Below are 115,343 nucleotides of genomic sequence, written 5' to 3'. Positions count from 1 at the left end.
AAGGAATCCGTATTATGGTTGGTCCTGCCAAGGATCGTGATACTGCGGATAACACGCGTAAGAAAATCACAACGGATGAAAGCTTAAATATGAAATCTGCTTGGGTGATTGATTGGGTTCCGCTTGACCAACGATAAACCTTGATCATCCCCTAGATCAAATCAGGAACACATCACAGGCTTTATTCATGCTGTGAGTGTTCCATTAAAATTAAATAGGGGACTCGCGATCATGAATACAGTGATCAGAATATTAGAACGATTTGTTTTTTCGCAAGATTCTGATGTTAGTGCACTGTCTAGTGTTGCCTGTATAGGGGACGATGTTTATTTTGTTGGGGACGATGTCCGTTACTTACTCAAAACCAATCGAAACAATAACCTGACCAGTGCAACGGTTTTTGAAAAAGTTCCGTTATCTGAGTCGTCTGAGCAAATATCATTTAGCGTATTGAGCAAAGCAAAAAAGCCTGATTTTGAAGCATTAAGTTGCATCACCTTAGATGGGCGACAGCAATTACTGGTGATGGGATCAGGTTCCACCGAAAATCGGAAACAAGCATTACTTTATAATCCATCTAACAATCAAATCCGCATTTTTCTGGATACAGTTGATTATCACTTTTTGGAAAACAGCGTTGAATTAACGGGTGGAGCAGATCTCAATATAGAAGCTATCTGTTCAGATCATCGCCATCTCTATATCTTTCAACGTGGTAATATTAATCGCCATCATGGTGTTTTAGTTTTTGATTTAGCTGAAATTCAAGCAGGAAAATCGTTAGAAAATGCGCTTATCAACTCGCTTAATCTGAATTTGCCTGAGATTGAGGGTGCTGCAAGTGGGATTTCTGATGCCTATTTCTTTGTGGATAAAAATCTAATAGTCGCCACGGCAGCGGTTGAGCAAACATTAAATACCTATGACGATGGTGATGTACTGGGTAGTTTTATTTTGCTGTTTTCGTCAGAGGGTAAAGCCTTATCTAGCCATTTGATTCAAGATGAAGACGGTAAAACGCTCGCGATTAAAGTTGAAGGAATTACTTGGTTCGAGTCGAGATCCGATGGGGAAGTATTCTTATTGGTCACGGATAGTGATGGCGGAGATTCTGAAATTTTAAAGGTCTGGTTGGCTCATTCAGTTTTTGAAAACTAGGAGGGGAAGTAAAACTTGCTTTGTGATCATGCAATTTTGAGCAGTATATTGTGCAGGTTGATTCATGATGACTGGACAAGCCAGTTCCTTTACGAAGCTCTATTTGCTAAATAAATAGAGCTTCGTCCAAAATAATTACAATATTTAGTGAGATGGATTAGACAGTTGTTTTTGAATCCATTTTACATTTTCAGGCGTAAATAAATGGTCAATGTTTTTCCAGATCACATGGAAGCCATAGCCTCCTTGTTTCATCTCTTTGACCGCATCATCAATTGACCAGTTTTCAAAAATAATCCGATACATGGCAATGGTTGCACCAGTACGGTCAGAACCATGGTAGCAATGCACTAAAATTTTATGATTCTTTTCTTTGGCTGTTTGAATCGCTTGCATGGTTTGTAATAGATCTTGACGATTGATGGCCCATGTATAAATTGGAATATGCACAAGATTAAACGGTTGATCTTTTAAAACTTTGGCATCTTCATTTCTGGCTCTGAGATTAATGACCGTATCAATATTATATTGTTTTAAGCTTGGAATGAGTTCATTGCTGGGCTGATCACTACGAAATACATCATTGCTAATTTGATAAAAATTATGCTGCTGTGAAATCAGTGTTCCCCAGTTTTTTGGACGTTGTTCATCATTGAGGCTTGAATGCTTCATGCATCCGCCTACACTGAGTGTAGAAATCAGGGTGAGGGCAAGGAGTTTTTTTTTCATATTACTGATAACGATTGAATTCGACGGGATCGTGCGCACAAATTAACTCAATGCTTGGTTCATGTTGAGCGAGATATTGTAACTGCTTGAGGTTTTGCAAACGCAGTTGATTATTTTCAGCCAATAAGCGCTCAGTGAAATCTAAAGCCCTGAGTTTATTTTTTGGATTGAGTTCCAAATGGGTGTAATAGGCATCGCCACAGAATAGGACCCAGCCATCAGCCTTTTTAATCGCAATCCCACAGTGCCCAGCAGTATGTCCAATCAGTGGAATCATCAGGATTTCCTCTTGAAATAAGGCTAATCCTTTGACTTTTTGTAGATTAAACCAAGATTCACCTTCACTATGTTCCGCAAAGCTCCAATGGCGATGTTGTTTGAATTGCTCCGTTTTATAACGGAGCTTGCCTTTGGCTGTGAGTGATTGAGTGGCATTAAATTCAGCAGCTAAGAGATGTACGGTGGCATTGGGGAAGTCTGAAATTCCACCGGCATGATCAAAATCTAAATGGGTCACAAAAATATGTTTTACATCACTGGGGTTAAAGCCGAGCTGTTGAATTTGTTGGATGGCAGTAAGTTTTAAATTCGGCACAATTGAACCAAACTGTTTAAGTAAACGGCCTAAACGCTGTTCAGTATGTAAATAGTCTTGAAGCCCTAGACCTGTGTCAATTAAGACTAAGCCACGATCAGTTTCAATCAATAGACAATGACAAACGAGGTGTGCTTTCCAGCCTTTTTGTCCAAATAATGGCGCACAAGTCGGGCAGAAGCTGCCGCAATGTAGATGGTGGATATTGTAGATCATGATGCTTTTTTTTATTGTGTAGCGGATCGAATTATTTTTATAACCGATTGATTCAGAAATACCAAAACAATTTTAGCTTATATATAAAAAAGCCTATCCAGAGGATAGGCTGAGATGCATGTTATTCAGATTTAATATTATTTTATTACTGCTTGGGTTTATCCTCTACTACGTACTTCGTTTGTCTTGCACTGCGATTAAAGCATACGCTTTAATCCTTTAATTCACAGCATAGCTGCTCATCTTCTTGCGAAGCTTTAGCCGCTTCTCAGGAACGAGCGTTGCTCGTCTTTATTGCTACGCACTTCGTTTGTCTTGCACTACGATTAAAGCATACGCTTTAATCTAGTTCAGGCTGGGGGGTGAGTCTTAAATAAGGTTTGACCGCCTTATAGCCTTTCGGGAAGCGTTGTTTGATTTCTTCTTCATCTTTCAATGAAGGCACAATCACCACATCTTCGCCATGTTGCCAGTTTGCTGGGGTTGCTACTTTATGCTTGTCAGTTAATTGTAGTGAATCTACCACCCGCAATACTTCATTAAAATTACGGCCTGTCGATGCAGGATAGGTAATAATCAAACGAACTTTCTTGTTCGGGTCAATAATCACCAATGAACGTACCGTTAAAGTCTCACTGGCATTTGGATGAATAAAGCCATACAGCTCAGAAACTTTACGGTCTTTGTCTGCGATAATCGGGAAGTTGACCGTGGTGTTCTGCGTTTCGTTGATGTCCTGAATCCAGCCTTGATGTGATTCAATATCATCGACTGAAAGGGCGATGGCTTTCACTCCGCGCTTGTCAAACTCATCTTTTAGCTTTGCGGTATAGCCAAGTTCCGTGGTACAGACTGGGGTGTAGTCGGCTGGATGGGAAAAAAGGATTCCCCAGCTATCCCCTAAAAAGCCATAGAAATCAATATCGCCTTGGCTTGATTGTTGTTGGAAATTTGGGGCGATGTCGCCTAAACGTAATGTCATGATCAGTCCTCTATACATTCTTTATGTTTTCTATCTCTATTCAATATGCAGTATTCTCTTTATAAATAAAAAGATTGTTTTTTCATTTTGTTATGAATTTTTTGGATATGAATAAGTAGTGATGCTAAAAAATGATCAGAAATACACATTCAAATCGATGTAAGTTAAATGCAAATTTGCTACATTAACGCTCTTTGGTTGTGTGATGTCAGAATCGCCTCGCAGATTTTTTTGCCTGTTTGAATGCAAAGCACTTGTAGTTCTTATTTCTGACTCCATAATAACAGCTAAGAAAAAATTAACCGACCTAGGGTTTGTTGAAATTGACAAACCTTATAACAAACAGGATTAGAGAGTTTATTCATGTTGGCAAGTCTGATCGGAGGTATCTTCGGTACAAAAAATGAGCGCGAGCTCAAACGCATGCGTAAAATTGTTGAACAAATTAATGCGCTTGAACCGACGATATCTGCTCTTAACGATGCAGACCTCTCTGCAAAAACTCCAGAATTCAAACAACGTTTTAGTAATGGCGAAAGTTTAGATAAGTTAATGCCAGAAGCGTTTGCGGTGTGTCGTGAAGCAGCAAAACGTGTCATGGGCATGCGCCATTATGACGTGCAGTTGATTGGTGGTATTACCTTGCACGAAGGTAAAATTGCCGAAATGCGTACAGGTGAAGGTAAAACCCTGATGGGTACTTTGGCTTGTTATCTTAATGCATTAAGCGGTCAAGGCGTTCATGTGATTACGGTGAACGACTACTTGGCACAACGTGATGCTGAGTTAAACCGTCCATTATTCGAATTCTTAGGCTTGAGCATTGGTGTGATTTACTCCATGCAAATGCCTGCTGAAAAAGCACAAGCGTATACTGCTGATATTACTTACGGTACCAATAACGAATTCGGTTTCGACTATCTACGTGACAATATGGTGTTTTCTCTACAAGAGAAAAAGCAGCGTGGTTTAAGCTATGCCATCATCGATGAAGTCGACTCAATTCTAATTGATGAAGCACGTACGCCATTAATTATTTCTGGTCAAAGTGAAGATTCATCTCATCTTTATCAGCTTATTAATAATATTCCTCCAACATTACGTCCACAGAAAGAAGAAAAAGTGGCTGATGGTGGGCATTTCTGGGTCGATGAGAAACAACGTTCAGTTGAAATGACTGAAGTCGGCTATGAAACGGTTGAGCAAAAACTGATTGAAATGGGCTTGTTGGCTGAAGGCGAGAGTCTTTATTCAGCAACTAACCTGAATTTAGTTCACCATGTCACTGCAGCTATTCGTGCACACTATCTTTATCAAAAGAATGTGCACTACATTATTGGCGTTAATCCACAGACTCAGAAAGAAGAAGTCATTATTGTGGATGAAAGCACGGGTCGTACCATGCCTGGTCGTCGCTGGTCAGAAGGCTTGCACCAAGCGGTTGAAGCCAAAGAAAGCATGGAAATTCAACCTGAGAACCAAACGCTTGCAACCACAACTTTCCAGAATTATTTCCGTCTATATAAAAAGCTTTCAGGTATGACAGGTACTGCCGATACTGAAGCTGCGGAAATGAAAGAAATTTATGGCCTAGATGTTGTCATTATTCCAACGCACCGTCCAATGGTTCGTAAGGATCATAACGATTTAATTTATTTAAACCGTAATGGTAAATACACCGCGATTATTGAAGAAATTACCAATATTCGTCAGCAGGGTGTTGCACCGATCTTGATTGGTACTGCAACCATTGAAGCAAGTGAAATCTTGTCTTCTAAGTTGCTACAAGCAGGTATTCATCACGAAGTCTTGAACGCAAAACAGCACGAACGTGAAGCGGATATTATTGCGCAAGCGGGTAGTCCAAATGCGGTGACGATTGCGACCAACATGGCGGGTCGTGGTACAGATATTTTGCTGGGTGGTAACTGGAAAGCCAAGCTTGCCAAAATTGAAAATTCAACGCCTGAAGATGAAGCCCGCTTACAAGCACAATGGGAAAAAGATCACGAAGATGTTTTAAGTTCGGGTGGTTTGCATATCATTGGTTCTGAACGTCACGAATCACGTCGTATTGATAACCAGTTACGTGGTCGTGCCGGTCGTCAAGGTGACCCAGGTGTATCTCGTTTCTATTTATCGCTTGAAGATGACTTGATGCGTATCTTCGCGGGTGATCGTGTGGTTGCCATGATGCGTGCGATGGGCTTACAAGAAAGTGAAGCCATTGAACACAAAATGGTCAGTCGTTCAATCGAAAATGCGCAGCGTAAAGTTGAAGCACGTAACTTTGATATTCGTAAGAACTTATTGAAATACGATGATGTAAACAACGAACAACGTAAGATCATTTATTCGCAACGTGATGAAGTATTGGCTGAAAGCACTTTACAAGATTACATCGAAGAAATGCATCAAGAAGTGGTGAAGGGCTTAATAGCGGACTTTATTCCACCTGAGTCGGTGCATGATCAGTGGGATATCGAAGGCTTGGAAAATGCTTTACATGCAGATTTAGGCATTGACTTGCCTGTACAGCAATGGCTAGACCAAGATCGTCGTTTAGATGAGGAAGGTTTGATTGCACGTATTACTGATGAAGTAATTGCACGTTATCGTCAACGCCGTGAACAAATGGGTGATGAATCAGCAGCAATGCTTGAACGTCACTTTATGTTGAATTCACTTGATCGCCATTGGAAAGATCATTTAGCGGCGATGGATTATCTGCGTCAAGGTATTCATTTACGTGGTTATGCGCAGAAGAATCCTGAGCAAGAATACAAGAAAGAAGCCTTTAACTTGTTTGTGAATATGTTGGGTGTGATCAAGTCTGATGTCGTGACGGATCTTTCTCGTGTGCATGTGCCGACAGCAGAAGAGTTAGCTGAACTTGAAGCACAGCAACAACGTCAGGCTGAATCAATGCGTTTGTCTTTCGAACATGATGATGTTGATGGCTTAACGGGTGAAGTCACTGCTTTTGAAGAAACTGAAGTGACAGAAAATGCATTCCCAGTACCAGAAAGTCGTAATGCACCTTGTCCATGTGGTTCAGGTCTTAAATACAAACAATGTCACGGTAAAATCTAAGTTCATGACTTGATTTAAGCTGAAATAAAAAAAGCAGAGCATCAGCCTCTGCTTTTTTTACGAGAATTTACTTGAGTCCAAGCACGCTTTGTAGTTTCATTATTGGACTTACAGATCTTGATTGAGTTCGCATTAAAAGCGGGAAGACAATGAAAAAACCATTACAACTTTTAATTTTGGCAACTGCGGCGGTATCTGGTTTTGCATTTGCAGACGATGCACCACAAACCACAACTGTGGATAAAGTATTGGCAGCAAAAGGTACCAATACAGCTGAAGCGCAAGTCAAGCGTGAAGTAACAACTGTGATTAGTCCACGTACTGGCATTCGCTATACCCTAGGTGATACAGGCAACCGCCCAATCGTATTGCAAACTGCTGCAATCGCACCTGCAAACTCAGCAAATATTAACCGTATTGTGGCATCAAACCCTGCATTATCAGCACAAAGCCAAGAGAAAGCGAAGATTGCTTTAATTGGTGAAACAGCTGTTCAGGCGGCTAATGCGGCTGCGGCACAAACTGCAGGTACTCAGACTGCTAAAGCAAATTAATTTCAACTTGTTTGGAATAAAAAAAGAGATGCAATTGCATCTCTTTTTTATGGAAGAATTTTATTATAAAAAGCTTGGTAATAAAATTAAGCCAATCAGGATAGCAAAAAGCAGCCACTTTGATACGTAGTAAAGTGGGCGATTACGCTCTTTTAGGCCACGGCCATAGTGATGCACAGCATAGCCGTATTTAAAAATACGGTTAATAAAACCAGTTTTGTCTTGGTCATCATTGGGCGAACTTGCCGCAGACATGACATTACGACCAAACCAGTGATTAAACTTTTGTGCCCAACCCCATTTCATCGGGCGTTCGATGTCACAGAATAAGATAATACGGGTTTCATCGGTTTTGTTTTCAGCCCAATGCACAAAGGTTTCATCAAAGACGGTAGCTTCACCATCTCTCCAGCTATAACGCTCTTGATCGACTTCGATAAAGCAATCATCGCTATTGGGTGTCACTAGACCAAGATGATAACGTACCGATCCTGCATAGGGATCACGGTGTTTACCTAAGTAGCTGCCAGAAGGCAATTCGGTAAACATGGCAGCTTTGACTGATGGAATACTTTCCAGTAACGCTACCGTTTTTGGACAGAGTTGATGAGCAGATGGATGACTATCTTGATACCATTTCAGATAAAAGCGTTTCCAGCCTCGTTTAAAGAAGGTATTAAAGCCTGCATCATTGTTTTTTTCAGAAGCTTTAATTTGATTTTGCAGTTGAATGGCTTCTTCACGAATCACTTGCCAGTTATCCTGCAATGGTTTCAGTTCTGGGAACTGTGCCACATCGAAGAAAGCCTGATTCGGCAACTTAGAAAAGCCCGTCATAAACATGTTGATCGGTGCTAAAAATGTCGAATGGTCAAATAATTGTCGAGATGCTTTTAAGCGCTCTTTACCCCGTAAATAGGTATACAAAAAGCTGACTAAAAATACGGCAACGATAATCACTGCGTACATAACACAATCGTCTAAAAAAAATGAAGGCGGTTATTTTAGCACAAAAAATATTTGGAAGAATGCAGCCCTAAGCGCAACTTTATAAGATAAAAACTATGCAATTGAATGGTATTTCAGATGATCTAAGCGTGTATTTTTCGCAGATCATCTGAAAAATAATGATTAAATTTGGTTATTTACATCATCATGCTTGGTTTCACGAATCATTAAAAATGCGATTAACGATAAAATGGAAGCCAAACTTAAATATAAACCAACTGCGCCTAAGCCATAACTTTCTGCCAACTTGGTTGCGATATACGGTGCAAAGGATGCGCCGAAAATGCCTGCCAAGTTAAAAGTTAAAGCTGAGCCTGTATAGCGAACTGAAGTTGGAAAGATTTCTGACAATACGGTACCAATTGGACCATAGGTTAAGCCCATAATCGAAAGACCGATACATAAGAACAAGAACACCAGAATTGGGCTACCTGAGCCGAGTAGTGGCGCAAAACATAGTCCGAACAAGGCTGAAAGAATACATACCGCAATTGATGTATTTTTACGGCCAAATTTCTCTGCAAAAATTGCAGATAGGGGAATAAAGGCAGCAAAACATAAAGTCGCTACCAGTTGCAATACTAGGAATTCACCACGGGCATAGCCGAGCTTGGTGGTGCCCCAGTTCAAGGCAAATACGGTGGTGAGATAGAACACCACGAAAGTACAGATTGCTGCAATTGTCCCGAGCACCAACATTGGTAAATGCTTGGTCATGACCTCTTTAAACGGGACATTCACTTCTTTTTGCTTGTTTAATACTTTTTGGAAAGCGGGGGTTTCATGCAACTTTAAACGGATGTATAAACCGACCAAAACCAGCACAGCACTTGCAATAAATGGAATACGCCAACCCCATGTCATGAATGCTTGTTCAGACATAAAAGCATTGAGTAATAAAAATGAGCCTGTTGCAAGGATGAAACCGATTGGTGCGCCGAGTTGTGGGAACATACCATACCAAGCACGCTTGCCCTCTGGTGCATTCTCAGTGGCAAGCAGTACCGCACCGCTCCATTCACCACCTAAGCCTAAACCTTGACCCAAACGGCATAAGGCAAGCAATAGAGGCGCAGCAAGGCCAATTTGTGCATAGGTTGGTAGTAGGCCGATACAGACAGTTGAAATACCCATCGTCAGTAAAGCAGCGACCAATGTGGCTTTACGTCCGATTCGGTCACCGAGATGTCCGAAAATTGCAGCACCAATTGGGCGGGCAATAAAAGCAATCGCAAAGGTCGCAAGTGACTTGAGCACCGCAGCGCCATCGCTACTTTCAGGGAAAAATAAGTGTGGAAAAATGAGTACTGCTGCTGTGGCGTAGATATAAAAGTCAAAAAACTCAATTGTCGTACCGACAAGGCTAGCAAATAATACCCGTACTTTTGAATTGCTGGCCACTTCTGGGGTGGCAGTCGTAGTGCTTGACGACATACAAGACCTTCATGTTATTCATTCAAGAAACAGAATAGCGGTTGTCTTGAAAATTCCTTTTGAATGTGCAGTTTTACTTCGAAAACTTAATGCTATATATGGACTTATAATACATAACAGTAGATTGCCAAAAAGTGTAATCCTGCGCCTAATAGCACAAAAACATGCCAAATTGCGTGGGTATATCTTACCTTTTTTAAGGCATAAAACAATGTGCCGATGGTATAAGCCAAACCACCTGCAATCAGTAGTTGCACCGCTTCTCGAGACAAGTAACGTTGCATATCATCCATCACCAAAACAGCCAGCCAACCCATGACTAAATAGGCGGCTAGAGAAAGTTTTTGGAAGCGATGAATGAATACCAGTTTGAACAAAGTACCGATCAGAGCAATGGCCCATAAGGCGATTAGTAAGTAATGCGCTTTGGCGGTTGGAATGGCAATACTGAGAAAAGGGGTATAGGTGCCTGCAATCAGATAGTAAATCGCGGTATGATCCAGTTTTTTATACCAATAACGTTTACGTTCATCTTGGGCAAAGTGATACAGCATGGAACTACTGAGCAACAGTACCAAGCTAAAGCCATAGACCCATAAACTGATCCATTGCCCTAAAGGCAGGCCATAGCCTTTGATGATCAAAAAGATTGAGGCAATTAAAGCCAGTACTGCGCCAGCGCCGTGGCTATAGGCATTAATCAGTTCTTCTTTGGGGTCATAGTCCAGCAATGTGTTTGTGTTCATCAAGCGATCTGGTTGCATAAAAATACAACTGTATCGTAATGCAATTTCCCTTTTAAAGTAAGACGCTTTAAAATTTAGTTTCTATTTGTCAGGTTTTCATTATGTTTGCGCCGAATTTTTCTTTTGAACAAGAACAGCAGTTTTTCTTGGATATCCAGCAATCTATTGAAAATAAAAGCTTTGACCGCCTGATTTTGAGTCAGTACAAAGGCGAAATAGCGCAACTAGAAAAGATGACATTTCGTGTGATTGAACTGCAGGGACAGGCAAACTTGTCTTGCTTATACCATCACACCACACAAGACATCACTAAAAATTATAGTATTGCCGAAGGTTTGGAAAAGATTGCTGAGTTATTGAGTCTGTCTAAGCAAGCCAATCTCTTTAGTACTGAACAAGACGTTCAACTGAAGAAAAATAAGAAGAAAGCCATGTTGAACACTCAGAAGAAACAGGCATCTACCGACAAAGTCGGGCAACAGCAGCACGATCGTGAAAAGCAGCGTTATGTACAACAGCAAAGTCCATTTTTAAAGCATCTCGGGATTACCGATGAAAAAGGGAAAATTATCCCAAGCATGGCACGCAAGTGGAAACAGATTAATAAATTTATTGAAATCTTTTCGCATGCGTATGAACAGATTGACGCTTCACAGCAAGAATTGAATATTGTTGATTTTGGTTCAGGTAAGGGCTATTTAACTTTTGCCTTATATGACTATTTGCAGGCGCAGCAGAAAACACCGTTAATTACGGGGGTTGAACTGCGTTCGAATCTGGTTGAGTTTTGCCAGAATGTGGCTGATCAAACGGGTTTTAGTCATCTGGATTTCTTTGAAGGGGATGTGCGTAGCTATCAGCCAGAAAAGTTAGATGTGATGATTGCATTGCATGCCTGTGATATTGCGACTGACTTTGCCATTCATACTGGTATTCGTCTGAATGCATCGATGATTATGTGCGCACCGTGTTGCCATAAGGAACTCCGTCCACAGCTACAAAGTCCAGAGGTGTTACAGCCGATGTTGCAATTCGGCATTCATGCAGGACAACAGGCTGAAATGTTAACGGATACATTACGTGCATTACTGCTTAAAGCTTATGGTTATGAAACCAAAGTTTTTGAGTTTGTGTCTTTGGAGCATACCAGTAAGAATAAAATGATTCTTGCGACCAAGCGCAAAGATATTCAACAACCTGATGCCAAAATCATTCAGCAGATTCAAGCGTTAAAAGCCATGTATGGCATTGAAAAACAGAGTCTGGAATTATTATTGCAAGATCAGATGCCAGTCGAGAATATTGGCTGTAAGTGTTAATTAAAACAGAGAAAACGATGTACCAAGTCAAACAGGGAAATTGGGATCAATTACAGCAAGATGCGAAATTGATCCGAACATTGGTTTTTATTCAGGAACAAGGTATTGCTGAAGCGGATGAGTGGGATGAGCAAGATGCGATCTCACAACACTTTGTTATCTATGATCAGGATCAGCCGATTGCGACAGCACGATTATTACAAAATAATAGTGTGGGGCGCGTTGCTGTGCTTAAGGCTTATCGGGGGCAAGGTCTTGGTCAAATGATCATGCTGGATATTATTGCCTTTGCGAAGCAGCAGGAACGTGCATTCCTGCATTTGTCTTCACAAGTCCATGCGATGTCATTTTATCAGCAGCTTGGTTTTGTGGTGCAAGGGGATGAATATGATGAATGTGGCATCCCTCATATTGAAATGCGGATGCCACTTCTACAGTAAATTCAGAATGAAGTGAATGAGCTTGAATTGGACTGAGTTTATGGCTGTTGCTGAGTTTGGGCAGCCACTTCAGAACTCGCTGAAGAGCTATTTTGAGCATGTTCCTGTTGTTGCGCTTTACGTTGTGCGCCTGGCATATAATCAGGTTCTTGGGTCATGGCCAAATAGAAAAAGCTTAAAAAGATCGTGCTGAGCACACCGACAATAATGACAAATTTCCATCCCAATACGGTTTCTTCATTTGAATCTTTTTTGGGGGATGGTTGATTATTCATAATAAATTCCAAAAATAACAAAACATAAAACTAGATTTTGCGCCTTTTGAGGCTGATTTGCCAAGTGGAAATTTTGAATAAGAAATTGGCTCACACTTTGGATAGGGACGCGTAGACCAAAGATGCTGCCATCGTTGAACTAAGAAAAAACGCTTCGCCATCCAAAGGAAAATTGGATGTGTTTGTATAAGAATTAAAGCTTGTTCCAGTCCTCAATTGCCTTTAAACCTGTTTCTATTCCTACCTCATAACTATAGCGTATCTTGGTTTTATTCTTTGAAAGTCGACCTGCCATATTTTTTAAATCAGGGGGGCAAACTTCCAAGATTTTCTGTTCCGAGGGTGTACGAGTAAATTCGACGGCAGCGTTATAACGTTGGGTACGAGTCAAAAGACTGTGTGCAAAACCACGTTGCTGCTTAAATAGGTATTTGGCAAGGAACTGATCACCTTTACTGCTGGCTTTATAATAATTTTTTGGACGAGTTCTGAGTACCATTAACTTGGAAACCTCATGCTGTTGCGCTGCCCAATGCACGGGTAAGGCATCTGCAACACCGCCATCAAAATAAGGCTCACCGAAGACTTCAACCGCTTGCCGAGTTAAGACTGGAATTGAACTGGATGCTCTTAGACCTTCTAAGATATTGTCTTTGGACGCTTTGATATAGGTGGCTTCACCTGAAATGGCATGGGTCAATACCATATAAAATTCAGGATGATTGGCAAATAGATGAGCTTGATTGAGCGGATGCTCTTGTTCTACCACATCCCACATCCATTTTAAGTCCAGTAAGTCACCACCTTTGAAAAAGCGACCATATTGGATAAATTCAGTGCGGAGCGAATGATCTAAATAAATTTGTAGGGTACGGCCTTGCTGTGCCGCGAGGTAGTTGGCGACATTGGTTGAACCAGAAGAGACGCCAATACAGAGATCAAAAGGATTAAATTGTTGCTGTAAAAATGCATCTAAGACACCGCTGGTGAACGCACCGCGCATTCCACCGCCTTCAACGACCAGTGCCTGACGATTTTGTTGAAGCATTGAAAATCTCGAATATCATGATAAACCCATGTTTTACACGGATTTATCATATTCGACAATAACACTTTAGTGATTGTGTTGATGTGCTTCCGTTGCCCCTGTTTCTGTTGTCACTGATGATTGTGACATTTCAGCTGGGGTAGCTGCTTTCTTTTGATTCATTGGCATATAATCTGGTTCATTATTAATGGCCAAGTAGAAAATCACCATAAACAGTACACTGAGAATTGTGGTGATAATTAATGCTTTCCAACCCCAAGGCGAAGTTTCTGGGCAGAGTTTTTCAGACATAAGAAATTTCCAAATGATGCAAAAAAATAAAGCAGAATTGAGAAAGTTATAGCATAAATTGTGATGCATTACTCAGATGTTTTGCTGTGATTTTGTCGAGCGCATAAAAAAGCCCGTACAGACAAGGAGTTCCATACGGGCCTTAATTGGCTTGGCTAAATCGAGATTATTGAATCACAGTATTTTGCTGTGCTTTTTCTTTCAATAATTTTGGTGGTGTAAAACGCTCACCGTATTGTTCCGCCAGTTGCTCAGCACGTTGCAAGGATTTTTCAATCCCATTTTGATTCAGGAATTGAATGGCACCGCCTGTCCATGGAGCAAAACCAATTCCGAAAATTGAACCGACATTGGCATCAATCACAGATTCTAAAACGCCTTCCTCATAGCAGCGTAAAGTATCCAGTGCTTGTACAAACAGGAAACGGTCAATCATGTCTTGTTCAGAAATACTATTGTCTTTCTGCCAACGACTGAGCCCATCCCATAAATGTTTTTTACCATTTTCAGGATAGTCATAGAAACCTGCACCTGCAGCCTTACCTTTACGGTTCAGCTCGTGAATCATGGTGTGTACCACGTCATCCACTGGGGTTTTCGGTAAATCTTTGCCTTCCGCTTGCAGGGCTTTACGGGTTTCTGCTGCAACATGTTCAGTCAAGGTTAGAGAGACTTCATCCTGAATGGCAAGTGGGCCAACCGGCATACCTGCTTTCAGTGCTGCCATTTCAATTTTGGCTGGATGTACACCTTCTGCAAGTAGACGCATCCCTTCTTGAATGAAAGTACCAAACACGCGGCTAGTGAAGAAGCCACGGCTGTCATTCACTACAATTGGGGTTTTGGCAATTTGCTGAACAAAGTCGTAAGCCTTGGCCAATGTATCAGCAGAGGTCTGTTTACCTTTGATAATTTCGACCAATTGCATTTTATCGACTGGGCTAAAGAAATGTAGTCCAATGAATTTTTGAGCATCTTTACTTGCCGTCGCCAAACCAGTGATTGGTAGGGTAGAGGTATTCGATGCAAAGATTCCACCTTCAGCCAAATATTGTTCAGCTTCTTGTGTCACTTTGGCTTTCAGTTCTTGGTTTTCAAACACCGCTTCGATGATCAGGTCACAGCCTTGCAAATCTGCCGCATTCGCCGTTGCAGTAATCAGTGCTAAGACTTGGTCACGCTTTTCTACGGTCATACGGCCTTGTGAAACACGTTTATCCAGTAATTTTTGTGAGTAGGCTTTGCCTTTTTCAGCATTTTCAACAGAGACATCTTTCAAAACTACAGGGATGCCTTTGATTGCAGTTGAATAGGCAATGCCTGCACCCATCATCCCCGCACCTAACACACCCACTTTAGTCGCTTGCCATTTTGCAACATCCGCAGGGCGACTTGCGCCAGACTTGATTGCATTGAGACCATGCCAAAAAGTGCCGATCATATTTTTAGAAATCTGACCGACCGTGAGTTGAGTAAAGTAACGTGATTCGATACGCAAAGCGGTATCAACATCAACCTGTGCACCTTCAACCGCAGCAGCCATGATCGCTTCAGGCGCAGGGTAACAGCCTTTGGTTTTATCACGCAGCATTGCAGGGGCAATCGCAAGCACTTGTGCTACAGCAGGCGTTTTCGGATCACCACCTGGGATCTTGTAGCCTTTGACATCAAAAGGCTGTTGGGATTTGGGATTGGCTTTGACCCAAGCAATGGCCTTATCTAATAGCTCTTGTTCATTCTCAGCAGTGTCATGTACCAAACCCAGTGATTTTGCTTTATCCACGCCAAATTGCTTACCTTCCATTAAAAATGGAAACGCATTTTGTAAGCCAAGTAAACGCACCATACGCACGATACCGCCACCGCCTGGCAGCAAGCCTAAGGTCACTTCAGGCAAACCAAATTTGGTTTTTGGATCATTGATGGCAATACGGTAATGACAGCCCAAAGCAATTTCCCAACCACCACCGAGCGCCGTACCATTTAAGGCAGCAACAACGGGTACACCTAAAGTTTCAATCGCACGTAAGTCACCCTTGAGTTCTTCAATCATTTTGAAAAATTCAGTGGCATGTTCAGGTTGTACTTGAATCAGCTCATCCAAGTCACCACCAGCAAAGAAGGTTTTCTTGGCGGAACGGAAAATAATGCCTTTTAGATCCGTTTCTGTTTTAAGCTTTTGGCTGACTTCATTGAGTGAATCACGGAATTCTGCATTCATGGTATTGGCAGATTGACCCGATGAATCAAGGGTAAGAATTACAATATTGTCAGCGTTTTTTTCGTATTTAATAGCGCTCATGTTGTGCTCCTTACACCAACTCAATAATGGTGGCGATCCCCATTCCACCACCAACACACAATGTGGCTAGGCCACGTTTTTTGCCTTGACGTTCTAACTCGTCTAACAAAGTTCCTAAAATCATGGCACCTGTTGCACCCAACGGATGACCCATCGCAATTGCACCGCCATTCACATTGACTTTCTCGGCTGGAACGTTGAGTTCATTGATAAAACGCATCACCACGGCAGCAAAGGCTTCATTGACTTCAAATAGGTCAATATCATCAATCGTTAAGCCCGCTTTGGCTAAGGCTTTACGTGCAGCAGGGGCAGGGCCTGTCAGCATGATGGTCGGGTCAGTCCCCACCAATGCCGTTGCCAATACTTTGGCACGTGGTTTTAAGCCTTGTTCTTTGACGGCTTTTTCAGAAGCCAATAATACTATCGCAGCGCCATCAACGATGCCTGATGAGTTACCCGCATGATGCACATGGTTAATTTTTTGTGCTTCAGGATACTTCTGTAGCGCAACCGCATCGAAGCCCATTTGTCCCATCATTTCAAAGCTGGCATTCAGTTTTGCTAAGCCTTCAACGGTGGTCGCACCTCGAATAAATTCATCTTTTTCTAAGATCAGTACACCCGAATGATCTTTAACAGGAACGACGGATTTATCGAAATAACCTTTGGCCTGTGCTGCCGCTGCTTTTTGTTGTGAGCCGACTGCAAACGTATCGACATCTTCGCGGCTATAGCCGTCTAAAGTGGCAATCAAGTCTGCACCAACGCCTTGTGGTACAAAAGACGATTTTAAGTTGGTTTCAGGATCAAGTGCCCATGGGCCGCCATCAGAGCCCATCGGGATACGTGACATGGACTCCACACCGCCTGCGACGACGATATCTTCCCAACCAGAGCGGACTTTTTGTGCTGCCAAATTGACTGCTTCCAGACCAGATGCACAGAAACGGTTGATTTGCACACCAGCAACATCATCATTCCAGCCAGCTGCAATGGCTGCAGTTTTAGCAATATCACCGCCTTGGTCTGCAATCGGGGTAACACAACCTAAAACGATGTCATCCACTTTTGACGTATCAAGTTGATGGCGTTGTTGTAATTCATTGAGTAATGATGTGAGTAAAGTAATCGGTTTGACTTCATGAAGTGAGCCGTCTTTTTTCCCTTTTCCGCGTGGTGTGCGAATGGCATCAATAATGTAGGCCTCGCTCATAGGTTTTCCTTGTATCACCTTAAAATTGTTGTTTATCGAGTGTACTCAATTTAAGTGTCAGTGCAATGATGATAAACATTGGCAAGTTTGATGCTTTTCGCCAATTTGATAGGTTGCGTGAGTAATCAAGCCAAGCGTTAAATTTGGTATTTTTCTGCATGTCTTGTGACATCTTCGATTAGACTAGCATTTGGAAATGATTGATAGAAACGATGGGCGAAAGCACATGATAAAACTAAAGCGTCACTATGCTGCCATGGCATTGATCTTGTCACTTTTTGGATGTGATTCATCTGGACGGAATATTGAAAATAACAAAACAATCGAGGATAAAAACAAGGTGAGCCAAACCTATTCAAATCAAGCTGCTGATGACAAAATGCTATTGGTGTTGTCTGCACCTTCTGTACATGATCCGTATTACAAATCTGCTTTTCAACGAATTGTAGATTTTCAGATTGATTATGCAAAATCAATTTTGGGTAATGACAATGTCGTGATTTTGGTGGATGAGGATACTAAGCCTTATTTCACGGGCAAAGTGCCTGAAGATATTTTATTGGTAGATGATGTCCGTGATATCTGGATGCGCGACTTCACCACGGTTAATCCAATGCAGCCTGTGCAATTTACCTATACTTGGGCCTCGATGACCAAGAAACAAAGTAAAGATGTGCAAAAAAGTTTTAGCCAGTTTGCCGACCGTTATCAAATTCAAAGAGCCAAAACTGATTTGATGATTGATGGCGGGAACCTTGTTGATGATTATGCGGGTCGTGTCATTACCACTACACGTTTTATGGAAGATAATGAGCTTAGCTATAACGAGGCCAAACAAGAGTTAAAGGCTACGTTGGGTGCAACCGAAGTTGCCATCTTAGAACCAGATGAAGAAGTGCTGGCACATTCAGATGGCATGGTCAGTTGGGTGGATAAAAATACTTTGCTTGTGAATGACTATTCAAAAACACCATCATTTAGAACAACCGTAATGAAGGAGTTAAAAGCATCATTTCCAACTGCAAAAATTGTGGAAGTGCCTGTTGAATATAAGACCAATCCCAAAGGGCAATGGGAAGGTTTTGAGTCAGCATGTGGTGTGAATTTAAATGCCACGGTCACACATCACAATATTTATGTGCCAACCTTTAATATGCCGCATGATCAAAAAGCACTCACGATTATCAAGCAGAACACCAGTAAGAAAGTTATTCCTGTAAATGCTGAAAATGTTTGTCCAATGGGCGGCAGCGTGCGTTGCCTCACTTGGCAGGTGACAGGGAACAATGCTGCAAAACTTATTCAAGCTGCTCGAGATAAGTAATTGATTTATAACTTGCATCGGCTGGTTCACAAGCCGATGCAAGTTGTTTAAACTCACCTGCCTTTTTATTGTGCTAATAACAAATGAAATTCATTAATATTATTGGTACCACAGGTTCGGGTAAATCGACACTAGCCCGACAGTTGGCGCAAAAACAACAATTACAATATATCGAACTGGATAATTTACTTTGGCTGGATGATTGGCAAGAATCGGCCAATGAAGCCTTGTTTTTGAAGCTAAAAATCGCTATGAAAAATGCTGCGACAGGGTGGGTTTTGGATGGCCTTTATACCCGTACTACTCCAATGGTGATGGAGAAAGCAGATACCGTCATCTGGTTAGATTATGCCTTTCACATCAATTTATATCGTTTGACCAAACGTACATTCGGGCGTGTGATCAGTCGGAAAAAGTTATGGGAAGATTCAAATAATCGGGAAAGTTTAAAATTGATGCTGTCCAAAGAATCTATTTTTATCTGGTTAATTAAATCCTATCCGAAAAACCGAAAAAAATACTTAGCTTTGATGCAGAATCCTGACTATCAGCATATTCGGTTTATTCGTTTAACCTCTCCACAACAAGCAGAAAAATTTTTAGAACAGATTAAGGCCATGCAATGACGTCTATTCGAGCAAAAGCGTTATGCCTATTTCGTCATAATGATAAGGTGTTACTTGCAAAAGCGTATGATCCCAACAAGGATGAATATTTTTTCAGACCCATCGGTGGTGGTATCGAGTTTGGGGAAACATCTATTCAGGCAATTGAAAGAGAGGTCTTGGAAGAAATTCAGCAGCAGCTGACACAGCCAAAACTTATCTGCGTCATGGAAAATCTATTTAGCTTTGATGGGCAGCAAGGCCATGAAATTGTGTTTGTATATGATGCCGAATTTATAGACCTACATATCTATAAGCAACACCACATACAGGGTTGCGAAACCAATGGACATAGCTATATCGCACAATGGCTAAGTCGAGAACAAATCGCACTGACTCAATATCCTGTTTATCCAAAAGGCATTGAGCAATGGCTATTCAATGCGAGATCATCTCAAGTTGAGTTTATGGACTCATTCGATAAATCTAAATGAAAGAATTGGTTATAGGGTGATTCGGTATATTCTGCGAAAGCTGCACCTTCAACAAAACCAAATTTTTTATAAAGTTTGATTGCTGCATCAAAATGAACGTCTTTTCCTGTTTCTAAACTGACTTTTTGATAGTGACGTTGCTGGGCAAGTTCTAGTAAGTATTCCAGTAGCTGTGCTGCGACCCCTTGACGCAAATGGGCAGGATGAGTCCGCATAGATTTGATTTCTGCATGGTCGGGTGTCAGTTCTTGGATTGCGCCACAGCCCAGTAACTCATCATCGTTCCACAGGGTATAGACGCTAATAGAATCTTTTTGCAGACTGCTGAGGTCTAATGCAAAACTATGTTCAAGTGGGGTATTTTGATGCAGGCCATGCAAGTGGATATAAATCAAATTTTGTACTTGTGGGTGAGAAAAGTCAGCTTTTTTAATGGTCATTATTATTCAAGCAAATCGTAGGGGGCTGCTTGATTATTAGCATATTTAAAATGCAGTGTTCAACTATATAAAGTTGAACACTGCATTGTCGTTATTAGTTGTGATGACCATGCAACTGACGATATAAACCAGGAGTCACACCTGTCCATTTCTTAAAGGCACGGTGGAAAGTACTGGTTTCACTAAAGCCGACTTGTTGCGCTACATCTTCAAGGGTGAGATTAGGCGTCAACAATAAATGAATTGCAGCATCACGACGCAAGGCATCTTTAACCCCTTGATAGCTTTTGCCTTCCGCAGCCAAACGACGACGTAAGGTTTGTGGTGATAAATATAACATTGCTGCGACATCGTTGAGCGTTGGCATTTCTTCACCAATCTGACTCTTCAATACATCACGAATACGCGAAGTCAACGAGTTGGTATTTTTGAATTTCACTAACAACTGGGCAGGTGCTGCTTTCAAGAATTCTTCTAAAGTCTTTTCATCTTGACGGATTGGGAGATCCAAATAATCTGCAGCAAAGGTAATCTCTGTACGTGGCGCATCGAATTGCATCACAGGTGCAAAGAACAATGCATCGTATTCATCAGCATGATTAGGACGTTCATAACCAAAATGCACACGCTCTAAAGGTAGGCGACGCTCAATTAACCATGATGCTAGACCATGCCAAATCATCAGCATGCTTTCAGTAATGAAATGGTCAGGGTCTAAAGCTTTCGGAATATGTGGCACTAAGCGTGCTTCATGTTTGTCACGTTCCAAGCTTACCGACCACTCATCTCCAAACAGTTTGTAGAATTGAGAGGAAAGTTCAAGTGCTTGTCCAAGAGTCTTGGAGTGGATGATTAATTGACACATGATTGCGAATGTACCCAAGCGACGTGGCTGTACATCGAAGCCAACGTGTTCGTCTTGGGTAACCATCCATAACATTTTTACAAAACGGGTGTACTGCTCAGGAGAGATTCGAGCCTTTGGTTGGCGAAGCAGTTCAGCCTCTATGCCGACATGTGAAAGTAACGTTTCAACGTCCATGCCTAGGCGTTTAACACCTGTTAAAGCCGCATTCACGAAGTGGATGCTGATCGTATCACGGCTCATATTGAATCCTTCAGTTTCTTTACTATTCACGATAATTGACCTAAATAACCGTCTAAAATATCAAATTGGGCAATTGACAAGAAAAATAATTGCGCCTTGTATACATGTTAAATTGCCGAAACTATCAAGGTAAATGGCTGAACATGACATTGTTTTTGTGTTTATCCACACCTAGTATAAAAGAAAATTTGAACAAATTGAGTAAAAATTATTATGCCATCTGCACTAAAGGGATTGAAAGTCCTCGATTTTTCGACTTTATTACCAGGGCCATTTGCCAGTATGTACCTTGCCGACATGGGTGCAGAAGTTATCCATGTGGAATCACCGACTCGTCCAGACCTTGTACGGATTATGCCACCCTATGCCAATGGTCAGGCCACTGCGCACAGTTATCTGAATCGGAATAAACAGTCGATTGCCCTTGACCTCAAAGATGCAGCCAATATTGAACTGATCAAAAATAAAATCTCTGAGTTCGATATCGTGCTAGAACAGTTCCGTCCAGATGTGATGCGCCGTTTGGGCTTGGACTATGAGACTTTAGCGGAGATTAATCCACGACTTATCTATTGTTCGATTACTGGTTATGGTCAAACAGGGGCTTATAAAGATCGGGCAGGACACGACATTAACTATTTAGCGTTGGCAGGAGTGTCTGGGCATAGTGGTCGTCAAGATGGTGGACCGCCACCCTTAGGAATCCAAATTGCAGATGTGGCAGGTGGTTCTTTGCATGCAGTGATTGGTATTCTTGCTGCTGTGGTCGAGCGTCAACGCAGTGGTCTAGGTCAATATCTTGATATTTCGATGACTGATTGTGTGGCGAGTCTGAATAGTATGGCCGCTTCTGCAAGTCTAGCAGGGCAAACGCCACAAGCACCAGAGGTGGGAATGCTGAATGGTGCAAGCTTCTATGATTATTATCAAACCAAAGATGGTCGCTATTTTTCAGTAGGAAGTTTAGAGCCACAATTTATGACAGGCTTGGCTACAGCACTAGAATTACCTGTACTGCTTGCAAAAGGAACATCGTTTGACCCTGAAGATCGTCAAGCGGTAAAGCAAGCTTTGCAGGAAAAGTTTAAAACACAAAACTTTGCTGAATGGCAACAGCTGTTCCAAAGCTTGGATATTTGTGTAGAACCAGTTCTCAGTCTGGATGAAGCCTTGGTCTCGCCAATGGCTCAACAAAGAGGGTGGGTGGTTGATGTGCCAGTATCTGAAAATGCATCACAAACTGAGCCACAGTTGGCCTGTCCGATCAAGTTTTCCCGTTCGCAAATGAAGTATGCCTTTATTGGTCAGGGTTTAGGTGAGGGTAAATGGTAGAAAATATGTGCGACTTATCACTGATTGTTAAAATATTGTACAGATTGTTAACATTTTGAATAAGTTGTAATTTAAAAATGAGAGTAACCTTTTATACACAATAACATAAAAGGTTACGTAAACATGACAATCTCTAAATCTTTGATTGTTTCTTGTTTATCCGTTCTATCATTGAGTCTTTTCACACAACATACTCAAGCAGCATCTTCCGCATTTGACCCAAATGGTCAATGGCTGTTTGGTGATTGGAACGGTCAACGCACTGCGTTGCAAGAACAGGGTTACAAATTTTCTGCTGATTACACAGGTGAATTTGCAGGGGTTTTAGATTCTAAACAATACTCAAGCCATGGCAGTGAATTCACTGGACAATTGGCGTTGGGCACAAACTTCGACCTAAATAAAATTTTAGGTTGGCAAGATACTGAGGCGCAGATCACGGTGACATACCGTGATGGTCAGTCTTTGTCACAAACTGCAGATGGCTTACAAGGTCACCAAAGTTCTGTACAAGAAGTTTGGGGACGTGGTCAAACGTGGCGCTTAACCGATCTCTGGATCAAAAAGAAATTTTTAGATCAAGCTTTAGATATTAAAGTGGGTCGTTTTGGTGAAGGCGAAGATTTCAACAGCTTTAACTGTGATTTCCAGAACTTATCACTATGTGGTTCTCAGGTGGGTAACTGGGTTGGTGACCAATGGTACAACTGGCCTGTGAGCCAATGGGCATTGCGTGTCAAATATAACTTACAGCCAGATCTTTATGCACAAATCGGGGCATATGAATACAACCCTGAGAATTTACAGCGTGGCAAAGGCTTTAACCTAAGTACCGATGGCTCTCGTGGTGCGATTATTCCAGCAGAAGTGGTATGGAATCCTAAACTGGGTGCACTTGCTCTGCCAGGTGAATATCGTTTTGGTTATTACTACAGTACCGCGGATGCTGCAGAAATCGAGAATCCTGCCAAGACTGGACATAAACAAGGCGGCTGGTTTACTGCGAAACAACAGTTAACTCGTCATGATGGTCAGTCAGATCGCGGTTTGACTGGTTTTGTCAATGTCACAGTGCATGATTCTAAAACCAATGCCATTAAAGACATGCAAAATGTTGGATTGGTCTATAAAGGTTTGTTGGATCAACGTCCTCAAGATGAGATTGCCTTAGGTGTTGCCCGCATTCACGCCAATGACAAAAACAATAGTCTATTGGATGAAGAATATAACACTGAGCTGTATTACGGCATTCATGCCACCAACTGGCTCACCATCCGTCCAAATATTCAATATGTCCACCATGTTGGTGCATTGAAGGACGGAGATAAGACTTGGGTTGGCGGTATTAAGCTCCAAACCATTTTCTAATTTTGATACTCGAGCAATTTTGCAGATGCAGTTCATACGATGGGCGATATCTGCAAAGTTCTTGTTGTGATTTGAACTCGACCATAAAAAGAGACTTTATTTGCTTTTTATGGATCTAAAATATAAAAGATGCAAGGTGATCTTATGAATCAATCTGCTTCAAAATCTGGGCTTAGAACCTTGACGGTGGTGATTATCGCCCTCATTGCATTGTTCTTGCTCGTTGGCGGTATCTGGCTCGCAGCAATTGGCGGGTCTTTTTATTATGTAATTGCAGGCGTGCTGTTGCTGATTGTAGCAGTACAACTCTATAAACGTGCCTCAGGTCCATTATGGGTTTATACGGCATTGATGTTAGGTAGTGTGGTTTGGGGTGTATGGGAAGTTGGGACCGACTTCTGGGCACTGGCACCACGTCTAGATATTCTGGGTATCTTGGGTCTTTGGTTACTTGTTCCTGCAGTAACACGCGGTATTGATAATCTAGCATCAAGTAAAGTGGCCTTATCTTCAACTTTAGCGATTGCTATCGTGGTGATGGTGTACTCGATCTTTAATGATCCACAAGAAATCAATGGTGTGATTCAGACGCCACAACCTGCACAAGCGAAAGCGGTTGAAGGCATTGTACCTGAAGATTGGCCTGCTTATGGTCGTAGTCAGGGTGGTGAACGTTATTCTCCATTGACACAGATCAATGATAAAAACGTCAAAGATCTTAAAGTCGCTTGGACATTACGTACCGGTGATTTCCGAACTGAAAATGATTCGGGTGAAACCACCAACCAAGTAACGCCAATCAAGATCGGCAATAACATGTTTATGTGTACACCACATCAACATTTAATTTCGATTGACCCTGCAACGGGTAAAGAAAAATGGCGTTTTGATCCAAAACTCAAAACCGATAAAACCTTCCAGCATTTAACCTGTCGTGGTGTGATGTACTACGATGCTGCCAATACCACTGAATTTGCAACCAGCTTACAGGCGAAAAAGTCGACCTCAACCGAGTGTCCACGTAAAGTCTTTGTTCCTGTAAATGATGGTCGTTTAGTGGCAGTTAATGCAGATACTGGTAAAGCATGTTCTGACTTTGGTCAAAATGGCGAAGTGAATTTACAAGAATTCATGCCATATGCTTATCCAGGTGGTTACAACCCAACATCTCCGGGTGTGGTGTCTGGTACTACTGTGGTGATTGCAGGTTCAGTGACCGATAACCATTCGAATAAAGAGCCATCAGGTGTGATTCGTGGTTATGACGTGAACACAGGTAAATTATTATGGGTGTTTGATACAGGCGCAGCTGATCCAAATGCAATGCCAGGTCAAGACACTCAGTTTGTTCATAATTCACCAAATGCATGGGCGCCACTTGCCTATGACTCAAAACTAGATATCGTCTATGTCCCAACAGGTGTGGGTACACCAGATATCTGGGGTGGAGACCGTACTGAGTTGAAAGAGCGTTATGCGAATTCAATGCTAGCGATCAATGCAACGACAGGTAAACTGGTATGGCACTTCCAAACCACACATCACGATTTGTGGGATATGGATGTACCATCACAACCGTCATTGGCTGATATTCAAGATAAATCAGGTCAAACGGTTCCTGCGATTTATGTATTGACTAAAACAGGCAATGCCTTTGTTTTAGACCGTCGTAATGGCCAGCCAATTGTACCAATTACCGAGAAACCTGTTCCGCAAACTGTGAAATGGGGCCCACAAACCAAAGGTGAGTTCTACTCAAAAACTCAACCATTCTCTGACTTTGATTTAGCGCCGAAAGATAAATTGACGGATAAAGACATGTGGGGTGCCACTATGTTTGATCAGTTGATGTGTCGTGTGAAATTTAAACGTCTGAATTACGATGGTATCTATACGCCACCTTCTGAAAATGGAACCTTGGTATTCCCTGGAAACTTAGGTGTGTTTGAATGGGGCGGTATGTCAGTGAATGCTGATCGTCAGGTTGCAGTCATGAACCCGATTGGCTTGCCATTCGTAAGTCGTTTAATTCCAGCAGATCCAAACCGTCAACCTGTGGCACGTGGTGCTGGTACTGAACAGGGTATGCAACCAATGTATGGTACGCCATATGGTGTTGATATCAGCCCGTTCCTATCTCCATTGGGTTTACCATGTAAACAACCAGGTTGGGGCTTTGTTGCAGGTGTGGACTTGAAAACTCATGAAGTGGTATGGAAAAAACGTATTGGTACCATTCGTGACAGCTTGCCAACCTTATTCCAGTTACCACCAGTGAAAATTGGTGTACCTGGTTTAGGCGGCTCGATTTCGACTGCGGGTAATGTGATGTTTGTCGGTGCAACCCAAGATAACTACATTCGTGCATTCAATGTTTCAAATGGCGATAAGTTATGGGAAGCACGTTTACCTGCAGGTGGGCAAGCAACCCCAATGACTTATGAAGCCAATGGCAAACAATATGTGGTGATTATGGCCGGTGGACATGGTTCATTCGGTACCAAAATGGGTGATTATCTCGTTGCGTATGCTTTACCTTAAATCCCTCCCAACCTCCCTTTATGAAAGGGAGGAGTTCTCTAATTTAATCCTTGCGCCATTATAATCGTGGCTCAGGGTGAGGGGAGATTAAAAGTCCAGATTTATCTGGGCTTTTTCTTTTTGTGGCAATTAGATAGGCTTATCAATAAAACCGTTATTAAATATGCAAAAAAAGCATTTTGTTGATGAATAAAAGCTCGCTATGCTAGTCGCCTTTATAATGAATGACTAGCCATACGCCATGTATTTATATACGGATTTCGATCAACAACTGATTAACCAACGTGTTGCTCAGTTTCGCGATCAAACAGAACGCTATTTAGCTGGAAAATTAACAGAAGACGAATATCGTCCATTACGTTTGCAAAATGGTCTGTACGTGCAACGTTATGCACCTATGCTCCGTATCGCTGTGCCGTATGGCTTGATGAATACTAAACAACTCAGAAAAATTGCTGAAATTGCGACAGAGTACGATCGCGGTTATGCCCACGTTTCAACCCGTCAAAATATTCAGTTGAACTGGCCTGCATTGGAAAATGTACCTGACATTTTAGCAGAGCTTGCAACGGTACAAATGCATGCTGTACAAACTTCAGGAAACTGTATCCGTAATACTACCACTGACCAGTTTGCTGGTGTAGTTGCCGGTGAGATTGCTGACCCACGTCCGACCTGTGAATTGATTCGTCAGTGGAGTACGTTTCACCCTGAATTTGCTTTCTTACCCCGTAAGTTCAAAATTGCAGTATCTGCTTTAGAAGAGAAAGACCGTGCTGCAACTGCATTCCACGATATCGGTGTTTATCTGGTACGTAATGATGTAGGCGAAATGGGCTATAAAATCATGGTCGGTGGTGGTCTAGGCCGTACCCCGATTATTGGTAGCGTAATCCGTGAGTTCTTACCACGTGAAGACCTGATTGCTTATTTAGAAGCGACCTTACGTGTTTATAACTTACATGGCCGTCGTGATAACAAATATAAGGCACGTATCAAGATTTTAGTAAAAGCTTTAACACCAGAAGTGTTTGCACAAAAAGTGGAAGCTGAATTTGAGCACACACGTGAAGCATTGAAAATCCAACCTGAAATCTTGAAAAAATTGGATGAAGAATTTACACCATTTGATTATCAAGATTTAGAAGATCAAGACTTTACAGACTTATTCGCTGCACATCCGAAATTCAAACAGTGGTTTAACGTCAATACCAATGCACATAAAGTGAAAGGTTATCGTATCGTTACGATTTCTTTGAAGCGTGCGGGTATTGCACCGGGTGATGTCACCAGCGAAGAAATGAACTTAATTGCCGATTTGGCCGATAAATATACTTTCGGTGAGTTCCGTACCACGCACGAACAGAACATTTCATTGGTCGATGTGCCGCAGAAAGATCTATTTGAATTGTGGCAAACGCTTGAACACAGCGACATGGCACGTGCGCATATTGGCTTTATTACCGATATTATCTGCTGCCCGGGTGGTGATTTCTGTTCATTGGCAAATGCGAAATCGATTCCAATTTCAGAAGCGATCAGTCGTCGTTTTGATGACCTTGACACTATTTATAATCTGGGTGAACTTGATCTAAACATTTCGGGTTGTATGAATGCCTGTGGTCACCACCATGTTGGTAACATCGGTATTCTGGGTGTAGATAAGAAAGGTGCTGAGTTCTATCAAATTACCTTAGGTGGTCATGCCGATCATGATGCATCTTTGGGTGATATTTTAGGACCTTCATTTGCAGCCGAAGTTGTGCCAGATGTGATTGATGAAATTTTAAATACTTACCTTGACTTACGTACAGAAGGTGAGCGTTTTATCGATACTTATCGCCGTGTTGGGATTCAACCATTTAAGGAGCGTGCTTATGCTTAATACAACGCTACAAGTGCTCTCTAAAGATGGCACAATTGCAGACAATACTTATCAAGTCATTGCTGAAGATGGAGCGATTCCACAAGGTGATGTGGTTGTAACAGCTGAACAGTTGGATCAATTGGCAAAGGTGCAAGGCAAAAAGGCGCTTTACATTACGGTGAATGATTCACCTGAAACCCATCAATTTCCATTGAATGAGCTAGATGCCATTTTTATTGAATTTGCTGGTTTTAATGATGGCCGTGGTTATTCATTCGCTGCCTTATTGCGTCGCAAAGGGTATCAAGGTGAATTACGTGCAGTTGGTGATATCTTTAAGGATGTTTTAAACTATTTAAAACGTTCTGGCTTTGATACTTTTGTCGTCAAAGAAGGGAAAGATATTCATGAAGCTGCTGCTGGGCTTCAAGATTTTACCAATCCTTATCAAGCATCGACTGCTGTACCACAAGCAAGCTATCAAACTGGCGCATAAGCCGATTGAAAGAAAAAAGCTGAACTAAGGTTCAGCTTTTTTTTGTTTTAATTGCTAAGTTCACAATGATTATTCATCTAACTGACAATTGATCATCCATTTGATTCCAAACTGATCGGTGAATGCGCCATAGAGTGCACCCCAGAAGGTTTTTTCTAAGGGCATTTCAATTTGGCCATTTGCAGACAAGGCATTGAATAATCGTTGTGCTTCGTCTTGTTCATCTGGATCAAGATTAATTGAAATATAGTGGTTGTTACCTTGGGTAAATACGCTATTTTGAGCGCAGAATTGATCATTAACATCTGAAGCCATCAATACGGTAAATTCATTGATGGGTAGGGATACATGTAAAACCAAGTTTTTATCGGCTTCTGAAAGGCTGACGCCTTCAGTAGGTGGCATATCGCCATAACGGCTGAGCATGGTAAATTCGCCACCAAACACAGATTTATAAAAATTGAATGCTTGTTCTGTTTGTCCTTTAAAATTTAGATAATGATTGAGTTGCATATGGGACTCCTTGTTGTTTTTTTATACACAGCATAACTTATCGATATTTTGACTATAGGTGCATTATTTTTTGTAATCCTAAAAATAAAAAATCCTGCATCAAGCAGGATTCTTTTGAACAGATTGAAAAATATTTAGATCAATTCAATCGCAACAGCTGTCGCTTCACCACCACCGATACACAAGGCTGCAACACCTTTCTTACCACCAGTGCGTTTAAGCGCGTGAATCAATGTCAGGATGATACGAGAACCAGTAGAACCAACAGGGTGACCTAGAGCACAAGCACCACCATTAATATTGACTTTTTCAGCATCTAATTTGAAATCATCGATTGGGCACATGGTTACCATGGCAAATGCTTCATTGATTTCCCATAGATCTACGTCTTGCGCATCCCAGCCTGCCTTTTTCAATACTTTTTCGATTGCACCAACAGGGGCAATGGTAAATTCAGAAGGATGTTGAGAGTTAGAAGCAGTTGCCAGAATTTTTGCCAAAGGTTGTAAACCACGTTGTGCCGCAACTTCACTTGAGGTTAATACCAATGCTGATGCACCATCAGAAATTGAACTTGCGTTCGCAGCAGTAATCGTACCATCTTTTGCAAATGCTGGTTTTAATGATGGGATTTTATCGATTTTTGCACTTAATGGTTGTTCGTCTTGATCAACAACCACATCACCTTTACGGGTAGAAACTGTTACCGGAACGATTTCATCTTTGAAGTAACCTTCAGTAATCGCCTTTTGTGCACGCTGCAATGAACGGATGGCAAAGTCATCCATCTGTTCACGGGTATAGCTACGTTTATTTGCCATATCTTGGGCAAATGAACCCATTAAACGACCAGTTTCAGCATCTTCCAAGCCATCAAGGAACATATGATCCTTAATTTCACCATGACCCATACGGTAGCCAGCGCGTGCTTTCGGTAATACATATGGTGCATTGGTCATTGATTCCATACCACCTGCAACCACGATCTCGGCACTCCCGGCTTTAATCATATCTGCTGCTTGCATCACTGCTTTCATGCCAGAACCACACAGTTTGTTAATGGTCACTGCACCGGTAGAGTCTGGTAAGCCCGCTTTACGCATTGCTTGGCGCGCAGGGCCTTGTTTTAAGCCTGCAGGTAAAACACAACCCATGATTACTTCTTCTACATCAGTTGGTTGCAGGCCAGAACGGGCAATTGCTTCTTTAATGGTAACAGCACCTAATTCTGGCGCTGTAACACCAGATAATGCACCTTGGAAGCCGCCCATTGCTGTACGAGCGCCATTAACGATTACGATATCAGTCATGATGTGTCTCCACACTTATAATTTATAAAAATGTTCCAAACTTAAGCAGTATAGTAAAAAAAGGATCGGAATAAAGTGTTTTACCCATTTTAGGCTAGACTGAAGAGTTTTTAGCAACTTGATAACTTTTCAAAGCGAATATTGCCCATCCGACTTAAAACAATCTTCGTATGGTGCTGAGGGGATTCAGAGCAGTAGACAAAGCTGCCATTGGAGGCAAAGGGAAGGCCGTTCTCAGCTTGAAAAACAAGAGCGTTGGGGCTTCGTCCAAAAGACCTAAAGTAGAGGTAACCATATTTATGGTTCAAAGGGACGCTAAAGAGGAGAGTCTCATTCTGATCACGTTGGTTGTTTCGATTAATATCAATAAATCCGATAAAACCTTTATTCCAATTTGTGCCACAGTTCTCAAAATTTGAACTTGGGCACAGCATCACATTTTTATGATGAAGTTGTGCATCCGTTTTTGCTTTTTGTATATGAATTGTGAGGATTCTTTTAAGGTAGTTTACTTCAGCAGAGATCATCATTTCACGAAAATGGGGGATTGCAACAGTAATCAAAATTGTCAGAATTCCAAGGGTGATGACTAATTCAATCAAAGTAAAGCCAAATGGTTTAAACATATTCTACCTATCTATTTTTATTAATTTTTTTATTAACAGTGTGTTAAATGAAAACTTAATTTTGCTAGTGAGTATTTCTAAAAAAAAAATTAAGATATACTAAAGCACAAGTTTCTGAACAATAATTCAATCAGATACCCGATGGGAATTGAAAATTTACTGAACTACAACGGAAATTGTAAGAAATTTTGTCAATAATTTATGAGGTTAAAGTTATCAAGCACTTGGAAAATTCATCAAGTGTTTGTATGATTCAAAGTGAAGTGAATAGCTGAAAAAATAATACTGTAGAACACCTGTGTTCTCAGGACGAAAAATCATAGGCTGAGCTTACACAAAACAATTGTTATCTCTGGAGGATATCCATGAAATTGAGTCGTATTGCACTTGCTATGCTTGTTGCTGCTCCTTTAGCTGCTGCGAATGCGGGCATAACTGTAACTCCATTATTGGTTGGTTATAGCTGGCAAGACAGTAAGCATAATAATGACAACCTAACAACTCATGCTGAGTTGCAGGATGATTTATTTGTTGGTGCTGCATTAGGCGTTGAATTAACACCTTGGTTAGGTTTTGAAGTTGAATATAACCAAGTGAAAGGTGATCTTGACGGTACTGGCGTAGCTAATGCTGAATATAAACAACAGACAGTTGCTGGTAATTTCTATGCAACTTCTGACCTAATCACTAAAAACTATGACAGCAAAATTAAGCCGTACGTATTATTAGGTGCTGGTCAAACTAAAACTGATTTTGATGGTATCTATGCAGTTAAGAAAGATACTATTGGTAATGCTGGTTTAGGTGCTTTCTGGCGTTTAAACGATGCTTTATCACTTCGTACAGAAGCTCGTGGTACTTACGACTTTGATGAGAAGTATTGGAGATATACAGCACTTGCTGGCTTAAACGTAGTTCTTGGTGGTCACTTGAAACCTGCAGCTGCAGTAGTAGAAGTTACTCCAGTTGCTCCAACTCCAGTTGCTCCACAACCACAAGAGTTGACTGAAGATCTTAACATGGAACTTCGCGTATTCTTCGATACGAACAAGTCTGACATCAAGCCGCAATACAAGTCTGAAATTGCTAAAGTTGCAGAGAAGTTAGCTGAATACCCGAATGCGACTGCTCGTATTGAAGGTCACACAGATAACACTGGTCCACGTAAGTTGAACGAACGTTTATCTTTAGCGCGTGCTAACTCTGTTAAGTCTGCACTTGTAAATGAATACAACGTGAATGCAACTCGTTTGACAACTCAAGGTTTCGCTTGGGATCAACCGATTGCTGACAACAAAACTAAAGAAGGTCGTGCTATGAACCGTCGCGTATTCGCTGCGATCACTGGTAGCCGTACTGTTCTTGTACAACCTGGTCAATAAGCTCAATAATTTGAGTTTATGAACTAAAAAAGCGACTCGTTAGAGTCGCTTTTTTTTTTATAGATATATAGGTTTTTGTAGCATTGATGTAAAACAAAAGCATAAGGATTCAAAACTAGAATAATCTTGCCTTAACTTTGGATACATTGTGGGAATTATTTAGTTTTATTGAAAAGATTTTGATACCTTGTTAAAATTTTGATTAAAAAGTGATAAGCTCTCACAGCTTTATTAGATGTTGTTAAAATAGAATTTTCTAGATTTTTGGGAGAGAAATAAGTGGTTTTTTCAGTGGCTGCTAACTAAATGTTGTCAAATACTTGGAAAATTGATCAGGTATTTGTATGATTCAACATAAAGTGAATGACTGAAAAAGATACAATAAGATTATTTCTCAGTATTCAAAAACTATTAGAGTTTAGAGAACAAACAATTTTTTGTTTTTTGGAGGATATTCCATGAAAATGAGTCGTATTGCACTTGCTATGCTTGTTGCTGCTCCTTTAGCTGCTGCGAATGCGGGTGTAACAGTCACTCCATTAATGCTTGGTTATCACTGGTACCCTGAGAATGCTCAGGACAAGATGCGTGATACTTTGCAAGATCGTGATCCTCAGGGTCGTGGTGATGCTGGAAGCTTAAAAAATGGCGTTGCGTTACAAAGTGATTTACTTGTTGGTGCTGCAATTGGTGTTGAGTTAACTCCTTGGTTACAAGCAGAGATTGAATATCAACAAACGAAAGCTGACGCAGCTCGTAATGAGAAAACTAACTTTAATGGTCAGCCGTGGGATGCTAAGCAACAAACTTTAAGTTTGAATGCAATTGCTACTGCTGATGTGTTTACTGGTAATTATGACAGTAAAATCAAGCCGTATGCTTTATTAGGTGTTGGTCATTCTAAAATTACAGTAGATAACCCAGGTTGGGATCGTCGTTCATATGACACAATCAGCAACTTAGGTGGTGGTGTATTATGGCAAGTAAACGATGCTTTAACACTTCGTACAGAAGGTCGTGCAGTTTATAACTACGACAATAAGTGGTGGGAAGGTCAAGCCTTGGCAGCACTTCAAGTTGTTGTTGGTGGTCACTTGAAACCTGCTGCTGCTCCAGTAGTAGAAGTTGCTCCAGTTGAACCAACTCCAGTTGCTCCGCAACCACAAGAGTTAACTGAAGATCTTAACATGGAACTTCGCGTCTTCTTTGATACGAACAAATCTGTTATCAAACCACAATACAAAACTGAAATCGCTAAAGTTGCTGAGAAGTTAGCTGAGTTCCCGAATGCGACTGCTCGTATTGAAGGTCACACAGATAACACTGGTCCACGTAAGTTGAACGAACGTTTATCTTTAGCGCGTGCTAACTCTGTTAAGTCTGCACTTGTAAATGAATACAACGTGAATGCAACTCGTTTGACAACTCAAGGTTTCGCTTGGGATCAACCGATTGCTGACAACAAAACTAAAGAAGGTCGTGCTATGAACCGTCGCGTATTCGCTGCGATTTCTGGTAGCCGTACTGTTTTAGTACAACCAGGTCAACAAGCTCAGTAATTTGAGTTTATGAACTGAAAAAAAGCGACTCGTCAGAGTCGCTTTTTTTATATGAGGGATTTAAGTAATAAAACATTGGGATTCTCCTTTTTGTTTAATGGGTTTAAGGTATTTCAATTACTATCAATTATTTACCATATCTCTTTTTTTAACTGCTGCTTAGTATTTTGTCTTTCACGACGATGTTGTGCTCGAGGCTTCTCGGTTTCATGAACTCCACCTTTGTGTAATAAAGGTGAAAGCGCTACAGGATTACGGACCTTAATTTTTGGCATTTCTTTGAGTTTCATTTGATTATCCTTTGATACATAAAATTTGTTTAAGGGTATGCACAATTTCAATCAAGTCAGATTGGTTGGCCATGACTTGATCAATATCTTTATAAGCAGCTGGAATTTCATCAATCACTGCACTGTCCTTTCGGCATTCGATGCCTTGGGTCTGCTGAATCAAGTCATCTTGGCTAAACAGCAGTTTTGCCTTGCTGCGGCTCATTTTTCGTCCTGCACCATGTGAACATGAACAGAAGGACTCAGGATTCGCTTTACCTTTAACGATATAAGAACGAGCTCCCATTGAACCTGGAATGATGCCTAATTCATCTTGGCCCGCTCGAATTGCCCCCTTACGTGTGATTAAGAGATCCTCACCAAAATGAGTTTCTTGACTGACGTAATTATGGTGGCAATTAATCGCTTCTTTGGTCATTTGAAAAGGGGGGAGTAATGGTCGAATTGCCTCTAAAATCAGACGCATCATTTCACGTCGATTTTCAAACGCATATTCTTGTGCCCACTCAACGGCTTCCACATAATCATTAAAGCTATTTGAACCTTCCGCAAAATAGCTCAAATCTTTATCTGGTACATGTCCAAATCGATGCTGAGCTTCTTTCTTTGCCAGTTCGATGAAGTAGGTTCCAATGACATTGCCTAAGCCACGGCTGCCTGAATGTAGCATCACCCAGACATCCTGATTTTCATCAAGGCAGAGTTCGATAAAGTGATTACCACCACCTAAAGTTCCCAGTTGTTTCTGCCAAGTGGCATCAAACTTTCTTAACATTCGAACTAAGCCGGGATGTTTTTTAATGATCGGTTGTAAGCGCTTTTCAAGTGGGATGATACTTGAAGCTTTTGCTTTCACTTGTTTATGTAGTTCAAAGCCTACAGGGACTTTGCGTTCGATTGCATGACGTAGCGGTGCAAGGTTGTCTGGAAGCTGTGAAGCTTTTAGATTGAGCCTTATTGCGTTCATTCCACAACCAATATCAACACCTACAGCGGCAGGAATGATTGCGTGTTTGGTTGGAATGACGCTGCCTACGGTGGCACCTTTACCCACATGTACATCAGGCATCACGGCAATATGTGAATAAACAAATTGCAGTTGTGCCATTTTTTTCAGTTGTTCAATACTTTCGCTATCAATATCGTTGGTGAAGATTTTCACCGGAACGCCATATTCAGCATCTGCATTGAGTATTTTTTGTATGCCCATTTTCTTGTCTCGGGATATTTTAATTTTTCGTCCGAATAGGCATAAAAAAACCTAGCGAATGCTAGGTTGAATAGAGCATTCGGACAAGTGATCAATTGATTTGTACACTTGTCCGTGAGTCGACAGTGCCAAACCTTATTGTGTGGTTCCTTGTGGTAATGGCATATTGTCGTCCTCCTATCATATGGTGCCGTTGAAAATATGAGCGAGATTTTACTCATATTTTCAATTGGGTCAAGTAAAAAAGCGGTTTTTTTATTCGCCTTCTTTCACATTCATATCTTTATATGCAATCAGTTTGGTCTTGTGTTTCCACTTATAACCCAGCCAAATCGCCAAGAATAATGGAATACTAATATAGGTTGAAATTAAACCTAACCAGTCGATTTTTCCGCCAAGTAAAGCTTGGTAGTTTTGACCTAAGATGATGATTGAACAAAGAATAAATGCAAACCAAGGCGCAAATGGGAAGAATTTGGCACGGTAAGCCAGATCTTCAACTTTATAACCCTGAGCAATATAACCTTTACGGAAACGGTAGTGTGAAATCGCAATACCTAGCCAGACAATGAAACCACACATCCCTGACATGTTGAGTAACCAGTTAAAAACCTGTTTCTCGCCAATAAAGGTGGTCAGGAAGCACAGTGCAGCAACCGCAGTGGTCGCATAGAGTGCATTCATTGGTACGCCACGGCCATCTAGTCTTGAGAACCACTTAGGTGCACGACCTTGTTTTGCCATATCAAATAACATACGGGTAGAAGAATACATGCCCGAGTTACCAGCAGATAAGATCGCACTCAGAATAACCGCATTCATCAAACTTGCTGCAAAGGCAAAGCCTGCTTTTTCATACAATAAGGTGAATGGTGAGAGGGCAATATCTTCACTTTGCGCTGCTTTTAATAGTAGTGGATCATCATAGCTGACCAATGTACCGATGATGAAAATACAAAGGATATAGAACAGTAAAATACGCCAGAAGATTTGTTTGATCGCCAATGGAATGGTCTTTTTAGGATCTTTCGATTCACCTGCCGCAACCCCAACCATTTCAGTTCCCTGAAAGGAGAATCCAGCAATCATGGCCACACCGATTAAGGCTTGCAAACCACCAACAAAAGGCGCTTCTTTATAAGTCCAGTGCTGAAATACCGATACATTGGGTGTCATCATGATTTTAAAAATCATCCAGATCCCAATGATGATAAACACGATAATCGCGATCACTTTGATCAAAGAGAATAAAAATTCACTTTCACCAAACCCTTTGACTGTTAAAGCGTTAATTCCAAAAATGATGGCAAGGAAAATGGCACTCCAGTAGAAACCTGGAATATCAGGGAACCAAAACTTCATGATGAACTGAACTGCAACCAGTTCAAAGGCAACCGTAATCGCCCAGTTATACCAATAGTTCCAACCTAAGGCGAAACCAAAGCCATCTTCGACATAGCGGCTACCATAGGTAAAGAATGCACCAGACGTTGGATTGTGCGTGGCTAACTCACCTAAGCTGGTCATCAAGAAATAAATCATGATACCGATGAGGGCATAGGCCAATAACGCACCACCTGGACCCGCAGTGGCAATGGTTGAACCTGAAGCAAGGAATAAGCCTGTGCCGATCGATCCACCAATGGCAATCATGTTCAGGTGGCGAGCCCCGAGCTTCCGCTGAAGGTGTTGAGGAGCAGATGTATCGCTCATAAAAATTCCTTAAAATGTTTATTTTGCACAGGCATATAACACCTTGAATCCTTGTTGATCGGCTTTCACCAGACATTCACCAAAACTTTGTTCAATCAGAGGAGGGTAGTTTAGAAAACGATTTGCTACGATCCATAATTCACCTGAATTTTTCAGATGTCTTTTCGCACGTTGGCAAAGTTCCTCACTCGCATCGTAATTGGTATGAATTCCCTGATGAAAAGGCGGATTGCTGACGATCGCATCTAAATCATTCGGTGCATCTACAAAACCGGTGACAGCTTGCAGATTTAACTGAGTTAAATTGAGACCATTTCGTTGAAAGGTCAGTTCAGTAGACCGTAATGCAAATGCATCAACATCAAGTGCAAAAATTTGCCGATTCGAATCTAGTTTGGCCAAATAGGCACTAATAATTCCAGCGCCACAACCAAAGTCGGCAATCTTACCTGATTTTACTTGACTAAGGTAAGGGACTAATACGGCTGTTCCGACATCTAAATGATCTTGACTAAATACACCAGGCAAGGCACAGATATTTAACTGTTCTTGATCTATTTGAACTGTATAAGTTTTTAACCAGTGTTCAAGTGGTTTTAACTGCTCTGTTCTTTCGATCTTCATTTGCCAAAGTTGGCAGTGACGTGCACTGTCAAGTTTTAGTGTTTTGCCATATTGCAATAATTGTTTTGCTGCCCGCTCAACGCCCCCTTTTTTTTCACCAACCAGAAAAATATTGTGATCAAGTTTTAAATGGCTAACCACAACGTGCAGAATATAATTCAGGAGTTCTTTCGACTTTGGAACGAAAATAACAACCTGATCAAACTGTGCTTGTGGGAATTCCACGGAAAAATGAGAGCGAATTCCAGAGCTGATAAAACCTTGATGATCAGCATAATTCCAAGTCCATACTGAGGCTTGGACTTTATTGGGTAAAATTTTGGCGAGTTGATCATTTGGGGCATTAATCAGTAAAACTTGCCCGCTTAAATAATCTTGCTGTCTGATGACAACTTCACTACGTGGATCCATTTTGATCTCTCATCAAAAACAAAGCCCAGTCGTGAAACTGGGCACTTGTCATGGTTGGATGATTATTTATGTGTTTCAGGTAAAACAATATTTAAAATTAGGGCCGCGATACCACCTGTTGCGACACCAGAACTGAAAATATTTTTAAATAGTTCAGGTAGATGCTCAAGAATCTGGGGTACTTGTGCAACACCGAGTCCGAGTGCGAGCGAAATTGCAATAATCAGCAAAGCGCGACGGTCGAGGTGAATACTGGAAAGAATATTGATACCAGAAGCCGCAACAGCCCCAAACATCACCATCACAGCGCCACCAAGCACCGCTTGCGGTACGGCTTGAATCACGGCAGCAACAGCAGGGAATAAGCCTAAAATCACCAAGAGTACGGCAATCCAAATCCCGACATAACGACTTGCCACACCAGTCAATTGAATCACGCCATTGTTTTGGGCAAATACAGAACTTGGGAAGGTATTGAAGATACCAGCTAGGAAAGAGTTGGCACCGTTGACCAGTACGCCACCTTTAATCCGTTGCATCCAGATTGGGCCATCCACAGGCTGATTAGATATTTTACTGGTCGCAGTAACATCACCAATCGCTTCGAGAGAAGTAACTAAATAGATGAATGCCATTGGAATGAACAAACTCCATGAGAAGCTGAGTCCAAAATGCATCGGTGTTGGAATTTGAATTAAAGGTGCATCATTGAGTACTGAAAAGTTTAAATGGCCCATGAATCCAGCAAGAATATAGCCAATCACCAGTGCGATTAAAATTGCTGAACTTTTTACCCAAATAATTTTGATACGATTTAATAGAATAATAATGCCAAGCACGGTGCATGACATAATTAGGTTATCTGCATTGGCAAAGGTGTTGTCCTGCATTGCGGTATAACCACCGCCCATGCTAATCAAGCCTTCTTTAATCAAAGTAAGACCAATCAACAGCACCACAATACCAGTGACTAACGGCGTAATCAGCTTTTTTACCCATGGCAAAATTCGAGAAACGCCCATTTCAATAAATGAACCCGCAATCACAACACCAAAAATGGCTGCCATGACTTGCTCAACAGGTGTACCCGCAGCAACCATTGCACTCCCAATACCAATAATTGGGCCGATAAAGTTAAAACTTGTACCTTGGACAATGAGGAGTCCAGCACCAAATGGACCAACCTTTTTACACTGTAAAAAGGTTGCAATTCCTGAAATGATTAAAGACATCGAAAGGATCATGTTGGTGTCTTCGCGAGAGACGCCAAGTGCTAAACAAATCAGTAATCCAGGGGTGACAATCGGGACTAAAATCGCCAAAAGATGCTGTAGAGCGGCTAAAAATGCAACAAAAGGTTTCGGTCGATCATTGAGTCCGTAGACCAGATCAAGCTGCTGCTGAGGTTGTGAATTCGACATGGGAGTATAAAAAGCGAGAGGCATTAGTGGAATATTCTAATAGAGTTAGTTCGCTTTACCAACGATTCTATGACACTTCGTCAGAAAAAAAGTGCACTGTCAATAAACTGTCACTACTAAAGTTTAGTATTTTTCTGTATAATTTGCCCTCAAATTTAAAGCGTATCGAATTTTACATGTCAGATATTAAAACTCTCCGTAACATTGCCATTATTGCGCACGTCGATCATGGTAAGACGACTCTAGTCGACAAACTTTTACAACAATCAGGTGCTCTTGGTGATCGCGCAGGCGAGATTGAACGTGTTATGGATTCTAACGCGCTTGAGTCTGAACGTGGTATTACCATTCTTGCAAAAAACACTGCAATCAAATGGTTAGACGCACGTACAAACACCGAATACCGCATTAACATTGTGGACACCCCAGGACACGCCGACTTTGGTGGTGAAGTGGAACGTGTAATGTCGATGGTTGACTGTGTATTGCTTCTTGTAGATTCACAAGAAGGTCCAATGCCACAAACTCGTTTCGTAACGCAAAAAGCGTTCGCGCGTGGTTTGAAGCCAATCGTGATTATCAACAAAGTTGACAAGCCAAGCGCGCGTCCAGATTGGGTAATCGATCAAGTATTTGATTTGTTTGATAACCTTGGTGGTACAGACGAACAGTTAGACTTCCCAATCGTTTATGCTTCAGGCTTACGTGGTGTTGCTGGTCCTTCACCAGAAGAATTAGCGGAAGACATGACACCGTTGTTCCAAACAATTGTAGATATCGTTGAACCACCAGCAGTTGATGTTGATGGTCCATTCCAAATGCAGATTTCATCACTTGACTATAACAGTTTCGTAGGTGTAATCGGTGTTGGTCGTATCCAGCGCGGTTCAGTAAAATTAAACACTCAAGTGACTGTAATTGATAAAGAAGGTAAGACTCGTAACGGTCGTATCTTAAAAATCATGGGTTACCACGGTTTAGAGCGTGTTGATGTAGAATCTGCATCAGCTGGTGACATTATCTGTATTACAGGTATTGATGCATTAAACATTTCTGACACGATTTGTGATCCGAAAAATGTAGAAGCTTTACCGCCATTGTCTGTAGATGAACCAACAGTTTCGATGACGTTCCAAGTAAACAACTCACCATTTGCTGGTAAAGAAGGTAAGTTTGTAACTTCACGTAACATTCGTGAACGTCTTGATCGCGAATTGATTCATAACGTAGCATTACGTGTTGAAGATACTGATAGTCCAGACCGTTTCAAAGTTTCTGGTCGTGGTGAACTTCACCTTTCAGTATTGATCGAAAACATGCGTCGTGAAGGCTTCGAAATGGGCGTATCACGTCCACAAGTAATCATGAAAGAAATCGATGGCGAAAAACAAGAGCCATTCGAAAACGTAACTTTTGACGTTGAAGAACAACACCAAGGTTCTGTAATGGAACAAATGGGCTTCCGTAAAGGTGAGATGACCAATATGGAAGTTGACGGTAAAGGCCGTATCCGTATTGAAGCAACTGTACCTTCACGTGGTTTGATTGGTTTCCGTTCAGAATTCTTAACCATGACTTCTGGTACAGGGATCATGACATCAAGCTTCTCGCATTACGGTCCAGCAAAAGCAGGTACTGTTGCGAAGCGTCAAAACGGTGTGTTGATCTCTATGGTTCAAGGGACTTGCTTGGGCTATGCACTCTTCACACTTCAAGACCGTGGTCGTCTGTTCGCTAAACCACAGTTAGAAGTATATGAAGGTATGATCATCGGTATTAACTCTCGTTCTGATGACATGGTTGTTAACCCAACTAAAGCGAAGCAGTTAACTAACGTTCGTGCATCAGGTACTGATGAAGCTTTGACTTTAACACCTGCAATGGAATACACGCTTGAACAAGCGCTTGAATTCATTGAAGATGATGAATTAGTTGAAGTAACTCCAAAATCGATTCGTATTCGTAAGCGTTACTTAACTGAAAACGAACGTAAGCGTAACCGCGATAAATAATTTTTCTTCACTGAAAAATGACAAAACCGCTAAATTTATTTAGCGGTTTTTTATTGCATAAACCTAAGGGGAGGGACATGCTTAAACACATATTTTTATTAAAATAAAAAGTGTTGTTAAAGTGTGAAATAACTTTCTTTTTTTGATAAAAATATTAAATTATCAACATTATGTGGATAACTGCGCCTGTGTAATAAACAATGCAAAAACAGGCTGCGATTAAGTTCAACTCTGGAGAGTTATAGATGAGTATTATTAAAGAATTTAAAGAATTTGCCATCAAAGGCAATATGATGGATTTAGCGATTGGTGTCATCATTGGTGGTGCTTTCGGTAAAATCATTGATTCATTAGTGAAAGATATTGTGATGCCAGTGATTTCATGGATCTTGGGTGGTGATGTGGATTACACCAATTGGTTCCTTATCCTCGGCGACAACCCGAACAATGTGACAACCCTGAAAGCAGCACAGGATGCAGGACTGAATGTATTTGCTTATGGTAGCTTCTTAACTATTCTGATTAACTTCTTGTTATTGGCATGGGTTGTATTCTTGTTGGTGAAAGTGATGAACCGTATCCGCAAACAAGAAGAGGCTGCGCCTGAGCCTGAAGCAACACCGGAAGATGTTCAATTGTTACGTGAAATTCGTGATGAGTTGAAAAAACAAGGTTAATTTGTCTTGAATAAAAAAACGGCATTTGAAATGCCGTTTTTTTATTGCCTATTAAAATAGATTGGCACTGGATAATGCGGTGAAAATCATCATTTCACATAGAAAAATTGCTGCTTTCATTTTAAGATGCTGTGCATATGATCGGGGGATTAACCAACATGAACCAATTATTTGTTTACGGCACGCTTTGCCCAAATCGAGAAAATGCTCATATTTTGGGTGGAATAGGCGGTGACTGGCAACAAGCTTTTGTACATGGCACCATTCATATTTTGGATTGGGGGCCAGATCAAGGTTTGCCTGCAATGGTGCTGAATGAAGCAGATCCTTTGGTTGAGGGCTATCTATTTAGTACGGATAAGTTAGAACAGAATTGGCAAATGTTGGATGATTTTGAAGGGATACAATATCAACGTGTAAAGGTTCAGGTTCAGTTGTCTGATGGCAGCACAAGATTGGCATGGACTTATGTGATGAAGCCTCAGGATTAAAAGGTTTATTCTTGGAACAGGCTGTTGAGCTTAAATTAGAATTTAAGCTCAACCCCAGCGATTATCTCAAACCATCCATACGGAATTTGACTTCGACCAGATGGAAGCCAAACTGGCTTTTAATCGGACCATGTAAAATACGCTCTGCTGCGCTAAAGACCAGTTTATCGATCACAGGGACCAACTGTCCTTTTTTCACTTCACCGAGTTCACCACCACGTTTTGCTGAATTACAGGTTGAATATTGCTTGGCAACCTTGCAGAAATCTGCACCCGACTGAATCCGTTTTTTTAGCTGCTCAGCCAAGTCTTTGTCTTTAACTAGAATATGTCGAACAATCGCAGTTTGCATGCTGTGTTCTCCTTTGTACATTTCATAAGCTTACGCTTTTTTTAACTTCAGTGGCTGGCATTGCGGGCAGAATACACTGGCACGTTGGCCTAATTTCATGTTTTCTAATGTGGTTTCACAATTTACGCACATCTCACCCGCACGCCCATAGGCCAAAAGCGTCTGCTGAAAATAACCATTTTCACCCATCGCATTGCTATAGTCACGTAAGGTTGAGCCGCCTAAGTCAATCGCCTGTTTTAAGATGCGTTTAACTTCAATGACCAATTTTTCCACTTGTGCTTTGCTCAGCGTCGAAGCAGGTTGTGCTGGATGAACCCCGATGTTGAATAAACTTTCAGTCGCATAAATATTGCCGACACCAACCACCACATGGTTATCCATCAAAGCAATTTTAATGCCGACATTCTTTTTACTCAGTTTTTCATGAAGGTAACCCGCATTAAAATCTTCGCTTAATGGTTCAGGACCAAGCGTGTCGATCAATTTACTTTGATTCTGTTGGTCTAACCATAAAATACAGCCAAAGCGACGTGGATCATGGTAGCGGAGTTGCAGATCTTCAAAATCAATCACCAGATGATCATGCTTTCTGAGTGCTTCATTAGGTTCACATAGGCGAAAGCTACCAGACATGCCCAGATGCCAGAGCATATGGTCATGTTCAAATTCAGCTAAAATATATTTCGAGCGGCGTTTAAGTTGAATCAACCGTTGTCCAACCAGCTTATTGAGATCATTAGGAATAGGCCAGCGTAAACTTGCATTCAAGACGTTGACTGCTTGAACACGTTGTTGCAACAGCGGCAGCAGGCTGGTTTTGGTGGTTTCAACTTCAGGAAGTTCAGGCATAGAAAGCTCAAGTTGTTTCAACAACAATACAATGAGGGCAAATGTTTCACTTACAATTATGACGGTATTTAATTTTATTTACCAATGCCGATCATTAACTATATTGATGGTTTTGGCTAAAGTTAATGATGTAAGACAAATATAAAATAATCAGATGCTTACTTTTAAAAATCATCCTTTCGAAATTTTGAGAAATAAGGAATCTTCATGCCTTCACTGAAAATTAACCTTTTATACGGTTGCGTCGCAATGTGTATGGGGGCGGGTAGTAGCGTTATCTGGGCAGCTGAATCAGATGCGGATCAAGCGGTGCAGCTTCCAACGATCAAAGTTGAAGCAACACGAACCAATACCACGTATATGCAAACCCCTGCATCGATCTTTAGAGTGGCTATGCCTCCAAATGATCAATCTGCGCAGGTGAACTTAACCGAAGTGGTGAAAGGGATTCCAAGTGTTCAATTACGCAATCGCGAAAATTACGCGCAAGATTTGCAGCTCTCGATGCGTGGTTTTGGTGCGCGTTCGACCTTTGGTGTGCGCGGGATCCGTCTATATACCGATGGCATTCCAGCAACGATGCCAGATGGACAGGGCCAAACCTCGAATATTGATTTAAGTAGTCTCAGTCATCTTGAAGTATTAACTGGTCCATTTTCATCACTGTATGGCAACTCATCAGGTGGGGCAATCTTGGCGACGACCAAAGAAGGTCAGGGCAAAGATTCGATTGAGATGAGTTATGCGGGAGGCAGTCATAACAAGAATCGTGTAGGTCTGGTACTACAGGGCGGTGCAAAAAATCAAAATGAACCGAGCTACATCATCAGTTCCTCGTATTTTGATACCGATGGCTATCGTGAGCACAGCAAAGCAGAAAAAGTCTTAAATAATGCGAAACTGACGTGGAATTTGGATGATGGCACTAAAATTAACTGGGTCACCAACTATGTCAAGATTCATGCCGATGATCCCCAAGGTTTAAATCGAACTCAATGGCAGCAAAATCCGCGTCAGGTGAATGATGCGAATAATATATATAACGTTCGTAAAGATATAGAACAAACGCAAACGGGTGTGACTTGGTCTAAACCGATTAATGATCAACATGAGTTGTATGCGATGGCTTATTTCGGCAATCGTCAGGTGACTCAATATCAATCAATTCCCCAATCCGCGCAAAAAAATCCTAATCATGCGGGTGGTGTGATTGATTTTGAACGTAATTATTATGGTGCTGATTTCCGCTGGACAGGTAAAGAACTGTTGCCGAATACCACTTTTAGTGCAGGGCTTGCTGTTGATAGCATGGATGAAGACCGCAAAGGGTATGAGAACTTTAATCTTGTTAATGGGTCGCCGTCTTATGGGGTAAAAGGCACATTGCGTCGTGATGAAGACAATACCTTGTGGAATGTTGATCCCTATTTACAAGCCTCTTGGCAGTTTTTACCGACTTGGCGTTTAGATACGGGTGTGCGTTATAGCAATGTGCATTATAAATCTAAGGATCATTATTTAAGCAATGGCAATGATAGTGATAAAACGGATTATAACAAGGTGTTACCATCGGCTGCCTTAAGCTGGCAAATTGCACCTGAGTTATTGGCTTATGCCAGCTACGCCAAAGGCTTTGAAACTCCAACCTTTACTGAAATGGCTTATCAAGCAGATAAGGATAAATCTGGATTTAACTTCGATCTAAAACCATCGACTAGTGATAATTATGAAGTAGGTTTGAAATCGCAAAACCCGTTTGGTGATTTCACTTTGGCTGTTTTTCAGAGCAAGACTCAGGATGATATTGTTTCAGCAGGTACTTCAAATGGACGTGCGACCTTTCGGAATGCTGATAAAACCTTGCGCCAAGGAGTTGAGTTGGCATGGAATAAAAAGATCTGGAAAGATCTGGAAATCAGTAGCAGTTATGGTTATTTAGATGCCAAGTTTGATACCACAATTCCGGCTGTAGGTACGGTCAAGGCTGTTGAAAAGGGCAATGCAATTCCGGGGATTGCCAAGAACCAAGCTTTTCTTGGCTTGGCGTGGAAACCAGAGCAAGGCTTCTATGCAGGTGTTGATACTCAGTATATGGACAAGGTCTATGTGGATGATATCAATAGTGATGCAGCACCAAGTTACACCATTGCTTCAATCTATACTGGATATGCATGGAAATATGCAGATTGGGGCATAAATGGCTTTGCGCGTGTCGACAACCTGTTTGATAAAAACTATGCGGGTTCTGTGATTGTGAATGATAGCAATAGCCGCTTCTTCGAACCTGCAGATGGGCGCAACTGGAGTGCGGGGATTAAAGTCAGCAAACAATTCTAAGTGAAAAGAGCAGCATTTATTATGCTGCTCTTTGTTTTCTACTTTTTAGTTGCTGCTTTTTTTGCTGCGATTGCTTCTTCAACCTTGGCTAAAGATTCTTTCGCATTGGGGTAGTTTGCTTCAGCTAAACGAGAAAAAATATTTTTTGCCTGCTCTAAATCTTGATCGATAATGTTGCCATTAGCAAGCATGTTTCCCAAAATCATCAGAGATGGCGCATAACCTTTCTTGGACAGGTCTTTTAAGCTCTCAACAGCTTGTTGTTGCATGAATGGATTTTTATTCTTTACGCCAATGCCAAGGTCATATACTGCTTTTAAATTCTTCGCTGGATAATAGTCCTTTCGGAGTAAAGGGAGTAACCTCTGAATGGCAATTTGGTCATATTCAGGTTTTCCTTGTCTGAATAATAAATCAGCAAACTCAACAGTTGCATCATCTGAGCCTTGAGTCGAGGCTTTATCTAAATACTCTTTATATTTTTGCGGATTTTTAGCAAGGCCAAGTGTACCTTTGTGATAGGCCTGAGCTAGGCTGAAGCTGGCTGGTCCATAACCTTTATTAGATGCATCTTGATAATATTGAATGGCTTTCTTTTCATCTTTTGCAGTACCTTGGCCCATTTGAGTCATATAACCAAGATTATAGACAGCTTGTTGATTACCCGTTGTGGCTAAGCGTTGCATTTCCTGAAAGGCAGCAGGGTAATCCTTTGCATCGTAGAGTTGAGTCGCTTTAGTAAATGCAGGATCAGGTTTAATCGTTGACGTTTTAGGGTCAGCTGCAAATGTTGTGTGGCTTGCAATCGTCATTAAACTTGCGATAAGCAATTTTTTCATGTTTATTTTTCCTTTCATGTTGATCTGCTTTCATCCTTTGCATAGCAGAACTCAATATGCTGTTCCCATCATAAAAGTTTGGTTAAAAATGTAAATAAGGATTTTGTATAAATCTTAGCAAATGGAACAAACGAAACTGGAACTTTATTTCTATTTAGTTGTTTAAAATTAATGTCTTATGTTGAAAAATATGAAAGAAGGCTTGAGGTTTTTTGTGGCAAAAAAGTCAACAAGCCTTCATATTTAACCTTTATTTTTGGGGACTGGCTTCTTGTAAAAGTTGCTCAATCTGTTCTGCATTTTGCGGGCTGCCTGAGAGTCGCATCCCATTTTGCAAAAATAAAGTTGGTGTTCCATCGATTTGTAATTTTTGACCTAGGGCGAGATTCTTCTGTATAGGAGTCTCACATTGTGCAGCATTTTTAGGTGCTTTACGGTGCAGCATATAATCTTCCCAAGCTTCATACGGATTTTTCGAACACCAAATTTTATTCGCAATCGTTTCTGCTTGAGGATGTAGTCTTTTAAGCGGGAACAAGAATAGATACACGGTGACATTATCAACCGAAGTCATATGTTGCTCAAGCTTTTGGCAATAAGGGCAATCAGGATCGCTAAAGACATAGAGGATACGTTCCCCATTACCTTTTACATATTTAATTGCTTGATCGAGCGGCAGCTGTTTAACATCAATTTTACCAAATTCAGCCAAGCGCTCTTCGGTTAGGTTTTTCTTGTTTTTAACATCGAGGAGGTTACCAAAAAATAGGTATTTGGCTGTTTCATCAGTATAGATAATTTTACCCGCGGCATAGACTTCATAAATACCTGGTAAAGGAGAGGGGCTGACGGATTTGACTGGAATATCAGGATAATTCTGTTTGAAGTTTCGTTCCAGTGTTTTGCTATCTGCATGCAGGCTTTGTACGCTGAGAAGGCTCAGACTGAGTGCAGATAACCATGTTTTGATCATTATTTTCATGAGAAATCGGTTGTATTGAGAATAGGTGAACAATAACCTTCATTTCGATTCTCGACAAGAATGATCGTTAAACTTTATTTTAAATAAGGCTGCATTGCCAATTGCAGCAATTCGATTAGTTCAACATCCATATAGTGATAGTCATCTGGAATATCGAGCACGAACACTTTCTTATGCATAAGTTGTTTGGAAAACTGTTGTTTGATCTGTTGCTTGTGTCGAGACTCCATTACAAAAATTTGTTCAGCCCAAGCAATACCCTTTAACGAGAGAGTATGTTTGGCGTGACGGCTAGTCCCTGCTGAACGGGTATGTAGGCCATACCCTTGAGCGAAAATACGTTCGGCTGTAGGACTACGCCATTGATTGCGACTGCAAATGAAAAGAGTGTTCATTTAAGAGTTACACTTTTCAATATGAGCAAAGATTTTTTTGCAGAGCTCCTCTGCTTTTGGTGTTAATTGCCATCCTGGATTTTCATCGAAGTCCTTAATTACTTCTCTGCAAAAATCAAGTTTAGACTTAATTGTTCCAACACCATCGCCATCTGCAAATGCATTCTTTGAAGTAATAGAGTTAGGTCTTTTCATCTGTTGATCAAGTAATTTTCCAATGCCATAGTCGTCGTGATCAAAATAGTTTTCATCTGTAATTTTATCTAATAAATCAACATTATAGCTTTTAGTTGTTGACGGTCGCATTCGTTCAAATCTAATTTTTGCTACACGGATAATTGTATTGTGGGGTAAAAGATTTTCTGTTTCCTTACATTTAAGTATTAAATAATTTTCTTTTCCTAGTTCAGAAGCTAATACTTGACTTCTCGTTGATTTATTCTGAATATCGCCATCTGCTATAAGAAGCATGTCACTTGCTATTGCTTTAGCACTTAAACCTTTATCCTCCATTAAATGGGGATAATCCTCACAAAAAGACCAGTGAGTTAAATTACTTCCAGCATATTCTACAAATGTATAATGATAATTTGGCATAAAGCGACGGTACTTTTTGTATAACTCGAAATCTTTTTTTTCTAATAAGATCAAAAAATTTTCCATGAATTTAGTAATATATAAGCGATCGGTAATACCTTCTACCCAGATTGTACAGTTAGCTAAGTATACAGATGAAGGCTTGACACCCAATGAGGCGAGTAAATCTCTATCTCGATTACAACGATAAATGCTGAATTCAGCTGAATTTGATTCATCCATATTTGTTTTTTTAACAAATTTTTGAATAATTACTTGATCTGATTCGTCCGCCATATCAAGTAGATGATTGGAGTGTGTCGTAAAAAAGTAATAGTGCTTAGTCTCATTTAAATAAAAATTCATTAATTGACGAACCATACCTGCATGCATATGTAGTTCGGGTTCTTCAATGAAAAATGCATGCTTATCGTTCTTGGTAAAGGCTTCATAAGTTAAAATAATTACTTGCTGCAAACCATCTCCAAGCATGGAAACAGGAAATTGATTATCTTGATCAATTTTTATATGAACCATATCAATGATATTTTCATGTTCATCTTTTCCAAATTTTGGAATTAAAGTAATCGGTTTATTGTCAAAGAAGTATTGGCTTAGTTTCTGTTCATATTGTTTAATCAACTCTCTTTGTTCAGGTTCTCCAAGTAAATGAGTTTTAAGTTCATAATATAGACATTCACCTGTAATTATATTTTTAGAGTTAAACTTTTCAATGTTTTTGAAATAGTCTTTTTGAGTTCTTTCTATATATGGTTGTTTATCTTCAATGCTAGTAACAGGACGCATTCCTCTAAGGATAGGAATATAAAATTTTGAATTAAATAAAGAGTCTAAATTCTGGATGTCATCATCAGAAAGTTCAAAAAAATTGAAATCTTTTAATATAGAACGTAAATCATGAGACCTATCTATACTTTGTTTAATTGTAGAGTTGATAAAAATAAGTTGATTGAGAGTATTATTTGCTAATAGCTTATTCATTTCTTTAATAGAGAGTTTAAAGTCGGATAAATTCATTGAATAATTAAGCTTTTCTAGATCATCAAATTTTTTATTTAAAAGTCTTAAATTTTTTACAAGCTTTTTATTCTGATAAAAGTTGCTTGGGTAATTGTGAGTAAAAAGTGTTCTTAGAAATTTACTTTTTCCAGAATTATTTTTTCCTATAAAGAAGTTAAGTCTTTTTATTTCAATTATTTTATTGTAATTATTATCATTTTCTGAATTGTAATGTTCTAAATCTTCAGCCCAGTAATATATTTTTTCTGACATAAAAAAGCCCCCATATAAGAAGGCTAATTTAACAATAACTTTTATAAAAGCAAAGTATTATTGAGGTCTTGATACATCACCATTCAGTGCATCCGGTAGATCCAAAACGGTCACACCGAGCACTTCTAAAGTAGCGGGTTTGGCAATCACCAGTGCTAAATAGCCTTCTTCATACGCAATACTATTCACCACTTCAACATCTTTATTGAGTTGAGTTGCAGAGGTAGGAAGATCACCTTTGGCTTGGATTAAATGAAGCCAGTGCTTTGGTTTGGCTTTAAACCAAAGACGTGCCACGATTTCCTGACCAAGATAACAGCCTTTATCGAAATGCACACCATCACGTTGATGTAAACGTAATTCTTGAGGTTGGAACAAATGTTCTGTTGTTTGGGTAATCCAAGCCTGTCCAGACTGGATTGCCTGAACTTGCCAAGTATCGATATCTGTCGTTGTTGCAGAAAACTCGGTTTGTGTACCAACAACAGTTGGATAAACTGTTCCAACTTCTTCTAACTTCATTTTAGAAAAAGCACCAAACTTTTTAATATGCTTAGAAAACTCTTCTGCCTGATCTTGAGTGGTCACAAGTTCAAAACTTTCTGGATTTAATCTTTTAATCCATAAACCAAAATGAATACGTCCTTTTAAATCACAAATAGCAGTATAGCGACTTTCATTTTCAGGCAAGCGTTCTACATGAACCGTCACTTGACCTTGTAAAAATTTTTGTGCATCGACACCATTTAAACTAAAAGCAGTAAAACCAAGCTGACTCATAGATCAATCCTAAATCTGCGTTCTGGACACTAAAATATGGATTGTTATTTTGCGCCATTTTTCACAAAAAAGCAGCTTGAGATTCTCGATATTCGTGCTCAAATGAGCGATTGAAGGCATAGCTTTTGTACAATAAATCGCTATGATGAATCGATCCAACAGAATAATAGTGATATTGGAGAATAATAATGACAGGTACAGTTCGATTACATCGCGTATTTAATGCGCCACCTGCACGTGTGTATAACGCATTTCTTGATCCTGATGCATTGGTTAAATGGCTGCCACCGCATGGATTTACCGCGAAAGTTCATCATTTAGATCCACAACAAGGTGGAACTTATAAAATGTCATTTACCAATTTCTCAACGGGGAGCTCGCATTCCTTTGGTGGAACCTATGTTGAACTGGTACCCAATGAGCTTCTGCGTTACACCGATCGCTTTGACGATCCGAATTTACCGGGTGACATTCAAGTCACAATTCAATTGAAGCAAGTATTAGTCGGTACAGAAATACAGATTACACAAGAGGGAATCCCTGATGTGATTCCTGTAGAGGCATGTTATCTGGGCTGGCAAGAATCACTATATTTATTGAGCTTATTGGTACAAGCAGACATACCAGATCAATAAGGAAAACAGTTTAAATCTTAAATACAAAGTTTTGATGATCATTACATCGGGGGATGCTATGTCAGAACAAGCGATTGTTGAACGCCGTGAACAACTTGCGCGTATAGCCATGCGTGAAGCTTTGGAAAATCAACAAGCCGAAGATAGTGTGGAATTGTTTATTCAACACCATCTGGAGGAAGTGGAGCCAGCATATTGGAAAAAGCATTTTGCAACGTCAACGCCATCACCTATACAGGTGTTAGAGTTTTTGGTACTTACTCATCAGTGGCAAGATGAGGATTTAGACAGTTATGATATGCTGGATTTTACCTTACCAGACGAAATTACCAACTATGTGATTTGTGTGAGCTTTGATTCCAAAGGGCAGGTCATAGATATTTCAATGGAAAGTTGAACGGATAAGGTGCTGGAGAGTCGTGTGCAAATCGAGATCAAACGTATTTATGATCCTGTAGAGCCAACCGATGGGCAGCGTGTACTGGTTGATCGTTTGTGGCCAAGAGGAATTTCTAAAGAGCGTGCGCATTTGGATATTTGGCTCAAGGAAATTGCACCTTCTACAGAATTGCGGCAGGCCTTTTGTCATAAGGCTGAGCACTGGCTCAGCTTTCAAGAAGGGTATTATCAGGAATTAAGTGATAGTCCACATGTGAATGAACTTAGAGAAATGGCAAAGCAACAGCAATTGACGCTGATTTATGCAGCTAAAGATCCTGAGCTGAATCATGCTTTGGTACTTAAAAATTATTTACTTGGCAAAGCGATTCAAGCCTAAATTTTGAAAAACTGCGTCTATCCATCATAATAGTCGTTTTGAGTTTCTTTTATGTCTTTTCCACATTGCCCACAATGCCAATCAGAATATACTTACCAAGATGGCGACTTATTGATTTGTCCTGAATGTTCACATGAATGGAAGGAGGGGGAAGCATCTGCTTCAGAATTGCAAGACATTATTAAAGATGCCAACGGTAATGTATTGGCTGATGGTGATAGCGTTACGGTTGTTAAAGATTTAAAAATTAAAGGTTCATCATCTGTCGTTAAAGTGGGAACGAAGGTAAAAAGTATTCGTTTGGTGCCTGATGCAAGCGATGGTCATAACATTGATTGTAAAATTGATGGTGTGGGTGCCATGAAATTAAAATCTGAATTTGTGAAGAAAGTTTAAATTCTTATTTAGGAGCATGAAAATGCTCCTTTTTTCTACCTGATATAAATTACCAAAAGTGAACAAAAAACAATCTTCTTAAACGATGAGAGCTGATCTATATTGGATGAGATAACAATCAATACTAACTCCAAAAATAGAGGTCCTTATGGCAGGATGGTTCGAAGTAAGTCAAGCGAGTGATGGGCAATATCGTTTTGTATTAAAAGCAGGAAATGGTGAGCCAATTTTAAATAGTGAATTATATAAAACCAAAGCAGCTGCGCAGAATGGAATTGCATCTGTACAAAAAAATAGTCCAGATGATGCACGTTATGAGCGATTAACGTCTAAGAATGATAAACCTTATTTTAATTTAAAAGCTGCTAACCATCAGGTGATTGGTACCAGTCAACTGTATTCAAATGAACAATCGCGTGATAAAGGCATTGAGTCTGTTAAAAATAATGGACCATCAGAAACCATTAAAGATTTAACTGTTTAAATCAGTAATAAAAAAGCCGTTTCAATGAAACGGCTTTTTTACAGATAGAATTGAGATTAGCGAACAAGTTTTGCTAATAATTCTTCTTTATTGAGGTTAGTCGCTTCAGCATCACGACGGCCTTTATATTCAAAAGTACCTGCATCCAAGCCTTTCTCACCGATCACGATACGGTGCGGAATACCCATCAACTCAAGGTCAGAGAATTTCACGCCTGGGCGTTCGTTACGATCATCTAGTAACACGTCATAGCCTTGTGCTTGTAATTCAGCATAGAGTGCTTCAGCTGCTTCAAGCGTACGTGGTGATTTATGCGCGTTCATTGGCACAATTGCAACTTCAAAAGGTGCAATCGCTTGTGGCCAGATAATGCCTTTATCATCAAAGTTTTGTTCGATCGCAGCAGCGACAACACGTGTTACACCAATTCCGTAACAGCCCATGGTGACAGTAAATGGTTTGCCATCTTCACCTAAGACTTTACAGCCCAAAGCTTCAGAATACTTTGTACCGAGTTGGAAAATATGACCAACTTCAATACCACGTCTAATTTGGATCGTACCTTTACCATCTGGAGAAGGGTCGCCTTCAACCACATTACGTAGGTCAAACACTTCCGTGAATTTCGCATCGCGGTCCCAGTTTACACCCGTTGCATGTTTGTCGACCTCATTTGCACCTGCTACAAAGTCAGACAATACCGATGCAGCACGATCCACAATCACAGTTAAGCCTTTTTCAAGCAAGCCTTGAGGACCGCAGAAACCAGCTGTTAGACCGTGTTGTTGCAATTGTTCTTCTGTTGCAAATGCTAAAGGTGCAGCAATCAATGGATGCTTTTCAGCTTTAATATCATTGAGTTCATGGTCGCCACGGAGGAACAATGCAACAACTGGTGTATTGCCTTTGTCGTCAGTTGGACCCTGTACCAGCAATGCTTTAACAGACTGTTTGGCATCAGCATTTAAGAACTGGCAAACATCAGCAATGGTTTTTTGGTTTGGTGTATCAACTAGCGTTAATGCTTGAGTTGCACCAGCACGCTCACCGACTAAAAGCGCTTCTGCCATTTCAACGTTTGCGGCAAAGTCAGATTCTGTCGAGAAAGCGATGTCATCTTCACCACTTGACGCAAGTACATGGAATTCATGCGATGCAGAACCTCCAATTGAACCTGTATCTGCTTGTACTGGACGGAAATCCAAACCTAAGCGTGTAAAGATACGGCTATAAGTGTCATACATGACATCATAGGTTTCTTGTAATGATGCTTGGTCAGCATGGAAAGAATAAGCATCTTTCATGATGAATTCACGCGAGCGCATCACACCAAAACGTGGACGAATTTCATCACGGAATTTGGTTTGAATTTGATAAAAATTCAATGGCAGTTGCTTATAGCTTTTCAGCTCGTTACGCGCCAAGTCTGTAATCACTTCTTCGTGAGTCGGGCCTAGCACGAATGGGTTGTCATGACGATCTTTAAAACGTAATAACTCTGGGCCGTATTGTTCAAAACGACCTGATTCTTCCCAAAGCGCAGCAGGTTGTGTAACTGGCATGAATACTTCTAATGCGCCTGAACGGTTCATTTCTTCGCGAACAATCGCATCCACTTTCTTTAAAACGCGCGTTCCCATGGGCAACCAAGAGTATAAGCCAGAAGCGAGTTTACGAATCATCCCCGCACGTAACATGAGCTGGTGTGAAATCACTTCAGCATCATTTGGGGTTTCTCTTAACGTTGCAAATAAAAAGCGGCTTGCGCGCATGGAAACTGTCCTAAAGTTAAGTGTTATTTAAAAAGTACTATAAAATGAGCAAAAATAATGTGCTCAGTTTTGAGCAATGGGCATTATGACATGAAACATTCAATTTCGCGCAGTATATAGCACTGGCATATGACTAAATATTGAAATTGTTTAAAAATTAATATCGTGAAGGGAGAGATTTATACAAGATTTTGAGCTTAAGTCGAGCCGAGTGCATTTAAGCGATTGATAATATCGCTATATTCTACTTCAGTCTTGTGATAGGCATTACGTAGGCTTTCAACGGTTTTTTTGACGTTTTCAATATTTTGAGCATTATTTTCTAGATTGCTTTTAAGCTGGGCAGGTAGCATTTCACCTTTGCGGTGATATTCCATTTCTTGGCGTTTGAAACCAATCTTATCCTTTTGTAATTGCTGTAACTGTTCTTGCTGATAATTCAGCTGTTTTTTGAGGTTTGCTAAAATTTGATCGCGTTTTGTTGCTGCGATTTGTGGACTGCCATAGGCGCGTTTGAGCCTTAAATCCTGTTCACGACGGCGTGCGAGAGACTCACGTTGGGCTGATTGCTGAACATCGGCAGCGGCATTATAAGCACGATTACGTTTGATCACTTGCATATTACGATCAAGTGCTTCATAACCATGTCGGATGTGTTCTGGTGTGACCGAGGTACTGACATTGGCAACACCATTTTTGTCATAATAACGATACCAAACAGGTTTAACCTGTTCAGTTGCTGCAAAAGTGGAACTGTTGACAAATAGCAATAGAAAAAAACAACAAATGTAACTACGAGTAATCGTTGTAAAGTGACGAATGCGGAAACCGCACTTTAACGAACCAGTCATTACATTCCCCGTAAAAAAGTTAATTAAATCACTTATTTTTAAATAATAATCAGTTGTATATTAGTGCTAATTTAGACATTTAAAAATAGTTATTCAGCAAAAAAATTAGGAATTTAATCAAAAGTGTGAACTGTTTGTGATTGTTAAGCGAAACTGATAGGTTGGTTCAAAAAACTTCATTGATAATGCAAGTAAAGATATGTTAAAAATATCAACTAATCTGTATAAAACAAATTAAACCAACCATAGTTTGTATTGAGTATTGGGGCAGGACAATAAATGGACGATAAATTTCAAAATTTAAAGGTGATGGTGATTGACGATTCAAAAACGATTCGCCGTACAGCTGAGACCTTATTGCAACGTGAAGGTTGTGAAGTGATCACTGCGGTTGATGGCTTTGAAGCATTGTCAAAAATTGCAGAAGCCAATCCAGATATCGTTTTTGTAGACATTATGATGCCTCGTTTAGACGGTTATCAAACCTGTGCATTAATCAAAAACTCTCTAAATTATCAAAATATTCCAGTAATTATGTTGTCAAGCAAAGACGGTTTGTTTGATCAAGCGAAAGGGCGTGTTGTGGGGTCGGATGAATATTTAACCAAGCCATTCAGTAAAGATGAATTGTTAAATGCGATTCGCAACCACGTTAGCGCATAAAATTTAAGATTGAGGAAAAAATGGCTCGTATACTTATTGTAGATGATTCACCTACTGAAACATTTCGCTTTAGAGAAATTTTGACGAAGCACGGTTATGACGTTATTGAAGCGACCAATGGTGCTGACGGTGTCACTATGGCTCAAGCAGAATTGCCTGACTTGGTATTGATGGATGTGGTGATGCCAGGGATGAATGGCTTTCAAGCAACACGCCAGATTAGTAAGGGCAAAGACACACAGCATATTCCTGTTGTAATCGTGAGTACCAAAGATCAGGCCACAGACCGTGTATGGGGTAAACGTCAAGGGGCTTGTGATTATTTGACTAAGCCGATTGATGAACAGCAGCTTATTGATGTAATTAAACAATTATTAAGTTAATTTTTTGCTCAAGATGAGCCTTCTCAATACGGGATAGGGTATGGCAGCAAATGGATTTATCGAATTGCTTCGTTTATCCAAGCGAGGCAATAAACAATACACTTCAACTCAAAATGAAGTCAGCCGTTGGTCTGGTATCGCATTTGAGATGTTAGGGCAATATTTTGTTGCGCCTTTAGGGGAAATTTCGGAGGTGATTTATCCTCCGAAATATACACCAGTACCAAATACTCAGGCGTGGGTACGTGGTTTGGCCAATATTCGTGGACGACTACTTTCAGTTTCTGATTTAACACATTTTATTTCAGGGCAACGAAGTCAGTTTTCCCCAACGCAAAAAGTGATTTGTATTAGCCATCAAGACCATTATGTGGGGTTGGTCGTCGATCAGGTTTTGGGGATTCAACACTTTAATAAAAAGAGTTTTTTCTCTCAAAATAATGAGCTGGATAATAAATTGAAAGATTATTGCCAAGGTCACTTCCACCAACATAATCAACAATGGCATGTGTTTTTATTGAGTCGGTTGCTCAGCAATCCACAATACATGAACGCATCAATAAAATTTATAAACTAATTTATACGCTACGGAACATAAACGCGTATTCAGGGGAGAAGCTGATATGGGCTTTAAACTTAAAAAAAAGAACGGCAATGGCGATAGTGCAGGGCTGAAAAAAGGTGGTGCGTTTTTAGATAATATTAAAGCGCAACTTGACCAGTTTTCACGCTTATTCGGTGAAACAGAGAAATCGAAACCGATTATCTATCGTGCTTTAATTGCTTTGGCCCTTGCAGTTATCCTCTTAATTTACTTATTCGTGAGTGTTCCGCGTTCGAACCAGTTGACCCGTAGTTTGGGTGAATTGCGTTTGTTATCGCAAACGATTTCGCGTCAAGCAACTGAAGCAACTGCATCTGGTACGCCAGAAGCGATGAAAAAACTAGTCGAGTCAGAGAAGCAGTTTGCTGAAAACCTAGACACTGTTGAGAGTGTGTACGGTAAAGGCTCTGATGAGTACAAGAAGGTGAGTGGTCTTTGGGATACTGTTGCCAAGAATATTGACCTGATTGCATCGCAACAAAAAGTTATTAACCAGCTTTACGATACCAACATCTCGATCAGTGAAACCATTCCTGAAATTCAGGCGGAATATAACTTGATGGTCGACCAGATGGTTCGTGAAAACATGCCGAGTAGTCAGGTAATTATTACCAAAAACCAAGTGTTCATTGCAGAACGTATTTTACGTTCGATCAACTCGGTATTGGTCGGTACGGACAACTCAAACGTTTCAGCGAATGACTTTGGTGCCGATATTGATACCTTTGGTGTGTATTTAAATGCACAGTTAAATGGTAGCTCAGAGCTTGGTGTAGACCGCATCAGTTCAGCAGCATTGCGCGAATCTGTAGACAGCATTAAATCTGATTATGATGCCGTATTGAAATCTGCGGCAGCAACGGTATTGCAAAACGCCAACCAGATTGTTCGTGTACGTCAGGCATCTTCACAAATTTTCTCTCAGTCCGATGCACTTTTAACTTCACTCAATGATTTATCAAATAAAGCTGAAGGCGGTTGGGATAACGTTGTTGCAGGTATTGTACTGATTGGCGCTTTAGGTTTACTTGTATTCTCAGCATTACAATTACTTGCATTACGTAGTAATACCGATAAAGAACGCGTAACGCGTCTACAAGATGAATATGACCGTAACCAAAACGCGATTTTACGTTTACTGGATGAGATCGCCGACTTAGCGGATGGTGATTTACGCTCTTACGCAACAGTATCGGAAGACTTTACGGGGGCGATTGCCGACTCGATTAACTTCGCGATTGACCAGTTACGTGACCTTGTATCTCGAATTACTGATACCTCGCAAGAAGTTGCACGTTATACCCAAGATACCCAGAGCATTACTAACCAGTTAGCAGAAGCTTCTGAACATCAGGCGCAAGAAATTGCAGGTGCATCAGCGGCGATGAACGAAATGGCACTGTCAATTGACCAAGTATCTGCCAACGCTTCTGAATCTGCTGACGTAGCACAACGCTCGGTACAAATTGCAACCAATGGTGCGCAAGTGGTAAACCGTTCGATCGAAGGTATGGATCATATTCGTGAACAGATTCAAGAGACTTCAAAACGTATTAAACGTTTGGGTGAATCTTCTCAAGAGATTGGTAACATTGTCTCGTTGATTAACGATATTGCCGACCAAACCAACATCTTGGCATTAAACGCAGCGATCCAAGCATCGATGGCGGGTGAAGCAGGTCGTGGTTTCGCGGTCGTAGCCGATGAAGTACAGCGTCTTGCAGAACGATCTGCATCAGCAACCAAGCAGATTGAAAGCTTAGTAAAAACCATTCAAACGGATACCAACGAAGCCGTAATTTCGATGGAACAAACCACGTCGGAAGTTGTACGTGGTGCGAACTTGGCAAAAGATGCGGGGATTGCACTGGATGAGATTCAAACGGTATCGGGCGACTTAGCAAAACTGATTGAAAGCATTTCGGATGCAGCAAAACTTCAGTCTGCATCTGCCAGTCATATTGCAACTACGATGAATGTCGTACAGGAAATTACTTCACAAACAACAACTGCAACGTTTGATACAGCGCGCTCAGTTTCTGAGTTGGCAAACATGGCTGAATCATTACGTGAATCGGTAACTGACTTTAAGTTACCTGAGTAAACCGAATTGGAAAGGCAGATGGGGGTGTCTGTCTTTCCATTTTTAGAGATGTTGGATATCTCAACAAGGTGATGGCGAAATGTAACTACATCTTGTGTGATAGATAGACGTAATTTTTACCCACGTTGGTGGATAAAAACGAAAGAAGCAGCTATGAAACAAATATTAAAAACGTTAGTTGAAACGATGACGCTTCCTGAAGACAGTTATCTTGAACAAGATGCAGAGATTCTTGAAATTTTTATTGAAGAATTAGATGAGATCTTTGTTGAGTTAGAACCATTATTAGTTCAATGGACGGAACAACCACATCAGCAAGATGTGCTCACCGATATTCGTCGCCATTTCCATACCCTGAAAGGCTCTGGAAGAATGGTGGGAGCGAAATCGTCTGGAGAGTTGGCGTGGACGGTTGAAGATACTTTAAATCGTGTGATTGCGGGTACGATTAGCTTAAATACCGATATCCAACGCTATATACAAGCAGTTTTCAATCTCTACCGTTTTAAACTGATTCATGATTTTAAAGCAGTTCAAAGTCATCTGATCGACTTCAGACCGCTGGTTTTATTAGGACAACAATTACAACAACAGCAAAGTCCTGAGCCAGCATTGGCTGAGTTGTTTAAGCTTGCTACTGATCTGACACATGATGATGTCGTGACGGGTCTTGAATGGGCAGATGTCGAAGCAGTTGAAGAAACAGTTCCTGAAACTATCGCAGTCGAATCTCTTTCTGCTGAGACAACAGTTCATACTGATGATGAGGTTCTTGCGAAGGAAACTTTGGCCATCTTCTTGGAAGAAGCAGAAGAGCATCTCGCCACGATTGATCAATTCTTGGTGAATGATCGTCCAAGTAATGATCACTATAATACGCTGATTCGAGCATTACATACTTTACGTGGTAGCTCTGCCATGGCACAGGTTGATCATGTGTTTGAAGCCAGCTCAAAAGTTGAGAATTTGTTTAAAACATTATTACAAGAAGAGCTGGATTCAAGCTCAGATGAAACGGCTCTGTTGACACATTATGCTCAATTTGTACGTGATTATTTACATACTTTGAAACAGCAAGCCCCACAGCAGAAATTTGATGAAATCTATCAGACCTTCAATGTTGCTTGGGATAGCTACGATTTCCAACTTGAAGAAAAGAATGGGAACACCGTTCGGCCACAAGGTTTAGTCTCTGAGTTACTTGAACTCAATATTAATGATCTCTTAGACGTTGAGTTTGATTTTGAAAAGCGTGCACGTCATGAGTTCCCGCAATATATTCAGTTACTCAGCCAGCAAGCTGAAACCTTGTTGCAGCATACGCATCACCATGCAACCATTGGCATGTATCAATACACCAGTCAGTTGCGTTCTAGTTATCAAGATATTCTCTTTAAACCAAGTCTACTTAATCTTGATTATGCATTTGAGCTTTATCATCAAGTCCATCAACAGTTTATCCAACTGTTTGATACTTTGGCAGCAGGACAGCGTGTTACCTTAAGTAAAGCGCATGAGCTTGTTTTAAATGAATTAAGTTCCTTCACTCAGCAAAATGTTGAGGCTCTGGAAACACCTGTTGTTGAGATGACTGAGGCCATTGAAGAGACAAATACAGTCGAACTCCAAGAGGCAACTAAGCCTGTTATTGCGAGCACTGATCTAGCCGCGCAATTTGCTTTAGATAAGCAGCAGTTACAGTCAGATGAAGCGAATCGAGATTTTGATCCTGACGTATTGGATATCTTCCTTGAAGAAGCTGATGAATTACTGGGTGGGATTGATACTGACCTGAATACATGGGCTGCGGATCATCAAAACGTCAATGCCTTAAAGAATCTAATGCGCTATTTGCATACCTTAAAAGGTGGTTCAAATATGATTCAAGCGCGTCATATTGGTTTGATTGCGCATGAATTGGAAACCATCTACGAGAAGTTGATCAATCAACAGATTCAAGCAACGCCACAGTTGATTACTGCGATTCGTTCAGTGCAAGATGATATTGCTGATCGTATTCAAACCATTCGTGATCAGCAGATAGATTATCCATCGACACACACTTTGATTGTATTGGCCGATTTGTCGAAAACAGCTGCTGTGGCAGATCCAGTTGAAACTGAATCGGTACCAGCAACACTACAAGATCAATTAGCTGTAATTGAAGATGTTGCTGAGTCATCAGATGCAATTATAACGGTTGCGCCAGTCAAAACTGAGTCTGTGTCAGCAACGATTGATGTCACCGCATTCGCTGCTCAGTTGGCTCTGGATAAGCAACAGTTACAATCAAGTGATGCAAACCGCGACTTTGATCCTGACTTGTTGGATATCTTCCTTGAAGAAGCAGATGAGTTGATGGGGGGGATTGATGCTGATCTAATTACGTGGACTGCCGATCACCAAAATATTAATGCTTTAAAGAACTTGATGCGTTATTTGCACACCTTAAAAGGTGGTTCAAATATGATTCAAGCACGTCATATTGGTTTGATTGCGCATGAGTTGGAAACGATTTATGAAAAACTGATTAACCAACAGATTCAGGCAACACCACAACTGATTGCGATCATTCGTTTAGTCCAAGATGATATTGCCGATCGTATTCAAACCATTCGCGATCAGCAAACAGATTATCCGTCGACGCATGTGGTGCAGTTACTGCAACAAGCAGATCAAACAGTTGCTCCTGCAACGGTTGAAACAGTTGTTGAGGCTATACCTGTAACCGAAGTAAATGAAACTGAGCGTGTTGATACTCAGGCAGACGTACTTGAACTTGTCGAAGCTGAAATTGACGTGCAGCCAATAGCACTTGAAGAGCAAGTTGGCATTGTTGAAGTCGAAGAAGAAGTGTTGGAAGATACTTCAGCAGCTCAAACGGTTGAGACAGAGACCGCGTCAGCAGATGACGATGTTCGCTCTTTGGTTGAACAAACGTTCCTTGAAGAAGCGGAAGAGTTAATAGAGCAGGCACAAGGCTTATTAAAACAATGGTTTGATCAACGCGGTAACCGTAGTTTACTGTTGCAGTTACAGCGTAATGCCCACAGTCTTAAGGGCGGGGCACGTATGGCAGAAATGGATGCGATTGCCATTATTGCCTACCACTTGGAAAATGCATTCGAGCAATTTGGTGTACATCATTTCAATTCAAATGTGTATGACAACCTACTCAACACTGCATTTGCGTGGCTTGAGGATGCGATCTCTAAACGCCAATATGCAAACTTTGATGGCTTAAAACAAAGCTTGGAGAAGATGGAATTTGTCGATGTTTCGGCACAACTGCCACAGAAACTCTCTGCCAAAGACATCTTTACGCCTGAATATACGATGGAGTTTGTTCAAGGGGATGGCACTGAGCCACCGTCAATGCTAGGTGAATGGGAAACTGCTGAACGCATTGAACAGAATAATGAAATGATCCGTGTTTCTGCTGACGTCATCGAGAAGATGATTGATTTGTCAGGGGAGAATGCGATCAACCGTTCACGTATCGAGATGGACTTAGGTCAATTGGGTGGTACCTTGACGGAAATGGAACTGGCAATCAAACGTTTGGCGGATCAGTTACGCCGAATGGAGGGTGAGTTAGAAAGTCAGATTATTGCACGACATGGGGGTGAAAACTCACGTTATGCCGACTTTGACCCATTGGAAATGGACCAATATTCATCGTTGAATCAATTGTCCAAGTCTTTGGCCGAGTCTGCATCGGATTTGGTTGACTTTAAAACTACACTGTCTGAAAAGATTCGTGATACCGAAGGTTTGTTGTTACAGCAGTCACGTATTCAGGCTGAAATTCAAGAAAGCTTGATGCGTACTCGTCTGGTGCCATTCTCACGTCTATTGCCGCGTTTACAACGTATTGTGCGTCAAACAGCATCGACCTTAAACCGCCCAACAGAACTGGTGGTGAATAATACTGAAGGTGAATTAGACCGCAGTATTCTTGAACGTTTGGTTGCGCCGTTTGAACATATGTTACGTAACGCGATTGACCACGGGATTGAAGACCGTGAACAACGTCTACAGGCACAAAAGCCAGAGACTGGACATATTGTGTTGAACATTGGTCGTCAAGGCACGGATGTTGTTGTGACCTTTAGTGACGATGGTAAAGGGATTGATGTTAACCGCATTAAAGAAAAAGCATTACAGACTGGTTTAATGACCAAAGACCAAAAGCTTGATCAGGAAGAAATTCTACAATTTATCTTCCATCCAGGCTTTAGTACCGCGGCTCAAGTCACTCAAATTTCTGGACGTGGTGTAGGGCTCGACGTTGTACAAAGTGATATTAAAGCCTTAGGTGGTCACGTCAGTGTCGATTCAAGCTTAGGTCAGGGCACCACCTTTACCATTCGCGTACCAACTACCGTGGCGGTGAGCGATGCCTTGATGGTAAAAGCAGGCGATCAACAGTTCGCGTTCCCATTGGCACAGATCGATCGTATTGTACGTATCTCACCAATGGCCTTAGAACAGTACTTTGAAAGTCAGGATGATTACTTCAGCATTGATCAAGAGCGTTATCGTTTACGTTACTTGTCTGAGTTTGTTGCTGGGCAGCCAATTCCACGATTGAGTGGTGTGGTCCATTCCTTACCTGTGCTGTTGATTAAAGGTGCGCAAGGTCAGACCACGGCATTACTGGTTGATCAGTTGATTGGCTCGCGTGGACAGATTGTGGTCAAACCAGTGGGACAACAGTTCTCCAGTATTGGCGTGATTGCAGGTGCAACGATTCTCGGTGATGGTCAGGTTTGTTTGATCTTGGACGGTCAAAATATTGCGCGACAAGCGCAATCAACTGCACGTAGTAAGCAGGCGGATGAGACCTATACCAAGCAGCGTTATGACGAACGTCGCTTGATTATGATTGTCGATGACTCGGTGACGGTACGTAAGGTGACTTCACGTCTATTAGAGCGTCAAGGCTATGATGTTGTAACCGCGAAAGATGGTGTCGATGCAATTGAACAGCTTGAGACGGTTAAGCCAGATCTGATGTTATTGGATATCGAGATGCCACGTATGGATGGTTTCGAGGTTTCGAATCTGGTACGACATCATGAAATTCACCGTGACTTGCCAATTATCATGATTACATCACGTACCGGTGAGAAGCATCGTGAACGTGCATTATCATTGGGTGTAAACCAGTATATGGGTAAACCATTCCAAGAAGAGGCGCTCTTGGAAAATATTGAAAGCTTACTTGCGGTGCGCTAAGAGGTGAAAAATAATGGCTAAGAAAAGCGCAAACTCAGCACTGGGACAGATTGACCAGCAAGAGTTACAACATTTAATTACGGTCTCAACCGGATTTATTGATGCATATATTATTCAATGTCATCAAAAAGTACCGATGCTGTTACCACAAAATATTGTGTTATCAGCAATGGATACCCAAACCAATGTTGATCATATCGAATGGCATGATTTAAAACTTCCAGTCTATGCTGTGAATGATCCGAAGCAGAAACAAGGCGTCGCATTGGTGATTGAAGGGGATGACGTTTCTGAACGATTTGCTTTGGTCTGCGATGAAATGCCTGAATCGATTCGTGTGCGTATTTCAGAGATTGTGGATGAAGAGCGCGAAACCGATGACGACAAAGTCTTTAAATATGTAAAAATGGGAGAGCATGAATTCTATGTTCCCCATTTGCAAAATATACAAACCCAGCTCGGGTTGTAATAAAAAAGGAACTCATTTGAGTTCCTTTTTTTATTGATCTCTTTTATTTTTAAGCAAGTAACTCGATTAAAATCTGTTCATAGATTTCAGCCAATGGTTCAAGCTCAGCCACATTGACATGTTCATTAATCTGATGGATGGTGGCATTCAACACACCGAGTTCAAGTACTTGTGCACCTGTAGGGGCAATAAAGCGACCATCTGAAGTTCCGCCACTGGTTGAAAGTACCGTATCAATGCCTGTAACATTTTTAATCGCTGTTTTTGCAGCATTCACCAACTCACCAACAGGTGTAAGGAAAGGCAAACCCGATAAAGTCCACTGAATATCATAATTCAGTTGATGCTTATCTAAGGTCTCAAGTACACGTTGTTTTAAGATGTCCGCAGTCACTTCGGTTGAATAACGGAAGTTAAAGGTCACTTTTAATGTCCCTGGAATGACGTTGGTTGCGCCAGTGCCTGCTTGGATATTTGAAATCTGGAATGAGGTTGCAGGAAAGTATTCATTGCCGTTGTCCCAAACAGTTTCGCACAATTCATTGATGGCTTTAGAAGCAGAATGAATTGGGTTCTCAGCGAGATGTGGATAGGCAACATGACCTTGCTTGCCATGAACAGTCAGTACAGCATTTAGAGAGCCACGACGACCATTCTTGACGATATCGCCCAGTTGATTTGTGCTTGATGGTTCGCCAACTAAGCACCACGTCATTTTTTCATTACGCGCTTCTAATGTTTCAACGACCTTAACTGTACCATTAATAGATGGACCTTCTTCGTCAGAGGTGATCAGGTAGGCGATTGAGCCTTTATGATTTGGATGCTTTGCGACAAAACGTTCAGAAGCAACCACCATTGCAGCCAAAGCGGTCTTCATGTCTGCAGAACCACGACCATATAACTTACCATCGCGAATACTTGGTAAAAATGGATCTGAATTCCATGCGTCTAAATGGCCAGTTGGTACCACATCGGTATGTCCTGCAAAACAGAATACTGGATTTTCAGTACCGCGGCGCGCCCATAAATTATCAACATCTTCAAAACGCATGTTTTCGATATTAAAGCCAATCTTTGCTAAGCGTTCTGCCATGATGTTTTGACAATCATGATCTACAGGCGTTACAGAAGGTTGACGAAGGAGTTGTAAACTAAGTTCAAGCGTATCGGAATGGTTCATGCGAGATGTAGCTAAATCTGGTGAAATGTGAACCGATATAATAGGGGAATATGCAGCAGAAAGGTATGGGAAAATAAACCTTATCTAGGTTTAGATAAGGTTTTGGTAAGTTGCTTTCAGGGATTACATTTTATCTTGTGTTTTCTCCGCAGTTTGTGTGACTTTATCACCTGCCTTAGACACATCTTTACCAATACCTTTGAATGTATTACAGCCAGTTAAAACAAAAGCAGTCATGATTGAAGCAACTAAAATTTTTTTCATCATCGTCTCCATTTCAATTTAATTATGATGTACTTAAGAGGCTAAAAAAGTTAACAGAAAATGACTATGTGGGTTTGATGGTAGATGTGTTATAAAATGTTAATTTGTAGAATAATAATTCACTTTATTTCATAAATAAAAGCGAAGGTTGGCGAAACATATAATAAGAAGGCGTTGGCTGATCCTGATAATACAAACCATTGCTCCACCAGACTGCAGTTTGTGATGAAGGCTCTAAATCAGGGCAGAGCCATTCATGTCGTTGTAAACGATAATAAGGTGTTTGCGGTATCTGGGTTCCCCATTGGCCTAAACGCCGTGATGCATTGATCCAAGACGGTAAACTTAAGCTGTTTTGTTGCTCAGGTAGATAGAGTTGACCTTTCATCACTGCAAACTTTCTTTGAATTTGATGGTGATTGGCTTCTGAAAACTGAAATTGACGTTCAGTAAAATGTTTTAACTTTCGCTGCAAGGTATCTTCGCGGTTTAGGCCGTACCATTGTGCTAAATCTAATTCGTTTTCACCCAGATAATATTTTAATGCCACTTCCCAATGTTCGATTTCATTTGTTCGTGTATTGAGTACAACAAAATCGAGTTCACCTAAGGTGACTGCACCTGCAATTTTTTGAATACTATGTCCCAACAGTTGGTAGGGATGATAGTCATCATCCAATAACCAGAACCAGAGTAAATTCTCAAAACGCAAACCGAGACGGGTACTTTTGAGTTGTGCCAGAAAATCAATCAGTGGCTGAGGCTGTTGATCCAGTTGCTTTAATCGCTGTTCATAGTTTTGATAATGAGTGTGCCAAATCGAATCGTGATGAAGCTCAAAATGATGTTTTACATTAAGCTCATTGGGAATCTGAGCCAATATACTCGGGCTGGCGATACAAAATGCTAAATGACGTACGATTGGGTTATTAAACTGTAACCACGGTTCAAAATAACTGGAAGTGGTAATCAGGTTAGGCATGAATTAACTCAATCATTGAAATAATAAGTGAAGTTTAAGAAAGAACGATAAAAACACTTTATACTAGCACGGTTGTAAATCGGTGTTGGTTAATTGCTCAATGAAAACATTATTCTGGCGTAGTTTAGTCGTGATTTTTATTACGTTAGGAATTATAGGGGCAATTCTACCGGGGATGCCAACCACTGTCTTTCTGATTTTAGCAGCGTGGGCTGCTTCAAAAGGCTGGCCTGAAATGGATGCATGGTTATTGAATCATCCGAAGTATGGACCAACCTTACGCAACTGGCGTGAGCATGGCACAGTCCCGCGTAAGGCAAAATGGATTGCCAGTATCATGATGCTGATCAGTGGTATTTTGATGCTCTTTACCAATGCGCCATTTTGGGTAAAAGTTTTTACCGATGTCACTATGTTTATCGTGGCTGTATGGCTGTGGTTACGCCCCGAGCCTGAGCGAGGATAAGCAAAGCAACGCTCTTGCGGAATATATTCCTCATGCGCAAGACGAGAACTATGTTCGAGTGAAGAAAGTAACGCTCTTGCGGGAATATCTTCCTCATGCGCAAGACCTTGCGCCAAATATGGCTCATATGCTGTGAGTGGCGAGGCTAAATAAACTTAAAGCACTGCTTTTAGCTTATCTCAAAGATAAATCATGCTGTTTTGTTTTTTATATTTAAAACCAACAGATAATTAAAACTACTGAAAAGTACAAGAAAAAGCCGATAGTCTATGTTGAAATAAAGATGTTCTATCAGTTATCGAGATAAAAATGAGCTACACCTTAGATCAGGCAGACATTGTCATTGACTTGGCACAACAGACCTTAAGTTTGCCAAAACATAATAAATTCTATGTGATCTCTTCTGGTAAGAACGGCATTGGTGAGCAAGAAAATAGTGGCAAGACGCCAAGAGGTTGGCATCAGGTTGCTCAAAAGATTGGTGGTGATGCACCTAAAAATGCCGTATTTATTGCACGCCAGCCCACGGGTGAAGTGTATGACCAGCAATTAGCGCAACAATTTCCACAACGAGATTGGATATTGTCACGAATTTTATGGTTGGATGGTTTAGAAGAAGGCTTTAACCATGGGGAAGGGCACGATACCTTTAAGCGTTATATCTATATTCATGGTACTCCTGATACAGAACCGATGGGCATTCCAATGTCACATGGTTGCATTCGTATGAAGAATGATGAAATTCTTGAACTGTTTGAACTCGTTTCTGAGCAAGCTGTGGTTTATATTTCTGAACAAGCCTTAGAAAATAAAGCGTGAAAATGCAAATAAGTGCTTAAATAAAATACGAAAATATCATTTTTTTGATGGAATGACTTATTTTTTAATCATTCGTACTGTTTTTTCGGAAAAGAGTGGCAAAAGCGTTTGACAGGCTGTAAAGATTCTCTATAATGCACCTCACAAACGATGAAGACGTTAAGGGCGCTTAGCTCAGTTGGTAGAGCGTCTGCCTTACAAGCAGAATGTCGGCGGTTCGATCCCGTCAGCGCCCACCAAGCCTTTACGTTAAAACTCAAGTGCAGCGGTAGTTCAGTTGGTTAGAATATCGGCCTGTCACGCCGAGGGTCGCGGGTTCGAGCCCCGTCCGCTGCGCCACTTAAGTTTTAATAATTGTTTGTCATGATTGCAAAATTATCGTGCAGCGGTAGTTCAGTTGGTTAGAATATCGGCCTGTCACGCCGAGGGTCGCGGGTTCGAGCCCCGTCCGCTGCGCCACTTAAATTTGCAAGAATGAACACCTTGGGATACAAGATGATAATTTTTATCTTGCGTCATAAAGATTGATAGTTAATCAGTTTTTATTCCTTAGGGCGCTTAGCTCAGTTGGTAGAGCGTCTGCCTTACAAGCAGAATGTCGGCGGTTCGATCCCGTCAGCGCCCACCATAATTTGTGACATTTACTTCTCAATAGAAGTAATACAGTGCAGCGGTAGTTCAGTTGGTTAGAATATCGGCCTGTCACGCCGAGGGTCGCGGGTTCGAGCCCCGTCCGCTGCGCCATTCTCTTGATATCAATTTAAGAGAGTGTTAGTTTTAACAAGTATCTTTATACTTGATCTCTGATTCGAGATGCCATTAGAAAAATCAAGGATTTTTCTCTTGCGCTCAGACAAAGCTTCGCTTTGTTTATCCTCGCTCAGGGCGCTTAGCTCAGTTGGTAGAGCGTCTGCCTTACAAGCAGAATGTCGGCGGTTCGATCCCGTCAGCGCCCACCATATATCTTCCTTAAATCTCATATCATTGTAATCCATACAAAGTTATTCTATGATTAGCGTCAATAATGATTCTAATATTGAAGTACTTTATGAGAAACCCTTATCAACGCAAGGCTGCGTCGAAATCTCAAACTACACCTTCTGGTTCTTCACTCAAAGACGCTTACCGTCAGTTCATTCAAAATATTGTTATGCAACGTCATGTGATTGCACTGTATCACGATGGTTGGGCCTTATGCTCAACACCATCTGGACAGCATGCTTTATCCGTGTGGCAGAATAAAAGTTTGGCAAAACTGCTAATTAAAGACAATTGGGCGCAATACGAAATTCAGGAAGTACCATTACTGGCTTTTATTGAAAAATTAATTCCATTTTTAAAAGAAAATAATACGATCTTATCTCTAGACTTAACCCCAGAGGGAAACAATTTACTGGTTTCCCCTGATTCTTTATTATTGGATATTAAGAATTTTTTATACCAAATATATTTACAACGTCCAGATGTCTTTGCTGAGTTAAAACTCCCTTTACCACGTGATATTCGTTTGCATAACTCAGCTTCATCCTAATTGAGAGGGTAATCTCTCAATCAATACTCATTTAAAATCCAGCCACTCGCATAGGCAAAGTATTCTCTTAACTATGCGTTATAACGTGTTGCCAAAGGTGTGGTTGCACCAAGCATGGTGATATTGCTGTAGCCTTGTTTCTTGGCAATGGCAGCGGCACGTAAGGTATGGAAGTCACTGGTCACGATTGCAATTGGCTGCTGAATATTGATGTGTTGTGCCTGCAATAAGGTTTGACTATTTTTGAGATTTAACTCAGTACTGGTGCTTTTATCTTCCAAAATGATTTGTGATGCAGGAAGGTGATAGTGTTGTTGTACGTAACGTGACATCACCACGGCTTCGCTATCAGTTTCACCAAAATCAATACCACCTGTCATGACTAATTTTGCTTGAGGCTGAGCTAAAGCAATTGGGGCGGCACGGTCTAAACGTTTTGCGAGTGTTGCAGATGGTTGTCCTTTCTCTACACCACTACCTAGTACGATAATCGCTTTAACCGCAGGGATATGTTGAGTTTTATCATTGTTATCGGACAGATAATCAAAGAAATAGCCTAAGCTAACTAACCAAATCCAGAAACAGAGCCAGCCAAAGCGCCAGATTGAATGCAAGCGGAAATGATAGAAAAAGAAACGTTCAATATGATAATAGAAATAAGCATAGAGACAGAAAAATAGTCCAAGTAGCAGCGGCAGTACGGTTCCGATATGAATCTTTTTAAAAGCGATCAGAATTGCGCCATCTAAGAACAGAACTGAACCGATAAGGGCTAAAATAATACGAACCCATGAACTTATTTGCATAATCTTAATTGTGTCGATTTGAACCGTGCTAAGTGTATGCAAAATTCAGAGAAAGGCAAATCCTCTTATTGTCTTATAAAAAAACGAGTGGCTAGCACTCGTTTTTTTTTATAGAGAAGAATTAATAAACGTCTCGGCGATAACGACCAGCTTGTCTTAACTCATCCAGTTTTTCTTCGCTAAGAATTTCCATCAATGCCTGATCGACACCAGAAGCCATACCTTCAATGCTACCACAGACATAAATCACAGCACCTTGCTCAACCCATTTGATCAGTTCATCTGCATTGTTGCGCAATACGTCCTGAACATAGATGCGCTGTTCTTGATCTCGCGAAAAAGCCAAATCCAGGCGCTGTAGTGTTCCCATGTTTAACCAGGCTTGAATGGTTTCTTGATAGAAGAAATCATGTTCGCGTTGACGTTCACCAAAGATCAGCCAGTTGGCAGTGTAATTTTGGCGATTACGTTGCTGTAACAAGCTCATGAGACCTGCGATACCAGTACCATTACCAATACAGATAATTGGGCGGTTGTCATCAATTAAATGGAATGATTCATTGGTTCGAATACGCAGGGCGATGTTTTGTTTGGGTTGCGCAAATTCGGTTAACCAGCCAGAACCAAGACCGAGTTGATCATTTTCATCACGTTTTTGGCGAACCACCAGTCTTAGTACTTGTTGAGAGGGAATACTCGCAATCGAATATTCACGTGCGGGTAGGGTGGGCAACTGTTTCAGTAAATCTTCAAGCGTACTAAAAGGCTGGATTTCAACCCGCAGATTTCTATCCCACAGCGCTTGTTCAATATTTTGCTTCAATGATTTAACGATACTATGTGCTGGGGTTTGATACTTGATCAAGAAATTCTGAATATCGGTCAAACTGTTGGCAGGTTGAATTTCTGCAATATCACCCGCATGCCAGGTCATGTCAGATGCTGAGGTCAGCTCGATATTATAAGCTGCCTGCCCTAAGCTATCTGGATTAAGTAGGGTGCGTTCGCTTAGCGTCCATTGATCAAATACTTTCTCAATATTCATCGCATGTAGCTCATGCTGGGTTACCGCAGACAAGCCCTGATTCCAACGCTGAATATCAGTGGCATTGGCATTATCCACTTCGATCAAGTCGAATAATGGTTGAGCATGGCATTGCTTTAACCATGCATCTACCGCATAGCCGAAGCTACAATAACTATCAAGATATTCTTTTGAACCCAGTGCCAGTACAGCATATTGCATTTGGCTAAGATCAAGCTTTTGTTGCATCAGTTTCTTGCTGAAACTTGCGGCCAGATCAGGTGCCTCACCTGTACCATAGGTACTGACTACGAATAAAACCTGTGGTGCTTGTAATAGATCTTGCTCAGTCAGTTGCTGAATTGGTTTAACCGTGGTGGGCTGTTGTGCTTCTTGTAAGCTGGTCGCTGTACGCCAAGCCAATTGTTCAGCCACACCAGTTTGCGTTGCATAAGTAATCAGCCAAGGCTTAGCATTTGGATCAATCTGCTGTGCGCCGAGTGACTGACGTGCCGCTTGAGTTAATTTCTTCTGTTTACGACGTTTTAGATAGAGCATCCAACCCGTTACAAAGAACAGTGGCATTGCTAATGAAGCCAACATGGCAATAAATTGATAGGTTGAACCAAAGAAGCTACCGCGATGTACTGGCAGCATGCTGCTCATGATTTTTTCATTGAGCTTTTTATCTTCATAGAGTTCGAATTTTTCGAATTTATTGTTTTGATAGTTATAAACCACTTGGTTGCGTGCACGCTCATGTTGTGGAATAGCATCGACAAATGAAAGTTCAACCTTGGCATCATCACGTTTAGGAATATTTAAGGTGAGGCTAGAATATTCACGGCCAATCTGTGCATTTACGCCTGTCCATGTTTGCGTCAGAATGGTGTTAATCTGCGTTTTTTCTAGCTCTGGTTGTTTATCTTTACCACGTTCATTTTGTTGATTACGTTGTGGTTGTTCAACGCCCATAACTTTGAACATGCCAGCACGCCACCAGTCATAAGACCAATATAAGCCTGTACATGCAAACAGTAGATAGAACACAACCACCCAGGTTCCCACTACTGCATGAAGATCCCAAATAAAATTACGACCTTTCAGTTTAGGTTTAATAAACAACCATTGTTTAAAGCTATGTTTCTTTGGAAAGCGTAGATAGATGCCACTCAATACAAAGAAAATCAGCATGAGGGTCGATGCCCCAGTAATCTGTGCGCCAAATTCACCAGCAGTTAAATTACGGTGTAAACGCTGAATAAATTGCAGCGTATCACGCCCTTTAACTTCAGGTAATACTGCCGCTGTATAGGGGTTGACCATCATATTATAGCCACGACGCGCACCTTCTTTTTTAATATTGACGGTTGACGATTCGGTAGGATCGGCGGCAATGGTAATGCTGTTAATTTCAATTTCGGGTTGTTGTTGATTGAAATGTTGATACAGTTGGGCAGGGGTGAGTTTCGGTGTTTGGGCAACCTCAACGACATAGCTGTCTTGGTTGATCCATTTTAGAATCTGTGGTTCGTATGAATAGATTGCACCTGTTACTCCCATCAAAGAGAGAATAAGCCCCGCGGTAATCCCTAAAAACCAATGGATTTGGAAGAAAACTTTTTTAAACATGGTCAAAGAATGGAAAGATAATGGAATTCATGTAAAAAATTATAACCCAAGAATAAGAACATAATATGGATTTTGCAGGTAATATTGATTTTGATTCTCATTTATTTAATGGGCATTAAAAAACCTCTCATGTCGAGAGGTCTTTTATAGTGATTAATCTATTAGATTGATTTAGGTGCACCAACCGTTTCATTGAGGTGTCTGCGTACGGTATTGAACGAGAAATTTTTCGAGTCCATACGCTTTGGTAAAATATAGGCACCTTGTTGTTCTTCACCTTTTGTTTTTACCTTGAAGTTCACCAAAATAAAGTCAGGAGAGCTATACCATTCATAAATGTCTTTCCAACCAATGGTTGCAGTACCTTCTTGCAGACCCATTTTTTGACGCATCACGATACCGTGTGGTTGTACGCCTAAACGGAGTCCTTTAATTTCTTGTACTGGGAATTCAGTCATCTTGCGTTTAACGTACCACTCCAGACCAAAACGTTTGATCAAATAGAACAGCACCACACTGACAATCACGACCCAACAAATCACGGTTGAGTAGGTTGAATAATATTTAATAAGTCCTGCAGCAACCAATGAGAGCACAACCAGTGCAATCATAATCATCCATGCTTTGCGGCTGAATTTGTTGGTACTACGCCAAATCATCAGTTGAGCTTGACGTTGTTCAGCTTCAGAAACTTCGTAAGGAACAGGTTGTAGCGTATAAGCGTATAGCGTTTTGGCGGTCATAGTATAAAAAATGAGTATATAACTGGGTTTAGTTTAACATCTATTGGCATGCAAAGATATTATGCCAATGGCGAATCATGGGCGGCTATTGCAATCACAACAGCCATTAAAGTGAAGCAAATTCGGTACCATCTTCATTCGGTTCATGGCTCAGACTCTGTTTCAGCATACTTAAGCGTGTCAACACACTGAGCATAAGTGAAAGTTGCTGCAAAATGATCAGTGATTTTGGATCATTATCTTCATTGCGGCTGAGACGGTCACGAATGGTTTGCATCAGATTTTGTGCTGATAAATCAGGAACTTCATCTCTGAGTAGCGCACCTTGAATATCATCTAAAGCCTGATCGAGTAAGTCCAATACTTCCTGATCTTGGATTTGCTCTCGATGTGCACCTAAAGCTGCGATGTAGCTTAAAAAAGTATGGCTTAGGCATAAAAACTCAAACGCTAAACTTTTTTGATTCACATCAATATTCGGTTCAGTTGCAATGGTTGAAATCAGAGAAGCCACTTCAGCATCGGTATTGTGTGCGGCACGTCGAACGACGCGATAATTCAAGGCATTATTACGACCTTGATGATACTGCTCTACGACTTCGGCAAGATATTTACATTGCGCCTGTAGAGAACGTTGAATCGAACGCGGTAGTCTACGGAATTTCCAGTCTGGCCAAATAAAGCTGACACCAAACCATGCCAAAGCACACCCAATCACAGTATCAATAAAACGGGGTAGACCCGCTGCGAATGCAGAGCCGTCCAGATTAAAGTTGATTAACGCAAGAATGGTAATGAATGCAGTGGCTTGTGCATATTGCTTACTGCGTAACTCCAGAAACAGTACGCCGCTCAGAATCAACATCACCAATTGACCTTCGATTGAAGGAATAAAATAGATGATGGCAAGTCCAACGATAATACCGACCAATGTTCCGACGATACGTAAATACAAACGTCGTTTGGTGGCATTGAAGTTGGGTTGGCATACAAATAACGCAGTAAGCAGAATCCAGTAACCATATGCAATATTAGTAAGCTGAATAAACAGATAGCCAATAAACAATACGATCGACAAACGTACCGCATGACGGAACAATACCGACTCGGGTGTGAGATGTTGTTTCACTCGCACCATGATGTCATTCCAGCCTTTTAGATCATCATCTTTTAACTGGCTTTCGGTATGTTGTGCATTGATCTTTTGCAGGTTTCGTTCTGTTTCAAGATTTTGTAGTTGCGCATCAATCGATTTGAGGTTTTGATAAAGTGCAAATAAGGCATTAATTCTGACTTGATCATAGTGTCCATCTTTGCGTAGTTTTTCTAATGATAAACGCAAGTTCTCAAAACTATGCTTAAAGCGCTTGTTATGTACATAACGGGTACGACTTAAAATAGATTGAGCCAAATCCTGACAGGCTTTGCCTTGAATCGATAAGATCCTTTGAAAGCGAAATAAAATATCACTATGTTGAAAGACTTTTGCCAGTTTTTGATAATCGATATGAGCTGAATCGGCGCGCTCATGAATATCTTGAGCGACAAAATAGTATTGCAGACTTCGTCGAGTTCCCTTTTGTCCACGGTCACCTTTGAGACGCGTCAACAGGGACATCCGCATATCGTTAAAGATTGCGACCAACTTGCCATTTTCCATGGCGATATCAATCATACTTTGTTGATAGCTAGAGGGGGTCATATCCACATCAAATAAGTTTGATTTAGCGAATAAGAAACTCCCTAAGGCGGTGTAGGATGCAGCCAGTTGATCTTGAACTTTACGTACGGGGAACAATAGAAAGCTGATGGTTGAAAGTAAGCCATACCAAGCAGCACCAACAACAAGCAGAGCAGGTTGCAGATACCATTGTTCAAATAAATGTACACCCAACATGGAATAGACCGAAATGACTAGACAACCATAGGCAATGGTGGCATAGCGACGACCTAAAGAACCCAATAAGATCCAGCCGATACAAGAGGCGATTAATCCAATTGCAAAGGCAATCGGATAGGGGAATAACAGTTGAACCGAAGCTGCTGTAATGAAGAACCCGATATAGGTATAAATCAGGTTCATGATGCGCACAGAAAAGCGGTCATCAATATCACTAATCGCGGCTGCAACGACACCGAGTGTTAAGGGAATCGTTGCCAATTGATAATCTAAAAGATAGGGAACAAAAGCAGTGCCCGTAAAGGCGATTAACATACGCACGTTATACATAAACGTGGTGTTATAGGTTGCTTGTCTTAAACGTCCGAACCAAGGATTCAAAGTTTGTCCTTTTTGTATTCTGCAATCAATTTTCTGATTCTTATTATGCACAAATATGTTGAGGATGCTAAGCTTAGAATGGTGATTAACATGAAAAGTAGAGCATTATGCAGGCAGAGCAAACCAATCAGCGTCAATATTCAACAGCATGGATTTTGTTGCTTGCTTTGTTAACCGCATTAGGGCCGTTGTCGATCGATATGTATTTACCCGCTTTGCCGCAAATGGCAGATGAGTTTGGGGTCAGTACACAAATGGTGGCCAATACCTTACCCGCTTATTTTTTGGGACTGGCGATTGGACAGTTGATCTATGGACCTGTTAGTGACCGTATTGGACGTAAAAAGCCATTATATTTTGGCTTGGGGCTTTATGCGATTGCCAGTTTGGCCTGTGTCTTTGCAAGCAATGAGTGGGCTTTGATTGCAGCTCGTATCTTTCAAGCTTTAGGTGGCTGTGTCGGTGTGGTCATGGCGCGAGCAACCATTCGTGATCGTCTGGATATGCACGGCTCTGCACAAGCCTTTTCCAGCATGATGATTGTGATGGGGCTGGCACCGATTCTGGCGCCAATCTTTGGTGCATGGATTCTTAATTTCTTTCCATGGCAAGCGATTTTTATCACTTTATCGATGATTGGGGTGATGTGTTGGCTCTGTGTACATTTCTTCTTTAAAGAGTCACTGCCTGTTGAACGCCGTTTAAAATTATCAGCCTATCAAGTGACTACACTCTATGCTGCCATTCTCAAAGATGAGAGCTTTAGAGTACCAATGTTTGCGGGCTGCTTAACTGGCGCAGCTTTATTCTGCTATATCAGCTCTGCTTCCGAAGTGTTTATGGGGCAATATGGATTGTCCCAGCAGCATTTCTCTTATGCATTTGCGTTGAATGCAGCAGGGATTATGTTGATGTCCTCGCTGAATAAACATCTGAATACCCGAATGGGAATTTTCCAACGCCTGCGTTTGGGTGGTCTAATCCAATGTTTTGGGGCATTCATTGTGCTGACTGCTGGATTGATGGCGGATGCACCGCTATTACTGCTAATGTCAGGCTTATTCTTGGTGGTATCAGGAATTGGTTTAACAGGGCCGAATGCCATGGCTTTGGCGATGTCTCAGCAAGGGGCACGTGCAGGCACGGCCAGTGCCATTATGGGCAGTATGCAATTTGCTTGTGGTCTGTTGGCTGGGATTATCTTGAACTTCTTGGTATGGAAGGCATCTCTGAACATGGGCATCATGATGTTACTGTTTACCAGTGCAGGATTGTTTGCCATTTTAAAAGTTGGAAAACAGCAAAGCAGTCTCTCAGCTTAGAGACTGCTTTATTTACAAGTCTAGTCTAAAAACACCGTGAAGTTTTCAACAGGTTCACGCGGTGTAATAAAGGTATTCACAATATGCTCAGGGTCAGCATGACCTAAAGCCACTGCACAAACCAGTTCTTCATCTTCTGGTGCGCCCAAAATATCCAGTACGATTGGATGAAAGTGATTCCATGCGGCTTGCGGGCAAGTATCTAAGCCACGCGCTTTAGCAGCCACCATGACGTTTTGAATCATCATGGCAATATCCATTTTGGAGCCGATCCCCATGACTTTATTCACGGTAAAATATAAAGCAACGGGGGCATCGAACAATTGAAAGTTACGCAATTGTTGTGCGGCCATTTTTTCTTTTTCGCCTTTTTGGATGCCCAGCAAACCATACAGTCCCCAACCATTGGCACGACGACGATCAATGAACGGTGAGATCCAAGTTGCAGGATAATAGGCAAAAGTCTCTTGATATTGTGCTGCAAGCTCAGGGTTTTGTAGCAGTTCAATTTGGGCAGTGCAAACACGATCAATCATCTCTGCACGTTTTTGCCCTGTCACCACATAGACTTTCCAAGGCTGAACATTGGTGCCAGAAGGCGCACGACTTGCTACCGCTAAAATATCTTTGATGGTTTGTGTTTCGATAGGGGTATCTAAAAATGCACGGACTGAATGACGAGACGTAATTGCTTCATCTACATAGCGGACTTGTTCCGTGTTCATAAAAAACTCCTCATCATTTTGATCTTTTAATGTGTGCTGACTATAAATCAATAAATGCTTTTTGCAGATAGTTTTTCACATACAACTTTAGCGGTGTGTAAAAAATAATCACAAAAAGAAAGCTTTATGATAAGTTGTAGTATGTTTTATATGTTTTGTTTGGTTTGTGTGAAAAAGAAAACTATTAGTAACATAATGAAATCGAAAAACTATTTTTTTATTCACGCGAAAATGATGAAAACTCCTTAAATAAAAAGTACACACAATATTCGAAATTTATGCATAATACGCCCTTTTTAAAAAACTGATTGGGCTTTCCTTACTGATAAGGTGAGGGGAATTTTCTATCCTAGGCATAGCAAATTTATCCAATTTTATGCCGCTAGAAAATGTTGAAATATACACAGATACAAGGAGCTTCTCATGAGTGTATCTCTCATCCGTAAGCCGTTCGTACTACAAGGTTTAGCAATCACTGTTGCTGCCTTAATGATGAACAACGCACACGCTGCTAGTGAGCAAGAACAGATTCAACAACTTCGTGATGAAGTGAAGGAATTAAAAGCTTTATTACAGCAATATGTTCCCCAAGCAAAACAAAAAAATGACCTTGCTCCTGTACAGGAACATTCTAATTTTAAAGAAACACACCCAGATCACCCTGCAAATGTAGCTGTGGCACCCGCTGTTCCTAAAAAGTCGCAATTAGTGTTTAACACTGCGTCTGGCGCAGAAGTTAAATTACACGGTTTCTTACGTGGTGATGCTTCTTATCAATCTAAAGGTGGTGACGGGATCTTTAACCGCATCAATAAGGTTGATTTAGAAGGCGCTGAAAAGAACAGTGATCGCTTCTACAGCACTGCAACGGTTACCCGTTTGGGGCTTGATTTTAAAGCACCAGTCGAAGGCGCTGAAGTGGGTGGTAAGTTAGAAGTCGATTTCCGTGGTGGTAGTAGTAATGACACTATTCGTATTCGCCATGCTTATTTAACAATGAATGACTGGCTATTTGGTCAAACAACCTCAACTTTCTTGGCAACTGACTTACAGCCAGAAATGCTTGATTTTAACTCGCCTTTGGGAATCGGGACTTACCGTACGCCAATGGTCCGTTATAGTGGTGCATTTAATCCAACGACACATTATTTTGTTGCTTTGGAAAAAGGCAATGACGATAACCGAGCGCCTGCTTTAACTTCAAAATTAAAATATGATTTTGCAGAAGGTCAGGGCACAAGCTCTGCACGTGTGTTACTTACCGAAGCCCGCAGTAAAGCTGCTTACAATAATGACAAACAGCTCAGTGCCAATGACGCTGAATTAGGCTGGGGTGTTGCGGTTGGTGCAAAATATAAGTTCAGCGATGCGTTGCAGGCGATGATTGATTACTCGCATGTGAAGGGTGACAGCAAATTCTTGTTGTATACCAACAATGCTTATAACGTAAATCCAAATAATTTCGGTTTAAATTTGAATGAGTTTGATGCGCTAACTTTAGGTGCAACTTATCAAATTAACCCTAAATTACGTAGTACCTTGGCTTATGGCGCAATGTTTGCTGATGATAGCAATGACTTTGCTAAACAAGCGGTGATTGCAAAAGATGCTGCGCAGAACAAAACCTTGCAACAAGGTTGGTGGAATATCATGTATTCACCAGTCACACCGATTACGTTTGGTCTAGAGTATGTCTACGGCGAACGTAAGACCTTTGATGGACAAAAAGGTAAGGATAATCGTGTAGGGGCCATGGCTCGCTATAACTTCTAAGCCATCTATCCTGTAGGTGTAAATCATCCGTGAAAACTGATCAACGAAACAGGCCTCAGTTCTTGCTTAGAACTGTATGCTTTTTATTAAGTTGATTGAGTTTTCACTCATTTTGAGAGTTACTATTTTATGCGTTCCAAAGTGGTGGAAAAATCATCGCTAGAGCGAATAAAATAAACGGAAGAAGATATGGAATTTACTTTTAATGGTTTCTATACCCTAATTTCGGCGGTCATCGTCTTGTTATTAGGACGTTTGCTCGTTAATAAAATTGACTTCTTAAAACGCTATAACATTCCTGAGCCTGTGGCTGGTGGTTTGGTTGCAGCGGTACTTTCACTACTTGTACACTCACTTTGGGGTTACAGTATTGTTTTTAGTAGTGAATTACAAACCAGTTTTATGTTGATCTTCTTCGCTTCGATTGGCTTAAGTGCTAACTTCATGAAGCTCAAAGAAGGCGGTATTGGTTTAGTGATCTTCTTGGTATGTGTCGCCTCTTTTATTGTGGTACAGAACGCTGTCGGCATGAGCCTTGCAACCATGCTAGGTATTGATCCTTTGGTGGGTTTGATTGCAGGTTCAATCACATTGACAGGTGGTCACGGTACTGCAGGTGCGTGGGGTGAAATTCTTGAGACCCAGCATGGGATTCAAGGTGCGTTAGCTTTGGGTATGGCGAGTGCAACTTTCGGTCTGATTATCGGTGGTATTATCGGTGGTCCATTGGCGAAGTTGTTGATTAACCGTTATAGCCTTGCTCAAGCACAGACCCCAGCTGAAATCAAAAATCGTGATACGCATTTAGATCAACATCCTGACGAGCTGGCACCATTTGAAAATCCACATCAGGTTCGTTTAATTACGGCTGATAATGCGATTACCACTTTGGGTATGTTTGCTGCGTGTTTGGCATTCGCAGAATTCATGACAGGTTTCAGTAAGGGCACTTGGTTCGAGTTACCAACATTCGTTTGGGCGCTTGGCGGAGGTGTGATCTTACGTAATATCTTAGAAAGCGTATTAAAAGTAGATATCTTTGACCGTGCAATTGATGTATTTGGTAATGCATCATTATCGCTTTATCTTGCAATGGCATTGCTTTCATTAAAATTATGGCAGTTGGCAGATTTGGCTGGTCCACTTGTCGTTATTTTAGGTGCGCAAACCATTACGATGGCATTATATGCTGCGTTTATTACCTTCCGCGTCATGGGTAAAAACTACGATGCAGCGGTATTGGCGGCAGGTCACTGTGGTTTTGGTATGGGGGCAACACCAACTGCAGTTGCAAACATGCAAGCGATTACCAATATGTACGGACCATCTCATAAAGCCTTCTTGATTGTTCCGCTTTGTGGTGCGTTCTTCGTTGATTTAATTAACGCAACAGTAATTCAATTAATTTTGAAATTCTTTGCCTAAGTCGGATCAAAAGCCCCAAGCGGGGCTTTTTTGATTCATCCATTGTTATCGTATATGTACGGATGTACATAAAATATTTAAAAGCGAATAAGTGATGAATGAAAAATTAAATGACACCCTGATGGCTTGGGTAAGTTTTTTCAATGATCCTTTATGGGACTTTCTCGTTGTTTTCCTGCTTGCAGTTGGTATTTTCTATACCATTGCAACGAAAGCTGTCCAAATCAGAATGTTCTTCCACAGTATCAAGGTGATGAAGAGCAGTCGCAGCAAAGGTGAAGAGAAAGATTCACATGGACTTACACCTTTTCAGGCTTTTGTAACGGGGTTAGCAAGTCGTGTTGGTGTAGGTAATATTGCGGGTGTTGCAATCGCGATCGCGATTGGTGGACCGGGTGCCGTGTTTTGGATGTGGTTTACTGCGATTCTCGGGATGAGCTCAGCATTTATCGAATCTTCACTCGCACAGTTGTTTAAAGTCAGAGACAGTAACAGTAAGCAATTCCGTGGTGGACCAGCTTATTATATTACTCAAGGCTTACGTAGCAAAACCTTTGGTGTGATCTTCGCACTTGCACTGATCTTTACCTATGGTTTTGTATTTAACTCAGTCCAAATCAATGCGATTGCTAATGCTTCTTCTCACGCTTGGGGTTGGGATAAAGCGAATCTCATCGCTCACTTAGGCGGTGTTGATTTAGAAATTTCATGGGTTGGTCTTGCGCTTGTGGTGATGGTTGCATTGGCAATTTTTGGTGGTATCAAACGTATCGCTAAATTTGCAGAAATGTTTGTCCCATTAAAAGCGGGTCTGTATTTAGCAGTGGCGATGTATATTGCCATCAGCAATTACGAACTTCTTCCAGGTATCTTCAAACTGATCTTCACTGAAGCATTCCAGTTTAATGCGGCAGCAGGTGGTTTCTTTGGTGCAATGATCTCGATGGCAATGATGCAAGGGATCAAGCGTGGTTTGTTCTCAAACGAAGCGGGTATGGGTTCGGCACCGAATGCGGCAGCAGCATCTGATGTAAAACATCCAGTGAACCAAGGTTTGGTGCAAATGCTCGGTGTATTCGTAGATACCTTTATTGTATGTACCAGTACCGCGATTATTATCTTGGTGTCGGGTGTTTACCACGATGCGGGCTTTGTTGGTGTTGAACTGACACAACGTGCATTAGAGACACAAGTGGGTAGCTGGGGCGGTGATTTCCTTGCGATCTTGTTATTCTTATTCTGTTACTCAGCTGTTCTAGGTAACTATGCCTATGCAGAAAGTAATGTGCAGTTTATTAATAACAATCCGAAAGTGATGTTCATCTTCCGAATCTTTGTATTGGTGATGGTGTATTTCGGTGCGATCGGTAGTGTGCCACTGGTTTGGTCAATGGCTGACTTGTTCATGGGTATCATGGCAACGATTAACTTGATCGCAATTTTGCTGTTAACGCCAATGGCGCGGACTTTGTTAAAAGACTATACCTCGCAGCTTAAGAAAGGTATTAAAGAACCTGAGTTTAAGATTGATAATTATCCAGAGTTGAAGAAAAGAGTCGACTCTGATATTTGGTAATTTGATTTAACTCAAGTTGAGTCATCTTAAAAAGCTCCTTTCGAGGAGCTTTTTTTATGAAGTTTTTATGAAAAATACAAAAAATTGATACAGCATTTAGGCTTGGCAAACGCTAAAATTTAGTCAAGGAATATCGTAAATATGGCAATTGTTGCGTATGAAACAGCTTAGATTATTGGCGCTTGGTCTTTCAATGGCAGTTTTGGCTGGTTGCCAAAACACATCACATTTGAAACCTGTCATTGAAGATGCCCAAGCTCAAGCTGTAAGCCAACCCTTTAACGCCATAAAACAAGAGCACAAACGTCCTGTGATTGCATTGGTGTTGGGCAGTGGTGGCGCGCGTGGTTATGCGCATATTGGTGTGATCGAAGTCTTAGAGCAGCAAGGCATTCGTCCAGATTTTATTGTGGGAACCAGTGCAGGCAGTATTGTCGGTTCAATCTATGCCAGTGGTAAAAGTCCTGCTGAATTACGTGATATTGCCTTAAAGCTCAAAGCCAATGATGTGCGCGAAGTCAATGTGAGTCTGAAGGGCTTTTTTGATGGCAAAAAAGTGGAAGACTATATCAACGAGCAAGTGCATAACCTGCCATTAGAAAAGATGAAAATCCCAATGTATGTGGTGGCAACTGAATTAAAGGATGGCACCCGAACTGTATTTAATTATGGTAATACGGGGCAGGCAGTGCGGGCTTCTGCATCCATTCCAAGTATGTTTGTACCAACCAAAATCCATGATATTGAGTATGTCGATGGCGGTTTAGTCAGCCCAGTGCCTGTACAGGTTGCACGTGAACTGGGTGCGGATGTGGTCATCGCCGTGGATATCTTGGCACAACCGATTCATACCGAAACCAGTAATGTCTGGGGCTTATTCAATCAGAATATCAATATCATGCAAGGACGTTTGGCCGAAGAGGAACTTAAAGAGGCTGATATTGTGATTCAGCCTGATCTACGTGAAAAAGCACATATCTTTGATGTCAAAGGTCGTGAGATGACCATGCAGGCAGGTGTAGATGCCGCCAATGAAAAACTCGCCGAAATTCAATGGGCAATTCAAAGCAAAAGCTTCCCAACGCAAAGCGAGCAACAGGATATTACCTTAAAAATGAGTACCTCAGCGCCACGCTAAGCCTTTATTTTATGAGCCTTGTAATGGACTTAAGTACTTGAGTCCATTTACTAAACTTATATTTCGGCAAAAACAAATTGTAAATCATCTACAAAAAGCTATTAAAAAGAGAAAAAAACAGGTAAATAACTACAAATCATCAAACTTTTTTATCAGACAGTTTTAAGTTTCAGGTCATAGGATGACCTAGTCAAATGAGTCGCTACCTAACAAGGATTGTTAAACAGATGTTTAAGTCTTTCTTTCCCAACCCACGTTTGTTTTTTATTTCTGTCATCGTATGGTTATCCCTCAATATGTTGCTGTGGTACACCGGTGGGCATAGTTGGGGCGAATATCTAGGTTTTCCTAAAGGCTATGCAGAAACTCCTTTACCAATAGGTGTCAGCCGTTTTTGGGAACCTTCCTCGTTGTGGTTCTACATGTGGTTTTTTATCGCAACAGCATTATTTGCAGGCTTTTGGCGGATATGTTCAGACAATAAATGGCAAGCTTGGTCGATTTGGGGTTCAGCATTTATCTTGTTTAATATCTGGTTTGGGGTACAGGTCAGTGTCGCTGTCAATGCCTGGTATGGCCCATTTTGGGACCTCATTCAAAAAATGCTTGCAAATGGTGGGGGGGATATTAAAGAGCTGTATATGGGAACATTAACATTTCTTTATATTGCAATGGTTGCTGTGACTTTGGTCGTAGTGAATTCTTTTTTCACCAGCCATTATGTTTTCCGTTGGCGTACAGCGATGAATGAGTACTATACAGCCCACTGGGATCAATTACGCCATATTGAAGGCGCAGCACAACGTGTGCAAGAAGACACCATGCGTTTTGCCACGATTCTTGAAGATTTAGGGGTAGAATTGATCAAAGCAGTTATGGTTTTAATTGCATTTTTACCCTTGCTGTTTCAGTTCTCAAAACATGTTCCAGAACTTCCAATCGTAGGTGAAATTAGCCATTCATTGGTTTGGGCCGCAATCGTTTGGGCAATTTTTGGTACAGTATTATTGATGGTAGTTGGTATTAAATTACCTGGCTTGCAATTTAATAATCAAAAGGTTGAAGCCGCTTATCGTAAAGAATTGGTTTATGGTGAGGATCATGCGAATCGTGCCGATCCACTAACGCTTAAAGAGTTATTCTCAGGAGTACGTAAAAACTATTTCCGTTTATATTTTCATTATGCTTATTTCAATCTCGTCGCAATTTGGTATAAACAGCTCGATATCTTATACAGTTTGATGGTGCTATTTCCTGCAATTGCCTCTGGCAAGATGACTCTGGGCTTAATTAATCAGATTGGTAATATTTTTGATAAAGTTCGAGAATCTTTTCAATATTTGATTACTTCTTGGAAAACGATTGTCGAGTTGCTATCGATTCATAAGCGTCTTAAAGCCTTTGAAAAAATATTAGATTAGTTTGAACAGTTAAGATTAAGAAAGCCTTGGCCCGATGCTAAGGCTTTTTTTATTGCCAAAGGTTTTAGCGAGTTTGTGGTTTTTATGTGAAAAGTGAATATATATTGCAACGAAAATGACTTTATTTGATCAAAGTACTTCACTATAGTCGCTTGATAAAATTAATGATCTTTCATTTCTCTCTTGTATCGCTTAAAACCTAAATAAATAGGATAAATCATGAAACCTATATTGCTCAAAAGTGCATTGGCGCTTGCACTGACTGCCTTTACTGCAACTGTATGGGCAGATCAAGCAATTCAATCTTCCCCAACACAAAAAGTTTCAGGCATAGACCAACAGTATATCGACCAAAGCGTGTCTGCCAATGATGACTTTTATAACTATGTAAATGGTACATGGTTAAAAGAGACTGAGATTCCAGCAGATAAATCACGTTGGGGCGCATTCAACGAATTACATGAGCTATCCACCAATCAGTTACATGCGATTGTTGAAGAGCTGAGTACAAAAAAATCGGCAACAGGAACGGTCGAACAAAAAGTTTCCAGCCTATATGCCAGCTTTATGGATGAAAAAACAATTGAAGCGCAGGGAATTACATCATTAAAGCAAGAATTGGCAGGTGTGGATGCGATTCAAAATAAACAAGACCTTGCTCAATTAATGGGGCATTTCTCACGTATCGGGGTTAGAACGCCGTTTGATATCAGTATTGATCAAGATATGAAACGCTCTGATGTGATGATTGCAGGTCTAGCACAGCGTCATTTGGGTTTACCAGATCGAGACTATTATCTAAAAGATGATCAGAAGTTTGTGGAAACGCGCGCCAAATATCTGAAGCATATTGAGCGGATGCTGCAACTGTCTGGTGATCAGCAAGCGGCACAACATGCACAAGACATTCTCAAGCTCGAAACAGACTTGGCAAAAATCCAGTGGAGCAATGTCCAGAACCGTGATTTATCCAAGCGTTACAATATTTACCCACTCAAAGATTTGAATAAGTTAAGTCGTAGTTTTGATTGGGATAGTTATCTCAATACAGTCGGGGTCAAAGACAAAATTCAGACCATTCAGGTGCATCAATTAAGCTATTTCAAAGCACTTGATCCAGTGATCAATAAAACGCCTTTAAATGTATGGAAAGCGTATTTTAAATGGAACTTGATCAGTAATTTTTCACCCTTCTTAAACAAAGCCTTGGTTGATGAAAGTTTTGAATTTTACGGCAAAACCTTGCGTGATGTTGCAGAACAAGAAGTCCGCTGGAAGCGTGGTGTACAAACCGTGAATGCAGTATTGGGTGATGGTCTAGGCAAAATCTATGTGGAAAAACATTTTTCTGCAGAGAAAAAACAGCGTATGGATGCTTTGGTGCAGAATTTGATCCAAGCCTATGATCAAAGCATTAGCCAGTTGGATTGGATGAGTCCTGAAACTAAAGTACAGGCTAAAAAGAAATTAGCCAGCTTATCGATTAAAGTCGGCTATCCAAAGAAATGGCGTGATTATTCAGCACTTGAGATTAAAGACGGTGATTTGATTGGTAATGTGATTCGTGCCAGAGAATTTGAGCATCAAGACAGTTTGGATAAACTCGGTAAGCCCGTGGATCGTGATGAATGGTTTATGACTCCGCAAACCGTGAATGCCTATTACAATCCATCTTCCAATGAAATTGTCTTTCCAGCTGCGATTTTGCAACCGCCATTCTTTAATATCGATGCTGATGATGCAGTGAACTATGGCGGGATTGGCAGTGTGATCGGGCATGAGATCAGTCATGGTTTCGATGATCAGGGCAGCCAGTTTGATGAATTGGGCAATATGCGTAATTGGTGGACCAAACAAGATCATCAGAAGTTTAAAGCCAAAACACAGGCTTTGGTTGCGCAATACAATGCCTATGAGCCGATTGCAGGCTATCACGTTAATGGTGAACTGACCTTGGGTGAAAATATTGCCGATAACTCAGGTCTATCGATTGCTTATAAAGCGTATCAAATTTCGTTAGCAGGGAAGACTGCGCCTGTGATCGAGGGACGTACGGGTGAGCAGCGTTTCTATATGGGCTGGGCGCAAGTTTGGCGTGCCAAAACCCGTCAGGCACAAGCGATTGTGTATTTAAAAACTGATCCGCATGCACCAGATAAAGTTCGCGCCAATGGTGCTTTAGTCAATCAAGCGCCGTTCTATGATGCTTTCAAGATTAAAGCGGGAGATAAAATGTATTTAGCGCCTGAAAAACGGGTCAGTATCTGGTAATGCGAGATCCAATAAAAAACCTGTATCAAGCAGGTTTTTTTATTGCCCTTTTAAAGGAAGGCGATTCCAAGCCCTGCGCCTGCGGCCATGACCCAAAGCGGATGAATCTTTTTAAACATGCCGAGGATGGCTGTCAAAATCACGATGATGACCAAAAGTAGGTTTTGTGCAGAAGCATCGGCAATCAACCATGCACTGACCAAAACCAAGCCAACGGTAATCGGTTTCAACGCTTTTTCAAAACGTGCCCGTAATGGATTGGCTTTAAAGCGTTCCCAGAATTTCAGCGCATAAATGGTGATGATGGAAGATGGACCGAACTTCGCCAACGACGTCACCAACAAACCTGCTGGACCTGCGACATGCCAACCGACTAGAGGTACAATCATCATATTGGGACCCGGGGCAGCCTGAGCCATGGCAAACAGCGAACTAAACTGCTCTGCACTCATCCATTGATGCACGGTTACCACTTGGTGTTGCATTTCAGGGAGAATGGCATTACCACCGCCAAAAGCCAGTAGTGAAAGCTGAGTAAATACGATAGCAAGGGTGACTAAGATCATGATTTTTTCACTCCTAGAACCAGCATATTAATCGCCAGTAAAATCGCTAAAGTCAGTGCTAAGGGCAGCTTGATCCAGATCATAAACACGAAAGTCAGGCCAATGGTGAAAATGGTCAGATAGCTTTTTAAAATTGGCTTGAGCATCTTAAATCCTGTCGCAAATAGTAAGCCTGCGGCAGCAGCGGCCAAACCTTGGATCATGTGTTTCACTGCGGGGAGGTACTGAAAATGCTCATAGACCTGATAGATGATCAGTACAATTGCCGTCGGGGCAGAGATCAAACCGAGAACTGAGCTGATCGCACCTTTCACGCCTTGGAATTCCATTCCAATGGCAACGGCCATATTGATGATATTACCGCCTGGCAATAACTGACACACGCCAAGTAAGTCGGTAAATTTGCCTGCATCAATCCATTTATGTTCTTCAACGATAATGCGATGTGCCAGTGGCAGCACGCCACCAAAACCCATCAATCCCAATTTCATAAATCCCGTAAAAAGTGCCTTACAATCAGGAGCAGTCGCTAGTGGTTCACTCTCTATTGATAGGGCTTGGGCTTTCATTGGATTACCTTTCTGTTCAACCTTGTGAGCTATAGCATGAAAGATTTGTGGTATATTCACAAATGCTATTTTTGCCGTTATCTATACTTTTAGGGTATGTATGATTGATATTCATAAACTCAATGCATTCGTTGCTGTGGTGGAAGAAAGCAATATTTCCAAAGCTGCGGTTAGGCTGCATATGCAACAGCCACCACTGACCCGATTGATCAAAAGTCTAGAAGAAGAGCTGGATACAGCGTTGTTAAAACGCTTGCCCCGAGGTGTAGAGGTGACGGAAGCAGGTAAGGCTTTATATCAGGAAGCGATTACCATTTTGGCGCACGCTCAGTCGATTCCGAAACGGGTCAAAAACATTGCGCAAGGTTTGGAAGGTCAAATCAATATTGGCTTTACCAACTCCGCAGGGCTGCATCCTTTTTTGCCTGCACTCTTGCGTCAATTCAGGGAAAAGTTTCCTGCTGTTGCCATTCATTTGGAAGAAGATAGCAGTACCGCCTTAACCGATGCAGTGATCAATGAAAAACTGGATATCGTCTTTCTGCGCAAACCTGCACCGATTCATGCCGAAGTACAAAGCATACATGTACTGGATGAGCCCTTGATTGTCGCTTTGCCGAGTAATCATCCTTTGGCTGAGCAAGCGGGATCAATCCGCCTACTCGATTTAGAGCCGTATGAGTTTGTGTTGTATCGCCGTATTGCGGGGCAAGACCTGTTTGATAATATTTTGGCAAATTGCTATCAGGCAGGCTTTAACCCCAACATTGTGCAAGAAGCCCCTCGTTTAACTTCGAGCCTCAACCTAATTGCAGCGGGGATTGGGCTATCAATTGTTCCTGCGTCAATTCAGGACTTCTGGAATAAGCAAATTGTGTACAAACCGCTAGAAGCGAAAAAGCCATGTATCGCCCCGATCTATGCAATTTGCCGTGCCAAAGGCAATAGTGTTCGGGTCGAGCATTTCTTGAGTCTACTCAAAGCCAGTCAAGCGGTTTGAAACGGCTCAATGGTTAAAGTGATAGAAGTTTAAAATGGGCCCAACCAAGTGCTGTTGTGATTTATCCAGAGTTACGATGATTTCTCTAAAATTGAAGGTGTCCTCGTCATGGTATTTCGCGACGCCATGGGTTTTATTATTGACGTTTGCAATCTGATAGCTAAAGAAAGCCACTTGTTTGGAAGGATGTACAATATTCACCAGTTTTTGTGGATCTTTATAGCCGCCAAACTCATTTTCAATACTCTCTTTTAACAGATTGGGAAAGTAAAGCGTGGCATTGGGCATACCGCAACCGACACAGAAGGATGAATCGTATAATTCTATGGCCTGTTTTTGATCTGGACTCATCAGTAGGGCTGAACCCGTACCATTTGCGCCCGCATGTGCCTCCACATCGTGCCAATCTTTGGGTACAAGTACTGCACCAATTTCAGGTAGCGCAACTAATTTGAGTTGCTTGGCCTGATGTGTATCCAGCTTAAAATCGAAATGGCAGCTTTTGGCTGTACAGCTTTTAAAGTCTTTTAATAAGCCTTCATCGGCAGGATTCAGCGCAGTCACTCCATAAAAGGGAACACGGACATCGTTGGCAAAGGACACTTCACCCAAGGCATAAATTTGGTTTTCGGCTTTTCGCTCTTGCGCGGTATTTGAAAATTTGGGAAAGATGGGCTTAAAGCTACGTACTTCAGCATGTGTCAGCGTGGTAGACAGCGCCAATAGAACGGCAGAAATAGAGATTGATATTTTCATTTTTTAATTCAGTATCCGAGCTTGGATCAAAATTAACATATTGTTTGAGATAAGTGCATTTTCTAAATTTACTTCTGGTTTTAAGTTAGGCCATTGCATGAAGCTCCAAACAATGTCTTTTAACTTTAATGATCTATATTTTACTTTTTATCACTTTAACTAAAAATAATATTAAATTTAAATCAATAATTAGTATGAATTCAGATGAAGGAAATACAATTATTAATGAGCTTAGTTACCCAGAAGAAATGACTATGAATATGAAATCAATTTTTAAAGTAATCTTAGTTCTTGCCGTATTTGGAATGAGTGGGTGCGCTTCGTGCGTCCAATGCTAAGAATCAACCAAGTTTTTTACAATTGAGCCTTAGCAAAGGAAAAATAACGAAAGCTAAAGTGTTGGAGGTGTATGTTGAACTTACGAGAAAATCTATTTTTATGTTTTGTCAGTTTTCTATTCGTTGGTTGTACGACCTATGGAGATCATAAAACTAATACTTTGCTAAAGAATAAAATTGGGCATCCTTTGAATGAACTCGTCGCACAAATTGGACAACCAGAGAGTTCTATTTGGGATATTTCTGCCAGTGAAAAAACCTATATGCATACATGGACAATCCAGAAATATGCTCGAGATAAATTTGTAAAGACAGGAACAGAATATGTCGGCACTGGAATGGTTGGTATGACTCAAGGTGGAAATGGGGTAGCAGCAGCTCCTATTTATCAAGATCAATACAGAGATGTCGGTTATAACACTCCAACCTACTATACTTGTATGATCAATGTATACACCAATGCCAATGGGATCATTGTTAAAGAAGGTGGATTAAAAAATAAAACAAATGCAGTTGGTGGTTTTTGCGATGAATTCTTAAAGCTAAAATAGATTCCATCTTTTTGTGGTTTTAAGATAAAGTTGTTGTAAATGGATGTATATTTGATTTAAGAGAACTTAGGATATCTAAAATAGATAAGTAATCTACATTTGAGGTGAAATTTATCTTATCTATTTGTATTTTATAAATAATATTTATTATGAGAAAGTCAAACTATCTAGGGTGGGGATTACTCAATTTACAACTGACCATCGGTTTTGCTTATTCTTATGATTATTTTCATAGACATATTATTGTAGACCATGTTTTAGCTTTTACTTTGTCAGTTATTTTTATTGCGAATCTATTTTTCTTTTTTACTAAATTTATTAAAAATTATTCTCTTAGAGCATTTATTTCTATCATTTTCTCTAGCGTTCTAGTCTCTATATTATTTATTCAGTTCAATAGGGAGGACGCTAACTTCATTGTGAGTGATGTTCTTCTTTTGTTTGGGTATATGATGATCAGGATGTTGCTCTATATTACAACTCCTATCGCATTCTTGGTTGAATTTTTTTTAAAGAAAAACTAAAAAAATGGGATTGATGTTGTTCGTTTTTTAGTAAAGTTACTTAATCTGTAGAGTTTAAAAGTATATATTATGAGTAATCATGTCAGTATTCATAATGATTAAAATAATAGTATTGAAATTAGACGGCCTAGAGCATAAGTCTTATGAAAAAGATTCTTTCAGCCTGTTCCCTTGTTGTTTTGAGTTCTAGTGCTTTTGCCCAAGATATTAAAGGCATTTCATTCTCGCATGAAGATTGGGAAATTTACTGTAGCAATACAGGCACTTGCCGAGCAGCAGGTTATTACAATGAATATAGTGATGATGAACCCGCATCGCTGTTATTGACCCGTCAGGCAGGCGCACGACAGCCTGTACAGGTTGAATTTGCATTGGCTCGTTTTGAACAACCTTCTATGCCCGCAGCAAAGCTTAAAAATCTCCATTTCTATGTGAATGGCAAAGACTTTGGGCAAGTGTCCGTCGATGGAACAGAATTCCCACTGATGGGGCAACTCTCAACAAATCAAGTCAATGCCTTATTACAGCAATCCAAGAAAAAGACCGAAATCGTGTTTAAAAATGCCAATCTACATTGGCAAATCTCAGATAAGGGGATGACTGCGGTATTGCTAAAAATGGATGATTTTCAAAAGCGTATTGGCACAGTGGGTGCTTTAATTAAAAAGGGCAAGGCAGATGAGTCCAAGGTATTGGCCGCTCAACCCAAATTTACCGTCAAGCAGATCAAAACATCCAGTAAGCCTTATCTGACCTTGCGGCCAACCGATAAACGCTATGCTGCACTCTATCAAAACTTGATGGCTGCCCAGCCAATTCCGAAACAAGAAGGCTTTTGTGAAGGGGCTTATGATGGTAAGCAAACAGCACCTCAAGCAATTGATTTCTATAAATTGACCAATAAAAAAGTTTTGGCAGCTACGTTATGTTGGCGAGGTGCATATAACGAAGGTTATGGTGCATGGGTATTGGATGAGTCGCTTGCGAATAAAGCCACTTTTGTGACGGAACATTCCTCTGAGTTTTATAATGGGATTCTCAGCAGTTCGCAGAAAGGGCGCGGTATTGGTGATTGCTGGTCGAGTGATGAATGGGTTTGGGATGGACAGAAGTTTGTACATACGCTAGATCGCTGGACAGGGATGTGTCGAGGCCTTGCTGCGGGTGGAGTGTGGGAACTTGATCAGATTGAAGCAATCGTCAAATAATATTGTGAATATAAAAATAGCCTAAGGAAACGCAATGCTTAAATATAAGATGGGTTTAGGTGGAATGATTTTAATAGGTGCATCTGCCTATTTTAGTGCATCAGTTTTTGCTGCACCTTTACAGATTCTTGACTTTAAAAAGGGGCAACTGAGTGCAACGGAACAGACGCAACTCTGTGAACAAGTCAAAGAGCTGTGTCAGCAGCGAACACAATTGCAGAGTTTGAAAACGCCAGATCAAACCTTATGGTTATTATCTGAGGGAAATATTGCCCAGTTTGCGACTTCGACCACAGGTTTTAAATTGTTAAAGCAGTGGCGTATTGAATTGGCGGCTACGGAAGAAATGGCACGATCTAGCCAATATATTTTCCCTAAATTGTTTCCAATGGATCAAAACCGTTATGCCGTTGCAGTGATTGATACCTTTTCAGAAATGTATTCGGGTGGTGGGGCAGGAATTGAACGTGCCAGCTTTTATGAATTAAAGGATTCAGGCAAGACGCATCGCTTTATTGAAAATTATCCTTTTAATTTTAGCCGTATGATTCGGGCTTGTTTCTCCGAACAGGATTATGAAAGCTCTAAGGGCAAGTGCCATGATGAAGATAGTTTGAGCCTAGATATTCGTCCGATCAAGCCGATGCTTTGGCAATTCCGTTACCGCTACAGTCTGGATGTGTCACCTGCGTCAGACTCGGGTGAGAAATCATTTAAGGGCAGCCGCAACCTGAATATTGATTTAAATAAAGCACCTGAGCAGCCGAATATTCCAGAAGAATGGGATTATGAAGGTGCAGGCTGATAATTTACAACCATGAACGCTTTTACATTTTGCCAAAGCTTTAAGGGCGAGGACTTACGCAATTTACAGCGTCATAACAGATGATCTAGACAGAGCATGATACAAAGGGAAAGATTGCAATTTGGAACTGTGCTTATGTCTCGTGTTTATACTTCTGCCCGCCGTAAATTTTCTCATTTGAGTCGTTCTATATTCATGGCTGCGGCTGTGTTGGGTACAACCCAAGTGGCGATGGCAGGGCCAACTGTGGATCAATTGAGTGATTGTTTAGTGAAAGCCACAACGGCAGCAGATAAGACTACGGTTTTGCAATGGACTTTCACGGCTTTAGCGGCACATCCAGATTTAAAGTCTTTTAGTAATGTTACACCTGAGCAGAAAACCCAGTTAGATCAGAAATTGGCACAGGTGTTACAGCGTGTGATTGTGGAGCAGTGTTCGACACAAACCAAAGCAGTGATTCAAGCTGAGGGCATTCAAGCAGTTGGACAGGCTTTTCAACAGTTAGGTCAGAGTGCAGGTCAGGATATTGTCAAAGACCCTGCGGTTAGACAGCAGTTGCAAGGTACCTTGCGTTATATTGATTTAAATAAATTGGTCACGACTTTTTTAACACCTGATATCTGGAATAAGTTGGGTGTGTTAAGAGGGCAGTGATGAGTTTCATATTACTGAATTTGATTTTAAAAACCCGCTTTGAAGCGGGTTTCTTATTGGTTGAATTTAACTCTTTATTTTTTTATTAATCTAAGTGGTATTTTCCCGTTACAACTCACAAGCCTTGCCTTCATATTCATAACGGTGAACCTTATATTCTTGACCATCCCAACGATAGACTGCAAAGCAGAAACCAGGCCCTCCATTTTCAATATCTGGCCAGCCATCTTTTCCTGTAGTTTGAAGAAATTGGGGTATACCTGAATTGCTAAATAGTTGCTTCCATTTTCCATTTTTTTGCTGTGAAACAATATAGTAGCCAACCCCTGTATTGCCATAACACATGGTGCCGTAATCTGAAACGATTGCATCTTTCAGCCCATCACCGTTTAAATCGGCATAAGCTGTAATTTCACCGACTGAACAATCACTTTTCCAGCCTTTTTTACTTTTTGTAAAACCTGCCGCTTTGAAAATAGCATCAGTATCCGCTTTAGGGACTTGAGGTGTTTGTGCAAAATTAGAATTGCTGATTAAAAGTAAACAAGCACTCAGTAGTAATCTATTTTTCATAAGTTGAATAATCATGTCGGTTTTAGTTTAAAAAATTATTGTGTGAATATTTTATCCTATAAAAACAAGAAAACCCGCTCTAAAGCGGGTTTTCTTTTGAAATTAAATCAGTTTAACCAATCAAATTTTTCATTAATTCATTTACTTGGGCTGGGTTAGCTTTACCTTTTGCCGCTTTCATGACTTGACCAACAAGACCATTAAAGGCTTTTTCTTTACCAGACTTGTACTCTTCAACCATTTTTTCATTGGCTGCAAGTACGTCTTTGATAATCGCTTCAATCGCACCTGTATCGGTTTCTTGCTTTAAGCCTTTCTCAGCAATAATGTCATCCGCAGATTTTCCTTCTGCTTCCCACATAAAGCCAAACACTTGCTTCGCAATTTTGCCGTTAATGGTGTTATCCACGATACGTGCGATCATGCTACCCAACTGCTCAGCAGAAACAGGAGAGTCCGCCAATTCTAGGCCAGCTTTGTTTAAAGCACCTGAGAATTCACCCATCACCCAGTTTGCAGAAACTTTACCTTGTTTCGCACCGCCAGCAGCAGCCACAACCGCTTCGTAGAAGTCCGCCATTTCGCGTGACAGCGTCAATACATGCGCATCGTACTCAGTCACACCGAAGTCAGCAATAAAGCGTGCACGGCGCACTTTAGGCAATTCTGGAAGGGCAGCGCGTGCCGCTTCGATTTGCTCATCGGCAATGATCACTGGCAACAAGTCTGGATCAGGGAAGTAGCGATAGTCGTTCGCTTCTTCTTTCGAACGCATTGAACGGGTTTCCATCTTGTTCGGATCGAACAAACGAGTTTCCTGATCAATCTCGCCGCCGTATTCCAAGATTTCCATTTGGCGTTCAATTTCAACATTGATCGCTTGCTCAATGAAACGGAATGAGTTGAGGTTTTTCAACTCGCAACGTGTACCGAATGGTTGACCCGGACGACGCAACGATACGTTACAGTCGGCACGGAATGAACCTTCTGCCATGTTACCGTCAGAAATACCTAACCAACGCACCAATGTGTGAATCGATTTGATATAAGCAACTGCTTCTTCAACTGAACGCATATCTGGCTCAGACACGATTTCAAGTAATGGTGTGCCCGCACGGTTTAAGTCGATACCCGACATACCTTCGAACTGGTCATGAATCGATTTACCAGCATCTTCTTCAAGATGGGCACGAGTCACGCCAATACGCTTCACAGTGCCATCTTCAAGCTGGATGTCAATATGACCCAAGCCCACAATTGGATTGTCCATCTGGCTGATCTGGTAGCCTTTTGGTGAATCCGGGTAGAAGTAGTTCTTACGTGCAAACACAGAGGCTTGGTCGATATAGGCATCGATACCCAAACCAAAACGAATTGCAAGATCAACCACTTCTGCATTCAATACAGGCAATACACCCGGCATGGCCAAATCAACAAGGCTGGCTTGCGTATTTGGATCTTGACCAAATTCAGTCGATGAACCAGAGAAGATTTTAGACTTGGTTGCCAACTGCGTGTGGATCTCGATCCCGATAACGACTTCCCAACCGTCAATTAACTTTAACTTTTGAGCTTCAGCCATTATGCATTCTCCTCAGCAATTGCCGCACGTTTGGTATGCCAGTCTGTATTTTGTTGATATTGATGCACAATCGAAAGCAATTGTGATTCTGACCAGTAGTTACCAATCAACTGTAAGCCCACAGGCAAGCTGTCTTTATCAAAACCAATTGGTGCGTTGATGGCTGGTAGACCTGCCAAGTTCACAGCAAGGGTATAGATATCGCCTAAATACATTTCAGTCGGGCTGAGATTCGCACCGATCTTGTACGCAGTAGTTGGTGCAGATGGCGCCGCAATCACATCAACATTTTCAAATGCTTTGAGGAAATCTTGTTGGATCAAACGACGTACTTTTTGCGCTTTGACATAATAGGCATCGTAGTAACCCGCAGAAAGGGCATAAGTCCCGATCAAGATACGACGTTGTACTTCAGCACCAAAACCTTCTGAACGTGAACGTTTGTACAAGTCCATCAAGTCCACTGGGTTTTCACAACGGTAGCCATAACGAACACCGTCAAAACGTGACAGGTTTGAAGAAGCTTCCGCAGGTGCGATCAAGTAGTAAGTTGGTACATAGGCTTCAGTCATGTTGAGATCAATCTCAACCAAGATTGCGCCCATTTCCTCTAACTTTTTCAATGACTCTTCAACGCGTGCTTTTACATCAGTGTCTAAACCTGCCACATTGAAGTATTGCTTTGGAATACCAATACGTAAGCCTTTCACCGCTGTGCCGTTTAAGTTAGCCACATAGTCATCTACTTCTTTATTAATCGAAGTCGAGTCTTTGGCATCATGACCTGCGATGACATTCATCAAATAAGCACAGTCTTCCGCAGAACGTGCCATTGGACCGCCTTGATCGAGTGATGATGCATAAGCAATCATACCGAAGCGAGACACACGACCATAGGTCGGTTTTAAGCCGGTTAAGCCGCAGAATGAAGCCGGTTGGCGAATGGAGCCACCTGTATCGGTACCTGTTGCGATCGGCGCAAGATCAGCCGCTACGGCTGCTGCAGAACCACCAGATGAACCACCCGGAACATGATCCAGCGCCCAAGGGTTCGAGGTTGCACCGACATAAGAGTTTTCAGAGGTTGAACCCATGGCGAATTCATCCATGTTCACCTTACCTAAAGTCACGAGACCCGCAGCTTTGGCTTTTGCAACCACAGTTGCATCATAAGGTGAAATGAAGTTATCCAGCATTTTTGAACCGGCAGTGGTTTTAATGCCTTGGGTACAAAAAATATCTTTGTGGGCAAGAGGAATACCTGCCAGCACGTGTGCATTGCCTGCTTTCAGTGCTGCATCGGCTGCATTCGCTTCAGCAAGTGCCTGTTCTGCGGTGACCGTCACATAACTTTTTACTTTCGGGTCAATTTGGGCAATACGCTTTAAATAATGTTCAGTCAATTCGCGTGATGAAAATTGGGCTTGTTTTAAGCCTTCAGAGAGTTCACGGATTGATAAGCGATGTAAATCTGTCATATGAAAAATTTCTTTACATTCTAAATATAAAATATTGACTAATCGAATAAATCTTATTCAATTACGCGAGGTACGAGGTATAAACCTGCTTCTGTAGCAGGTGCGACCGCTTGATATTCATCACGATGGTTGCTTTCCGTCACAACGTCAGCGCGTAGGGGTTGCGGGTTGTCAAATGGGCTCTTTAAAGGCTCAACATCATCGGTATTAATGCCTTTCAAGCTTTCCATCATGCCAAGGATTTTATTCAAACTTTGAGCATATTCAGCAGATTGCGTGTCATTGAGAGATAAACGTGCAAGGTGTGCAATTTGCGAGACCGTTTGCGCATTTAAGTCAGTTGTCTGCTGAGCATCTGATGATGTAGACATAACTTTACCTAATTCAGTATTAAAAAATTTCAAAATATCGTGCGTTATAATAAGCGATTGACTTGTTCAAATCATCACATTTAGTTAAAGTTGCCACCTTGTATTCACACAAAGTTTAATTGAGAACGCCCCCGTGATTCTAAAACGACTAATTGGCTTGTTTTCGCCGGATTTAGCCATTGATTTAGGTACTGCAAATACACTTATTTATGCACCAGGCCGTGGCATTATATTAAATGAACCAACTGTTGTGGCAATTCGCCATAGTGGTTCACAAAAAATTGTTGCCGCTGTAGGTATTGATGCTAAACAAATGTTAGGCCGTACACCAGCGAATATTTCAGCAATTCGTCCGATGAAAGACGGTGTGATTGCTGATTTTGAAGTCACTGAGACCATGTTGAATCAGTTCATTGGCAAAGTGCATGAAAAGCGTTTATTCCCGCCAGCACCACGTGTTGTGGTCTGTGTACCTTGTAAATCGACATTGGTTGAGCGTCGTGCGATTCGCGAAGCTGTATTTAATGCAGGTGCGCGTGATGTACGTTTAATCGAAGAGCCAATGGCTGCTGCAATTGGTGCGGGTATGCCTGTTGAGCAAGCATGTGGTTCGATGGTGGTCGATGTTGGTGGTGGTACCACTGAAATTGCAATCATTTCATTACAGGGTTGTGTCTACGCTGATTCATTACGTATCGGTGGTGATGTATTTGATGAGCAAATCATCAATTATGTGCGTAAAGCACACGGTTGTGTGATCGGGGAAACGACAGCCGAAGTCATTAAAAAAGAAGTGGGTATGGCTGTTGCTGATGGCAAGACCCTAGAGATCGAAGTTCGCGGTCGTAACTTGGCTGAGGGTGTACCTCGCGCGATTACGGTGACTTCTGATGAAATTACGCAGGCCATTTCTGATCCGTTACAAAGCATTGTGAGTGCTGTTAAATCTGCACTAGAGCAAACGCCTCCTGAATTGTCTTCGGATATTGCAGAGCGCGGTATTGTGTTGACAGGTGGTGGTGCATTATTGCGTAACCTGGATAAATTGCTTGCGCAAGAAACAGGTTTGCCTGTAATTGTTGCAGATGATCCTTTAACTTGTGTCACTCGTGGTGGCGGTAAAGTATTAGAGTTCTTTGACAATCCAAACCACGACATGCTTTTCGTTGGTTAAATCATAAGGACTAGGCGGTGCAACCGAATCTTTTTTCAAGACAACCGCCATCTTTTCGCTCATTTGTCATTGCGGTGATTACATGTTTGGTGGTGCTTTTCTTTGATTGGCGCATGCCTTATGTAATTCAACCTGCAAGGGATGTCTTGTATGCCGCGTATAATCCAATTTATGCGCTGGCAAGCTATCCTGTACTGTCGCGAGAATGGCTTAACCAACAAACCAAATCTGAAGCGCAATTGCGTCGTGAAAACACCGCAATGCAAGCTGAACTGCTACAAGCACAAGTCCGCCTCCAAAAACTTTCAGAACTCTCTGCGGAAAATAACCGTTTAAGAGGGCTTTTGGATACGCCATTGATTATTGATGGACGTATGCAAATTGCGGAAGTGATTGGAACCGATGCTGATCCGTTACGCCATATTATTATCATTAACCGTGGTTCAGTGGATCATTTAAGTGCGGGACAAACTGTTCTAGACGATAAAGGGATTATGGGGCAGATCATTAATGTCTATCCACATAGTGCCCGTATCATGTTGCTGTCTGATAAAGAGCATTCATTATCTGTGCGTTTAGAGCGTACTGGAATGCGTGCGATTATTTCGGGTACTGGCGATTTGGGTCAACTCAAGATGGAATATGTGCCAACCAGTGCCAATATTCAGGTTGGGGACAAAGTCTTTAGTTCAGGTTTAGGCGAACATTTCCCAGCAGGTTATTTAGTGGGGACTGTATCTAAAGTCAGTCGTCATACTTCAGGTGAGTTTGCTGAAATTGATGTTACACCAGCAGCTCAACTTGCCAGTGGTCATCATGTTGTGGTGCTGTTCTCTGAATCCTTAGCGCAGGAGCAACCGTATGCCGATCGCTAAGCTCAATTATGAGAAACGCAAAGATCCGCTATGGATGATTATTCTATCCATCGTGATTGGTTCTGTATTGATGGTTTATCCAATGGCCTATGAGGCCTCGGGTTGGCGACCATCCATCATGCTAATGATTATGCTGTTCTGGATTCTCTATCAGCCTGTTTGGTGTGGTGTCTGGTTTGCTTTTGGCATGGGCCTTTTTGCCGACCTGCTGCTTGATGCACCGTTTGGCTTAAATGCACTCAGTTTTGTTGTGATCAGTTTTGGTATTCGCTATTTAATCCGTGAGCGCCGTATTCTTACTTTTGGGAATTCGTGGGTGATTGCGGTGATTGCGATTGTCGCACATATTACTTTTTTATGGATAAGCCAGACTATTGCAGGTACACATTTTTCGATTGCGCGCCATTGGCAACCTGTTGTGACAAGTGTACTGGCATGGCCATTGGTTTATTATTGCTTACATAAATGGCGCATATAATTCTCGCATCAAGCTCGCCTCGTCGGCAGGAGCTACTACAGCAATTGGGTTTGGACTTTGAAATCTATCGTCCAGATGTCGATGAGGCGGTGCATGAGGGTGAGACTGTTGAGCATTATGTTGAACGCTTGGCGCGCGAGAAGGCACAAGTCGTTTTAAATAAATATACTGACGCAATTGTGATTGCGGCAGATACCAGTTTAAGTTTTGCTGGGCAGATCATTGGTAAGCCAGAGTCAAAGCAACACGCTTTTTCCATCTGGTCGATGCTTTCAGGGCAATGGCATGATGTCTATTCCGGAATTTGTGTCGCCAGTTCTGCTCAGATTTTGAGTCGTGTGGTGAGAACGCAAGTTGAGTTACAGCAACTCAGTCATGCGGAAATGGAAAAATATTGGGCAACGGGCGAACCGATTGGTAAAGCAGGTGCTTATGCGATACAGGGAATTGCAGCACAATATATTCCACAAATTCGAGGCAGTTATAGCAATGTCGTGGGTTTGCCTTTGCATGAGATCGCACAGTTATTAGAAAGCGTTAAAACCTAAGTATTTCAATACAGGGAACGACACTTTCGGTTATAAGAATTTTTATAAAGTTTTGAGTTTGTTATGGCAGAAGAGTTGCTGATTAACGTCACGCCGATGGAATGTCGTGTGGCATTGATTGAAAATGGTACGGTCAATGAATTATTCGTTGAGCGAACTGTAAAACGTGGGTTAGTGGGTAATATCTACAAGGGTAAAGTAGTGCGTGTACTGCCAGGTATGCAAGCTGCCTTTGTTGATATTGGTTTGTCTCGAACCGCTTTTTTGCATATTAACGATATGGTGTGGTCGCGTTCGCAGCCTACCCCAAACGTTTTTGAGCTGTTACATCCGGGGCAGATGCTCACAGTCCAAGTCATGAAAGATATGTTGGGGACCAAAGGTGCTCGTCTAAGTACCGATCTTTCGATCCCATCGCGTTATCTCGTGCTCATGCCTTATGGTAATCACATTGGAGTGTCGCAGCGGATTGAGTCTGAAGAAGAGCGAGACCGTCTACGTAGCATCATTGAACATATTCAGGCAGAACATAATTTACCAGGTAGCGTCATTGTTCGTACTGCGGCAGAAGGCGTCGATGAAGCTGCGATTGCACAAGATATGTGTTATCTCAGCAAGCTGTGGGAATTTATTCAGCGCAAACAAAAAGAAGCGGCAACTGCTGAACTGATCTTTGAGGAACTTCCTTTACCGCAACGTATCATCAGAGATTTAGCCAGCGATGAAACGGCGAAGATCTATGTCGATTCACGCGAGATTCATGGCAAGCTCAGTGAGTTTGTCGATGAGTTTGTTCCGACCATTCAAAATCGCTTAATTCATTATCCTGGTGAAAAGCCGCTTTTCGATTTGTATAACGTCGAAGAGGATATTCAAAAAGCCTTGCAGACCCGTGTCGCACTCAAGTCTGGCGGCTATCTGATGATTGATCAGACCGAAGCGATGACCACGATTGATGTCAATACAGGCTCATATGTGGGTGGGCGCAGCCTAGAAGACACGGTATTTAAAACCAATATGGAAGCTACTCAAGTGATCGCAAGACAACTGCGTCTGCGTAATTTGGGGGGGATTCTGATTATTGATTTTATCGACATGCAGGAAGCTGAGCATCGTGAAGAAGTGATGCGTCAGTTTGAACGAATGCTGGAACGCGATCATGCGAAAACTAAAATTACCCAAGTTTCGGAGCTGGGCTTAGTTGAAATGACACGTAAACGCACACGTGAATCATTGGAGCATTTGCTTTGTGAATCATGTCCAACCTGCCAAGGGCGGGGCTATGTGAAGACAGCAGAGACAGTATGTTACGAAATATTTCGAGAGATCATGCGTTATGCGCGAGCATTTGATTCCAAGGGTGGCTTTACTGTCGTTGCGCATCCAGCCGTGATAGACCGGCTATTAACAGCAGAAGCCCCAGCTGTCGCGGATTTAGAACATTTTGTGAATCGTGTGATCAAATTCCAAGTGGAAAATCTATATACGCAAGAGCAATACGATATCATTTTGACCTAAAGTTGTAACAAGATTTCGCTTAAGCCTTGTTACAACTGAAATTTTACTTTCTATCACGAATTTTAAATACTAGAACCATAAAATGAGCCATAGGTACTTTTGGGTCCCTTAGCAAATAATATGAGGTATATAACGATGAATGTGAGTGAAAGATTAGTGAACCACGGTTTCAAGCATGTTTTAGACAGCAACCCTGTAAATACATGTTATATGGTAGACAGCCAAGGTAAAGAAGTTCAGATTACTACGGCGATGATTCGTTCAGCCTGCCATCAACTGCTACAACGTTGCCGCACAATCAAAAAATAAGGGGCCACTGAAAGCCCCTTAATTTTTTCTCAATCCTTAATTCGCCACTTTCTGTGGTAAATCTTGAATCGCTTGCTCAAAGCGTTGAATTTCTTCTTCTAAATGGGTCAGTAAATTTTGCATTTTTGGCAAAGCATTACGACATGCAATCAAACCCACTTCCAGTTTATCTAAATAACTGGTCATGGTGATATTCAAAGCCTGTCCATCCATCACAATCGATGCAGGGTAGAGCGCATCTAACTTTGCACCATTCCAATATAAAGGTTCACGCGGACCTGGTACGTTTGAGATGACAAGGTTAAAGGCTTGACGCTTAGGTAACATGCCTGATGCAATATTCAAACCGGCTGGACCATACACAACTGCACTATAATTCAAAATCTCATTGGCAGTCATACGGCTAAAACGCTGTTTCGAGTTCTGTACGCTACGGCGAATAACTTCTAAACGCTCAATTGGGTCTTCAATATGGGTCGCAAGATTGGCCAAAATCATGGTAATACGATTGCTGACATCAGAATCGTCGGTACGCAGTGATGCTGGAACCATCGCAATTAAAGGTTTCTTTGGCAAGCTGTTATGGCTGATGAGGTATTCACGTAAAGCACCTGAACATACCGCTAGAATCACGTCATTGAGCGTTACTCCCAAAGATTTGGCAATACGACGGAAACGACCGAGTTCAAAGGATTGTGCGGCAAAACGACGTGAAGAACTCACGCGTTGATTCAGAATAGAAGGTGGTGCTTGAAAGGTCGAGACATAATCTGGATTTTTGCCCATCTCTTTAAAAATGGTTTGCGACAGCTCTTGCATGACTTTAGGGGCAACTTCAAGCTGAGATTTAATCCCTTCCATCACACCTTTGATTTTGCTGACAGTCGGCGGCTTTGGTGCTTTGAGGCGTTTGGTTCGTTTACCTTCTACACACCAGAGTGGCACTACATGCTTTTCATTTGGATCTTGCGAAAGTGATTTTTCAATTAGGCGCATACCTGCGACGCCGTCCACCATGGCATGGTGAATTTTGAAATACATGGCAAAACGGTTGCCTTCAATGCCTTCAATAATGTCGCAGGTCCAAAGAGGCTTGGCGCGATCAATCAAGGAGCTATGCTGCTGTGAAATATAAACTAGTAATTCACGGATACGCCCAGGATTTGGTAGCGCAATATGGCGGAAGTGGTGATCCAGATCAAATTCGCTGTCTTCACCCCAGAACAAACCATTCAGTTGATTGTTAAATGGTGGGACAGGAATACTTTTTGATTGGCGAATTTCATTGACGAGATCGTGCACAAACGTGGGTGATGCATTCTCTGGAAGCTCGAATAAAAACAATCCGCCTACATGCATAGGCTGTTGCCTTTTCTCTAGCGAGAGAAAGATAAAATCAATGGGGTGTAGTGGGCGCATAGCAGATCTAGCCTCTCATCGCATTTTTTCTAAGATACTCTCGAAGAGCTCTTATTAGAATTATTGGAACCGTTCTGCGCAGTATATACTGTTTGTTCTGGTTAAAATATGACTTTAGACAGGCGAGTCAGGAAAAATAAAACCACTGACGAATCAGTGGTTTTAATATACCAAATCTGTAATTGATTATTTTTTTAGGTTGCCTGCGTGCAAACCACATTCTTTATGCGTGGCCTCTTCCCACCACCAACGACCTTCGCGTTCATGTTGATTTGGCAGCACCGCACGTGTACATGGTTCGCAACCAATTGAAGTAAAACCGCGTTCGTGCAATGGGTTATATGGAATTTCCATCATGCGGATATAACTCCAGACATCGGCACTGCTCCAATTTGCAAGCGGGTTATATTTGATCAATTGCTTGCCTTCACCAGAAAAACCAGCATCAGCTTGAACCACAGGTACCTCGCTACGGGTTGGGCTCTGATCCTTACGTTGGCCAGTAATCCATCCATCTAATGTTGCCAGTTTCTTGCGTAGAGGTTGTACTTTACGGATTCCACAACATTCCTGATGTCCATCTTCAAAAAAGCTAAACAAGCCTTTTTCAGTCACGAATTGCTGAACTGCAGCAGATTCAGGGAAGCAAATTTCAATATCGATCTTATAGTGCTTACGAACAGTTTCAATGAATTGGTAAGTCTCTGCATGTAAACGTCCCGTATCCAAACTAAAAACACGGAAGGGCTTGCCAAGACGAGAAGCAATATCAATTAAAACAACATCTTCTGCGCCTGAAAATGAAATTGCGATTTCACCTTGCTGGCTTAACGCAAGTGCTAAAATTTCTCGTGGCGATTTATCTGCATATTCAGCAGCGAGCGCATCTACAAGGTCAATAGTCGGAATAACAGTCATGGATGTTCCTGGCGATAGGCTTGGGCACAATTGTAAATCAATGGAAGCAAAGTAGTGTGCTTGTCATTGATTTTAATCTTGCAGAATAAAATGATTTTATTCAACAACAGCGCAAAAATTGAATAATCTTAGTGCTATGATACAGCAATTTTTAACCAACATTGGAAGCATTCATGGAAATCGTATGCCTAGATCTTGAAGGGGTGTTAGTTCCAGAAATCTGGATTAACTTTGCAAAAAAAACAGGGATTAAAGAACTCGAAGCAACTACACGTGACATTCCAGATTACGATGTACTGATGACACAACGTTTGAATATCTTAAAACAACATGGCTTGGGATTGAATGATATTCAAGCCGTGATTGCAGATATGGGGCCATTTGAAGGCGCGAAAGAATTTGTTGAATGGGTACGTACTCATTTCCAATTGATTATTTTATCTGATACTTTTTATGAGTTTGCGCATCCACTCATGAAGCAATTGGGATGGCCAACGATTTTCTGTCATAAGCTTGAAACTGATGAAAATGGCATGATCACCGCGTATAAATTACGTCAACCTGATCAAAAGCGTCAGGCGGTAAAAGCATTGCATGGTTTGAACTTCCGTGTCATTGCAGCAGGTGATTCTTATAACGATACCACGATGCTGGGTGAAGCTGATCATGGTTTCTTATTTGATGCACCAGCCAATGTGATTGCAGAATTTCCACAGTTCCCACCATTGCATGGTTATGAGGCATTAAAACAGGCGATTCGTTCGGTATCACAACGTGATATTCCAGAGTAATTAATCCTCCCCAGCCCACCTTTAGAAAAGGAGGGGGGCTTTTTCACCTTGCGCCACTTCAGTCGTGGCTCAGGGTGAGGGGAGATTTCTTAGAATTTATACCCAATCTTTAAACCATAAGCGATGGCATCATTATTTTCAAATTCAGCCACATAACCTGGTGTGTTGAATTGTGAACCTGATTGAGCTTTGGCATCGCCGAGCCAGAAGTATTTCACGCCACCCGCAATAAAAGTCGCAGGTGTAGGGCTATATTGAACACCGATACCGACATTCCAATAACCTTCAGTTGGGCCCAGTGTGGTTACAGGGTTACCTGCACCAGAGTCCCAACCCACAGATACATTTCCTGCCCATTGATCATTTAGTTTACGACCAACGCCTGCGGTAATTGAGTATTGATCTTCGGTGTATGCAACCAGATCAAAACCGTCTTTTTTACCTGTTGAAGCAACGATAGGAGGTAATGTTGAAGCAGCACCAAATTTATATGGACGAATGGCAAAATCTTTCCAGTTCACCCAGCGTAAATTCGCAAACGCAACTGTGTTTTCCATAATCCCTGTTTGAAAATCAAGATTAACCGATTGAGGGGTGGTGATTTCAGTTGTGCCTGTTGAATGATTGATTTTATTTAAAATCGCATCAAAACCAGCATTACCAGTCATACCTGCAATGCCATGCGTTTCATAAGCATTCATTTCATGCTTGATTTTGGCACGATAGGTCAAAGAGGTTTTGAGTGCGATTTCAGGAATTTGATAAGCAACCCCTGCTAACCAACCGACTGCTTCATCACGGCCTGTTTTAAAATCATAACCACTATAGGCACTATAGCTCTGACCACGTAATAACACGGTGCTGTCTAAGGTTTGATAAACTGCACCCGCATAAATGTTCCAGTTTTGTGTTGGTTGATAACCGAATAACAAGTTTAAGTTTTCAGTATCGACCGTAACTGATGTACCACCTTTAAAAGGCAAAGGACGGCTTTCGATAAAGTTACTTTTGCCTGTATATTCTGCATCAGCACCATAAGGCTGGTCATAGATCAAACCAATCGAGAATTTATCCGTTGCTTGAATTTTTAGGGCAGCATTTGGAGAGTAATAATGATTCGCCATATTCCCTGTATTGTTTTGAGATGTGTCCTTACCTGATACATTGGGATCAAGAACAGTAAGACCTGCTTCAAAATAGTTATTTGGCTGTAAAAATGCTGCAATTGATTGACCTGAGCGATCCAGTGCTGCGGCAAATGTTGTCGTTGTTGGAACTAAGCTAAGTAGAAGAGCCGTTTGAATAGCATTCAGCTTCATTAATATGTTCTCTCAAATCACTTTGTAACAGAATGGCGCGAAAAGTATCATAATTTTTATGCGCTTAAATATTTTACAAATGTCAATAAATGAACTGATAAAGTCACGAAAAATGCTTGAGCATTCATGTTTTCTATTGATGCATTTAAATATATAAGAGGGTGTGTATTTATTGATCTATTAATTTGATTTTGTTGATTAAAGCATAATAAAAAAGGCCATCATAAGATGGCCTTTTTTAAGATAAATAATTAGAAACGGTAACCGATTTTCAGACCGTATGCGATCGCATTGTTGTCTTCAAACTTCGCAACGTATTCATTGCCACCAGCTTGAGCACCAGTTTGTGCCTTAGCATCACCTAACCAGAAATACTTCACGCCACCAGCAATAAAGGTTGCAGGAGTCGGGCTAAATTGAACACCTACACCAACGTTCCAGTAGCCTTCTGTTGGGCCCAAAGTTGTCACAGGGTTACCTGCCCCAGAATCCCAACCCACAGAAACGTTACCAGCCCACTGTTCACTCAGTTTACGGCCAACACCAGCGTTTACAGACCATTGGTCATCCGAATATTCAACTAGGTTGAAACCATTTGGACGACCGACTAAGCCACCAATTTGTTGAGATAATAAACCAAATTTATATGGTTGAATTGCGAAGTCTTTCCAGTTCACCCAACGAACATTTGCAAATGCAACAGTGTTCGCCATGATGCCTGTCTGGAAATCTAAGTTTACAGATTGAGGTGTCGTAATTTTAGTCTTTTTACCAACACTACCTTCTTCAAGTGCTTGAGCTTGAGCTAAAGCTTGAGCTGGGGTAATACCAAGTAAACCTGCTAAAACTGCTGGGTTATTTGTCAATGCAGAAGTTACAGAGAAATTCTCATTGATATTTACTTTATGATCAATTTCAGAGCGGTAAGTTACAGATGCTTTAAGTGCAATTTCAGGAATTTGGTAAGCTGCGCCCACTAACCAACCCGCACCACCAGTTTCTTTGATATCAGCATCGTAACCGTTATAAATACTGTATGCAGTACCGCGAAGGTTTACTTTACCTTTTACAGTTTGATATACGCCACCTGCATAAAGGTTTATGTTTGGTATAGGTTGATAACCAAATACCAGTGAAATATTTTGTGTATCCACTTCTACAGCAGTGTTACCAACACCTAAAGAAGCATTTGCATCTGCAAGACCTTTTTGCATTGCAAGAAGTGGTTTGCTTGCTTCTGCTAAAACAGCTTGAGTTGCTGCTTGTTGAGATAGGCCTTGAGACATTAGTGTCCCAATTGCTTGTTTAGCCGCGTCAGATTGCATATAAGCTGCTACTTTAGCCTTACCTGCATTGGCTAAAGCATCTAAACGATCTTGTGGTAAAACAGTATCAGCACCAGGATTCGATACAAAAACGTTGTTGCCAGTATATTGCGCATCGGCCCCATAAGGTTGGTCATAAAGAAGACCAAAAGAGAATTTATCAGTCAGTTGCAGTTTTAATGCTGCGCTAGGGAAATAATAATCATCACCCATATCGCCAATTTTACGAGTAGTTGCTGATGTACCAGCTTCCTGACCTTTAACTGTTGGGTCTAGAACCGAAAGACCAGCTTCAAAATAGTTACCCGGCTGTAAAAATGCAGACATAGATTGACCTGAACGGTCTAACGCTGCTGCAAAAACTCCAGTTGCAGGTAGCGTTGCTAAGATCATGGCAGTGCTAAGATGTTTTAATTTCATTGTAATCTTTCCTTGAACTTCAAGATTCTTAAGTGTTAAGAAGCTATGATCTGACAACAAAAAAGTTATCTATCGTGATTGGCTATAACTTCATGTAACAAAAATACCATAATTAAAATAAGAGTAAATGTTCTAAATGAACTAAGCAGTACGCTGGATTAGATGAAAATGGATAAAAATAAATCTTAAAAAATTTATATACATATGTGTTTTTATTTGTAAAATAATGATAAATATAAATTATTATTTTAAAATAGTAATCGTTCTTTTTTGCATTTTTCCCAAAAAAGTTTTTTATTTGGTCAAAGATTTTTTGTAAAAAATGAGATTTATTTCTCCATATTTTCTTTTTAGGTAAAAATTTCAGCGCATTAGAACATCGTTGAATAATTTTACGCAGAATTTACGTCTACTGGTTTTTTCAATATAGAGAATTTACGTCCTTCATTTCCATACTAACGCTAACCTATTTTTAAATGGCATATGCTATGTGGGAATTTATCTCTGTATTTGTCCTTTCATTACTGCTGGCTTATCCGCTCGGTGCTTATCTTGCAGATGTGATGCAAGCAAAGCCAATGAAAAGTGACGCGTTGTTTAAATGGATTGAACAACCCATTTATGCTGTGTTGGGTGTTAAGCGTAGTGGAATGAATTGGCGACAATATTTAACGGCATTTGTGCTCAGTAATATTTTACTGCTTGCTGCAAGCATCACCATTTTAATGACTCAAGCATGGTTACCACTCAACCCTGATCATATCCCGAATATGAATTGGGATCTGGCTTTACATACCAGCATTTCATTTCTGACCAATACCAACCAACAACACTATTCAGGACAGGCTCAACTATCTTATCTATCGCAAATGACAGTCATTGTTGGATTGCAATATTTATCGCCAATTATTGGGCTGGCTTTGTTGGTGGCAATGTTGCGAGCTTTATTTTTGCAATCAGGTCGAGAAGAAGGCTCGGATAAAAAAAATTGGAATACGATTAATTTAGGTAATTACTGGATGGATATCATCCGACCATTATTTAGATTCTTTATTCCATTAGGTCTTATTTTTTCTTTGCTACTCACTTTTCAAGGCGTGCCTGCAACACTATCTGCCGGTCCAACAGCGCAGGTCTTGGATCAAAGCACAGAAGTAAAAAACCAATATATTCCATTGGGCCCTGTTGCGCCGATGGTGGCGATTAAACAATTGGGGAGTAATGGTGGTGGCTGGTATGGCCCAAACAGTAGTGTGCCTTTAGAGAATCCAACGCCGTTATCCAATGTGATCGAGATGATCGCGATCTTACTGATTCCGTTGTCGGCAGTATTTATGGTCGGGCGCTTTATTCAACGCAAGAAATTGATGTGGATGATTTTTGGCAGCATGTTGCTGATGTCGTTGGCTTCAACCTCATTAACGTTGTGGACCGAAAAATCATCTTTAAGTGCTAATCCTGCGTTGATGGAAGGGAAAGAGCTTCGTTTCGGTGCGGATACATCAGCATTGTGGGGAAGCTTGACCACGCAAGTGAATAACGGTTCGGTCAATATGATGCATGATTCTGCCTCACCACTGACGGGATTGGTTGAACTATGCAATATGTTGATCAATGCCATTTGGGGCGGCATAGGGTGTGGGCTATTACAGTTCTTTATTTACCTGTTTTTAGCGGTATTTATCGCAGGTTTGATGACGGGACGTACCCCTGAGTTGTTCGGCCGAAAAATTGAAGTGACTGAAATTAAGTTATTGGCTTTGGTAATTTTACTGCAACCCGTGGTGATTCTTGGCTTAACTGCGATCGCCATTGCATTTCCATCGATTACAGGGAATTCAAATCCAGCATTTCACGGCATCAGCCAAGTATTTTATGAATATGTCTCTGCCTATGCCAACAATGGCTCTGGTTTTGAAGGTTTAGGTGATAACACTTTATGGTGGAATCTGAGTGCCAGTGTCGCTTTATTGGCAGGCCGTTACAGCGTGCTGATTATTCCAGTCTTGATTGCAGTCAGTTTAGCAACCAAACCACAAGCAACAGAAAGCAAAGGTTCTTTACATATTGAGTCACCGACCTTTGCACTGACCTTAATCGGAATCGTGTTGATTCTCACCTTATTGCAATTCATGCCAGTGTTGGTAATTGGGCCAATTGCTGATTATTTATCTGTGCTATCTGTGAAAGTTTAAGCGTGGAGCGACAACAATGAAACATTCAAATGCGACACAACAAATGGATATTTTGAATAAAGAAATTATTCAGCAAACTTTTCATAAACTGTTGCCACAGTATGCTTTTAAAAACCCAGTGATGGCCTGTGTCTGGGTGGGAACAATCTTAACGATTATTGCAACCTTGATGGGGAGTACCAGTTTAGGTTTTGGTTTGGTACTGAGCTTGATTCTATTGGTGACGGTCTTATTCGCCAATTATGCAGAAGCGGTTGCAGAAGCCAAAGGCCGCGGACAAGCAGCATCATTGCGTCAAGCGCGTGAAAACTTAACTGCAAATCGTATCCTCGATTTAAATGCGGTACCGAATACGATTTCTGCGAATCTACTTAAAAAAGATGATCTCGTCGTTGTTAAAGCAGGTGAGATAGTCCCTGCGGATGGTGAAATTATTCAAGGCTTTGCGACCATCAATGAATCAGCTGTTACCGGTGAGTCTGCACCTGTATTGCGTGAAGCTCATACCGATCGATCAGGGGTCATTGGTGGGACAAAGGTCTTGTCCGATGAAATTATTATTCGGGTCAGTAATGAAGCTGGTCATAGTTTCTTAGACCGTATGATTGCATTGGTGGAAGGCGCTAACCGCCAAAAAACACCGAATGAGGTTGCATTGAGTATTTTGCTCAATATCATGACCATTACCTTTATTGTGGTGGTGGCAACATTACCTTTTATTGGTTCCATGGTCGGGATCAAAATCAGTATGGTTTTGTTGATTGCACTGTTGGTATGTTTGATTCCAACCACGATTGGGGGCTTGTTGCCTGCAATTGGGATTGCTGGGATGAACCGTGCTTTAAAAGCCAATGTCTTAGCCAAATCAGGGAAAGCAGTTGAAGTTGCGGGTGATATTGATGTGTTGCTGTTAGATAAGACCGGCACGATTACCTATGGCGACCGCCAAGCGACCTCCTTTTATCCATTGGCTGGCGTGAGCCCAAGTGAGTTACGCCAAGCAGCCATGCTGACTTCTTTTGCTGATCCAACTCCTGAAGGTAAATCCGTGGTGAGTTTGGGTAAAGAAATGGGAGAGAGCATTCGTGAGCCTCAAGATGCCGAATTCATTCAGTTTAGTGCCTCGACACGGTTGTCTGGTGTGGATTTGGTCACAGGGCAAAAAATTCGAAAAGGTGCTGTCGACGCCATTCTTAAATTCACCTATCAAGATATTAAGGATAACGTTGAGCTTAAGACTCGTGTCGAACAAGTGGCATCAAAAGGGGCAACACCACTCGTAGTGGCTTCGAATCACAGCATTTTAGGGGTGATTGAGCTCTCGGATGTAATCAAGTCTGGGATTAAAGAACGTTTTGCACTGTTACGTGAGATGGGTATCAAAACCATTATGGTTACAGGAGACAATCCGTTGACTGCAGCAGCGATTGCCGCAGAAGCGGGTGTGGATGACTATATTGCAGAGGCCAAACCCGAAGATAAATTGGCTTGTATCCGTAAAGAACAAGCTGCGGGTAAACTGGTGGCGATGGTCGGTGATGGTACCAATGATGCACCAGCTCTGGCACAGGCGGATATCGGCTTGGCCATGAATTCAGGCACCCAAGCAGCCAAGGAAGCAGGCAACATGGTGGACTTGGACTCCGATCCAACCAAACTGCTGGATGTGGTGGAAATTGGGAAGCAGC

The 115,343-nt window shown here is 41.3% G+C and carries 104 protein-coding genes and 6 tRNA genes (2 of these 110 cut by a window edge); 61 read left to right on the top strand and 49 right to left on the bottom strand.

Annotated features, from left to right (window positions below):
- Both A7P54_RS16385 and A7P54_RS16380 read left to right on the top strand, forming a co-directional pair.
- Window positions 1–137, top strand: partial view of an SPOR domain-containing protein gene (locus tag A7P54_RS16385; protein WP_171550199.1) — the 3' end only. The gene continues 943 nt to the left of window position 1, outside the view; the window shows 137 of its 1,080 coding nt (coding positions 944–1,080); the start codon falls outside the window, past its left edge; the stop codon is at window positions 135–137.
- 94 nt (window positions 138–231) lie between these two features.
- Entirely contained in the window at window positions 232–1,158 is a 927-nt protein-coding gene (locus A7P54_RS16380; RefSeq protein ID WP_171550198.1) for a hypothetical protein, read from the top strand.
- Between the two features lie 144 nt (window positions 1,159–1,302).
- On the opposite strand, the gene A7P54_RS16375 is transcribed toward A7P54_RS16380, so the two are convergent.
- The 3 genes from A7P54_RS16375 to A7P54_RS16365 form a co-directional block, all read right to left on the bottom strand.
- Entirely contained in the window at window positions 1,303–1,887 is a 585-nt protein-coding gene (locus tag A7P54_RS16375) for a dual specificity protein phosphatase family protein (protein ID WP_171550197.1), read from the bottom strand.
- A gap of 1 nt (window position 1,888) precedes the next feature.
- Window positions 1,889–2,698 (bottom strand): MBL fold metallo-hydrolase, encoded by an 810-nt coding sequence (locus tag A7P54_RS16370; protein WP_171550196.1) that lies wholly within the window; start codon window positions 2,696–2,698, stop codon window positions 1,889–1,891.
- A 340-nt stretch (window positions 2,699–3,038) separates the two neighbouring features.
- On the bottom strand, window positions 3,039–3,680 hold the full coding sequence (locus A7P54_RS16365; protein ID WP_171550195.1) for a peroxiredoxin: 642 nt from the start codon (window positions 3,678–3,680) through the stop codon (window positions 3,039–3,041).
- 363 nt (window positions 3,681–4,043) lie between these two features.
- Between A7P54_RS16365 and secA the strand changes: the two genes are divergently transcribed.
- Both secA and A7P54_RS16355 read left to right on the top strand, forming a co-directional pair.
- Window positions 4,044–6,773, top strand: a complete 2,730-nt coding sequence (gene secA, locus A7P54_RS16360) for a preprotein translocase subunit SecA (protein ID WP_004802826.1) — start codon at window positions 4,044–4,046, stop codon at window positions 6,771–6,773.
- Window positions 6,774–6,922: 149 nt separating this feature from the next.
- Window positions 6,923–7,327, top strand: a complete 405-nt coding sequence (locus A7P54_RS16355; RefSeq protein WP_004802827.1) for a hypothetical protein — start codon at window positions 6,923–6,925, stop codon at window positions 7,325–7,327.
- A gap of 63 nt (window positions 7,328–7,390) precedes the next feature.
- Here the strand turns inward: A7P54_RS16355 and lpxO are convergent, their stop codons facing one another.
- From lpxO to A7P54_RS16340, 3 genes are all read right to left on the bottom strand, one after another.
- Window positions 7,391–8,296 (bottom strand): lipid A hydroxylase LpxO, encoded by a 906-nt coding sequence (gene lpxO, locus A7P54_RS16350; RefSeq protein WP_005206139.1) that lies wholly within the window; start codon window positions 8,294–8,296, stop codon window positions 7,391–7,393.
- 162 nt (window positions 8,297–8,458) lie between these two features.
- Window positions 8,459–9,769, bottom strand: coding sequence for an MFS transporter (locus tag A7P54_RS16345; protein ID WP_171550194.1), 1,311 nt, complete (start codon window positions 9,767–9,769; stop codon window positions 8,459–8,461).
- A gap of 104 nt (window positions 9,770–9,873) precedes the next feature.
- Entirely contained in the window at window positions 9,874–10,515 is a 642-nt protein-coding gene (locus A7P54_RS16340) for a hemolysin III family protein (RefSeq protein ID WP_171550193.1), read from the bottom strand.
- Window positions 10,516–10,616: 101 nt separating this feature from the next.
- On the opposite strand from A7P54_RS16340, the gene A7P54_RS16335 reads away from it, so the two are divergent.
- A complete protein-coding gene (locus A7P54_RS16335; protein WP_171550192.1) occupies window positions 10,617–11,834 on the top strand; it encodes an SAM-dependent methyltransferase in 1,218 nt (405 codons plus the stop codon).
- A 17-nt stretch (window positions 11,835–11,851) separates the two neighbouring features.
- Window positions 11,852–12,274 (top strand): GNAT family N-acetyltransferase, encoded by a 423-nt coding sequence (locus A7P54_RS16330; RefSeq protein WP_171550191.1) that lies wholly within the window; start codon window positions 11,852–11,854, stop codon window positions 12,272–12,274.
- Between the two features lie 38 nt (window positions 12,275–12,312).
- Here A7P54_RS16330 and A7P54_RS16325 read toward each other — a convergent pair whose 3' ends face one another.
- The 5 genes from A7P54_RS16325 to A7P54_RS16305 all read right to left on the bottom strand — a co-directional run bounded on the left by A7P54_RS16325 (window position 12,313) and on the right by A7P54_RS16305 (window position 17,406).
- On the bottom strand, window positions 12,313–12,549 hold the full coding sequence (locus A7P54_RS16325; protein ID WP_005206134.1) for a hypothetical protein: 237 nt from the start codon (window positions 12,547–12,549) through the stop codon (window positions 12,313–12,315).
- A gap of 193 nt (window positions 12,550–12,742) precedes the next feature.
- On the bottom strand, window positions 12,743–13,597 hold the full coding sequence (locus tag A7P54_RS16320) for a patatin family protein (protein WP_171550190.1): 855 nt from the start codon (window positions 13,595–13,597) through the stop codon (window positions 12,743–12,745).
- A 66-nt stretch (window positions 13,598–13,663) separates the two neighbouring features.
- Window positions 13,664–13,888: a hypothetical protein gene (locus tag A7P54_RS16315; protein ID WP_005206131.1), complete on the bottom strand. Its 225-nt coding sequence runs from the start codon at window positions 13,886–13,888 to the stop codon at window positions 13,664–13,666.
- Window positions 13,889–14,054: 166 nt separating this feature from the next.
- Window positions 14,055–16,190 carry a 3-hydroxyacyl-CoA dehydrogenase NAD-binding domain-containing protein gene (locus A7P54_RS16310; RefSeq protein WP_171550189.1) on the bottom strand — a complete coding sequence of 712 codons (2,136 nt, stop codon included), beginning with the start codon at window positions 16,188–16,190 and terminating at the stop codon, window positions 14,055–14,057.
- Window positions 16,191–16,200: 10 nt separating this feature from the next.
- Window positions 16,201–17,406: an acetyl-CoA C-acetyltransferase gene (locus A7P54_RS16305; protein ID WP_171550188.1), complete on the bottom strand. Its 1,206-nt coding sequence runs from the start codon at window positions 17,404–17,406 to the stop codon at window positions 16,201–16,203.
- Between the two features lie 226 nt (window positions 17,407–17,632).
- On the opposite strand from A7P54_RS16305, the gene A7P54_RS16300 reads away from it, so the two are divergent.
- The 3 genes from A7P54_RS16300 to A7P54_RS16290 all read left to right on the top strand — a co-directional run bounded on the left by A7P54_RS16300 (window position 17,633) and on the right by A7P54_RS16290 (window position 19,829).
- Entirely contained in the window at window positions 17,633–18,730 is a 1,098-nt protein-coding gene (locus A7P54_RS16300) for an agmatine deiminase family protein (RefSeq protein WP_171550187.1), read from the top strand.
- An 83-nt stretch (window positions 18,731–18,813) separates the two neighbouring features.
- The gene (locus A7P54_RS16295; protein WP_171550186.1) at window positions 18,814–19,356 is read left to right on the top strand and encodes an AAA family ATPase; all 543 of its coding nucleotides are present in this window, start codon (window positions 18,814–18,816) and stop codon (window positions 19,354–19,356) included.
- Window positions 19,353–19,829: an NUDIX domain-containing protein gene (locus A7P54_RS16290; protein ID WP_171550185.1), complete on the top strand. Its 477-nt coding sequence runs from the start codon at window positions 19,353–19,355 to the stop codon at window positions 19,827–19,829. Before A7P54_RS16295 ends, A7P54_RS16290 begins: the two co-directional genes overlap by 4 nt.
- Here the strand turns inward: A7P54_RS16290 and A7P54_RS16285 are convergent.
- Entirely contained in the window at window positions 19,790–20,269 is a 480-nt protein-coding gene (locus A7P54_RS16285; protein ID WP_171550184.1) for a GNAT family N-acetyltransferase, read from the bottom strand. The genes A7P54_RS16290 and A7P54_RS16285 overlap by 40 nt on opposite strands.
- A gap of 94 nt (window positions 20,270–20,363) precedes the next feature.
- The gene (locus A7P54_RS16280) at window positions 20,364–21,377 is read right to left on the bottom strand and encodes an AraC family transcriptional regulator (RefSeq protein ID WP_004652394.1); all 1,014 of its coding nucleotides are present in this window, start codon (window positions 21,375–21,377) and stop codon (window positions 20,364–20,366) included.
- Between the two features lie 213 nt (window positions 21,378–21,590).
- Here A7P54_RS16280 and A7P54_RS16275 point away from each other — a divergent pair, with 213 nt between their 5' ends.
- From A7P54_RS16275 to A7P54_RS16255, 5 genes are all read left to right on the top strand, one after another.
- Entirely contained in the window at window positions 21,591–22,709 is a 1,119-nt protein-coding gene (locus tag A7P54_RS16275; protein ID WP_216077145.1) for a CaiB/BaiF CoA-transferase family protein, read from the top strand.
- Between the two features lie 144 nt (window positions 22,710–22,853).
- Window positions 22,854–24,077 carry a carbohydrate porin gene (locus A7P54_RS16270; RefSeq protein WP_171550301.1) on the top strand — a complete coding sequence of 408 codons (1,224 nt, stop codon included), beginning with the start codon at window positions 22,854–22,856 and terminating at the stop codon, window positions 24,075–24,077.
- 144 nt (window positions 24,078–24,221) lie between these two features.
- Window positions 24,222–26,618 carry a glucose/quinate/shikimate family membrane-bound PQQ-dependent dehydrogenase gene (locus A7P54_RS16265; RefSeq protein ID WP_171550183.1) on the top strand — a complete coding sequence of 799 codons (2,397 nt, stop codon included), beginning with the start codon at window positions 24,222–24,224 and terminating at the stop codon, window positions 26,616–26,618.
- Window positions 26,619–26,859: 241 nt separating this feature from the next.
- Window positions 26,860–28,503, top strand: coding sequence for a nitrite/sulfite reductase (locus A7P54_RS16260; protein WP_171550182.1), 1,644 nt, complete (start codon window positions 26,860–26,862; stop codon window positions 28,501–28,503).
- Entirely contained in the window at window positions 28,496–28,981 is a 486-nt protein-coding gene (locus A7P54_RS16255; protein WP_171550181.1) for a DUF934 domain-containing protein, read from the top strand. The genes A7P54_RS16260 and A7P54_RS16255 overlap by 8 nt, the downstream gene beginning before the upstream one ends.
- Window positions 28,982–29,050: 69 nt before the next feature.
- On the opposite strand, the gene A7P54_RS16250 is transcribed toward A7P54_RS16255, so the two are convergent.
- From A7P54_RS16250 to A7P54_RS16240, 3 genes are all read right to left on the bottom strand, one after another.
- A complete protein-coding gene (locus A7P54_RS16250; protein ID WP_171550180.1) occupies window positions 29,051–29,494 on the bottom strand; it encodes a VOC family protein in 444 nt (147 codons plus the stop codon).
- A 134-nt stretch (window positions 29,495–29,628) separates the two neighbouring features.
- Window positions 29,629–30,804 carry a thiolase family protein gene (locus A7P54_RS16245; RefSeq protein WP_004802873.1) on the bottom strand — a complete coding sequence of 392 codons (1,176 nt, stop codon included), beginning with the start codon at window positions 30,802–30,804 and terminating at the stop codon, window positions 29,629–29,631.
- 110 nt (window positions 30,805–30,914) lie between these two features.
- Window positions 30,915–31,430 (bottom strand): GspH/FimT family pseudopilin, encoded by a 516-nt coding sequence (locus tag A7P54_RS16240; RefSeq protein WP_171550179.1) that lies wholly within the window; start codon window positions 31,428–31,430, stop codon window positions 30,915–30,917.
- A gap of 365 nt (window positions 31,431–31,795) precedes the next feature.
- Here A7P54_RS16240 and omp38 (A7P54_RS16235) point away from each other — a divergent pair, with 365 nt between their 5' ends.
- Window positions 31,796–32,812: an outer membrane protein Omp38 gene (omp38, locus tag A7P54_RS16235; protein ID WP_171550178.1), complete on the top strand. Its 1,017-nt coding sequence runs from the start codon at window positions 31,796–31,798 to the stop codon at window positions 32,810–32,812.
- A 458-nt stretch (window positions 32,813–33,270) separates the two neighbouring features.
- Window positions 33,271–34,371, top strand: coding sequence for an outer membrane protein Omp38 (gene omp38, locus A7P54_RS16230; RefSeq protein ID WP_171550177.1), 1,101 nt, complete (start codon window positions 33,271–33,273; stop codon window positions 34,369–34,371).
- Between the two features lie 131 nt (window positions 34,372–34,502).
- Here the strand turns inward: omp38 (A7P54_RS16230) and A7P54_RS16225 are convergent, their stop codons facing one another.
- From A7P54_RS16225 to A7P54_RS16205, 5 genes are all read right to left on the bottom strand, one after another.
- Complete coding sequence (locus A7P54_RS16225; RefSeq protein ID WP_005206101.1) at window positions 34,503–34,661, bottom strand: hypothetical protein; 159 nt, start codon at window positions 34,659–34,661, stop codon at window positions 34,503–34,505.
- Between the two features lie 4 nt (window positions 34,662–34,665).
- On the bottom strand, window positions 34,666–35,871 hold the full coding sequence (locus A7P54_RS16220; RefSeq protein ID WP_171550176.1) for an RtcB family protein: 1,206 nt from the start codon (window positions 35,869–35,871) through the stop codon (window positions 34,666–34,668).
- Between the two features lie 255 nt (window positions 35,872–36,126).
- On the bottom strand, window positions 36,127–37,584 hold the full coding sequence (locus tag A7P54_RS16215; protein WP_005206090.1) for an amino acid permease: 1,458 nt from the start codon (window positions 37,582–37,584) through the stop codon (window positions 36,127–36,129).
- An 18-nt stretch (window positions 37,585–37,602) separates the two neighbouring features.
- The gene (locus A7P54_RS16210) at window positions 37,603–38,619 is read right to left on the bottom strand and encodes a class I SAM-dependent methyltransferase (RefSeq protein ID WP_171550175.1); all 1,017 of its coding nucleotides are present in this window, start codon (window positions 38,617–38,619) and stop codon (window positions 37,603–37,605) included.
- A 62-nt stretch (window positions 38,620–38,681) separates the two neighbouring features.
- A complete protein-coding gene (locus A7P54_RS16205; protein ID WP_017402214.1) occupies window positions 38,682–40,040 on the bottom strand; it encodes a nucleobase:cation symporter-2 family protein in 1,359 nt (452 codons plus the stop codon).
- 176 nt (window positions 40,041–40,216) lie between these two features.
- On the opposite strand from A7P54_RS16205, the gene typA reads away from it, so the two are divergent.
- The 3 genes from typA (at window position 40,217) to A7P54_RS16190 (ending at window position 43,220) form a co-directional block, all read left to right on the top strand.
- The gene (gene typA / locus A7P54_RS16200) at window positions 40,217–42,052 is read left to right on the top strand and encodes a translational GTPase TypA (RefSeq protein ID WP_017402215.1); all 1,836 of its coding nucleotides are present in this window, start codon (window positions 40,217–40,219) and stop codon (window positions 42,050–42,052) included.
- A 245-nt stretch (window positions 42,053–42,297) separates the two neighbouring features.
- Window positions 42,298–42,729: a large conductance mechanosensitive channel protein MscL gene (gene mscL / locus A7P54_RS16195; protein ID WP_004652374.1), complete on the top strand. Its 432-nt coding sequence runs from the start codon at window positions 42,298–42,300 to the stop codon at window positions 42,727–42,729.
- Window positions 42,730–42,887: 158 nt separating this feature from the next.
- Window positions 42,888–43,220, top strand: a complete 333-nt coding sequence (locus tag A7P54_RS16190) for a gamma-glutamylcyclotransferase family protein (protein ID WP_171550174.1) — start codon at window positions 42,888–42,890, stop codon at window positions 43,218–43,220.
- A gap of 61 nt (window positions 43,221–43,281) precedes the next feature.
- Here A7P54_RS16190 and A7P54_RS16185 read toward each other — a convergent pair whose 3' ends face one another.
- Together A7P54_RS16185 and mutM are read right to left on the bottom strand one after the other, a co-directional pair.
- Window positions 43,282–43,572 (bottom strand): peptidylprolyl isomerase, encoded by a 291-nt coding sequence (locus tag A7P54_RS16185; protein ID WP_171550173.1) that lies wholly within the window; start codon window positions 43,570–43,572, stop codon window positions 43,282–43,284.
- Between the two features lie 30 nt (window positions 43,573–43,602).
- Window positions 43,603–44,424 carry a bifunctional DNA-formamidopyrimidine glycosylase/DNA-(apurinic or apyrimidinic site) lyase gene (gene mutM, locus A7P54_RS16180; protein WP_171550172.1) on the bottom strand — a complete coding sequence of 274 codons (822 nt, stop codon included), beginning with the start codon at window positions 44,422–44,424 and terminating at the stop codon, window positions 43,603–43,605.
- A 207-nt stretch (window positions 44,425–44,631) separates the two neighbouring features.
- Between mutM and A7P54_RS16175 the strand changes: the two genes are divergently transcribed.
- A complete protein-coding gene (locus A7P54_RS16175; protein ID WP_216077143.1) occupies window positions 44,632–46,761 on the top strand; it encodes a TonB-dependent receptor in 2,130 nt (709 codons plus the stop codon).
- 38 nt (window positions 46,762–46,799) lie between these two features.
- Here the strand turns inward: A7P54_RS16175 and A7P54_RS16170 are convergent, their stop codons facing one another.
- The 5 genes from A7P54_RS16170 to A7P54_RS16150 form a co-directional block, all read right to left on the bottom strand.
- A complete protein-coding gene (locus tag A7P54_RS16170; protein WP_171550171.1) occupies window positions 46,800–47,600 on the bottom strand; it encodes a tetratricopeptide repeat protein in 801 nt (266 codons plus the stop codon).
- 250 nt (window positions 47,601–47,850) lie between these two features.
- The gene (locus A7P54_RS16165) at window positions 47,851–48,573 is read right to left on the bottom strand and encodes a DsbC family protein (RefSeq protein WP_171550299.1); all 723 of its coding nucleotides are present in this window, start codon (window positions 48,571–48,573) and stop codon (window positions 47,851–47,853) included.
- Between the two features lie 83 nt (window positions 48,574–48,656).
- A complete protein-coding gene (locus A7P54_RS16160) occupies window positions 48,657–48,977 on the bottom strand; it encodes a protein tyrosine phosphatase (RefSeq protein WP_171550170.1) in 321 nt (106 codons plus the stop codon).
- Window positions 48,978–50,846 (bottom strand): AAA family ATPase, encoded by a 1,869-nt coding sequence (locus tag A7P54_RS16155; protein ID WP_171550169.1) that lies wholly within the window; start codon window positions 50,844–50,846, stop codon window positions 48,978–48,980.
- 57 nt (window positions 50,847–50,903) lie between these two features.
- Entirely contained in the window at window positions 50,904–51,626 is a 723-nt protein-coding gene (locus A7P54_RS16150) for a folate-binding Fe/S cluster repair protein (protein ID WP_171550168.1), read from the bottom strand.
- Window positions 51,627–51,808: 182 nt separating this feature from the next.
- Here A7P54_RS16150 and A7P54_RS16145 point away from each other — a divergent pair, with 182 nt between their 5' ends.
- From A7P54_RS16145 to A7P54_RS16125, 5 genes are all read left to right on the top strand, one after another.
- Window positions 51,809–52,261 carry an SRPBCC family protein gene (locus A7P54_RS16145; protein WP_171550298.1) on the top strand — a complete coding sequence of 151 codons (453 nt, stop codon included), beginning with the start codon at window positions 51,809–51,811 and terminating at the stop codon, window positions 52,259–52,261.
- 34 nt (window positions 52,262–52,295) lie between these two features.
- Window positions 52,296–52,658: a DUF2004 domain-containing protein gene (locus A7P54_RS16140; RefSeq protein ID WP_171550167.1), complete on the top strand. Its 363-nt coding sequence runs from the start codon at window positions 52,296–52,298 to the stop codon at window positions 52,656–52,658.
- A gap of 24 nt (window positions 52,659–52,682) precedes the next feature.
- A complete protein-coding gene (locus tag A7P54_RS16135) occupies window positions 52,683–53,039 on the top strand; it encodes a DUF488 family protein (RefSeq protein WP_171550166.1) in 357 nt (118 codons plus the stop codon).
- A 51-nt stretch (window positions 53,040–53,090) separates the two neighbouring features.
- A complete protein-coding gene (locus tag A7P54_RS16130) occupies window positions 53,091–53,435 on the top strand; it encodes a zinc ribbon domain-containing protein YjdM (RefSeq protein ID WP_004802922.1) in 345 nt (114 codons plus the stop codon).
- 148 nt (window positions 53,436–53,583) lie between these two features.
- A complete protein-coding gene (locus tag A7P54_RS16125) occupies window positions 53,584–53,919 on the top strand; it encodes a YegP family protein (protein WP_005192866.1) in 336 nt (111 codons plus the stop codon).
- A gap of 56 nt (window positions 53,920–53,975) precedes the next feature.
- Here A7P54_RS16125 and A7P54_RS16120 read toward each other — a convergent pair whose 3' ends face one another.
- Window positions 53,976–55,691 (bottom strand): proline--tRNA ligase, encoded by a 1,716-nt coding sequence (locus A7P54_RS16120; protein ID WP_171550165.1) that lies wholly within the window; start codon window positions 55,689–55,691, stop codon window positions 53,976–53,978.
- Between the two features lie 197 nt (window positions 55,692–55,888).
- Window positions 55,889–56,542: a hypothetical protein gene (locus tag A7P54_RS16115; protein WP_005206068.1), complete on the bottom strand. Its 654-nt coding sequence runs from the start codon at window positions 56,540–56,542 to the stop codon at window positions 55,889–55,891.
- Between the two features lie 279 nt (window positions 56,543–56,821).
- Between A7P54_RS16115 and pilG the strand changes: the two genes are divergently transcribed.
- The 6 genes from pilG to A7P54_RS16085 all read left to right on the top strand — a co-directional run bounded on the left by pilG (window position 56,822) and on the right by A7P54_RS16085 (window position 66,006).
- Complete coding sequence (pilG, locus tag A7P54_RS16110) at window positions 56,822–57,205, top strand: twitching motility response regulator PilG (RefSeq protein ID WP_004802929.1); 384 nt, start codon at window positions 56,822–56,824, stop codon at window positions 57,203–57,205.
- Window positions 57,206–57,225: 20 nt separating this feature from the next.
- Window positions 57,226–57,588, top strand: coding sequence for a response regulator (locus tag A7P54_RS16105; protein WP_004652355.1), 363 nt, complete (start codon window positions 57,226–57,228; stop codon window positions 57,586–57,588).
- 40 nt (window positions 57,589–57,628) lie between these two features.
- Entirely contained in the window at window positions 57,629–58,165 is a 537-nt protein-coding gene (locus A7P54_RS16100; RefSeq protein ID WP_005206065.1) for a chemotaxis protein CheW, read from the top strand.
- A 46-nt stretch (window positions 58,166–58,211) separates the two neighbouring features.
- The gene (locus A7P54_RS16095; RefSeq protein WP_005322576.1) at window positions 58,212–60,296 is read left to right on the top strand and encodes a methyl-accepting chemotaxis protein; all 2,085 of its coding nucleotides are present in this window, start codon (window positions 58,212–58,214) and stop codon (window positions 60,294–60,296) included.
- Between the two features lie 153 nt (window positions 60,297–60,449).
- Complete coding sequence (locus A7P54_RS16090; RefSeq protein ID WP_171550164.1) at window positions 60,450–65,537, top strand: Hpt domain-containing protein; 5,088 nt, start codon at window positions 60,450–60,452, stop codon at window positions 65,535–65,537.
- Window positions 65,538–65,550: 13 nt separating this feature from the next.
- Window positions 65,551–66,006 (top strand): hypothetical protein, encoded by a 456-nt coding sequence (locus A7P54_RS16085; protein ID WP_005206060.1) that lies wholly within the window; start codon window positions 65,551–65,553, stop codon window positions 66,004–66,006.
- A 49-nt stretch (window positions 66,007–66,055) separates the two neighbouring features.
- Here A7P54_RS16085 and dapE read toward each other — a convergent pair whose 3' ends face one another.
- The 3 genes from dapE to A7P54_RS16070 form a co-directional block, all read right to left on the bottom strand.
- Window positions 66,056–67,189, bottom strand: coding sequence for a succinyl-diaminopimelate desuccinylase (gene dapE / locus A7P54_RS16080; protein ID WP_171550163.1), 1,134 nt, complete (start codon window positions 67,187–67,189; stop codon window positions 66,056–66,058).
- Between the two features lie 123 nt (window positions 67,190–67,312).
- The gene (locus A7P54_RS16075) at window positions 67,313–67,456 is read right to left on the bottom strand and encodes an entericidin A/B family lipoprotein (RefSeq protein ID WP_016541456.1); all 144 of its coding nucleotides are present in this window, start codon (window positions 67,454–67,456) and stop codon (window positions 67,313–67,315) included.
- 121 nt (window positions 67,457–67,577) lie between these two features.
- On the bottom strand, window positions 67,578–68,435 hold the full coding sequence (locus A7P54_RS16070) for a DUF1853 family protein (RefSeq protein WP_171550162.1): 858 nt from the start codon (window positions 68,433–68,435) through the stop codon (window positions 67,578–67,580).
- Between the two features lie 100 nt (window positions 68,436–68,535).
- Between A7P54_RS16070 and A7P54_RS16065 the strand changes: the two genes are divergently transcribed.
- The 9 genes from A7P54_RS16065 to A7P54_RS16025 all read left to right on the top strand — a co-directional run bounded on the left by A7P54_RS16065 (window position 68,536) and on the right by A7P54_RS16025 (window position 71,251).
- Window positions 68,536–68,901: a YbaN family protein gene (locus A7P54_RS16065; protein ID WP_005150086.1), complete on the top strand. Its 366-nt coding sequence runs from the start codon at window positions 68,536–68,538 to the stop codon at window positions 68,899–68,901.
- A gap of 309 nt (window positions 68,902–69,210) precedes the next feature.
- On the top strand, window positions 69,211–69,720 hold the full coding sequence (gene elsL / locus A7P54_RS16060; RefSeq protein ID WP_004802943.1) for a cell wall-recycling L,D-carboxypeptidase ElsL: 510 nt from the start codon (window positions 69,211–69,213) through the stop codon (window positions 69,718–69,720).
- Window positions 69,721–69,883: 163 nt separating this feature from the next.
- Window positions 69,884–69,959 (top strand) — tRNA-Val (locus A7P54_RS16055).
- 23 nt (window positions 69,960–69,982) lie between these two features.
- Window positions 69,983–70,059 (top strand) — tRNA-Asp (locus A7P54_RS16050).
- Window positions 70,060–70,102: 43 nt separating this feature from the next.
- A tRNA-Asp gene (locus tag A7P54_RS16045) sits at window positions 70,103–70,179 on the top strand.
- A gap of 93 nt (window positions 70,180–70,272) precedes the next feature.
- Window positions 70,273–70,348 (top strand) — tRNA-Val (locus tag A7P54_RS16040).
- 39 nt (window positions 70,349–70,387) lie between these two features.
- A tRNA-Asp gene (locus tag A7P54_RS16035) sits at window positions 70,388–70,464 on the top strand.
- 139 nt (window positions 70,465–70,603) lie between these two features.
- Window positions 70,604–70,679, top strand: a tRNA-Val gene (locus tag A7P54_RS16030).
- Window positions 70,680–70,768: 89 nt separating this feature from the next.
- The gene (locus tag A7P54_RS16025) at window positions 70,769–71,251 is read left to right on the top strand and encodes a DUF2750 domain-containing protein (protein ID WP_004802944.1); all 483 of its coding nucleotides are present in this window, start codon (window positions 70,769–70,771) and stop codon (window positions 71,249–71,251) included.
- A gap of 71 nt (window positions 71,252–71,322) precedes the next feature.
- Here the strand turns inward: A7P54_RS16025 and A7P54_RS16020 are convergent, their stop codons facing one another.
- From A7P54_RS16020 to yccS, 4 genes are all read right to left on the bottom strand, one after another.
- Window positions 71,323–72,057 (bottom strand): YdcF family protein, encoded by a 735-nt coding sequence (locus A7P54_RS16020; RefSeq protein ID WP_171550161.1) that lies wholly within the window; start codon window positions 72,055–72,057, stop codon window positions 71,323–71,325.
- Between the two features lie 121 nt (window positions 72,058–72,178).
- Window positions 72,179–74,713, bottom strand: coding sequence for a sulfite reductase flavoprotein subunit alpha (locus tag A7P54_RS16015; protein WP_171550160.1), 2,535 nt, complete (start codon window positions 74,711–74,713; stop codon window positions 72,179–72,181).
- A gap of 161 nt (window positions 74,714–74,874) precedes the next feature.
- Window positions 74,875–75,456 carry a YcxB family protein gene (locus tag A7P54_RS16010; RefSeq protein WP_004802952.1) on the bottom strand — a complete coding sequence of 194 codons (582 nt, stop codon included), beginning with the start codon at window positions 75,454–75,456 and terminating at the stop codon, window positions 74,875–74,877.
- A gap of 106 nt (window positions 75,457–75,562) precedes the next feature.
- Window positions 75,563–77,737 carry a YccS family putative transporter gene (gene yccS, locus A7P54_RS16005; RefSeq protein WP_171550159.1) on the bottom strand — a complete coding sequence of 725 codons (2,175 nt, stop codon included), beginning with the start codon at window positions 77,735–77,737 and terminating at the stop codon, window positions 75,563–75,565.
- 107 nt (window positions 77,738–77,844) lie between these two features.
- Here yccS and A7P54_RS16000 point away from each other — a divergent pair, with 107 nt between their 5' ends.
- On the top strand, window positions 77,845–79,059 hold the full coding sequence (locus tag A7P54_RS16000; RefSeq protein ID WP_171550158.1) for a multidrug effflux MFS transporter: 1,215 nt from the start codon (window positions 77,845–77,847) through the stop codon (window positions 79,057–79,059).
- Between the two features lie 20 nt (window positions 79,060–79,079).
- On the opposite strand, the gene A7P54_RS15995 is transcribed toward A7P54_RS16000, so the two are convergent.
- Complete coding sequence (locus A7P54_RS15995) at window positions 79,080–79,784, bottom strand: nitroreductase (RefSeq protein ID WP_171550157.1); 705 nt, start codon at window positions 79,782–79,784, stop codon at window positions 79,080–79,082.
- 423 nt (window positions 79,785–80,207) lie between these two features.
- Here A7P54_RS15995 and A7P54_RS15990 point away from each other — a divergent pair, with 423 nt between their 5' ends.
- The 6 genes from A7P54_RS15990 (at window position 80,208) to A7P54_RS15965 (ending at window position 89,388) form a co-directional block, all read left to right on the top strand.
- A complete protein-coding gene (locus A7P54_RS15990) occupies window positions 80,208–81,557 on the top strand; it encodes a DcaP family trimeric outer membrane transporter (protein ID WP_171550156.1) in 1,350 nt (449 codons plus the stop codon).
- 189 nt (window positions 81,558–81,746) lie between these two features.
- Entirely contained in the window at window positions 81,747–82,982 is a 1,236-nt protein-coding gene (gltS, locus tag A7P54_RS15985) for a sodium/glutamate symporter (protein WP_171550155.1), read from the top strand.
- Window positions 82,983–83,076: 94 nt separating this feature from the next.
- Window positions 83,077–84,558, top strand: a complete 1,482-nt coding sequence (locus A7P54_RS15980; protein ID WP_004802963.1) for an alanine/glycine:cation symporter family protein — start codon at window positions 83,077–83,079, stop codon at window positions 84,556–84,558.
- Window positions 84,559–84,715: 157 nt separating this feature from the next.
- Window positions 84,716–85,696, top strand: coding sequence for a patatin-like phospholipase family protein (locus A7P54_RS15975; protein WP_171550154.1), 981 nt, complete (start codon window positions 84,716–84,718; stop codon window positions 85,694–85,696).
- Between the two features lie 227 nt (window positions 85,697–85,923).
- The gene (gene sbmA / locus A7P54_RS15970) at window positions 85,924–87,117 is read left to right on the top strand and encodes a peptide antibiotic transporter SbmA (protein ID WP_004802966.1); all 1,194 of its coding nucleotides are present in this window, start codon (window positions 85,924–85,926) and stop codon (window positions 87,115–87,117) included.
- Between the two features lie 219 nt (window positions 87,118–87,336).
- Window positions 87,337–89,388 (top strand): M13 family metallopeptidase, encoded by a 2,052-nt coding sequence (locus A7P54_RS15965; protein ID WP_171550153.1) that lies wholly within the window; start codon window positions 87,337–87,339, stop codon window positions 89,386–89,388.
- A 50-nt stretch (window positions 89,389–89,438) separates the two neighbouring features.
- Here the strand turns inward: A7P54_RS15965 and A7P54_RS15960 are convergent, their stop codons facing one another.
- A complete protein-coding gene (locus A7P54_RS15960; protein WP_033134680.1) occupies window positions 89,439–89,954 on the bottom strand; it encodes a chromate transporter in 516 nt (171 codons plus the stop codon).
- Window positions 89,951–90,523 (bottom strand): chromate transporter, encoded by a 573-nt coding sequence (locus A7P54_RS15955; RefSeq protein ID WP_004802971.1) that lies wholly within the window; start codon window positions 90,521–90,523, stop codon window positions 89,951–89,953. Before A7P54_RS15955 ends, A7P54_RS15960 begins: the two co-directional genes overlap by 4 nt.
- 100 nt (window positions 90,524–90,623) lie before the next feature.
- On the opposite strand from A7P54_RS15955, the gene A7P54_RS15950 reads away from it, so the two are divergent.
- The gene (locus A7P54_RS15950) at window positions 90,624–91,523 is read left to right on the top strand and encodes a LysR family transcriptional regulator (RefSeq protein ID WP_171550152.1); all 900 of its coding nucleotides are present in this window, start codon (window positions 90,624–90,626) and stop codon (window positions 91,521–91,523) included.
- Window positions 91,524–91,529: 6 nt separating this feature from the next.
- Here the strand turns inward: A7P54_RS15950 and A7P54_RS15945 are convergent, their stop codons facing one another.
- Window positions 91,530–92,279 (bottom strand): DUF4850 domain-containing protein, encoded by a 750-nt coding sequence (locus A7P54_RS15945; RefSeq protein ID WP_171550151.1) that lies wholly within the window; start codon window positions 92,277–92,279, stop codon window positions 91,530–91,532.
- Between the two features lie 409 nt (window positions 92,280–92,688).
- On the opposite strand from A7P54_RS15945, the gene A7P54_RS15940 reads away from it, so the two are divergent.
- From A7P54_RS15940 to A7P54_RS15925, 4 genes are all read left to right on the top strand, one after another.
- Window positions 92,689–93,168: a hypothetical protein gene (locus A7P54_RS15940; RefSeq protein ID WP_171550150.1), complete on the top strand. Its 480-nt coding sequence runs from the start codon at window positions 92,689–92,691 to the stop codon at window positions 93,166–93,168.
- 667 nt (window positions 93,169–93,835) lie between these two features.
- Entirely contained in the window at window positions 93,836–94,900 is a 1,065-nt protein-coding gene (locus A7P54_RS15935) for a DUF1176 domain-containing protein (protein WP_171550149.1), read from the top strand.
- Between the two features lie 34 nt (window positions 94,901–94,934).
- Window positions 94,935–95,705 (top strand): hypothetical protein, encoded by a 771-nt coding sequence (locus A7P54_RS15930; protein ID WP_171550148.1) that lies wholly within the window; start codon window positions 94,935–94,937, stop codon window positions 95,703–95,705.
- Between the two features lie 135 nt (window positions 95,706–95,840).
- Complete coding sequence (locus A7P54_RS15925; RefSeq protein WP_216077141.1) at window positions 95,841–96,362, top strand: hypothetical protein; 522 nt, start codon at window positions 95,841–95,843, stop codon at window positions 96,360–96,362.
- A gap of 108 nt (window positions 96,363–96,470) precedes the next feature.
- Here A7P54_RS15925 and A7P54_RS15920 read toward each other — a convergent pair whose 3' ends face one another.
- The 4 genes from A7P54_RS15920 to gatC form a co-directional block, all read right to left on the bottom strand.
- A complete protein-coding gene (locus A7P54_RS15920; RefSeq protein ID WP_171550147.1) occupies window positions 96,471–96,950 on the bottom strand; it encodes a hypothetical protein in 480 nt (159 codons plus the stop codon).
- A 97-nt stretch (window positions 96,951–97,047) separates the two neighbouring features.
- Window positions 97,048–98,517 carry an Asp-tRNA(Asn)/Glu-tRNA(Gln) amidotransferase subunit GatB gene (gatB, locus tag A7P54_RS15915; RefSeq protein WP_171550146.1) on the bottom strand — a complete coding sequence of 490 codons (1,470 nt, stop codon included), beginning with the start codon at window positions 98,515–98,517 and terminating at the stop codon, window positions 97,048–97,050.
- Window positions 98,517–99,995: an Asp-tRNA(Asn)/Glu-tRNA(Gln) amidotransferase subunit GatA gene (gatA, locus tag A7P54_RS15910; RefSeq protein ID WP_171550145.1), complete on the bottom strand. Its 1,479-nt coding sequence runs from the start codon at window positions 99,993–99,995 to the stop codon at window positions 98,517–98,519. Before gatA ends, gatB begins: the two co-directional genes overlap by 1 nt.
- A 53-nt stretch (window positions 99,996–100,048) precedes the next feature.
- Window positions 100,049–100,366 carry an Asp-tRNA(Asn)/Glu-tRNA(Gln) amidotransferase subunit GatC gene (gatC, locus tag A7P54_RS15905; protein WP_004652310.1) on the bottom strand — a complete coding sequence of 106 codons (318 nt, stop codon included), beginning with the start codon at window positions 100,364–100,366 and terminating at the stop codon, window positions 100,049–100,051.
- Between the two features lie 133 nt (window positions 100,367–100,499).
- On the opposite strand from gatC, the gene A7P54_RS15900 reads away from it, so the two are divergent.
- The 6 genes from A7P54_RS15900 to A7P54_RS15875 all read left to right on the top strand — a co-directional run bounded on the left by A7P54_RS15900 (window position 100,500) and on the right by A7P54_RS15875 (window position 105,268).
- On the top strand, window positions 100,500–101,540 hold the full coding sequence (locus A7P54_RS15900; protein WP_004652309.1) for a rod shape-determining protein: 1,041 nt from the start codon (window positions 100,500–100,502) through the stop codon (window positions 101,538–101,540).
- 17 nt (window positions 101,541–101,557) lie between these two features.
- Entirely contained in the window at window positions 101,558–102,415 is an 858-nt protein-coding gene (gene mreC, locus A7P54_RS15895; RefSeq protein WP_004802987.1) for a rod shape-determining protein MreC, read from the top strand.
- Entirely contained in the window at window positions 102,402–102,893 is a 492-nt protein-coding gene (gene mreD, locus A7P54_RS15890; protein WP_005206019.1) for a rod shape-determining protein MreD, read from the top strand. The genes mreC and mreD overlap by 14 nt, the downstream gene beginning before the upstream one ends.
- Complete coding sequence (locus A7P54_RS15885) at window positions 102,881–103,441, top strand: Maf-like protein (RefSeq protein ID WP_171550144.1); 561 nt, start codon at window positions 102,881–102,883, stop codon at window positions 103,439–103,441. The genes mreD and A7P54_RS15885 overlap by 13 nt, the downstream gene beginning before the upstream one ends.
- Before the next feature lie 63 nt (window positions 103,442–103,504).
- Complete coding sequence (gene rng / locus A7P54_RS15880; protein ID WP_004802994.1) at window positions 103,505–104,959, top strand: ribonuclease G; 1,455 nt, start codon at window positions 103,505–103,507, stop codon at window positions 104,957–104,959.
- A gap of 135 nt (window positions 104,960–105,094) precedes the next feature.
- Window positions 105,095–105,268 (top strand): PA1571 family protein, encoded by a 174-nt coding sequence (locus A7P54_RS15875; protein ID WP_004775299.1) that lies wholly within the window; start codon window positions 105,095–105,097, stop codon window positions 105,266–105,268.
- 36 nt (window positions 105,269–105,304) lie between these two features.
- Here the strand turns inward: A7P54_RS15875 and A7P54_RS15870 are convergent, their stop codons facing one another.
- Both A7P54_RS15870 and A7P54_RS15865 read right to left on the bottom strand, forming a co-directional pair.
- Complete coding sequence (locus A7P54_RS15870) at window positions 105,305–106,687, bottom strand: wax ester/triacylglycerol synthase family O-acyltransferase (protein ID WP_004802995.1); 1,383 nt, start codon at window positions 106,685–106,687, stop codon at window positions 105,305–105,307.
- 186 nt (window positions 106,688–106,873) lie between these two features.
- A complete protein-coding gene (locus A7P54_RS15865) occupies window positions 106,874–107,605 on the bottom strand; it encodes a phosphoadenylyl-sulfate reductase (protein ID WP_005206012.1) in 732 nt (243 codons plus the stop codon).
- Between the two features lie 173 nt (window positions 107,606–107,778).
- On the opposite strand from A7P54_RS15865, the gene thrH reads away from it, so the two are divergent.
- Window positions 107,779–108,396, top strand: coding sequence for a bifunctional phosphoserine phosphatase/homoserine phosphotransferase ThrH (gene thrH, locus A7P54_RS15860; RefSeq protein ID WP_004652299.1), 618 nt, complete (start codon window positions 107,779–107,781; stop codon window positions 108,394–108,396).
- A gap of 89 nt (window positions 108,397–108,485) precedes the next feature.
- On the opposite strand, the gene A7P54_RS15855 is transcribed toward thrH, so the two are convergent.
- The gene (locus A7P54_RS15855) at window positions 108,486–109,715 is read right to left on the bottom strand and encodes an outer membrane protein transport protein (protein ID WP_171550143.1); all 1,230 of its coding nucleotides are present in this window, start codon (window positions 109,713–109,715) and stop codon (window positions 108,486–108,488) included.
- A gap of 251 nt (window positions 109,716–109,966) precedes the next feature.
- Entirely contained in the window at window positions 109,967–111,460 is a 1,494-nt protein-coding gene (locus A7P54_RS15850; RefSeq protein WP_171550142.1) for an outer membrane protein transport protein, read from the bottom strand.
- A 488-nt stretch (window positions 111,461–111,948) separates the two neighbouring features.
- Here A7P54_RS15850 and kdpA point away from each other — a divergent pair, with 488 nt between their 5' ends.
- Both kdpA and kdpB read left to right on the top strand, forming a co-directional pair.
- Entirely contained in the window at window positions 111,949–113,655 is a 1,707-nt protein-coding gene (gene kdpA, locus A7P54_RS15845) for a potassium-transporting ATPase subunit KdpA (RefSeq protein ID WP_216077140.1), read from the top strand.
- A gap of 16 nt (window positions 113,656–113,671) precedes the next feature.
- Window positions 113,672–115,343, top strand: partial view of a potassium-transporting ATPase subunit KdpB gene (gene kdpB, locus A7P54_RS15840; protein ID WP_171550140.1) — the 5' portion only. It continues 341 nt past the right edge of the window; the window shows 1,672 of its 2,013 coding nt (coding positions 1–1,672); it begins with the start codon at window positions 113,672–113,674; the stop codon falls past the right edge of the window.

The sequence above is a fragment of the Acinetobacter sp. Ac_3412 genome, from assembly GCF_013072675.1.
Lineage (GTDB): Bacteria > Pseudomonadota > Gammaproteobacteria > Pseudomonadales > Moraxellaceae > Acinetobacter > Acinetobacter higginsii.
The sequence above is the reverse complement of the archived record's forward strand: the minus strand, read 5'-3'. Positions and strand labels throughout refer to the sequence as shown.

Excerpts from the sequence above, each read along its gene's own strand:
- A7P54_RS16185 (WP_171550173.1), bottom strand. The coding sequence starts at position 43,572 with ATGCAAACTGCGATTGTTCGACATATTCTAGTTAAAGACAAAGACTTG.
- A7P54_RS15945 (WP_171550151.1), bottom strand. The coding sequence starts at position 92,279 with ATGAAAATATCAATCTCTATTTCTGCCGTTCTATTGGCGCTGTCTACC.
- A7P54_RS16160 (WP_171550170.1), bottom strand. The coding sequence starts at position 48,977 with ATGAACACTCTTTTCATTTGCAGTCGCAATCAATGGCGTAGTCCTACA.
- A7P54_RS16065 (WP_005150086.1), top strand. The coding sequence starts at position 68,536 with ATGAAAACATTATTCTGGCGTAGTTTAGTCGTGATTTTTATTACGTTA.
- A7P54_RS16285 (WP_171550184.1), bottom strand. The coding sequence starts at position 20,269 with ATGACCATTAAAAAAGCTGACTTTTCTCACCCACAAGTACAAAATTTG.
- omp38 (WP_171550177.1), top strand. The coding sequence starts at position 33,271 with ATGAAAATGAGTCGTATTGCACTTGCTATGCTTGTTGCTGCTCCTTTA.
- A7P54_RS16310 (WP_171550189.1), bottom strand. The coding sequence starts at position 16,190 with ATGAGCGCTATTAAATACGAAAAAAACGCTGACAATATTGTAATTCTT.
- A7P54_RS16265 (WP_171550183.1), top strand. The coding sequence starts at position 24,222 with ATGAATCAATCTGCTTCAAAATCTGGGCTTAGAACCTTGACGGTGGTG.
- A7P54_RS16205 (WP_017402214.1), bottom strand. The coding sequence starts at position 40,040 with ATGTCGAATTCACAACCTCAGCAGCAGCTTGATCTGGTCTACGGACTC.
- gatC (WP_004652310.1), bottom strand. The coding sequence starts at position 100,366 with ATGTCTACATCATCAGATGCTCAGCAGACAACTGACTTAAATGCGCAA.
- A7P54_RS16380 (WP_171550198.1), top strand. The coding sequence starts at position 232 with ATGAATACAGTGATCAGAATATTAGAACGATTTGTTTTTTCGCAAGAT.
- A7P54_RS16220 (WP_171550176.1), bottom strand. The coding sequence starts at position 35,871 with ATGGGCATACAAAAAATACTCAATGCAGATGCTGAATATGGCGTTCCG.
- A7P54_RS16245 (WP_004802873.1), bottom strand. The coding sequence starts at position 30,804 with ATGACTGATATCGTAATCGTTAATGGCGCTCGTACAGCAATGGGCGGC.
- A7P54_RS15975 (WP_171550154.1), top strand. The coding sequence starts at position 84,716 with ATGAAACAGCTTAGATTATTGGCGCTTGGTCTTTCAATGGCAGTTTTG.
- A7P54_RS16155 (WP_171550169.1), bottom strand. The coding sequence starts at position 50,846 with ATGTCAGAAAAAATATATTACTGGGCTGAAGATTTAGAACATTACAAT.
- A7P54_RS16250 (WP_171550180.1), bottom strand. The coding sequence starts at position 29,494 with ATGCAACTCAATCATTATCTAAATTTTAAAGGACAAACAGAACAAGCA.
- kdpA (WP_216077140.1), top strand. The coding sequence starts at position 111,949 with ATGTGGGAATTTATCTCTGTATTTGTCCTTTCATTACTGCTGGCTTAT.
- A7P54_RS16175 (WP_216077143.1), top strand. The coding sequence starts at position 44,632 with ATGCCTTCACTGAAAATTAACCTTTTATACGGTTGCGTCGCAATGTGT.
- A7P54_RS15870 (WP_004802995.1), bottom strand. The coding sequence starts at position 106,687 with ATGCGCCCACTACACCCCATTGATTTTATCTTTCTCTCGCTAGAGAAA.
- A7P54_RS16320 (WP_171550190.1), bottom strand. The coding sequence starts at position 13,597 with ATGCTTCAACAAAATCGTCAGGCACTGGTCGTTGAAGGCGGTGGAATG.
- A7P54_RS16355 (WP_004802827.1), top strand. The coding sequence starts at position 6,923 with ATGAAAAAACCATTACAACTTTTAATTTTGGCAACTGCGGCGGTATCT.
- elsL (WP_004802943.1), top strand. The coding sequence starts at position 69,211 with ATGAGCTACACCTTAGATCAGGCAGACATTGTCATTGACTTGGCACAA.
- A7P54_RS15960 (WP_033134680.1), bottom strand. The coding sequence starts at position 89,954 with ATGATCTTAGTCACCCTTGCTATCGTATTTACTCAGCTTTCACTACTG.
- secA (WP_004802826.1), top strand. The coding sequence starts at position 4,044 with ATGTTGGCAAGTCTGATCGGAGGTATCTTCGGTACAAAAAATGAGCGC.
- A7P54_RS16190 (WP_171550174.1), top strand. The coding sequence starts at position 42,888 with ATGAACCAATTATTTGTTTACGGCACGCTTTGCCCAAATCGAGAAAAT.
- A7P54_RS16165 (WP_171550299.1), bottom strand. The coding sequence starts at position 48,573 with ATGATCAAAACATGGTTATCTGCACTCAGTCTGAGCCTTCTCAGCGTA.
- A7P54_RS16090 (WP_171550164.1), top strand. The coding sequence starts at position 60,450 with ATGAAACAAATATTAAAAACGTTAGTTGAAACGATGACGCTTCCTGAA.
- A7P54_RS15990 (WP_171550156.1), top strand. The coding sequence starts at position 80,208 with ATGAGTGTATCTCTCATCCGTAAGCCGTTCGTACTACAAGGTTTAGCA.
- A7P54_RS15950 (WP_171550152.1), top strand. The coding sequence starts at position 90,624 with ATGATTGATATTCATAAACTCAATGCATTCGTTGCTGTGGTGGAAGAA.
- A7P54_RS16020 (WP_171550161.1), bottom strand. The coding sequence starts at position 72,057 with ATGCAAATAAGTTCATGGGTTCGTATTATTTTAGCCCTTATCGGTTCA.
- A7P54_RS16335 (WP_171550192.1), top strand. The coding sequence starts at position 10,617 with ATGTTTGCGCCGAATTTTTCTTTTGAACAAGAACAGCAGTTTTTCTTG.
- A7P54_RS15865 (WP_005206012.1), bottom strand. The coding sequence starts at position 107,605 with ATGACTGTTATTCCGACTATTGACCTTGTAGATGCGCTCGCTGCTGAA.
- A7P54_RS16025 (WP_004802944.1), top strand. The coding sequence starts at position 70,769 with ATGAGAAACCCTTATCAACGCAAGGCTGCGTCGAAATCTCAAACTACA.
- A7P54_RS16095 (WP_005322576.1), top strand. The coding sequence starts at position 58,212 with ATGGGCTTTAAACTTAAAAAAAAGAACGGCAATGGCGATAGTGCAGGG.
- A7P54_RS16010 (WP_004802952.1), bottom strand. The coding sequence starts at position 75,456 with ATGACCGCCAAAACGCTATACGCTTATACGCTACAACCTGTTCCTTAC.
- A7P54_RS16150 (WP_171550168.1), bottom strand. The coding sequence starts at position 51,626 with ATGAGTCAGCTTGGTTTTACTGCTTTTAGTTTAAATGGTGTCGATGCA.
- A7P54_RS15935 (WP_171550149.1), top strand. The coding sequence starts at position 93,836 with ATGAAAAAGATTCTTTCAGCCTGTTCCCTTGTTGTTTTGAGTTCTAGT.
- A7P54_RS16225 (WP_005206101.1), bottom strand. The coding sequence starts at position 34,661 with ATGAAACTCAAAGAAATGCCAAAAATTAAGGTCCGTAATCCTGTAGCG.
- A7P54_RS16305 (WP_171550188.1), bottom strand. The coding sequence starts at position 17,406 with ATGAGCGAGGCCTACATTATTGATGCCATTCGCACACCACGCGGAAAA.
- dapE (WP_171550163.1), bottom strand. The coding sequence starts at position 67,189 with ATGAACCATTCCGATACGCTTGAACTTAGTTTACAACTCCTTCGTCAA.
- A7P54_RS15980 (WP_004802963.1), top strand. The coding sequence starts at position 83,077 with ATGAATGAAAAATTAAATGACACCCTGATGGCTTGGGTAAGTTTTTTC.
- A7P54_RS15850 (WP_171550142.1), bottom strand. The coding sequence starts at position 111,460 with ATGAAATTAAAACATCTTAGCACTGCCATGATCTTAGCAACGCTACCT.
- A7P54_RS16255 (WP_171550181.1), top strand. The coding sequence starts at position 28,496 with ATGCTTAATACAACGCTACAAGTGCTCTCTAAAGATGGCACAATTGCA.
- A7P54_RS16115 (WP_005206068.1), bottom strand. The coding sequence starts at position 56,542 with ATGACTGGTTCGTTAAAGTGCGGTTTCCGCATTCGTCACTTTACAACG.
- A7P54_RS16300 (WP_171550187.1), top strand. The coding sequence starts at position 17,633 with ATGATAAAACTAAAGCGTCACTATGCTGCCATGGCATTGATCTTGTCA.
- A7P54_RS16280 (WP_004652394.1), bottom strand. The coding sequence starts at position 21,377 with ATGAGCCGTGATACGATCAGCATCCACTTCGTGAATGCGGCTTTAACA.
- A7P54_RS16295 (WP_171550186.1), top strand. The coding sequence starts at position 18,814 with ATGAAATTCATTAATATTATTGGTACCACAGGTTCGGGTAAATCGACA.
- A7P54_RS15930 (WP_171550148.1), top strand. The coding sequence starts at position 94,935 with ATGCTTAAATATAAGATGGGTTTAGGTGGAATGATTTTAATAGGTGCA.
- A7P54_RS16075 (WP_016541456.1), bottom strand. The coding sequence starts at position 67,456 with ATGATGAAAAAAATTTTAGTTGCTTCAATCATGACTGCTTTTGTTTTA.
- gltS (WP_171550155.1), top strand. The coding sequence starts at position 81,747 with ATGGAATTTACTTTTAATGGTTTCTATACCCTAATTTCGGCGGTCATC.
- mreD (WP_005206019.1), top strand. The coding sequence starts at position 102,402 with ATGCCGATCGCTAAGCTCAATTATGAGAAACGCAAAGATCCGCTATGG.
- thrH (WP_004652299.1), top strand. The coding sequence starts at position 107,779 with ATGGAAATCGTATGCCTAGATCTTGAAGGGGTGTTAGTTCCAGAAATC.
- pilG (WP_004802929.1), top strand. The coding sequence starts at position 56,822 with ATGGACGATAAATTTCAAAATTTAAAGGTGATGGTGATTGACGATTCA.
- A7P54_RS16325 (WP_005206134.1), bottom strand. The coding sequence starts at position 12,549 with ATGAATAATCAACCATCCCCCAAAAAAGATTCAAATGAAGAAACCGTA.
- A7P54_RS15965 (WP_171550153.1), top strand. The coding sequence starts at position 87,337 with ATGAAACCTATATTGCTCAAAAGTGCATTGGCGCTTGCACTGACTGCC.
- A7P54_RS16015 (WP_171550160.1), bottom strand. The coding sequence starts at position 74,713 with ATGTTTAAAAAAGTTTTCTTCCAAATCCATTGGTTTTTAGGGATTACC.
- A7P54_RS16215 (WP_005206090.1), bottom strand. The coding sequence starts at position 37,584 with ATGAGCGATACATCTGCTCCTCAACACCTTCAGCGGAAGCTCGGGGCT.
- gatA (WP_171550145.1), bottom strand. The coding sequence starts at position 99,995 with ATGACAGATTTACATCGCTTATCAATCCGTGAACTCTCTGAAGGCTTA.
- A7P54_RS16100 (WP_005206065.1), top strand. The coding sequence starts at position 57,629 with ATGGCAGCAAATGGATTTATCGAATTGCTTCGTTTATCCAAGCGAGGC.
- A7P54_RS16275 (WP_216077145.1), top strand. The coding sequence starts at position 21,591 with ATGCCATCTGCACTAAAGGGATTGAAAGTCCTCGATTTTTCGACTTTA.
- A7P54_RS16130 (WP_004802922.1), top strand. The coding sequence starts at position 53,091 with ATGTCTTTTCCACATTGCCCACAATGCCAATCAGAATATACTTACCAA.
- A7P54_RS16000 (WP_171550158.1), top strand. The coding sequence starts at position 77,845 with ATGCAGGCAGAGCAAACCAATCAGCGTCAATATTCAACAGCATGGATT.
- A7P54_RS16290 (WP_171550185.1), top strand. The coding sequence starts at position 19,353 with ATGACGTCTATTCGAGCAAAAGCGTTATGCCTATTTCGTCATAATGAT.
- A7P54_RS16105 (WP_004652355.1), top strand. The coding sequence starts at position 57,226 with ATGGCTCGTATACTTATTGTAGATGATTCACCTACTGAAACATTTCGC.
- A7P54_RS15940 (WP_171550150.1), top strand. The coding sequence starts at position 92,689 with ATGTTGAACTTACGAGAAAATCTATTTTTATGTTTTGTCAGTTTTCTA.
- A7P54_RS15955 (WP_004802971.1), bottom strand. The coding sequence starts at position 90,523 with ATGAAAGCCCAAGCCCTATCAATAGAGAGTGAACCACTAGCGACTGCT.
- A7P54_RS16170 (WP_171550171.1), bottom strand. The coding sequence starts at position 47,600 with ATGAAAAAATTGCTTATCGCAAGTTTAATGACGATTGCAAGCCACACA.
- A7P54_RS16370 (WP_171550196.1), bottom strand. The coding sequence starts at position 2,698 with ATGATCTACAATATCCACCATCTACATTGCGGCAGCTTCTGCCCGACT.
- A7P54_RS16125 (WP_005192866.1), top strand. The coding sequence starts at position 53,584 with ATGGCAGGATGGTTCGAAGTAAGTCAAGCGAGTGATGGGCAATATCGT.
- typA (WP_017402215.1), top strand. The coding sequence starts at position 40,217 with ATGTCAGATATTAAAACTCTCCGTAACATTGCCATTATTGCGCACGTC.
- A7P54_RS16340 (WP_171550193.1), bottom strand. The coding sequence starts at position 10,515 with ATGAACACAAACACATTGCTGGACTATGACCCCAAAGAAGAACTGATT.
- A7P54_RS16260 (WP_171550182.1), top strand. The coding sequence starts at position 26,860 with ATGTATTTATATACGGATTTCGATCAACAACTGATTAACCAACGTGTT.
- A7P54_RS16330 (WP_171550191.1), top strand. The coding sequence starts at position 11,852 with ATGTACCAAGTCAAACAGGGAAATTGGGATCAATTACAGCAAGATGCG.
- A7P54_RS16070 (WP_171550162.1), bottom strand. The coding sequence starts at position 68,435 with ATGCCTAACCTGATTACCACTTCCAGTTATTTTGAACCGTGGTTACAG.
- A7P54_RS15875 (WP_004775299.1), top strand. The coding sequence starts at position 105,095 with ATGAATGTGAGTGAAAGATTAGTGAACCACGGTTTCAAGCATGTTTTA.
- A7P54_RS16240 (WP_171550179.1), bottom strand. The coding sequence starts at position 31,430 with ATGTTTAAACCATTTGGCTTTACTTTGATTGAATTAGTCATCACCCTT.
- sbmA (WP_004802966.1), top strand. The coding sequence starts at position 85,924 with ATGTTTAAGTCTTTCTTTCCCAACCCACGTTTGTTTTTTATTTCTGTC.
- A7P54_RS16085 (WP_005206060.1), top strand. The coding sequence starts at position 65,551 with ATGGCTAAGAAAAGCGCAAACTCAGCACTGGGACAGATTGACCAGCAA.
- A7P54_RS16210 (WP_171550175.1), bottom strand. The coding sequence starts at position 38,619 with ATGGATCCACGTAGTGAAGTTGTCATCAGACAGCAAGATTATTTAAGC.
- A7P54_RS15995 (WP_171550157.1), bottom strand. The coding sequence starts at position 79,784 with ATGAACACGGAACAAGTCCGCTATGTAGATGAAGCAATTACGTCTCGT.
- A7P54_RS15925 (WP_216077141.1), top strand. The coding sequence starts at position 95,841 with ATGTCTCGTGTTTATACTTCTGCCCGCCGTAAATTTTCTCATTTGAGT.
- mscL (WP_004652374.1), top strand. The coding sequence starts at position 42,298 with ATGAGTATTATTAAAGAATTTAAAGAATTTGCCATCAAAGGCAATATG.
- A7P54_RS15920 (WP_171550147.1), bottom strand. The coding sequence starts at position 96,950 with ATGATTATTCAACTTATGAAAAATAGATTACTACTGAGTGCTTGTTTA.
- omp38 (WP_171550178.1), top strand. The coding sequence starts at position 31,796 with ATGAAATTGAGTCGTATTGCACTTGCTATGCTTGTTGCTGCTCCTTTA.
- gatB (WP_171550146.1), bottom strand. The coding sequence starts at position 98,517 with ATGGCTGAAGCTCAAAAGTTAAAGTTAATTGACGGTTGGGAAGTCGTT.
- A7P54_RS15885 (WP_171550144.1), top strand. The coding sequence starts at position 102,881 with ATGGCGCATATAATTCTCGCATCAAGCTCGCCTCGTCGGCAGGAGCTA.
- A7P54_RS16315 (WP_005206131.1), bottom strand. The coding sequence starts at position 13,888 with ATGTCTGAAAAACTCTGCCCAGAAACTTCGCCTTGGGGTTGGAAAGCA.
- A7P54_RS16140 (WP_171550167.1), top strand. The coding sequence starts at position 52,296 with ATGATCATTACATCGGGGGATGCTATGTCAGAACAAGCGATTGTTGAA.
- A7P54_RS16120 (WP_171550165.1), bottom strand. The coding sequence starts at position 55,691 with ATGCGCGCAAGCCGCTTTTTATTTGCAACGTTAAGAGAAACCCCAAAT.
- A7P54_RS16345 (WP_171550194.1), bottom strand. The coding sequence starts at position 9,769 with ATGTCGTCAAGCACTACGACTGCCACCCCAGAAGTGGCCAGCAATTCA.
- A7P54_RS16365 (WP_171550195.1), bottom strand. The coding sequence starts at position 3,680 with ATGACATTACGTTTAGGCGACATCGCCCCAAATTTCCAACAACAATCA.
- rng (WP_004802994.1), top strand. The coding sequence starts at position 103,505 with ATGGCAGAAGAGTTGCTGATTAACGTCACGCCGATGGAATGTCGTGTG.
- lpxO (WP_005206139.1), bottom strand. The coding sequence starts at position 8,296 with ATGTACGCAGTGATTATCGTTGCCGTATTTTTAGTCAGCTTTTTGTAT.
- A7P54_RS16375 (WP_171550197.1), bottom strand. The coding sequence starts at position 1,887 with ATGAAAAAAAAACTCCTTGCCCTCACCCTGATTTCTACACTCAGTGTA.
- A7P54_RS15855 (WP_171550143.1), bottom strand. The coding sequence starts at position 109,715 with ATGAAGCTGAATGCTATTCAAACGGCTCTTCTACTTAGCTTAGTTCCA.
- mutM (WP_171550172.1), bottom strand. The coding sequence starts at position 44,424 with ATGCCTGAACTTCCTGAAGTTGAAACCACCAAAACCAGCCTGCTGCCG.